The sequence below is a fragment of the Aquibacillus halophilus genome (assembly GCF_009649745.1).
Taxonomy (GTDB): Bacteria; Bacillota; Bacilli; order Bacillales; family Amphibacillaceae; genus Aquibacillus; species Aquibacillus halophilus.
Map to the genome: position 1 here is coordinate 57672 of NZ_WJNG01000002.1, position 115343 is coordinate 173014.

Below are 115343 nucleotides of genomic sequence, written 5' to 3' on the forward strand. Positions count from 1 at the left end.
TGGTACTGAACGGACAGACATAGAGGATATCGAGTTTATTATACAAAAACTGGTTGAGATTGCTGTGAAGGCAATTTCTCCATCTATTAATGATCCACATACGGCAATTAATAGTATTAATCGGATTGGTTCGATGCTAAGTGAGCTCGGAAAAGTATATAAAGAAGTTCGTTACATGACCGATCAAAAAAACAATCTCCGGATCATAAAATATCCAAAAAGATTCGAAGATTATTTGTACAAAAGTTTTTATCAGATTAAACATTATGCCAATGGGGATGTTTCCATATACTACAATTTAGTTGAAATTCTCTATAAAATTGCTGTTGCAAGCGATGATCGGATAATTAAACGAAAAATATGGGAGTTTCATTATTACATTGTCGAATCAATCGAATGGGACTCCCTACAGAATTTGGATAGACATCATTTAGAATCAATCTATAAAAAGCTTAAAGGATCTTGTGGAAAATAGCCTAATAAAAAAGGAAGGGTATGAGTATCCCTTCCTTACAAATAGCTACAGTATGACTTCATTAGAGTCAATCTCTTTCAAAAGAATTTTCGAATTTATTTCTTGGGATTGAAAAACCTCATCCTCATCGGGATTGCTAGCTGGTTCTTTGTTATCTAATATTAGGATTTGCAGACCAAGGATAACAAGGATAAAGAAAACGAATACAATGATAACCATCCACATTTTCTTGTGACCATCCATGATAACACCCCACCTTTTACTTATAAAATTATTCTGAGATTACAACTTTATGAACAAATTTTATTGAAAAGGTGGAGAAGGATGCTAGAATCGGGCTATTACTCTTAATCTTATTAACGTAAAACTCAGATTTATTTAAATAATTGTCATTTAAATAAATATCAATGACCAAAGTAAAGTAAACAACCATTCACTCCACTTTTGCAGGGGGACTGGTTGTTTTTCCCTATTAAATAACGTGTTTACCAGTTTTTAATTCGTGGTAAATTAATAATAAGAAAGAGAAAGTAGATTTAAAGGAGTGACTATTTAATGGCTAAGATTGCTACTCTAATAACGGATTATTTTGAGGATGTTGAATATACAGAACCTGCTCAATCCTTTAGGGAAGTAGGTCATGATGTTATTACAATCGAAAAGGAACAAGGTAAAGAGGTTACTGGAAAACAAGGGGAAGCGATAGTGAAGATTGATGAAAATATTGACGATGTAACACCAGATAAGTTCGATGCATTATTTATTCCAGGTGGATTTTCACCTGATCAACTTCGTGCAGATGATCGATTCGTTAACTTTGCAAAAGAGTTTATGGACACGGAAAAACCAGTTTTCGCTATTTGTCATGGGCCACAATTGTTGATAACAGCAAAAGTATTAGAAGGTAGGACTGTAACAGGTTTTAAATCGATTCAAACGGATTTAGCTTATGCAGGGGCTACAGTGAAGGATCAAGAGGTTGTCGTGTGCCAAAATCAATTGGTCACTAGTCGACAGCCAGATGATATTCCACTATTTATTCAAGAATCACTCAAATTGATTGGCTAACCTGACTTTGTATCTAGCAAGTAAGTTGTATCGACGATAAACATTTTGATGGGGAAGTTAAATTATTGTGTCAGGTACCGATATTGACAATTCGGTGCCTGATATTTTTGTTGGACACATTTTTGTCAAAGATATTATAAAAAAAATATAATCATTAAAGAGTGTATTGACTCCTTTTTGCTTATCCTATAAAGTACATAAGTACGTTTTTAAATAGGAGGAAATAATGGGCATTCAGAATCAGCAAACACAGATAAAAATTACTACAGCAGATCCATCCGCGTTAGGCTTGTTTGGCTTAGCAATGGTAACTTTGGTAGCATCCTCACAAAAATTAGGTTTAACAGAAGGACTTTCTTATGTTTTGCCATGGGCTTTTTTCTTAGGGGGAATAGCGCAATTATTTGCTGCGGTACTTGATGCTAAGCATAATAATATTTTCGGGACAACTGCATTTGGTGCATTCGGTCTATTTTGGTTTGGTGTTGGAACAACGTGGTTAATTCAACTAGGCTTTTTTGGCGAAACACTTGCTGCAAACGGGGATCCTAGACAACTTGGTTTTGCATTTATTGGTTATTTGATATTCTGCATTTTTATGACAATTGGGGCCATGGAAACACATAAAGTCTTGTTCTACATTTTTGTCTTTATTGATTTACTTTTTATCGGCTTAGCGCTAAGTTCTTTTGGTGTTATGTATGAAGCAACACACATGTTGGCTGCAATTGCGGAAATGTGTATTGCCTTACTTTCTTTTTACGGATCAGGCGCAATTGTGTTAAACACACACTTTGAAAAAGTAGTACTACCACTTGGAAAACCGTTTGGGGTTTTTAAAAAATAAACTATTAGCAAGAAATGCAACTGCCCTTTTTATAAGGGCAGTTTTTTTGATTTTTTTGAACACAGTATTAGATCTTCTAAATATTTTTATAGCACATATTAATCTGTGACTGAGTTTATAAGTTCCTGATGTTTATAAAAGTAGTTAATTTAATCTGTCCTCCGTTATAATAGAGTTCTAGACTTAAAACCTTAGTGGAAGGATGTTAGAATTTGGAACAAAATTATAAAAAACATGCAATGATTGATCCGCATTTTCACTATGTATTGGCACCATTGGTTATCATTATAGTGATCCTTGCTATTATTCAATTTGTTTCTGCAACTCAAAACGGAGATTTTTCATTAACAAATGTAATTCTAGTAATTGGATCTGTTATGTTTTTTCTCATTGTTGCAAAAATGAGGCTTTATGTGTTAAGGCTACAGGATCGTATCATTCGATCTGAAGAGAGTTTTCGTTACTTTGTTTTAACAGGAAAACGACTAGACATTAACCTGTCTATTAAACAATTAATTGCACTTCGATTTGCAAGTGATGAAGAGTTTCCGACTTTAGTTTTGAAAACAGTAGAAGAAAATCTAATGCCGGAACAAATCAAGCAATCGGTGAAGGAATGGCGTGCAGATTACTACCGCGTGTAATTATAATTATAATGAAGGAATTAGCCTCCTACGTTAGGTTTTCTTAAGGATGAAAGGGTGTGATCAGATGGCAGAAAATATGATTGAGGTCGAGGGTTTAGTTAAAAGGTATGGCAAAGAAACCGCTGTGAACAATGTGAAATTCTCAGTAAGTACAGGAGAAGTTTTCGGATTACTTGGACCAAACGGAGCAGGAAAAACGACAACGATTGAAATGCTTGTTGGTCTAAGAAAGCCTGATGAAGGTACGGCAAGACTTGCTGGCTTTGATATACGTAAGGAAATAGGCGAAGTAAAAGAAGTGATCGGTGTCCAACTCCAATCAACCTCCTTGTTTGAATTGTTGACAGTTCAAGAGATTATGAAGATGTATGCTAGCTTCTATCCGAGTAATGTTTCCATTCCAGAGTTAATAGATGAAGTATTATTAACCGAAAAGAAAAAGGATCGTGTCAAAAATTTATCTGGTGGTCAAAAACAACGATTGGCAATTGCCTTGGCACTTATTCATGACCCGAAAATCGTTTTTCTTGATGAGCCCACTACAGGCCTAGACCCTCAAGCGCGGAGAACACTTTGGGGTATCATCGAAAATTTGAAAGCGAGAGGTAAGACGATTGTTCTTTCCACGCATTATATGGATGAGGCTCATGTACTATGCGATCGTATTGGTATTATGGATCAGGGGGAATTAATTGCCCTCGATACACCTGCTGCATTAGTGAAAAATCTTCAATCAGATAGCGCAATAGAGTTTTCACTCTTACATAATGAAGATGTCTCCTTTTTAGACTCTTTACAGGCTGTTAAGCAAGTTAGCAATCAAAATGATCGGTATGTACTATATACGGATTCCATTCAACTGAGTTTAACCGATTTGATTCAACAGGCTTCAAGTAAAAACATTAACCTCCAGGATCTCCAGATGCGAACAGCGACATTAGAGGATGTATTTATTCATATGACTGGAAGGAGTTTACGAGAATGAAAGCTTACTGGCAACTAACATTAGCTCAGCTTCTAATTTTTTCCCGCAATCGTCAAGTGCTTTTCTTCACTTTACTTTTCCCACTTATTCTGATGGTCGCACTTGGGTCATTTGTCGGAAGCGGCGGAGGGGTCTCAATATCGGTTTCTATCGTTAATCAAGATGATACAAATGCGTCTAAGGAATTTATTGCCCTCTTACAAGAAACAGAAGCGATGGATGTAACTATATCAGATGATTTAACTATTGCCCTCGATCGTTTAGAAAAGGGAGACTTGCAAATCGTCGTAGATATTCCCGAAGGTTATGGAAACGCGGTGTCTAACAGAACAGAAGACGATCCGGCTTACTCCTTGCCTGTGTACTATAATGAAACAAACTTGTCTGCCTCAGAGTTAGGGCTAACGGTTATCAATGCTACAGTTGATGAATGGAGTAAGGAATTAACGAACTATTCGCCAATCGTCGAAATTGAATCACAGGGCGTTCGCGCTTTAAATATTCAGTACATTGATTTTCTAGTCCCAGGTATCGTAGCAATGATGATTATGAGTAACAACATGAATGGCGTAGCCGGTCAAATATCAGCTTGGCGTGAGCGTGGTATTTTAAGAAGAATGCAGGGTACTAGATTGAAAGCATCCACGTTTATAGCAGCTCAAATCACTGCAAGACTTGCCCTTAATGGATTACAGGCTTTACTGGTATTGCTTATTGCGAACTTTATTTTTGGAGTTAGTGTTAATGGATCGTGGTTACTGCTAATCGGTTTAGTTATATTAGGAACTTTGGCGTTTATGGCGCTTGGTTTTATCATTGCTGGTGTTGCCAAAAATCCTGAAAGTGCTGGTCCAATTGCTGGATTTGTTACATTCCCTATGCTGTTCCTGGGTGGTGTCTTTTTCCCAATTAGCAATATGCCTGAATTTCTCCAACCTTTTGTACAAATTTTACCGATTGCTCATTTAAGCACGGCGCTCCGTGAAACCATGAATGTGGGAACACCGATAACCGGGCAATGGCTAGAAATACTAATCCTTTCCGGCTGGGCTATTGGCGCCTTCTTTGTAGCAAGTCGTACTTTTAGATGGGAATGAAGAGGGACAAGGAGCCTGTCCCTGTGTCCCAGTCAAATACGATGGTGAGTGAGGAAGATATTCATGAAAATATTAGTGATAGGTGCATCGGGTAATGTCGGTCGATATGTGGTCGATAAATTGCTGGAAAAGGGAGAAAAAGTGGTAGCTGCTGGAACCAATCTAGAAAATTTAGCAAATCTTTTTAAAGATAGGGTTGATCTCGTTTATCTAGACCTAATAGCTCAAGATTCATTTGATCAAGCACTTGAGGGTGTAGACAGAGTTTTTTTAATGAGGCCACCTCACCTCGGAAAACCAGGCAATTTATACCCATTTATTGATGCGATGAAAGCTCATGGCATTCAATTGGTTTCGTTTTTGTCGTTAATGGGCGTAGAAACGAATACGATTCCTCCACATCATAAAATCGAAAAGTATATTGAAGCAACCGGAATACCTTATGCACATATTAGACCAGGATTTTTTATGCAGAATTTATCAGGAATTCATTCTACTGAGATTAGAGAAAAGAATCAGATTTTTGTCCCAGCTGGAAAAAGTAAAACGAGCTTTATTGATGCTGCTGATATTGGGCTAAGTGTCGCTACCGTTCTACATCAGCCTGATAAGTTTAAAAATACTGCTCATACAATTACCGGGGCTGAAGCTCTAGACTATTATCAGGTAGCAGAAATTTTAAGTAGGGTGACTGGCAAAGGGATTACCTACGCAAAACCAGGATATCTAAAATATAGAAGATATTATATTAATAAACGTGGGTTAGATAAGAAATATGTGAATGTGACAGTAGCTCTTTATTTTATGACGAGAATGGGCACGGCCAAACATGTGTCTAATGAATTTTTTGAGTTAACAGGAAAAACACCACGCTCTTTTGAAGAATTTTCGAGAGCTAATTTGACCTGCTTTATTTAGAGAACAACTTTTAAAAATTGTAAGAGGAAAAGCTAAATGAGATTTATGGTGGGGAATAGAAGTATTTAGAAAGGCATCAGTCAATATTTAGTAGACGAATTTTTTCCTGATGCTAACTAGGTATATGAATATAGAAGTAAATATTGCAGTAGATGCCAGGTGTTCTTCAATGGGAACCTGGCATCTTTTTTTAGTATAACTCTTAGTTATCGATCAATTCTTCTCTTTGAGAATGGAATAAGCTCCACTGAACATTGCGAATAGTAACCCAGTTATAGGAAAGACAATCCAATTAATATGCCATTGATTAAAAACTAACCCACTGACTAAAAAGATGATAACAGCAAGAGGCCATACAATTGATCCGATCGCGCCAATTACTTTGTTTTTTTGTTTATTACTATGAGTGTACTCATCAATTTTTAAAAGCTTTTTATAGCTTTCCTTTTTCATGCCAAAATAAATAAAAATGTTAACGGCGACAGAAACGATCATTAATAGTACAACTACACCATAGGATGATGCGCTTTCACTCATCGGGGCTGTTATAAATAGAAAAATTGGTGAGACAATACATAGAACTACACCGATAATTATAGCTTTGGTATAGGTTGGATCATACGAATTACTTTTGTTTTTAATAGATTGTCTCAAATGGCTTGGAAGTTCAAAATCATTCTCGATATACTTGAATCTATCTGTGGTCATTCCGCTATAGATAAATAAACCAACAGCTACCGCAACAAGTAATAGCAATGGAATAAGACCAACAATACCAGCATAGTTGTCAGATACGCCTGTTATCAAACCATCTCCAATTAATTGAGTAATTAAGATTAGTAGCGCTGCACCAAGGATACAGAAAGTTACCCCCAAACCAATCAATTTACTAGCCTTTTTGTTTACCTCCAAATAATCATTTACTTCATTCTCAGTAAGCATAGGAAGTTCTTCTGATTGATCATCAAGTTCTATGTCAAATTCTTTAATTAGTTCATCTATATTTCCGAATTCAGAGATAACAATACCTATCGCTTCATTTTCTGATTTCCCGTTTCTTTTCAGTTCATTATATTTATCTTCCATACTAGACAATAAATCTTCTTTAAGGTCTAGAATTTTCTTGTTTTTTGGTAAAGTCGCAAACATATTATCTAGATAATTAATAATTGTGTCCACTTAATATTCCTCCTTAACAAATCGGTTAATAACTTCTTTTGTTAATTCCCACTCTTTACATTTCTCTTTGTAATAGTCTATTCCTGCTTGGGTTATCCTGTAGTAAGTGCGTCTTTTTCCGAAGGTTTCATCCTTATAAAATGATTCAATGTAATTATTTTTCATTAAACGATTGAAGGCAGAATAGAGAGTGGTTTCTTTGATTACATATTTCTCATCGGAAAGATTTTTAATTTTTTTTGATATTTCATATCCGTAGGAATCATTGTCTAGTAGTAAATATAGAATAATTGTGTCGTTATACCCTCGAATAACATCACTGCTGATCAAATGTATGCTCCTTTCCTTGTTTAGTTTGATATGCGCATTTTTAAAATTGATTAGTTCGTTTTAATACACCAGTCGTACTTCATCTGTCGTAGTAATTTTAATGTAACATAATTACTACGACAGGTAAAGTAGTTTTCGGTTATCCTTGCAAAAATAGGTAAATGATACAACTTAATTTTTGATTTGAGATAAGAAGAAAAACGTCGAGGGGAGTGGGATCCTATTTTGTCGCTATTGTAGTGCCAAGCCCATCGTGAATATGTCTAGGACTCGGCACCAATTTTGGAATCATGGAGAACTAGTAGGATTTTTTATGCATAGCTAAATGAAAATACCAAGCCATACACCATTAATCATTGCCAAAATTAGGATGATTTTTTCATAGGCTGATACATGATTTGGGTCACTGACTTGCATTTTTATGACTAGAAAAATAGCAGCTCCCACTAGGATAATCAGTCCTACCATTGCGATTGTCCGATCAAATCCTAACCAGAACGCACAGATTCCGGTAAGAAAAAAATACAATAATGCAGGAAGCCGACTGAAGAAGGGGCCAAACTTTTCGCTAGCCCACACAACACTTGTTATTTTGCTAGGAGTTGCCTCTTTATCAGCATCACGATCTGGGATATGGTGTACCATTACCCATGCGATACAAAATAAAGCATTAATGATGGCATTTTGCAGTGCCCATTGTGGAATCGAATCTAAGGTTAGCCAAGCACCTGCTAGTCCAAGAGCCAACACAGATGGAAATGTTGCTAGCCACTCACCGACAAAAGGTCGATAGCTTAACCTTAGTGGAGGGAGAGAATACGAGATTGAACCCCATAATCCGATGATAAGTAAAATTGCAATCTTATTAAAATCGAAAATAACCAATCCGATTACAGTCATTCCTAGTAAAAAAATAAGTATTTTCCCGAAACGCCAGAGGGATGAAGCGGAAATAAACCCCATCTGAATCACTCTACTTCCACCAGATAATATAGCCGGACTATGATGATCTGTTCCTGATTTATCATCAAAGTAATCGTTTAATACATGTGTGAGGACACCATGAATTAAAAAGGCAGCAAAAAGTAACAAGAGGAATGTGGGAATTAAAGCTTCAGTAGGGATTGAATAATATAAGTAAATAGGAAGAACAGTAGAAACAATCGTAGTAACACTGGAAGAAATAACCGCAATTGACCGAAGTAACAGCCAACCTCCTTTTATTGAAAATGATAGATTCGTCATAGTATTTAACTCCTCGTCAAGTATTTATTATCTAGTACTAGTTCTCAGAACTATACCCATTTTAACTGAAATATAAAGCTAACAGGCTATTTTTTTAAAGTTAGCTGTGTTTAAAATCACACCATTGATAATGGTTATCAACTATAATTAAATTAGAACAAAAGTACAACTAAAGGAGATGCTAAAATTGAAAAAGCATAATATCAAAGACTTTCTAGAATTTAGTGAAGAAAGGTTTACCAAGCGTGTTGTATTCAAAGAGGATAAAACGACAGTATTTATTCTTAATTTCAAAGCTGGACAATCTCTTCCGGCCCATAAACACCCTAAATCAAATGTACAAATCTTAGTTTTGCAAGGCGAAGGAACGTTCACAGTTGATGGGGAAGAAGTGGTAGCAATGCAAGAAGATACGCTATTTCTTACTGGGGACGAGGAGCTAGCTTTTTCCAATACTGGACCTGAGAATGTAAGTCTCTATGTTATGCTTAATAGAATACCTGACGACAGGTATGCGGAGAACCTGTAAAACATGTTATATAAGAAATGAAAAATCACTCGTCATCTTGATTACGGGTGATTTTATTTTTTTGCTTAGTTTTGAGAGGTTTAACCTAAATATCAATAGATAATTTTCGAATAACTTGAAATCAAAAGGGAAAGCATACACATAATAAAATTAAAGGTGTGTGTATATGATTAAAAAGTTAATTCTGATTGTATTATTGTGTGTCGTTAGCACTGCAACCTTAAGTGGAGAAACAAAGGCGATTTCAGAAGAAAGTACCGTTCGTGAAGATTTGAAGGACCTTGAAAGGGAGCAAGACCAAATTGACAAGTTACTGAAAGCCATCAATGATATGTATGAGGAAGAAGGTAGTGACAAGCCTGAATTTTCTTATGATGAACGGAACAAACGTATAATCATACATTTCAGCAACGATGAAGTGAATGACCAATATCAAAAAGAGTTAACAGAGGAAATTTCTTCACTTGCAAAGGACATCGGTCTTGAACATTTAGATATTAAATGGCAGAAAGAAAAGAAAGATTTACCGGAACCTTCAAAGAAAGAAAAAGAACGGATAGAGATTTCTAGTAAGATTATGAATCAAATTACCGACTCTTTAAGAGAAGAGGGGTATGATGTTGATTCCTTGTCTCTCAAGCAGCATGTAGTTTATATACGTATGGATGAATCAGTAGAAAATTTTAAAAAGAATAAAGATAAAATCAAAGCAGTTGCAGAGGATTCAATTGCTTCGATCACAAAGGAAATCTTTGAAGTTAACGTTACAAGAAAATCAGCTGAAGAAAAACTAGAACAACAATGGAGTCCAATTTTTCACGTTGTAAGTAATTTAGCGGAAAGAAAGTTTGCAGAATATCGTGGCTTTGCCTATTCGTTTCATCCTGCGCCTTTGCAAATTATCATCAAGACAAATATTGAAAAACCAAGTTGGTTTGAAAAGTGGGTTTCCAAAACCGATGAAAGAGTCGTGGAAATAGAAAATTATGTTGAGGAAATAATTGCTGTGAAAAAGGAACAGCTACAGGTGACTGATATTCCATATGAAATTATCATAAGAGGTAAAGACGAACAGAAGCTTAACTAAACAAGGGTTGATAGATAAAACTCGTCCTAAAGGATGAGTTTTATTTATGGTAGCAGAGGAATTATACTTGGTTCAATTCATAGAGGTTTTTTTAACAAGGTGATATAATTTAAATGTTTGTGACAGTCATGATAAGCATGTCTTTCCAAATGATTAGTTTTGTAAGCCTATACATAAGTAAGAGTATTTAAATTTTTATACAGAATGGAGATTTTACAGATGCATTATCTAAATCCAGTTATTCCTGGTTTTTATCCAGATCCAAGTATTGTAAGGGTAGGAGAAGATGATTTTTACTTAGTAACCAGTTCTTTTGAGTATTTCCCAGGTGTACCAATTTTTCATAGTAAGGATTTAGTTAATTGGGAGCAAATAGGAAGTGTTTTAACAAAAAAAAGTCAATTAAACCTTGAAAATGTAAAGAGCTCTGGAGGGGTTTATGCTCCAACATTAAGGTACCATAATGGAACTTTTTATATGATAACAACAATTGTATCAGGCATTGGGAATTTTTATGTAACAGCAGAAGACCCAAGAGGCCCTTGGTCAGATCCAATTAAAATTCCATATGGAAATATTGACCCTTCATTAATGTTCGATGATGATGGAAAAGTATATGTCACCATTCAGAATAGTGAGGGATATGATTCTCATATTATTCAATATGAAATTGATAGTAAGACAGGTGAAGCCTTAACTGAGCCAGTTGTTATTTTTGAAGGCGATGGAGGTCAATGGACTGAAGCACCGCACTTATACAAAATAAATGGCACGTATTTTCTCTTATGTGCTTCTGGTGGAACAGGAGAGGATCATAGAGCAATTATTGCTAGAAGTAGCGATCCAAATGGTCCCTTTGAATTATTTAAATCACCGATTCTAACTCATAATAAAATGCCAAATCATCCTGTCCAAAACATCGGACATGCTGATTTCGTTGAAGATAAAAATGGTAACTGGTGGGCTGTTTTTTTGGGAACTCGTCCAGTAAATCAAAAGTACACCATTCTAGGGCGAGAGGTGTTTTTAGCACCTGTAACGTGGACAGAAGACGGTTGGCCGTTAATCGATAATAATGAGGGTAATGTTGATCGAATGATGGAAACCGATAATCTTTTAGGAGATTCAAATGTAAAAGAATTTCATGTAAGTAAAGATGATTTTAATGAGGACGTTTTGGCACCGTCGTGGTTGTTTCTTAGAGCAAAAGATGATGACAACTATTCCTTAACTGAGCGTAAAGGCTGGCTTCGATTGTTGGGAGTTGCCGACAACTTAGATGATAAAACAGGTGTACCAACTTTTATTTCCAACCCACAACAGGATGCTCAAATGCAGGTTAGTACTCTACTTGATTTCGATCCTAAAAATGATGGAGAAGAAGCTGGATTAACGGCTAGATTATATGAGGAAAATCACTATGATCTTAGTGTCAAGCAAATAAACAATGAAAGATTTGTTATTGCTTCAACTACGATTAAAGGTAAAACTGAAGAAATTGCTCGTCATTCCCTACAAAACAGCAAGATTCAGTTAAGTATTTCTTCTGATAATGAAAATTATTATTTTAAATTTGCTGAAAAAGAGAATCAATGGGAAGTACTGGGAAACGCTGAGCAAAAACATTTATCTAAAGAGGAAAATGGTGGTTATGGTGCTGTTTTCACTGGTGTCTGTCTAGGGTTATATGCCACGGGAAATGGCAAAGACAGCAGTACTCCAGCATACTTTGACTGGATTAATTATGAAGGGAAAATATAAGCTAGTCTATATGAAGAAACAAAAGCTTGAGTCTTGTACTCAAGCTTTTGTGTTGTAAAATCTAGGTGTGGAGAAAAGGTCTATTATACCTTGTCAATCTCTGATATAGTTAAGCCAACAATATCAGAGATTGGCAAGGTGATTAATAGATGGATATTTTTTTTGGTCTAAACAAGGATGACGGAAAAACAGTATTTGCTCCGAATGGTAATTGGAAAAAAGTAATATATATCATGAGCTTCTTAGCAATACTGTTGGTGGGTTGTGGTACATCAGAGACATTGAGTCAATCAGAAATAGATAACCAAACAAATGAACGATCTTTAGCATTGAGGGAAGTAGCATTAGTTGCTAAAAACTCTATTAATTTCAATCAAAGATTACTAGAAAATGAAGAAGCTGAAAAATCTGAGGTCAACAAATCTGAAATCGAAATCGATTCTAATGAAAATATGGAAACTTCAACTACAGATCAGAATAATAATTTAAGTAAGCAGAAGGAAGCAGAAGTTACTGAGTTGAAGCAGGGATCAAAAGCTGAACCACAAACAGAACAAAAACAAGACAAGCAAGAACAACCTAAAGAAAAGCAACTAGAACCTGAGGAACAGCCGAAGCCAGAGCAACAACCTAAAGAAGAAGAGCCGGAAGAACCTACTGAGGAAGTACAGGAAGAGCCTAAGCAAGAGCCCGCATATCAAGTGAGCCAATTCGAATTAAAAGTGGTTGAATTAACAAATCAAGAAAGAGCTAAACAAGGGCTAAGTAAATTACTAATGGATACTAACTTAGGTAAAGTAGCTTGGAAAAAATCACTTGATATGATGGAAAATAATTATTTTTCACATACTAGCCCGACCTATGGATCTCCATTTGATATGATGAAAAGTTTTGGTATTACTTATAGCAATGCCGGTGAAAACATTGCTTATGGTCAAACAACGCCTGAATCTGTTGTAAACGGATGGATGAATAGCGAGGGACACCGTAAGAACATATTAAACAGCTCATTTACTCACATTGGTGTAGGCTATGTAAATGAGGGGAACTATTGGACACAACTGTTTATTGGGAAATAAGTCAGACAATGCGATGCGTTGGCCGTTAGAATGAGTTGATTTGGTTAGTGATATAAAATAGTGAAAATGCCTGTGCAATATACATGCGCAGGCATTTTCATATTAATGTAGCCCTGTTAATGGATCCAAATCGAAGTGGTCCAAGGCTTGATTTACTAAATTTATATCATAAATCTTCTTTTCTAAACAATATTGAATAACTAGATCGTTGGTGTCACTGTCCGACAAAGAATAACCGGCAGAACCCAATAGTTCATCAGTATCTTCTTTTGTAAGCTCCAGAGCTAAGGCTAGTGCAATTGTGGTATTTTTTCTCGGCTGATAGTTTGGATTGGTCCGGATTTTAGAAAAATGCCGACGATCAATACCAGCTCTTTTGTAAATAATTGAGTCTTTGACACCAGTTGAATCAATAAAATTAAACAACACCTGGTTAAGTGTAGGTTTACGTTTGGTTTTTATAAAATTATCTATTTCACTATGCTGCACCTCTTGAAATAGATCAAAACTACTTTCATTTAATTTAAGTGAGAATGACTCTATCTCTAAACGTTCTTCCACATATTTCTGTAACTCAATTAAAATTTCAGGATTAAGCATACGGATTCCTCCCAATTTGTCCCTTTACAGGCGACCAAATGATCCACGTAATCAACTATGATTATATCATGTAATAAAGGAGAGGATGAGAAGCATGAATAAGAACTTAACAGAAATAATTTTTTTGCTTGATCGGAGTGGATCGATGTCAGGGCTTGAAAAGGATACAATTGGTGGTTTTAACTCTTTTGTTGAGAGACAGAGTCAACACCAAGGCGAGACAACTGTGACAGCAGTACTTTTTGATGACCAATATGAAATTTTATGGGATGGATTGGATGCAAAAGAAGCTAGGCTTACAGATCAGGATTATTATGTGAGAGGAACTACAGCATTGCTAGATGCGGTTGGCAAGACAATTTCAGAAGTTGGTAACAGACTATCAAAAGCAAATGAGGAGCAGAGGCCCGGAAAACTTATCTTTGTCATTACTACAGATGGAATGGAAAATGCAAGTAGTGAATTTACTTATAAAAAAATTAAAAAACTGATCAAGCACCAGCAAGAAAAATATAATTGGGAATTTCTTTTCCTAGGGGCAAATATCGATGCAGCAGAAGAAGCTAATAGTATCGGAATTAGTATTGATAATGCCTTTAACTTTGAAGCTTCAAATACCGGTGTAGTGAATATGTACGACAAAGTAAATGAAATGGTAGCAGAAAAAAGGCAGAAGTGAGGGACAGGGGGACAGGCTCCTTGTCCCTTTACCTGGTTCAACGCAAGTATAAGAAACAGAATATTTTTTGAAAAATAGCAGGAGATTTTTTCTCTTTGTTGAAATGTAAATTAAGTAATAAATAACATCCATTATTATGATTCCCCCGTTTCCCTAATTTCCCCCGATTGTTAAAGACTTCGATTTTTCCTTTTGTTAAAAATCCCCGAGGTGATCCTTATATGCCAAGAAAAGCGAGAAGAAAAAGTTCCAATGGAATCTACCACATTATGTTACGTGGAATAAACAGACAAATAATTTTTGAAGATGACGAAGATAGGCTAAGGTTATTAGAAACAATAAATAGAACTAAAGACATCAGCGGAATTAAGATATATTCTTATTGTTTAATGGATAATCACATTCATTTATTAGTGAGAGAGACAGAGGAAACAGTATCGAAAGCTATTAAGAGGATTAGTGCGAGCTATGTATATTGGTATAACAATAAATATGACCGTTGTGGACATTTGTTTCAGGATAGATTTAAAAGCGAAAATGTAGAGACAATTACTTATTTTTTAACGGTTCTACGATACATCCACCAAAATCCAATCAAGGCTGGATTAACGAACAATGTATTAGAATGTAAATGGACAAGTATAAATGAGTATTTAGGTCATACCAGCTTAGTTGATGTGGATTTTTCCCTCCAGTTTTTTTCTTCAAATAGAAGTAAATCCCTCCAATTGTTCACCGAATACATGAAACAATCAAATGATGATGATTGCCTGGACTATCACTTAAGAGTAAGAATGACTGATAGCGAAGTGAAAAATCATATGATTGATCTAGGGGTTTTAAACAGTAGTATTTTGCAACAGATGGAAAAGAAAAAGAAAAATGCGATTATATTGGAGTTGAAACAAATAGAGGGTGTGTCAGTTAGACAGCTATCGAGAATAACAGGTATATCTAAAAGTGTTATTGACCGTGTTCGTTGACAATAAGCGGGACAGGGAGCCTGTCCCGCTGTCCCACTTACAGTATGGTAAATGTTATTGTTGCAATGCTTACGGATTCCATGATTGTAAAATCAACAACAAGTCCCCCGGTAGAACTATTTGCCGAAAATCTAGTTTTTTCATCATTTTCTATCGCAATGGAGTAGCCATTATTAGTTGCATATTCCTTAAGTTGTTCATAGAAGCTCTCAGGATCAACATCAAACTGAAAAGCGACAGTGTAAGCTTTTGCTCCTGAAACTTCAGACTCAGTTACATCTAAACTGGCTCCTTCTGGAAAAGGAAAATCTGATGGAATATCAGCAGGTAGTGCTGAATCATCCTCTGATTCACTTTCAACCTCAGTTTGCTCGTCGTCTTCATTTTCATCAGCTTGTTCGCTTTCATCTGCAGCAATCTCCGCACTATCGTCAGAACCTGCATCTGAATTAGTTTTTTCATCCTCATTTCCGCATGCCATTAAAAGAATGATAATTGAAAAATATAATAAAATACTTAATACCGAATTTTTCATGATTCATTACTCCCCTTTCTTGGTCCTTTTATAAACTTTACCATCAATTGTTTTATTTAAGAACTATACCTAGGTATAGTCTTTGAATGTTGCTATTACTATAGCAATCGAGGGACAAGGAGCCTGTCCCCCTGTCCCTTCCAGTATTTGACTGGTAAAAAATGTTGGTATAAAATTCAAGGGAAGTCTATTAATCTATTATTTTGTCGATATATGTTTCTAATTTGGTTTGTGATAAATTAAAGTTTAAGAGCATAACAAAGGGAAGGGGAGGGGAGAGATTATGGAAAAACAAAGAAAGTCTTTTTCAAGAAAAACGATATGGATTATTGTAGTTGCTGCTATCATAGTGGTTGGTGCAGGTGTTTCGGCGGCAGTACTTCTAAATTTAAACCCTAAACAGCAGTATTTTAGTGCAGAGTTAGAGTCTTGGAACTCAATGAAGGAGGCTGCAGAAAACCGTTACGGTGATGAGTTGGATTGGACGGAGGAAATAAAAGAATCACCAAATGAATCTACTCTTGAACTCTCAGCAGAATATAATGATCCATCTGGGTTTGATTCAATGGGTATCCAGGAGATAGTTAATAGTTCTACAATTACCCTTAAGAACAGTCTGGATCCTACTAATAAAGAAATGGCTCTCGATTTAAGTGCTAATTTTTCTGGAATAACAATCGAGGATATTAGGTTCTACTTAACATCTGAAAAAATGATGGCATCTTTACCATTTCTTGATAAATTTTTGCAGGTAAAAGAAAGTGAACTTGGTGGTATGTTACACGAATTAGATCCTGCAAACTTTACGGGTGAAGAGGAGATTGATTTTGACTCATTTTTTAATCAAAGCATGTTGAGTGAAGAAGACATGGAGCATTTGCAAGATACTTATTTAAAAATGATTTATGACGAATTACCAGAGGATGCTTTTACCTCTGAAGATGAGGCAGTTGATGTAAATGGTGAAACACTTGATTCCACAAAAATTACCCTTGATCTTTCAGAAGAACAGTTGAAAAACATTATAGAAAAAGTACTCACAACAGCAGAAACAGATGAGAAATTAAAAGAGATCATTCAACAACAATCCTCTTTTTCTTATCCTTCAGATGACGTTTCGCAAATGTTAGAGGATTTTGATGCCGGGATTGCAGAGGCTAAAAAAGCATTAAATGAAGCGAAAATCCCCAACGGTTTAACCTCTACTTTATGGGTAAATGATGATTTAGTAGTTAAACGAGATTTTACTATTGAGCTTGGACCATCTGAATCCGAATTAGCAGAGTTTACATTAGCCGGTACGCAGCTATTACAGGAAGAAAATCAGAATTTTGATTATACGCTAGGTGTTAATGATGGGACAATGGATAACATGGTAAATCTAACAGGTGATCTATCTTGGCAGGATAACATGGCAGATGATCAAATTAAGATTTCTACAAGTGATATGGAACTCGTTTTTACGGGAACCGAGGAATTAAATGATGGTACACGAGATTTTGATCGTACATTCTCTTTCGTCGATCAGACTTCAGCATCAACTTTTGAATTAAACTGGGATGGAGTATCTACCTATGAACAGGATCAAATGAACGCTGAACACAACTTATCATTTGTTAGTGAAGGAATGAACGAGAGTATTTTTCAGTTAAGTATTAATACTGATGCTAAAATAGTTAAAAGCTTAGATATTGATACGGATTCGATGGAAGTTGTTGATTTAGGCACGATGAGTGCGGAAGAAATTGATGCATATATACAGGAAGAGTTCACCCCACAATTACAGCAATGGATGATGCAGTTTATGGGTGCAGGTTTTTAATGAACGGAAGTGTTTACTATGTTTAGCATTAGGAGAATGATTTTTTTTATAAGACAATACCAAAAACAGCTACAAAAGAAGTGGAAGTCTCTTCCTCTTCTTTTGCTGTTTCCTATCCTAATTATAAGCTTATGTTTCTTTGTGTTAGTATCTTTGTTTATCCCAGATGAAGAGCAGCCGATACATGTTGGGTTAGTCGATTTAGATCAATCGGACGAAACTACGATGCTTGTTGGTGTCATTGATGATGCATCACTACTAGGTTCATATATACATATAAATAATTACTCTGAACAAGAGGCAATTCGTGCTTTAGAGGATGGAATAGCGAGTGCCTATATCACTTTTCCAGAGAATTTCACCTCTGACCTCTATACTGGTAAATCAGTCGAAGTTCCTATTGTTGGTAATCCTGATAAACCAGTAGAGAGTTATATCATTAAGGAATTAATCGACAGTATGACGAGGTACATCGCTTCGGCACAGGCCAACATCCTAACAATCGATCATTATGCAAGCCAGCTACCGATAGCGGATGATGAACGTCAAGAGATGCTCTTGCAACAGTTTAATGAGTTTATGCTGTTTACTTTGTCCAAAGATAAAGTGATTAAAGAAGAAGAAATCATGAATAAGACAACATCGGCTCCTGTTCAATATTACTCACTTTCTGGGTGGTTTATATTGAGTACGATTTGGATTCTCTGCATTTACATTTTGTTAGGGAAGACAGAAGGAACTTCGATGTGGAACAGGATGAGGTTATATGGAGTAACGATTCTACAAAGAATTATATCTCGAATACTTATTTCTATGTTTTATGGGTTCATTCTTGCAATGCTTGGCTTTTTATTATTTGTAACAATTATGGATATTGAGTTTTACCTGATCGATTATGGACGTATTAGCTTGTTGATTAGTTTATTCTTTCTAATATTTTTACTTGGTTTATCTTTGATGGATATAGTAATAAATTCAAACAAATTTTCTTTACTAATACAGATTACTTACACCGGTATCGTGTTATTTATGAGTGGAGCGGTCATCCCTTCCCTATATTTCCCGGAAAGTGTAAAAGTCGTTCTCCCTTATCTTTTTTCTACCGAAACATTTCACTGGTTAATTGAAGTAGCTATGGAGGGTCGACTATATGTTGATTACTCTTCGTTATTTATATCATTCGCTATTAGTTTAGTAGTATTGATTGTCATTTCCATGTGGAAGGAGCGTGGACAATCATGAAAGCAATTCTAGTTACACGTCTATTACATTGGCGTAAACAAATGGTTAGTCTGCTTTTTTGGTTACTGCTTCCGATCATTGCAACCTGTATGTTTGTTACTACAGCGAATCAATGGCAACAGGATACACAAATACCGATTGGACTTGTGGTGGAAGATAATACTGCAATGGCAGATAAGTTATCGCAATCGATAAACGACAATCCACTTATTCATGTTGAAAAAATGAATATGGACCGAGCGTTAATTGAGCTAGAGCAACACGAATTGGACAGCGTCTTTGTAATTGAGGATGGCTATCAAGAAAACATACAAAACAATAGTCGCAACCAGATCGTAACCGCTTATGTGTCAGATATGTCATTGGCTTTCACTCCTGTAAAAGAAGCAATTGCTTCTTATGTACAACGGGATGCAGGAAGTTCGAGAGCCGCACATATTGTGGACCAGATGGTACAAAGGTATGACGTTGAAAAAAACTGGACATGGGACGAGGTTGTTGCCACTAGTAATCAAATTCGTGAGGAAGAAGCATTACTACATACCAGTTTTTCTTTTTATAATCAGGTGGAACCTACCCAAGAAAACAAGGGAGTTTCTATATGGAATATTTGGGGGATTTGGGCAACTTTTGCTATGTTAACAACATTTTTTCTTTTCGATTGGGTAGTTAAAGAGCAACAACCTAGTATTAAAATCAGGTTATCCCTCTTGCGTATGCCTTTTAAATCATATCTGCTTAGAAATTGGATAATTTATCTGTTCTTATTGGGTATTTTTGATTTAATCAATTTTTCCATTTTAGCAATGTATTTTAATCAATCATTCAATTTTAGTCAAATATTGGCAATCGTGAGTTTTCGACTGACGATTAATATGGTAGCTTTCTTGTTTTCGTTACGTTTCCGAACAACCTTTTTTTATTATATCTCAGCATTACCTGTTTCAATTTTTATGGCTATCATAGGGGGAGCTCTAATTCCCGTAGATGGATTAATACAAAGGTGGGCTTGGGTATCGCACTTAAGTCCATTCCAACCATTTCTGAAGGGGCAGGTAGTTAGTAGTTGGTTGATCGTCCTACTTGTAATTTTCTCAATTTGGTACTGGAGAAAGGAGAGAGCCTATGCTTAAAGTCGATTCGTTAACTAAAAACTACGGTTCAAAGCAAGTAGTGGTAGATGTTTCTTTTGAAATTAGTCAAGGAGAAGTGGTTGGTTTAGTAGGTGAGAATGGAGCCGGAAAATCGACACTACTGAATATTCTTGCCACACTTATCCCTCTAGAAGAAGGTAGCATAAATTATAATGATCTCAACTATGGGGCTGATCACCGAAAACTTAGAGAAAAAATTGGTTTTGTTCCTCAGGATATTGCTGTTTGGGAGGATTTCTCTGTGAAGGAAAATATGGTTTTCTTTGAACAATTATCTTGGGTTAAAAAATCGCGTAAAGAGCTCAGACAGCTTTGCTTAGATATGAAACTAGATCAATGGAAGGAGAAAACAAAGTCACTTTCTGGTGGAATGAAACGCAAATTGAATATTGCTATAAGTCTAATCCACGATCCGGATATCCTACTTTTGGATGAGCCAACCTCTGGAATAGATTTAAAGTCCAGAAAGGAAATAGGTAGCTACCTCTATGATTTAGCAAAGCATAATGGCAAAACTATTATTTATACATCCCATGATATGGAAGAAATTATATCTCTATGCGACCGTGTCTATTGCATAGGAAAAGATCCCTTTTACAAAGAATTACTAGAAAAGAACGGCAAAAGCGTTCAAGTGCTGTAGGGACAAGGGGACAGGCTCCTTGTCCCTGTTTTTTGAATAAAAGTTGTTGCAACGATACTCTAATTGGAGTATCGCTTTTTTTTATACTAACTATATAATTAATAGAAACATAGTAAATCCTGTTAAATTGAAATCAAATTTTCATTGTACACATAATGAGATAAGAGTGGGACAAGGAGCCTGTCCCTCTGTCCCGCGAGGAAATTTAAAATTGTTGTTACCTTTTTGGTTTGTATCCGTTTTATATGTGAAGGGGGGAGAAAATGAAAGAAAATATTGATAGCATTTATAACATGTATTTTCAGGATATATACCGATTTCTAATCTCCCTCTGTCACGATCATCATACTGCAGAGGATTTGGTTCAGGAAACGTTTTTTCGGGCCCATCTTAATATTGAAAATTACAACGGGGAAACCGTAAAATCATGGCTATTCTCTGTGGCTTATCGAGTTTTTATTGACTATTATCGCAAACATAAACGAGTGGTGGTTAAAGAGCAAAGTTTTTTCTCAAATATTTTTGATAAAAAGAAAGTGCTCTTGGATTCTTTGATTACAAAAGAAGAAATTAACGAGATTGTCAGCTTGTTAGAAACCTTGCCGGAAAAGCATAGGTATGCCGTATTGCTGCATGATTTTCATGGATTGTCGCAAGCGGAAGCGGCAGAAGTAATGAATGTCCAGCAAAGTCATTTTAAAGTTTTGCTATTTAGAGGTCGACAGGCGATTAGACGTAGAAAGGTGGAAGAAAATGAGCGATGAATTTAAAAGTAAACTAGCAGCCTATGAAAAGGGAGAATTATCAGATTCCGAACTAGAAGCTTTTGAAAAAGAATTAGATAAACTCGAAGAATATCAAGAGTACCTTGAGGACACAAAAACAACTGAACGTACATTTAAATCAAGCAATAACGATAAAAGGCAAAAAAAAATATTGAAACGGGGTAAATGGAAGGCAAGAATACAAACGGCACTAACTGCGCTTGCAATATTCATATTGTTTACGATTGTTTCATCTGTATTTACATCAATCTACTACTCGTGGGGTACTCCTGACCGGGTCGATGTCTATCGTAATATCATTGATCAAACCCTAACGATTACTAATCCCTATGGAGTTAGGGGGGGCACGAGTACGAATGGGACTCCTTATTTTGGTCTGGAGGCAACAAGAGATTTAAGTAAAACCGTTGGGCATGATACCATCGATGTTGGTGAGATGAAAGTGAAATTTCTTTTTTCTATGATGGGCATTCCTGAACAACAAAACTACGGCACCGTGTCACAAGAAACGCCAACATTTACTTATCCTGACATGGGCTCTAGAGGGATGTCTGACTGGGATCAACTGGAGCAGCTTCCTGAGGGAACTGTAGTTTCTGCCTATCTATCTTTTTCAGAGTTGATAGAAACGGAGGATGTTTTTCCACTATTTGAAGAGAAAAACTTAGACTTACTATGGCTTGCGGTCGACACTGGAGAAGAAGAAATTGTCGAGCCTGAAGGAATGATTTTTGAGCCAGTTGGTTTTCCAAGTCATCCAATTTGGCATGATGATGACATGGTTCTACAGTCTAGAGAAGTAGAAAAAACAGGATTTCTTGGAAAAGTAATTTCTGAAGGTTCCTCTTCACCTGATTATCAAGTTGGTGATCAAGGGGTTTTACATCAACAATTTTTAAAGACATTAGCATTCCTAGAAAAGCATGAAAAAAAAGCCAACAATCTTATTTTTGGTGAGCTAAATCTTGCTCAACGTATCGAATACCTTGAAACAAATGGATTCAACCACTATGGGGTAGTGATCACTGGTCCAACAAAAGAAGTATTGAAACTAAAAGAAGAACAATGGGTTGGGGAAATAGAGGTTGATGAAGTAGCGTTTTGGAATTGGCAATACTGAGTGATAGAAACAGGCACCGAATAGGAATAAGTCCCCTATGCGGTGCTTTATTTTTAGATGCTAAGAGTCTGTACTCTACTGTATTGATAGCCCTCCATGATGTTTTCGATGATCTCTTGTACAGGCAATATCTCCTTGATTTCATGGACCCTTGCTCCTGAAAAGACTAAGCCGTTCTCTACGTCTCCATTCATTGATTTAAACAATGAATCTAAGGTGCAAAACTGAAAAGAACAATTTTTTAAACATCGGTAACATTTATTGATTTTTAGCTTATTTCCACCACTGATTTGATCTGTGAAATGGTTTCTGATTGCTCTTCCTTCTAAGCCAACAGTCGTTTTGACTAAAATAGTATCCTCTTTTTTGGCATCTACGTATTTTTGTTTGAATGCCAATGGAGCATCACACTCATCACTTGCAACAAATCGTGTCCCCATTTGAACTCCTGAGGCTCCCATACTAATTGCTTTGGCAAAATCTTCACCAGTTAGAATTCCACCTGCTGCTATGACCGGTATATTCACAGCTTTGACAACTTCAGGGAGTACATCGAATAGTGGACGTTCCGTTCCAAGGTGTCCCCCTGCTTCATTTCCTTCAACAACAATAGCGGCTGCACCTAATCGTTCAGATAGCTTTGCTACTCTTACGGATGAAACTATCGAAATAACAGGTATTCCATATTCCCTTCCCCATGCATACATATCCCTAGATATTCCTGCACCTGAAATTATAAAATCCACCTTTTCTTCCATTGCCACTTTCATTTTCTCGGCAAAATCATTCATTGCAAATAATACGTTAACGCCAATATAACCGACGCCATTTGTTAGTTCTCTAGCTTTTTTAATATGGCTTCTAAGTTCCTCAATTGAGATTCCAGTTCCAGAGATTGTTCCTATGCCACCAGCATTTGCGACAGCTGAAGCAAGTTTGCTTAGTGAAATACCTACTCCCATTCCTCCTTGTAAGATTGGAAATTTTGGTCTTAAATGTCCGATTTGTAGTGAGTGATCCATAAAAAGTACCCCATTCAAATTTATTGTTTAAAGCGGGATGTCCCATGGTTTACACGGGGAGTTAAACTAGTCTAATCATATAAGAGACAAACAAGCTTAATAAGTTATAAATGTCAGACTCACGATATCACATTTGTCATAATATTGGAGGGAGTTATTAGATGAACACATGATATAAATTTTTGTAGCCGATATCATCCTAGTATTCAAATCTATGCTTGATATAGAGAATAGGCTAGTATAAAATTCTAACGAGGACAAAAAAAGTTAGTAATAGAAATGGGTAGCTTACTATCAGTAGACAAGGTAGCTAAGTAATATTCCAACTAGATATATAACATAAAGGGGATTAAATTATATGGAAAATCAAAAATTAAAAAAATTGAAAACGTTTAAACGAGTCGCATGGTATTTAATGTTACTTTTTATTGTTTCGCTTTTAGTATTAAAGAATTTTGAATTAAACGAACTTGCAAACATTCCTTACGTTTTAACAGCAATAGCAGGTATTTCTGTTATTGTAAGTAACTTATTAATAACAAAGGAACTAAGGAAATAATATAGCAGGTAACAGGGCGAACTACATTTGTGGTTTGCTTTTGTATTATTTTCCGGGAAATAATTTCTTATGGAACAAATGATGATAACATGAAAATGTTTTTGCGAGAGATAATCATATTGTTGAAAAACAACAAGGGAATTTTAGTATTAATGGAGAATACAGTATTGTACATGTTTTTAATAAAGTGGGGGTGTAGCTACAAATGAAAAAGACGGTATATATTACAGGCGCAGACAGAGGATTAGGGCTAGCACTGTCAAAGGTTTTTCTTGAATCTAATTTTAAAGTGTTTGCTGGGCGTTATATGACAGATTGGGCAGAGCTTGATCAATTAAAGGAGGAGTATGATCAGGATCTAGATATTATTACACTAGACGTTACCAACCAGCAATCTGTTGATGAAGCCGCGAATTATATCAAGGAGCAAGCTGGTGAGTTAGATATTCTGATTAATAATGCTGCAATTTTTAAGGATCGTTCTGAGGATATATTTGGAGAGTTTAATTACGAGGATATGATTAAGCTTTATGAAACGAATGTATTTGGTCCATTGCGTGTCTCTCAATCAGTTATTCCATTATTAATAAAGGGCAAGACTAAAATGCTTGCTAATATCTCATCAGAAGCAGCAAGTCTGACTGATTCTTGGAGAGTAAAGGAGTATGGATACTCCATGTCAAAATCTGCGTTAAATATGCAACTAACTATATTGCAGAATCAATTAAAAGAATACGGGATAAAGGTTTTAGCCTTCCATCCGGGTTATGTGAAAACATATATTATGGGAGACTTTAATCATGATGCAACAATTGAAGCAGGTGAATCTGCTACAGGAATCGTAAAAGAAATTCTTAAATTACCGGCGATAGAAGAACATATGTACATTGATTATCAAGGAAATAAAATAAATTGGTAAAGAAAAATAAACGCCTAACATAGGCGTTTATTTTTTTCTAAGCATAATTTTGCTGTTCTTCAATGGTTCCATCCTGTCTATGAATGACAAGTAGGGTATTGTTTGTACTTGCAAGCTCCTGACCTCTAGCCAATGCTTCTTTTTTTGTATTAAAAACATTACTTGCTTTGTCGGAGTTCTCAGCCTTTACCGCCCATCCCCTTGGGTGAGGGACAACATGTTGAGTAGAGCTTTGATCTTCATCTATCCATTTTTTTGCTTGAGCGATTGCTATAGCAATGGCCCTCCCTTCTTCATAGCCTTCCTCATTAATTAAGGCATTAGCTATATCTATTGCTTTTTCTCTAGTAGCCTCTTTTAAGTTTTTCATAGACTCAGGATAATCATTTAAAGTCCAAACCATTTAAACCCCTCCTAGCTTAGAGTGTTGTACAAATTTTTACCCCTGTTAAATCTATCTTAAACTGAGGACTTTGAAGGACATCTGTTGATTAGCAGACTAATTGATAAAAGTATTAAGTAGATTCCCTTCTAGTCGAGCGGTAAAAGGGATAGACGCCCGTAAGTAATCTAGCCCTTTATTATGGTTTTTGCTTGTCATCGACATACTCCCAGTTTTCCACTGTTTCCTCTTGTGTTATGTCTTTAACGACTTCTTTTACATAGTCACTTATATTCCCATTGCTTGAAGTATCAGTTACAACCTCGACAGCTTCTCTGTCATCATTTTCAAATGTAAATTCCTTAAGATCACCTGCACCATTTTCAACGTTTTCCTGTATTACAATCGTATTTTTAACAGTATCGTGCTCTACTACTTTATAGGAAAGCTTATCTTCTGCACCTTCATCATCAACGCGTATGTAATTGCCATCACTAATATAGTAATGAATACCCGATGCCTCATCAACCCAATGTCCGTATAATGATGTTTTAACATTAGACAAGTCTCTACCACATCCAGTAACAATCACAACAATGATTGCTAGTAAAAAAAATTGTTTCTTCATTTTCAAACCCCTCACTTTAATTTATCTTCCACATAAAATAGTGTCTATTTCATAAGAGAACTTTTTTTAAACTAGAACACTTTCATACTTTTATATTTAATTGTGCGATTTGCGTGTTTCTACAAGGATAGGCGAAATTCCAGAATATTATACTTCATCAAACTATTGGGAGATTAGTAACTTTATTTAATGTCATCTTTTTTTAATCCAAACTTTATCCCTTTCTAGATGAATTTACATACAAAATTTGTTCTCAAAAAGTAATTGTTCTGAAAATATCTGGAACTGGCAGTAGCTGTTGTTTGCTTTTAACTTTTTTAGCCATTACTATTTAAGAAAAAGGGAGGAAATACATATGCAAAATTTTGTTTTTCATAATAGTACGAAGATTATTTTTGGTAAAGATCAGGAGCAAGTTGTTGGGCAAGAGTCTGTTGCTTATGGAAAAAAACTTCTTTTACATTATGGGGGAGGAAGTATTAAAAGTAGCGGCCTATATGATAGAGTAGTTTCTTCGCTAAAGGAGCAAGGTGTTGAAATTTTCGAGTTAGGTGGGGTAAAGCCGAATCCAAGAGTTAGCCTTGTTAGAGATGGAGTGGCTCTTTGTAAGGAAAATGACATCGACTTTATTTTAGCGGTTGGTGGTGGCAGTGTAATTGACTCTGCAAAAGCGATTGCAGCGGGTTGTAAATATGATGGCGATGTATGGGACTTTTATACTGGAAAAGCTGCAGTGACAGATAGTTTGCCGCTTGGTGTTGTCTTGACAATCCCTGCTGCTGGTAGTGAAAGTAGTGCTGGAACCGTAATTACCAATGAGGAAGGATCCTACAAAAGAGCAACGGGTCATATTTCACTTAGACCGAGGTTCGCCATTTTAAATCCTGTACTTTCTTATACATTACCTTCCTATCAAACTGCTTGTGGTGTAACAGATATGATCTCGCATATATTGGAAAGATATTTTACCAATGAAAAAAATGTGGAGCTGACAGATCGATTAAGTGAAGCGACGTTAAGAACGATTATTAATAACGCACATACAGTTTTAGAGGATCCAACGAATTATGACGCACGAGCAGAGATAATGTGGGCAGGTACGATTGCTCATAATGATTTGTTAGATACGGGTAGAATTGGTGACTGGGGAAGTCATGATGTAGAGCATGAAATAAGCGGAATTTATGATATTGCACATGGTGCTGGATTAGCAATTGTATTCCCTGCCTGGATGAAGTACGTTTATAAGCACGATATTAATCGTTTTGTTCAATTTGCTAACCGTGTTTGGGATGTGGAAATTGATTTGAATAATTTAGAAAAAACTGCCTTAGAGGGCATAAAGAGAACTGAACAATTCTTTAGTTCGATTGGAATGCCAATCAGATTAGAGGAAGTCAATATAAACGAAGAACATTTTGACGAAATGGCCAAAAAAGGGACAGAAAGAGGCCCACTAGGTAACTTTGTTAAACTACAAGAAAAAGACGTACGCCAAATTTTCAATCTAGCTAAGTAGGGACAGGGGGACAGGCTCCTTGTCCCTTTTCCATGGGTGAAAATATGCAACCCCTTTTAGTTGCTTAAACGTTGTCAGTGTCATACGATAGATTTATTTGATTGAATGGATTTGGGAGATGACATGATTGAAGCGTATATTCGAAAATAAATGGTCAGTAGTTGGAATAGCTATATTCTGTTCGATTTTATGGGGAAGCGCATTCCCTGTACTTAAAGTAAGCTATGAAGAAATGCAAATGAATCCTGATGACGTAATAGCAAAAATTGTTTTTGCCGGAATGAGGTTTTTACTTGCGGGTTTATTAGTTTTGGCATTTTTGTTAATTATAAGTCCGAAAAAGATACTAGTTACCCGCAGGCAGTTTATCGTTTTAATTATTTTAGGTATCGTACAGACCACGCTTTTATACTTTTTCTTCTATAATGGATTGGCAAAAGTATCAGGTATGCAAGGGGCTATTTTGTCCTCAAGTGGAACATTTTTCACAGTAATTCTCGCGCATTACTTTTATAAGAATGACCGCCTAAATTGGAAAAAGACTGTTGGTTTAATCGCAGGGTTTACCGGAATTGCAGTTGCCAACTGGGGAGAAGGACTCCAACTAAGTTTTCAGTGGGATGGAGAAGGCTTTATGATTGCAACTGGTATCATTAACGCGATTGCAACAATTATGGCAAAAGAACTTGCAACAGGAATTCACCCCTTTGCTGTTACTGGTTGGCAATTGAGCATAGGTGCAACGATTTTACTTCTGATTGGTGTCCCGCAAATAAATGAGGGTGCAATTGTGTTCACCCCATTTGGTTATGGGTTATTAATATATTCAGCACTACTTTCAGCGGCTGCATTCGGACTCTGGTACTCATTACTAAAATATAATCATGCAGGAGAAATAAGCATGTATAAATTCATTGTTCCTGTTGCAGGTACAATTCTATCCTCCATATTTATTCCTGGAGAAAATTTAAATATATTTATCTTGATCGCCATTACCATGGTTGCGCTAGGGATTTTTGTAGTTAATTATACAGGAAGGAAAGTGGCTCCTGCGGAAAATAAGCAAGTAAGGATAGAACAATCGTAAGAATATGGATTAAGAGGGGGAGGGACACGGAGCCTGTCCCCATGTCCCGGATAAGGAGTGTTTGTTATTCATCAAGATAAAAGTGATACAATGTTGCATAATCCAACTGGTAAACAACGAATTGGGTTGGCATTTTTACTCGCTATGCTTTCCATGTTAGGGCCCTTCAATATTGATATGTATTTGCCAAGCTTCCCAGATATAGCTGATGATTTTGGTGCTCGTGCTTCGCTTGTACAGCTTAGCTTGACCGCATGCTTGATTGGGCTTGCAATTGGACAAATGGTTATTGGTCCGATAAGTGATGCTAAGGGTAGAAAAAAACCTATATTGCTATTCATTAGCCTATTTGCTATAGCATCTCTTCTCTGTGCGCTTGCACCGAATATTACAATATTGATAATTGCTCGTTTTTTACAAGGCTTTACTGCTTCGGCAGGAATAGTCCTATCACGGGCTGTTGTACGAGACGTGTTTAGTGGAAGAGATCTCACTAAATTTTTTGCTCTTTTAATGGTAATTAATGCAACCGGTCCAATTATTGCACCAGTTGCAGGAGGAGCTATTTTACTTTTACCATTTGCAACCTGGCATACTGTTTTCTATTTTTTATTTTTATTAGGACTTATCATTGTTTTTACTGTTGCTTTCAAATTAAAGGAAACATTGCCAGAGGAAAGACGAATTCCAAGTTCGATTGGGAATTCCATACGAACAATGGGAAGCCTATTTTTGGATCGTTCTTTTATTGGCTATGCCATCGTAGTCGGATTTGTTCAAGGTGGAACTTTTGCGTATGTTGCGGGAACACCATTCGTGTATCAGGAGATCTATAACGTATCCCCACAAGTTTTCAGTATCCTATTTGGTATTAACGGTCTCGCTATTATTACTGGAAGCTTTCTTGTCGGACGTTTAAGTGATTTTATTCCGGAAAGGACCTTGCTTCGAACTGGAGTTATCATATCATTATGCGCGAATTCTATCTTATTAATTGTGACAATTATTCAGGGACCACTTGCAATGATTGTGATACCGATATTTATTCACTTATTCACGATAGGAATCATCCTTACAAGTACTTTTACACTAGCGATGAAACATCAAAGGAATCGAGCTGGAAGTGCTAGTGCTGTGTTAGGCATGCTTCCATTGCTAGTTGGTTCGATAATTGCTCCTCTGGTTGGAATCAACGAGTCTTCTGCAGTCCCTATGGGTGCGGCGCTATTCAGCACCTCATTCATTGGTGCGATAGCGTTTCTGACACTAACAAAAGAAAAAATAAAACCAGAAAGGTTAACTGTAGAAAAGGGATAAGGGACGGGGGAGCTCCTGTTAAGTCATAATTTATTATTAGGGAATCGTAAAAAAAATTTAAAAGGCTATCTAATTGTCGATTTATCGATAACTAGATAGCTTTTTTGTTTAGAAAAACGCACAGCATCATGTTGAGAAAGTTGAACAGAGCTCACGCAATATTCTTAAACTCTTTAGGAGGGACAGGGAGCCTGTCCCTATGTCCCTCTGGAGTGTATAAAACCAGTTGAGAATACAGAGACTATTGAAATAAAAATAGGAGGTGAGTAGAAGTGATGAAAAAAGTATCAGCTTTGGTTATAACATTGGGATTGAGTGTCGTCGTGTTGGCTGCCTGTAATAACAATCAACAAGAATCGTTAATGGATGCACAAGATGAAAACCAATTTTCTAGACAGATAAATGTTGGACCAAATCAAAACCAAACGAACGTAAATGATGATGAGAAAAGGTACAGTGGTCTTGCTTTTAATTCAACAACAGAGGACCAATCAAGTCCGAATACCAACCAAAATCAGAATCGAAATACTATTGAGAATCAAAATGCTAGTCATAACCAAATTGGTAATAGAACTCCGCCAAATCAGAACCAAAATACCAATCAAAATCAGATTAGTCAAAATCTGAATGCGGCTAATAACAATGCCTCCGGATCATTGGGAGATTTTCAAACTCAAGTGGTTGAATTAACGAATAAAAGACGACAAGAAAATGGCCTTTCTCCACTTGATGCCGATCAGGAGCTAACAAAGGTTGCGCAGGCCAAGTCAGAGGATATGGCCACCAACAACTATTTTTCTCATACATCCCCAACTTACGGCTCTCCGTTTGATATGATGAATCAATTTGGGATTGAATACACGACAGCTGCCGAAAATATCGCTGCAGGTCAAACAACTCCTGAAGAAGTAGTTAAGGGATGGATGAATAGTGAGGGGCATAAAAAAAATATTATGAATGAAAAAATCACCCATATAGGTGTAGGATTTTCAGAAAATGGAAACCATTGGACGCAGATGTTTATTAAAAAATAAGGGGTCAAGGGTCAGGCTTCTTGTCCCTTGACCCTTTTTTCGCTCATTTTTGATTCAATGGTATTATTTTGTTAGATAATTTTCTGTATAAAATGGTTGTGATTCATCACTAAAAGCAACCCCGACGGCGAGCGATTCAAATCCAGTATGCAATTTGTTTTCTCGATGACCGAGCGAGTTCATTAAACCTTCGTGGGCAAAAATGCTACTTGTTTGACCTGCAGCGAGGTTTTCTCCAGCCATTCGATAGGTGATATTATCTTGCGTCATCCGATCGAAAGGAGATTGACCTTTAGGATTTAGATGCCCGAAGTAGTTGTTGTCAGCCATGTCTTTACTATGGTTGCGTGCAGTAAGCCTAACCGACTCATCCCAGGATAAGACAGAAAGATTATGATTTACACGGGCGGCATTAGTAAGATCGAATAACTGGTATTCAAATCCTTCTTTTAATAGTTCACTTGGTTTTGTAAAGAAATTTTCTCTTTGTTTTTCCAAATCATCACTAATTAATTGAATCGCTGTGACCGTGCTGTTTTCATGGATATCATAGAATATTGTTACATAACTATTGTTGATATCAAACATATCATATTCTTTATTGTCCTGAATTTGGTAATTGACAAGTCCCTTTTGCAAGTATTTAAGGGGCTCATCCAATGTTGTTAGAACCGAATCTCTTGTACTGCTAAAAGAGATTCCATTTGTGGATGTTAGCAGGTCTTGATTTGTGTATAACCCAATTACTTTATCATTTTCGTTATAAGCAACCATAAAAAAATTATGATAGTTTTCGTGGTAAGCATCCCAATTCACTCCATATTCATTCATGGAGGAACGTTTTGGAGGGCCAACTTGCTGTTCTACTTGGGCTCGATCATCATTAAGCTCGACGTTATGAACAGAAAAAGGTTGTTCAGAAGGACCGTCTAGTTCAGGTTTATCAGGGACAGCTTGATTAAGTTTTTCGCCTTCCTCTGTACTTCCCTTGATCTTACCTACCAAAAGCTTAATCTCTTTATTTAAATAATCTATTGTCTTAACTACTTCTGGATTTTCTTTTATCCCATTGATATCAGAGTGGATATCCTCGTAAACGCCAGATATACCAGAATGATTGAATGTGTCCCCGTAAAAATGCCAAAGCGCACCAGCAACAAGTAGTAATAAAATAATATTTCGAACTTTAGGCACAAGCACACCCCTGTCTCATTCCGTTTTTAATTAATAGATAATAATTGTAGCAAGTTTTGCCGGCATAAACAACTTGGGACAGAGGGACAGGCACCTTGTCCCTAACAAACAAGCATACAATTTTAGTTACCGTTAATAGTTTGATACTGTTGATAAGTAGAACAATTAGTTTTTCTTAAATTATTTACAGGTTAGTTCAACTATAGATATTATATGAATCCAATAAAGTAAAGGGGGATTTTTCATGACACGAGTGAACAAGCAAATTATTTTAGCGGAAAGGCCTAAAGGATTGCCAGATAGTGAAACATTCAAATTTGTGGATAGTAATGTAAAGGAACCAGAGGAAAATCAAGTGCTTGTCCGTACCCTTTATGTTTCCGTGGACCCGTATATGAGGGGGAGAATGATTGATGCCAAATCATATATTGAGCCCTTTCAATTAAATGGAGTAATTGAAGGTGGATCCATCGGAGAAGTTATTGAATCAAAATCGGACAAATTCCAACAGGGTGATATTATCATTGGAAATTTCGGCTGGCAAGAATATTACTGTGCAAATGAAAAAGAAATCAGAAAAATTGATCCATCACTAGCACCTATCACAACACATTTGGGAATATTAGGAATGACGGGCTTAACTGCATATTTTGGTTTGCTAGATATAGGCCAACCAAAGGAAGGCGACACGGTCGTGATCTCCGGAGCAGCGGGTGCTGTAGGATCTGTAGTTGGTCAAATTGCAAGGATAAAAGGTGCACGAGTAGTAGGAATAGCTGGTTCTGAGGATAAAATTGAGTTTTTAAAACAAGAATTAAATTTTGATGAGGCCATAAACTATCGAACTACTAATAATATAAAAATAGAACTAGCTAATGCATGTCCTAATGGTGTTGATGTTTATTTTGATAATGTTGGTGGCGAAATCTCTGATGCGGTTTTCACTCAACTAAATCGTCATGCACGGATTACGGTTTGCGGATCGATTTCATCCTACAATTTGAAGGAAATAGATATCGGGCCTCGAGTTCAAACAACACTGATTAAGAAAAGTGCATTAATGAAAGGCTTCACTGTAGGTGATTATTCAACACGCTTCACTGAAGGGGCAACTCAGCTTGGTAAATGGCTACAAGAAGGCAAGTTGACCTATCGAGAAACTATAGAAGAGGGTTTTGAAAATATCCCAAATGCTTTCCTGGATTTATTTAAAGGAAATAACATCGGCAAACAGCTTGTCAAAGTAGCTAACCGTCAGTAGGGACAGAGGGACAGGCACCTTGTCCCTACCTTGTTTATTGGTATATGGAGTGAAATAATAGGGATCAAAAACGTTTATCCATAATATTGGATAAACGTTTTATTACGTTAAATTAGTTATGGATACACAAGAACCGTCCCTGCGCCTCCTATGCCTTCCTGTGGAAATATAAGAACCGTCCCCATTGACAACTAATCTACTTAAATGGTAATCTATTTTAGTCGTTTAGTGCATTAGTGATTTACCATAGTAAAGGATTTAGGGGTGATAGTTGTGAATGCAGTATTAATTGCAGTTCTAGTTATGTTAGTTCTTAGTTTGACACGTGTACATGTTGTATTAGCGCTAACTATTGGCGCGCTGACAGGAGGACTCTTAGGGGGTCTAACTTTTCAAGAGACAATTTCTGTTTTTAGTGATGGACTTGGTGGCAGTGCAACGGTTGCGCTGAGCTATGCGCTTCTTGGAGCGTTCGCTGTAGCTATTGCCCGAACAGGATTACCGGAAGTAATGGTTACATTGGTTATTAAAATTGTTGGGCGAAATACGGATTCAAGAAAGAAAGCTTTATCTAAAGCACTTATTTTCTTTTTACTTACACTTATTTCTTGTTTCTCACAAAATGTCGTTCCGATTCATATTGCTTTTATTCCAATTTTGATTCCACCTATTTTAAAGATTCTAAATGAACTAGGTGTAGATCGTCGAGCAATTGCAACAGTTTTAACATTTGGCTTAACGGCACCTTACATTTTCTTACCATACGGATTCGGAGCAATTTTTCAGGGAATCATTGCTGACAACATGGAAAGTAATGGTCTAACAGTCGATCTTGAAGCCATTCCAAAAGCAATGGCACTTCCGACAATCGGTCTTGTTATTGGACTGTTGATCGCCGTTCTTGTCACATACCGTAAAAATCGTACCTATAAGGATCGCGATATTGTTGGGGCACCAGCTGAGAAACAAGTTTACACCAACCTTTCCATAATTTCAGCAATTGCTTCTATTGTTGCGACGTTAGTTGTTCAAACGTGGACTGAATCGATGATTATTGCAGCATTAGCAGGATTAGTCGTTCTTATTGCAAGTGGTTCTATTAAATGGAAGGAAGCGGATAGCGTGGTCACCGAAGGAATGAAGATGATGGCATTCATCTCCTTCATAATGTTAACCGCATCTGGTTTTGCAGCGGTAATAAGTGAAACAGGACATGTGGACTTGCTTGTGACGCAAACTGAGAATATTGTTGGCGAAAGTAAAGCAGGAGCTGCATTATTAATGTTAGGTATTGGTTTATTCATTACGATGGGGATTGGCTCGTCGTTTGCGACAATCCCAATTATTGCAACGTTGTTTGTTCCATTGGGCATCGCTACTGGGTTTTCTCCTTTAGCTATTACAGCTTTAATCGGAACTGCAGGTGCATTAGGGGACGCAGGAGCGCCTGCATCTGATAGTACATTGGGACCAACAGCAGGTTTAAACGCAGATGGGCAACATAATCACATTTGGGATACTTGTGTGCCAACCTTTATCCACTTTAACATTCCATTGTTTATTTTCGGGTGGATTGCCGCAATGGTTTTATAAAATAGAGAACAACTTTTTACAGGAGTGATTTGAAGGGTCGAACAAGCCTTTTGAGTCACTCTTTTTTATGGGACAGAGGGACAGGCTCTTTGTCCCTGATGTAGATTTAGTGCATTCAAATAAATGGAGTAGATTATTTATTGGCTAGGTCCAATACTTGGGAACAACAAAGATATATATTAAATTGAGAACAGGTAAATTTCATATTTCAATTTAATATGAGTAATTGCATTATCATCTTTTTCATCATACTATTTAAATAGATAACTTTATGGGACAAGGAGCCTGTCCCCTTGTCCCTCGGAGGTGATTTTGTTGGGTTTTACTGTGAAAGAGGTATTGTCTGAAGGGAAAAAAGGTGATCCTCTATTAAATGAGGATTTATATGTATCGAGTGATCGTTTTGTTGCAGTGATTGATGGTGCTACTAGTGTGTCAGGAAAAATGATAGCGGGTCAGACACCTGGTAGATTTGCAGCTGAAATAATTAAACAAACAATCGAAGGGCTAGCAGCGGAAGCTAGTCTGGAAATGATGGTTTCGCAAATAAATGTAAATCTGCAGTATGCTTATTTGAAATACGATTTATTAAATGAAATAGAAGAAAAAAAGTGGATGGCACCATCTGCTTGTTTAGTCATTTATAGTGACTATTATCATGAAGTATGGCAGATAGGAGACTGCCAGTTAATGATTGATGGACAAGTCTATAGCAATGATAAGGAACTGGATAATATTACTGCGAATGCTAGATCTTTATTCTTAGAGGCAGAAATAAAAAAAGGAAAAACGATTGACGAACTTATCGAACATGATACAGGCTGGGAATTTATCAGGACGTTGATTCAGCAACAATATTTCTTGCAAAATGATAGTGACAACCAATATGGATACGATGTCATTAATGGTTTTAATGTGGATTTTACACGCGTGAAAACAATAAAAATCCCAGTCGATGCAAAGGAGATAATCCTCGCTTCAGATGGCTATCCGTTCTTAAAAGATACCCTGGAAGAGTCAGAGTATGTCCTATCTAAATTAATAAAAGAAGATCCTTTATGTTTTAGAATATATAAATCTGCCAAAGGACTCATAAAAGGAAATAAGTCTTTTGATGACAGGACTTATGTGAAACTAGAAATGAGTGGGACATAGGGACAGGTTCGTTGTCCCAGAAGTTCTTAGAAGTCCTTAAATATCTTAATAGTAAAATAATGAAGATGACTTTCTCTCGTGCGAAGTATGTTAGTAAAACACAAAAATAAATAAAAAAGACGCAAAAGAACCGTCCCTTGCTTCCACTAAATAGTATAATAGGGTTATGTTTTGGTTAATACCGCAAACTTTACGTGGGGGTAGTGTGAAATATGGGTGAGAAGTTATTAAAAAATGCTGATGCATGCTACCGGCTGGCAGAGCAGAGGGCTGAAAAATATTTTCAAGAACTTAATGAACAGGTCTCACAACAGACCTATGTCGATACGGTAACAAAGGATATACAATCATGGAAACATAACCATATACACCAGTATTCAATTGTATCTTTTTTTAGAAAACGGCAACCAAGTACAAAGGAGTATCACAAGTATATCAAATGGTTGAATTACACAGGTAAACTAGATAATTATTTGAATCGAAGTATTTCGTATATTTTTATGCGAGATCTTGGTAAAGGCATCGACAAAGTGGAAACACAGATAAGTATTCGGAGTGTAGTTGATAGCTTAAAAGGTCATTTGATTGACTCAACCGGAAAAGAAACCGAGTTTAGCATGACAGGGCTATACAGATTGGCCCAGAAAGAAAACATTGAAGCCACTTTGATCTGGGTGGTAGATAAACTTAATATTGTAACGTCAAATTTTCCTGCTGGGATGGATGTTGAGCAAGCAAAGCGGAAAATCATCAAAATCATTGCCGGAGTTGCCATGCATGAGGTAATAGAGATGGACGATCAGATACCTGACGAGGAACGAACACGGAAACTCGATGTAGCTATTAGATTAGGCTATTCCTATGGGCTTACATATCCCCTAATTGATGACCTCCTTGATGCAAAAATCTTATCCGCTAAAGAGGAAGAACTATATACTGATTTAATCCGTACCACATTGATGACAGGTTCTGTACCTAAGTTAGGTGACTGGCCTGGAAGTAACACAAGTTTGATTCGTTTTATTCATTCGGAACTGCGAGATTCTTTTGAGTATATAAAGGCTCAGCAATGTCCTAACACAAAACAAAATTTCTTCGAGCAATCCTATGTGTTTTTCAATTCCCAGGAAGTGGATCGCAAAAAGGATTTATCTAATGCAAATTACACAAATGAAGAGCTTTATATCCCAATTATATTAAAATCGTATTCCTCACGAGTGATTGTCCGTTCTTTAATTAGTGCCCCTGTTGATGAGGGGTTTGACGACCGTACATTCTACTACGGTATTTACAACCAACTGGCTGATGATTTTACAGATTTGTTTGATGACATGGAACAAGGTGCTGTGACACCCTATACCTACTATATGAAATATCATAAAAGAAGGCCAGATCTTATCAATCCTTTTGAATTATATTGGACGGTTATTTCCAACTTGATTCATAATGTGTATCATTCAGATGATCAAACTTGTGAGGTCATTCTTGATCGGGCAATTAATGGCTTGAAGCGATCTAGGGATCGACTTGGAACAAAGAAGTACAAAGAAATAATGAATATATTTTCAATCGATAGTAATAAATTCAGTAGTCTTATTCAAAATATGGTTCAAAAGGCGAATGATGTGGATTTCTTTGACAAATTATTAAGAGATCATATCATTTCCACGTTGAAAAATGAAAGGAAGGAACAAGAAGCCTTTTTAGAAAAAATTAAAACAGTGCGGAATGAAATTAATAGCATGTTACCTATTGCTAAAACCAATCATCCTTCTCTAATAAAAGAGCCTTTAATTGATGCTGCAAATTACAGTTTAAAGGGTGATGGAAAAAGGTTGAGACCAATAATGACGTGGGTAATGGGTGTTGATGAGTTTGGATTAAACGAATCGGAAATTATTCCACTTCTGAGGTCACTGGAATATATGCATACGGCTTCCTTAATCTATGATGATCTACCATCCATGGATAACGCGTCGATTCGAAGAGGGCGGCAGACTCTACATCAACAGTATAACGCAGCTATAGCAGAATTGACTGGTCTTTTTTTGACTCAAAAGGCTGTTTGGGAACAAGCATCTCTTGATCACTTTGATTCGAAAACGGTGCTTAACTTGATTCAATATTCTGCTCAAAAGACCGCGGATATGTGTCAAGGGCAAGCAATGGATTTAGATTCCAAAGGGAAGCAATTGACATTAGAACAATTAAATAGAATGAGCTTTTATAAAACGGGAATAGCATTCGAAGCTTCCCTAATCATGCCTGCAATTCTCGCGCACGCACAGGAAACTGAAATACAAGCTTTGAAAAAATTCGCATATCATGCAGGTATTATGTTTCAGATTAAGGACGATTTGCTAGACGTTGAAGGGGTCTTGACTAAGCTAGGAAAACCGATTGGAAAAGACGTGGAAAATAATAACACGACTTTTGTGTCCATTCTAGGTTCTGTTGGTGCCAAAAAGGCGATGTGGGAACATTATTGCCTTGCGATGGAAACAATGCAAACAGTACCACACAATACCCCCTTTTTAAAACACCTATTGAATTATATATTGAACAGAGATCATTAGGGACAGAGGGACAGGCTCCTTGTCCCTATTTCTTTTTAAGAGAATAATAGACAAAGAGACAGTTCACAGACACCCCGTTTTTTTATAATAAATTAAGGAGTGTTAACTGCAACTTCTTTTGCCTGAACAAATGCTGCAACAGATCGATCAATGTCTTTATAATCGGTACGATAAGAGCTAACACTGATTCGAATGACGGATTTCCCTTTCCATGTAGCTCCTCCACACCAGCATTCTCCAGAATTTTGAACTAGTTCCAGTGTCTTCTTTGTTAAATTTTCATCCTCCATAGATACGAGTACTTGGTTAAAACAAACTTTATTATTTATTATAAAACCATTCTGTTCAAGAGACCTTGAGAAATATAAGGCTTTTTGATGCAAGTCTTCAACTAGCTCAGAAACCCCCTGCTTGCCAAGAGATTTAAGAGTAGCCCATAGGTCAACAGCCCTTGCACGTTGTGAGGCATCTGGTGTGTATTTCATTCCATCTCGTTGTTGACTGTATTCTAAGTAAGAGGCCGACATGCTAAGTGCTTGCCCTAGTGCTTTTCGATGCCTACATAAAACAATGCCGTTATCGTATGGTGCGTTTAACGTCTTATGTGCATCTACAGACCATGAGTCTGCTAATTCTATCCCTTTAGTTAGATGTTTCAGTGGTTCTGAAGCAGCGGCCCATAATCCAAAGGCTCCATCAATATGAACCCAAGTACCAGCCTTTCTTGCCATTTCACAAATGGATGTAAAATCATCGAAGGCACCAGAACTAACATTTCCTGCTTGTAAAATGAGAAGAGTTCGTTCATCGAGCTTAGGAATTGAGTGGATAAGTATTCTTCCCTCTTCATCCGCTGGTACCTTAATTAACCGTTCTGTCCCTAGCCCTAAAAGGGAGAGGGCTTTAAAGACTGTGGAGTGTGCTTGTTCACTAAGAACCACACGAATTTCAGGTGCCCCAAAAAGCCCTCTTGATGCCACGTCATAATTTAGCCTTTGTAATAGCGTGTTTCTTCCAGCAGCTAGACCGCATAAAGTAGCTAAGGAACTTCCACTAACAAAGCCGGCAGCAGAATTGTCGGGTAATCCCAATAGGTCTACAAGCCACTGTTCACAAATCTCTTCCAAAACCGATGCAACAGGTGACATGACATACATGGCAGCATTTTGGTCCCAAGTATCAGTCAGCCATTTTGTTGCCAAAGCAGCTGGAACAATACCACCATTTACAAAACCAAAATAGCGTCCTCCGGTCTGAGCTACTGTTGCTGGTGCTCCATCACGATGAAGTTTCTTAATAATTTCGAGAGCTTCAGCCCCATAATCGGGGAGGGATTCATGAAAGGCTTCTAATTGATCAATGGCATCCTGTGATGGAAAAACAGGGGAATTCATCGTATTGCTCATATAATCTAATGCATAATCTTTTGCCTGTTCAAACAGTTCATTATTTAATGCTTCCTGTCTAAGACGGTCACTCACCACACTTTTATTCTTCAATTGATTACCTCCATCATTGTTTGGTTTTTTATCATTTTATATTTGATATTGTATGCAGTCAATGATAATATTGTATGCAAAACAATGTTTTTTTAAGAGGTGTATTAGAAGATGGATGGTTGGAAGCCAAATCTTGAAAAAGAAAAGAAACCAATATACAAGGCATTAGTTGAAAAATTAGAAGAAGATATAAACTCGGGTCTATTGAAACCTGGGCAAATATTACCGCCTCAACGTGAATTAGCTGATTACCTCGGTATTAACCTAAGTACTATTACTAGAGCCTTTCGCGTGTGTGAGTTGAAGGGATTAATATCGGGAGTGGTTGGTCGTGGTACTTTTGTAGCTATGGATAGTAAGCTCTCGTTAACTTTATATAACAAAAATCAAAATGATATTATTGAAATGGGGCAGGTTCACCCACTATACAGTATGGATCAAGGCATTACTACAATGGTTAATCCTGCTCTTCAGGAAATGGATATGGAATCTTTAATCCGCTACACAGAACCAGAAGGTCATAGACGACATAGAGCAGTAGGTGCAGACTGGTTAAAAACATTTAATCTTGATGCTAATGAAGATGAAATCATTGTGACACCTGGCTCACAAAATGCGATGGCAAATTGCTTTTTAACACTTTTCAACGCTGGTGATCGCATTGCAGTAGACACATTAACGTATCCAGGAATAAAAACACTTGCAGCATTTCATGGTATTCGACTAGTGCCAATTTCGATGACGCAGGAAGGGATGGACCCACACTCTCTATTGGAAGCTTGCAAACAGGATAAGATAACTGGAATCTATTTAATGCCAGAAGTTCAAAATCCAACGAGTTATTCGATGTCCGAAGATGTCCGAGAAAAGATTGCAGGCATTATAACAAGGTACAATTTAATTCTAATTGAAGATGATGCCTATAATTACTTAGGAAACAAGGACTCTGTACCTTTATCTGCATATGTACCTTCCAATAGCATATATATTGGTGGTACATCGAAGTTGCTTGGGCCTGGATTTAGGATTTCCTTTGTGAAGGTAGCCAAGCCTTATCTGAATTCAATGAGAAAAGGCTTGCTTAACACCTCTTGGATGGCTTCACCAATCACAGCAGAACTCGCATCTCATTTAATAATTACTGGAAAATCTGAAACAATTAAAGAGCTAAAACGAACGGAAGCAAGGAAAAGAAACAAAATGGCCATCCAGATTTTATCATCGTATGATGTTAGTAGTAGGGAGTGTGGGTTTTATCAATGGATTACCCTGCCTACAGGATGGACTGGTAGACAATTTGAAATGGTTGCTAAAGAAGCGGGGGTCCAAGTGTTTTGTGCTGAAAAATTTGCTGTGGGAGCCAATGAAGTTCCCCCAGCAATAAGAATATCCTTATCTGGACCAGAGACGCGAGAAGAACTAGAAAAAGGGTTGCTGCTTATTAAAGAAGTACTACAAAAAGGTTTTGATTACGAGGAACCATTTGGTATTTTGTAAAGAGGGAATTGAAAACTAATGAATTTTTGTCAGGGTGGAGACGATGATTCATTGGAAGGGATTTACGCCCTTTTTCGATAATCCCTTTATTTGTTCCTGTTTCGTCATACAAGAGACGAGCAACTAAGAATAGATAATGTGAATGAATATCACGTCCCTACTCTGATTTTTCAATAATCCAGTGCCGGTGAAAGTAATTTTAAGCTGTCATAATAAATAGGCCTTCATCACCTTTTTCTAAAATCATATAGTTCAGCCCTTGCTAATTAAGATAATAACCCCGCTTGGCTGCTCCAATCACAGGGACAGGCTTCTTGTCCCAAGGAATAGAACGGTCAAAGAAGTAGACAATAAAAGGGTCTAACCTGTACCATGGAATGAAGATAAACTAAGGATTATATAAATAAAGATATCAATATTTAAGGTGTAAGTATAGAAAATAAGAAAGGAAAGGAGATATAATGACACAAAAAAATGAAAAAGAAGTAGGATGGAATTTAGATAATAGTTATGCTCGTCTTCCAGAATCATTTTTTACTAGCACCAAACCAACCCCTGTAACCTCACCGGAATTAATAATCTTTAATGATTCCCTAGCTAAATCCCTGGGCTTAAATGTGGAGACATTGAAAAGCAACGAGGGTGTGGCGGTCTTTGCTGGTAATCAAATTCCTAAAGGTTCTTTGCCACTTGCACAAGCATATGGTGGGCACCAATTTGGTCATTTTAACATGTTAGGAGACGGCAGGGCGGTACTACTTGGGGAGCAAATCACTCCAGAAAATAGAATGGACATTCAACTCAAAGGTTCAGGTAGAACCCCCTATTCTCGCGGTGGTGATGGTAGAGCGACACTTGGTCCGATGCTGCGGGAATACATCATCAGTGAAGCGATGCATGCGCTCGATATTCCTACCACTCGTAGCCTGGCCGTTGTAAAAACTGGTGAGGCAGTGATTCGCGAAACTGATTTGCCCGGTGCAGTTCTGACACGCGTGGCTTCCAGTCATCTACGTGTCGGTACATTTCAATATGCTGCTCACTGGGGTGAAAAAGAGGATCTAAGCGCTCTTGCTGACTATACATTAGATCGACATTTTCCGGACATTGAAGCTGGAGAAAACCGTTATCTTTCCCTACTTCAGCAAGTTATTAAACGTCAGGCCTCTCTAATTGCGAAATGGCAGTTGGTCGGCTTTATCCATGGAGTGATGAACACGGATAACATGGCGATTAGCGGTGAAACAATTGATTATGGGCCTTGCGCCTTTATGAATGAATATGATCCAGCAACAGTTTTCAGTTCTATTGATAGGGAAGGCCGGTATGCTTATGGCAATCAGCCACCTATTGCAGGCTGGAATCTTTCACGGTTTGCTGAAACTCTTTTACCATTACTGCACGAAGATCAGGATCAGGCTGTTAAAATAGCTCAGGATGAGATATCAAAATTTAAGGATTTCTATTACTCCAATTGGTTTGACGGAATGAGGGCAAAACTAGGATTATTTGGTGAAGAGAAGGAAGATGAATCTCTTATTGAAGAACTCTTAAATGTCATGCAAAAGTATCATGCGGACTTTACCAATACTTTCCGTGCACTGACCTTTGGTAAAATGGAGGATTCAGTTCTTGTAGGGAAAACAGAATTTGCTAAGTGGAACGAAGCGTGGCAGGCAAGGCTCAATAGACAACAAGAATCAAAAGAATCTTCTCATGAACTTATGCGAAGTAATAATCCTGGGGTAATTCCTAGAAACCATCGAGTAGAAGAGGCGCTTAAAGCGGCGGTGGATCAGGAAGACTACAGTGTGATGGAACGACTTCTTAATGTTTTATCAAACCCATACGATCACACAGCCGAACAAGAGGAATATTGCGCACCACCACCAGATACAAATCGTCCATACCAAACTTTTTGCGGGACTTAGGGTCAGGTCCCTTTTCCCTATTTTCATGATAAGAAAATTCTAAGATGGAATCATTATGATGGTCACTTAGTTGCTTAATATGGGACAAGGAGCCTGTCCCCCTGTCCCACCACTCACCCCTAAATTTCTTCGATCAAAAAAGAGTAGGTTATACGTTTTTTGGAAAAGATAGGCATAGATAAAACATAGGGAGGAAAATCTTTTATGCCTATTCAAAACAATCACGAAATCCAACAACTAGTTGAAGTTTCCGAGAAACTCGAGCATGCAGCTCGTCATGCGCAAAACAATGCTGACCCTCAAGAATTGCAACATCTTCAAACACAATTACGAGAAGTGCAGAATAAAATTCAAGATGCGCGTGGAAAAGCGATTAATGGTAGTGGCACTTCAACAGAGCCATTATTTGAAGCTCAACTGCGTGTGGAACAATCTCAGGAACAAATGGAAAGAGTGCTTAATAACCTTAATATCCAGCAAGATAACGTTCAACCGTAAGCAATAAACAATAGTCTATTCCGTATTTTATTACTGGAATAGACTATTTTAATTGATCTGCTTGAGCAATTCTTCAACAGATGATAAACATTACAGTAAATGAACGGATGTTGCTAAATTCTATTTTGGGACAAGGTGCCTGTCCCCCTGTCCCTGCTCCAAATTTTCTTGCGTTTTTTGTCTTTGGCAATCATTTGTTTGTAAACTGTTTTGTCCGGTAGTTTCTTAAATAAATCGTATGCTGGTTTTCCCACTTTATCGTTTGTGTTAACTTCCAATAGCCACAAGTTCCCTTTCTGATCAATCCCAAAATCCGCTCCAATATCGATGAAGTAATAGTAGTAATCAAGAAGGTTAGCAATGGAAAAAGCTGACTTTGCAAGGTTTTCTTTTACTAAGTTCACTTGATAAGAATCAAGCACTTTATTTAAAACAAAATCTGTTTCGACCACACCTCCGCCTTTTGTAAACAAATTGGAAACAATCGCCTTTTCACCACCAATTCGAATTAAATCCCCAGCATATAACCAAAACCCATTTTCATCACGTTGCAAATGAACTCGAATATCAAAAGCTCTAGAATCAAATGGAAGAAGTGGTGCACGCTGTTGAATAATTGCATGCATCCTAGAATAATGATGAACTAAAACCTGTATCAGCGCCTCTTTATTTGGATGGAATTCATCAGCCCCGTTTGGCTGTTGTATAATATAGCCCTTGTCAAAGGGTGTAATGAGCGAGATGTGTTTTCCAGCCCATGTATCTACTGGTTTAATGTAAAAAGAAATTTGTCTAGTTGTGAATAAATCTATAGATTGTCTTGATAGAAAATTTGTATAAGGAATATGAAAGGGTAGTTTATATGGAGTCAACAGCTTATACATTTCCCATTTATTAAAAAATAGGCGTTCTTTGTCAAAGTGCACGTTCGTATTTATTGGGAAATTATTGCGATAATTAAGATTGTCCATAGAATTCGCCCCCTTTCAAAATGCTATAGTATAAGCATATGGTCTAACTAGGCATTCGGTTACTAAACGCATGAGGTCTTTACTTATTTAATCTTGTAAATGTTTGGTTCCTGCTTTGCCAAAAAAAATCTAAGGAGTAATATTTATGACAAATGTACGGGGAATTCTAGAGCTAGATTGTGCCCTTTTGGAGACGTTCAGTAAGCGAATAATAACACCTTGGGGATCATTTTTTTACAATGAAAGTCAACCAACAAGTTATGATGCAAATCATGCACTTATTAGTGAACCAATTAGTAATCCAACTCAAGTTATTATAGAAGTCATGAACTTTTATCAATCCAAAAACATAATCCCACGATTTTACATCTACAATTTACAAAAACAACAGGAGCTTATATACGAGTTGAAGGCAAAAGGTTTTGGCTATGAAGTATTGAACGGACCCATCCAATTATGGAGCAATCAAAACAATAAAACGGTTAATGATAGTAGAACAACAATAGAGGTAGTGAATAAGGAAAACTACCAAGAAGCATTTGAAATTGAGTGTAGCATTAAAGAATTTGGAGGAAAGGAAGCACTTGATAAGGTTTATGAGGAACAGTTTAATCACCCTGCTTTCACACACTATCTTCTTCGCTTCCATGGAGTTGCCTGTTCCACTGCTTGCGTTTTTATCAAAGGAAGTCAAGCGAGACTAGAAAGTATCGCTACACTTGAAGCATATAGAGGTAGGGGCTTGGTCGGTGAACTCATTCACTTTATCCAGGAGGAAGTAAGGAATAAAGAAATAGAGAAGCTTTGGGTTTTACCAATTAATGAAACAATTGAAAAAGTATATCAAAAATACGGATTTAAAACGGTTGAGAGAATTAAAATGGGTCACGCATTCTTAGGTGGAAAAAGTATTAAAGAAATCCAAGGGGAATAGAATCCTAGTTCATTGTCCTTTTACTTTAATTAGAGGGACAATGAACCTGTCCTTATGTCCCACTTGTCATCAATTGTTCGTGTAATTTAAGTATGATTTTAAATTACAGGGCAATAATGCTGATGACTTTGACTTTAGGGAGAATGAGAAAATGAATGATTATTTATCGATTGTTACGGAGTTATTAATAGGGTTTGTTTTTCTGTTTATTGTTATAAAATTTTTAGGTAAAACTCAATTTTCACAAGTTACCCCTTTTGAATTTATTTCTGCAATAATTTTAGGAGAACTAGTAGGTAACGCGATTTATGATGAAGAAGTGAAAATTGGCCACATTATGCTTGCTATATTCACGTGGGGAGCCATTATATTCGTTGTAGAAATGTTAACTCAGAAGTTTAAAAGAACAAGAAAACTCCTAGAAGGTGAACCAAATATAGTTATACACCAAGGACAGATAAAATACGATGCATTAAAGAAAGCCAAAATAGATATAAATACGCTACAAAGTCTAATAAGACAACAAGGCTACTTTTCTATCCAAGAAGTAGAATACGGAATTATTGAGTCGAATGGAAAGGCTAGTGTTCTACCTAAATCAGAATATGACACTCCGAAAAACAGTGATTTAAAAGTCCCTTATAAGCCTGTAAATTTACCGATCACCCTGATTTTAGATGGGGAAGTGGTTTTCGATAATTTGAAGGAAGTTGGATTTGATGAAAAGTGGTTGAAAGATCAATTAGCGATGCAAAGCATTACGAATTACAAAGAGGTTCTCTACGCAGAATGGCTTGTATCCAAACCTCTATATGTGGTTAAGTATGAAAAAAGGTCGAGTTAATGATTCAACAGAAAAAAAATGGTGTTTCAAAAAAAGGATACGAAGCAGGACCTAGTTAGTCCCCCAAGTGCATCCTTCCTTCTGCTTAGCATCATTTTCCTTCCCTCACGTCTGTTTAAATGAAAAAACATCTTCCCAATTAACTATTGATGTTCGATAAATGAATGAAATAAAAGGTCCAGGTATTTTTTTTGAACAAATGTTAATACAAATTGTAAAATACACATCACCAGGGTTCATGACTATAGGAGTAAACAGACCAGGAGTGAATTAACATCCCAATTTAAAAGGTAATACTACAATTCAATTTTTAACTGAAAAGGGTGAATCATTATCGTTTCATCCATCCCATTTTTAAAATATTTTGCGATAAGCTCGAAAATAAAGAAAATCTAATGTATCATTTAAACAGTAACTAATAAGAGAAAAACGGAGGATATACATATGAACACAAAACGATGGATTGCCCTAGTTGTTGCGGGAGGCCTATTATTTGTATCAATGGGTTTTCAGTTTTTAACAAGCCTGGTAACTGCTGACTTTGAATCCATGTTTAGTTTTCAAGAAGTTGGTGGTACGTTCGATGAAAAGGTGATTGAGGAAGGAACAGGCACGAACAAAATTGCGGTCATCCATTTGAATGGAATCATTCAAGACACTACTCCTAGTACTCTGATTAATACGAATTCATATAACCATAAACGGTTTTTGGATATGCTGGATGAAGCTGCAGAAGATCGTAATGTGAGCGGGATTATTTTACGCGTAAATACACCTGGCGGAGGCGTAGTGGAAAGTGCAGAAATACATGATAAAATTCTTGAAATCAAAGAAGAATATGAGAAGCCTGTCTATGTGTCGATGGGTAATACTGCGGCTTCAGGCGGGTATTATATAGCTGCACCTGCCGATAAAATTATTGCTCATAAGGCTACACTTACAGGTTCTATTGGTGTAATCATGGAAAGCTTTAATTTTGCTGAATTTGCGGATGAACATGGCATTGATTTTAATACGATTAAAAGCGGTGAATATAAAGATATCATGTCGATGTCCCGTGAGATGACAGACGATGAACGAGAAATATTACAGACGATGATTGATGATATGTATGGGGACTTTGTCCAGGTAATTGTTGAGGGCAGGAACATGTCTGAGGAACGTGTACGCGAATTAGGCGACGGACGAGTGTACACTGGGGGGCAAGCAAAAGAGGTAGATCTTGTCGATGAACTTGGTTCGTTAGATGATTCCATTGCAATGATGAAAGAAGACCATGAATTAGGTAATGCACAGGTCATTGAATACGAACAAGGCTTGGATATAAATCAGTATCTTGGTGGAACGATATCAAGTATGTTTGGCGCTGAATCGGATTTAATCAGTATTAAAGATCTGTTGCGTGAAAATAATGCACCACGTGCAATGTATTTATATTCTAAATAAGGGGGTGTCGTTATGAGTGAAGAACATGTTGACTATGCTCAAGCACCTTTTACGAATAGAAGATACGCAGGATTTTGGATGCGTTTCTGGGCGTATTTGGTTGATTTAATTATTGTATTTAGTATAAACGGCATCCTACTTATTCCGTTTAAATTTATCAATGATGGAGCAAGTTTAGACATTGGGTTCTGGACTGTCACCGGAATTCTAGGTTCAATTGTCTTGTATCTATATTTTTTGTTCATGACAAAACGATTTAATCAGACATTAGGAAAAATGATTTTTGGCTTAAAAGTAATACGAGAGGATGCAGAGCCATTAAAATGGAGTGATCTTCTGTTTAGGGAAGTAGTAGGTAGATTTATTCATCGCGTGCTATTTTTTACGATATTTTTGTATATTGTTGTTGCGTTTACAGCCGAAAAACAAGGGATTCATGATATGTTCGGGAACACTCGTGTTGTATTTGATGAATAAAGAGGAAATGAAGGGAGTAATATTGCTCCCTTCATTTTTTTGTTATTAATTATGATGGGTTTGCTCGGAAAATAGTCTTTCGTATTTAGAAATACGTCCGTCCGTAATTACTGGGAAATTTACTTAAAACGGTAGTGGGACAAGGAGCCTGTCCCTTTGTCCCAAAAAAGAAAGGGTGGAGCAACCCTTTCTCTTAGTCCGTTCGATAAAAGGAGTAAATGTTGTATGCATATGGCGGTTATGGCATACACATAAATGTGTTAATTGAATTATGCTAACTTAATTAACTGTAACCACCACCAGTAGGGTAGTTGTTACCAACAATGATCAAAAGAACGAAAAGAACTACTAACAAAATAAAACTATTGTTTCCACCGAAATATCCTCCACTCAATTTATTCACCTCCGATCTACAATATAGTATGGCTTTAAAACTTATTAGGAAGGGCTTTGCTACTATTTTTGCTGAAATCCATAGATGCCATGGTAGATATATCATGGTTAAAGTTAATAAACTAGATTTATTGTTTATTAATCAGGCTTCCATCTAGAATGTTAACCTCGTCCACAGTGAGTTCAGAATTCTGTAGCTCATTTTATGAAAAAACACCAATTAGTTAGTTAAGAACCTCCCAACAATTTACAAGTAAAATGAAAATAACAAATTAAATATAAATCGTTTGAACTTTTGACAACCTAACAACTGTATCCCTAACTCAAACTATCAGAACTTCTGAAGCTATAGATTAAACTTTTGTTTCTACAAAGATTTGCAACAAAGAGTAAATAAGAAAGTCCGTTTTATGAATTTTTTCTATAAATCTAGTGAGGATGGTCATAGTCAAATCTACTAATTGTACAGGTAGTAATTATTTCACCCAAACTTAAATAATAAAGATTCATAAGCTAATAATTAAAGGAGGAATTCTATGAATCAAGATATGTTTAAGAATGTTGAAAAGAAGACCGGGGTAGATATGCAAAGCATTTCTAAAGTTGCCAATTCATTTAATGGCAAAAACGTTCAAGATGAAAATACAGCAAGACAGTTGGTTAGACAAGTTGGTAAGCTTGCTGGTAAAAAAGTTCCCAAGGAAACTGAAGATATGATAGTTAAAATGCTGTCTAATGGTAAAGGGATTAATGAATCTTCAATTAAAAAAATGATCAAGTAATCATAGCTAAGACAAACATTTTAAATGAAATGTTAAATGTCCATCAATTAGTATGTTAATTGATGGACATTTTTTGTATATTGTTGCTAAACTTATTTAATATTTGTATTAGATTATTCGTTAAACTGATTGAAAGCTGATTTTCTAAATATATTTTTGTTATATTATAAGGGGTGAATTAAGTGGAGATAATTCAACAATGGAAGCAAGATGATAGTGATTTTATCAGGAAGAAATTAATTGAGCATAACATGGAACAACTTCCTGATGAACTTAAAACTTCATATGAAGATATAAGTTTTGTCTTGAGGAGTGATTCAGGAACAATAATTGGTGGAATTACAGGGAATATGTTTTGGCATCACATGCACATTGACTTTTTATGGGTGGATAAAAGTGTTAGGGGAAAAGGTTATGGAAGTAAACTACTGAAAAAGATGGAGTGTTTTGCAATCGATAAAGGGGTTAGACTTATACACTTAGACACGTTTAGCTTTCAAGCTCCTGAATTTTATAAAAGTAAAGGATACGAAGTTTTTGGGACAATTGAAAATCACCCAAAGGGATTTAATCAATTATTTTTACAGAAGAGATTTGAAAAGTGATTTTTCAATCAGTTAGAGTGAAGTTAATTTAATAAAGTGAGTTGTAATAAATCAAAACCATCTTATAACAGACATGAAACTTGTCAGCAGTTAAATCGTAAATGCAAAGAATGACTCTATTTAAGTGTTGCAACTCCATAAAGCACTTCCGGGAATGAAGAAAGGATAAGTTTGCAACTAATTATGGCATTTTTATCCTCTGTTTAGTTATGCTATACTGATTTTAATAGTAATGAAAGGGATGATGGGTGGACAATGAAGAATTAATCTTATTTTTAAAATTTGAAATTGCATATTTCAAATCAAACGAAATAGGATTAGTCTGCCCATTTTTCTATAATCTCTAGAGCTATTGTAATAATAGCTTATTTGAGCATCTAAGAATAGGACTAATCCTTCCAAAATGACTGGGAGGATTTTTTAATTCTCCCTTTTAAAGAGAGGGATCGTTTTTATGAAAGAGCTGTTAAAATTTCGAAATTTAAGTTATGAATTGCTCAATAGTACTGTTTTGGATGATTTAAATGCTAATGTACTACAAGGAGAAATCATCGGTGTTATAGGTAAGAATGGTGCGGGGAAATCTACTTTATTGCATTTAATTAACAATGATTTAGATCCAACTAAAGGAAGAATACAATGGGTCCAGCAGGGTTTTACAGTTGAGTTTGTTGAACAAGAAATGGAGTTCTATTATTCCAATGAGGTAAGCCCTTTAGAAGATGCTCTACTAAATAAGTGGTCCGTACCAAACCATGAATTTTCAAATTTAAGTGGAGGAGAAAAACTGAAAGCACGTCTGGCAAGTGGATTTGCAAAGCATGCACATCTTTTATTATTAGATGAACCGACCAATCATCTTGATAAGCAAAGTACAGAACTTTTAATTCAACAAATTAAAAGTTATAAAGGTACGATTATTTTTGTTTCTCACGATCGATATTTTTTGGATGCTGTTTCAACAAGAATTTGGGCCATTGAAAATAAAAAGCTTATCGAACATAAAGGTAATTATTCCAGTTACATGGAGGCACGGGAACAAAAAAGACTTAGCCAGCAACGAGAATATGAAAAGCAACAAAAAATGGTTGAGCGGATTGAAGGTCAAATGAATGAGCTCACTTCTTGGTCGAGTATAGCTCATGCTCAATCCACGAAAAAGGAAGGTAAAAAAGAATATTATCGAGTAAAAGCGAAACGTATGGATGCACAAGTAAAATCAAAGCAGAAGCGGTTGGAAAAAGAACTTGAAAAAGTAAAAGCAGACCCGATTGTGCCAGAATATAAGGTTTGCTTTTCAATGAAGGCAAATAACAAGGTAGGTAAACGGTTTTTAGAAGTTAAGAATTTAACAAAGACTTTTGCTGACAGAACCCTTTTTAGAGACGCAAATTTTACTATTCAGCATGGTGAAAAAGTTTCTGTAATCGGCCTAAATGGTAGTGGAAAAACAACATTATTGAAAGTAATAATTGGAAATGAAACTGTTGAAGGTGAAGTATGGGTTTCACCATCTGCGCAAATTGGTTATTTAGCACAAGAGGTGTTTGACTTACCACTGGAACAAACGCCCGAACAGCTATTCTACGAAGCTACCTTTGACGCAAGAGGGAAAGTTCAAAACTTAATGAAGCATTTAGGATTTACTGCTTCTCAATGGAGAGAACCTATCGGGAACATGAGTATGGGTGAACGGATAAAGTGTAAATTGATGACTTATATACTAGAAGAAAAAGATGTGCTTATTTTAGATGAGCCAACAAATCATTTAGACTTACCTTCACGTGAACAGCTTGAAAAAACATTAGCGGAGTACAGTGGTACACTACTTGTTGTTTCTCACGATCGATATTTTATTGAAAAAACAACAAACAGCAATTTAGTTATATCAGACGGTAAGATACAAAAGCAATCGAACGGACCATCTCATAATATAGATAATAAAGATGGATTATGTTTAAAGCTTGAAACAGAAAGACAAGAAGTGTTAGGAAAACTTAGCTTTCTAACCCCAAACGATAAGGCTTACACTGAACATGATATGAAATTTAAAGAACTTACGAAACAAATTAAACTTATATGCGGTGATTACTAGCCTTGGTCATAAAAGCAGTTCATGGTAATGTTGCACCATCCCAAAGATAGAGCTGAAAAACTACATTTTTGGGGTGCTGGGCATAACCTTTTGCACTGCTTTTTGATGATTAAGATGTTTATAAATACGTTAATTCGGAAATGTACATTATATACTCAATAAGTACTAAACAAATTATATGAATAGCTAATTAATTAGGAGGCTATAAATGGTTTCTACTAACGTTATAAATGAATCCAAAAAAATATTGAATGAACGAAAGCAAGAAATGTTAGAACACTTAGATGTAAACAAAGATGAATTAAATAAACAGGCGACAGGTGATTTATCTAATTATGATAATCATCCTGGTGACCAAGGAACAGAGCTATATGATCAAGAGAAAGAAATGGCTTTGAATAATCATGCTAGACAAAAAATTGAAGAAACTAATCAAGCATTACATGCAATAGAAAATGGAACATATGGAACATGTGAGATATGTGGAAAAGAAATTCAGGAAGAAAGACTAATAGCAGTACCAACCACTTTCAGATGTGTTGAACATGCAGAAAGTGATTTACGTGAAAGTAGACCTGTCGAAGAAAAAATTATTGAGCCCGATATTATTGGAAGAGATGTAAAAGCTGAAGCGAAGGAATCAGCTGCATTTGACGGGAAGGACACTTGGCAGGCTGTCGAAGAGTATGGTTCGTCAGAGACTCCATCTGATTTTTATAAAAAGAAAGATAGTTATGATGACATGTACATTGATTCGGATGAGCTTGAAGGTAGTTCAGAGGAAATTGAAGAAGTAGCTAAAACAGACATGAATGGGAAAAATACGTTAAATAGACGGAACAAGTTAGATGGTGAAAATGAATAGACAAAAGTCTAATTAATGGAGCTGTCTTATCTAAATAAAGAACGGTACATGGATTTTGTGAAAACTATATGTTACGAAAGGGCGCTTTCTTAGAGAAGGCGTCCATTTTTGTTGTGTTATCCTACATTTTTTAATCTAAATCAGTAGAACAATCTGAAAATATGCGTCTAGTAATCAGAGTTGTATATAGTAATGACGTAACTTTTGAAAAGGAAGTTTATTAACATAAATCAACGAGGAAAATCTAGATTTGATTTGTTAGTTTACTATTTAAAAAAGGATGTAGAATGATGGTAAGAAGGAATATATCGTATCGATTGTTCTTGTGAGAATAAAGCTGTACAAAAAAGTAAATAGGAAAAGAAAAATCCAAACAGAACAGATAGTACTGAATAAACTAAAAGAATGCACCCAAACACGAACGTTAACTTATTTATTTAAATAAATATTCTGTTTTCCATTGATTAACTAATTCACATTTGCTATATTGTTTATATAATCATCTTATAACAAATTTTTTTGTGCACTCCTTAATAAGGTCTTAACCTAGATTCCGCTAAAGAACTAGACTACGAGTTAGAGTTAATGGTTGCTATTTTTTGGTAGTTATCTAATGGGGTTTTGGCCTAATTCTAATGCTTTTTTTCATCTACTTTAACGAGGTAAGTATATTTTCTTGGTCTTCTCTCGTTAATTTAAAAAGTACTAGAAAAAAACCTAGTTGCATAGATTGGTTAAGTGTTGCGAAAAAAACACCAAGCAGTGATCAATTTAGACATCAAGTAAGATTAATTTAATTTAACTAAAAAATTTAAGAGACAAGACTATGTGTGACTGGCGAACGCGGATAAACCGCGAGGGAGCACATAGTGTCATAGCCGTTCGCCTGGGCAGAGGTAAGGGAATAATTTCCCTTACCTCTTTCTGTTTATAGGGGGGATAGTCGATACTATTCGTATGGTAAGCAAGATAGTAAAGACAAAATTTCATGGAAATGGCGGATGGCAAGGTCTTCCTTGCTTAAATCTTAATAATTAAGAGGAGGAAATGATATGACTATGATGGTCTTAGAAAAAGTAAAAACAATTAAAACGTTAAATAATATAGCAGAAACTGGGTTAGACGTCCTTAGAGAAAACTATTTACTCGATGATGAGAATGAGAATCCAGATGCAATTATTGTCCGTAGTTTTAATATGCATGCAATAGAGCCAGGCAACAATTTGAAAGCAATAGCACGGGCTGGAGCTGGGGTCAATAATATTCCTGTCGAGCAATATACTGAGCAAGGAATTGTCGTTTTTAATACTCCAGGAGCCAATGCGAACGCGGTTAAAGAACTTGTATTAACATCATTAATGGCTTCTTCTCGTAATCTGTTTGCCGGTGTTGCCTGGACAAGAGAATTAGAAGGCCAAGATCAACAAATTTCAAAGCTTGTTGAAACAGGCAAGAAACAGTTTGTTGGAAAAGAAATTAGAGGGAAAACTCTAGGTGTCATCGGATTAGGGGCGATTGGTGCGCTCGTAGCAAATGATGCACTCGGTTTAGGTATGGATGTGATAGGATTTGACCCGTTCATCTCTGTTGATACGGCTTGGAACTTGTCGCGCAATGTGCAGCGTGCCGGTACGATTGAGCAATTGTTTGCTAACGCTGATTACATTACTGTCCATGTTCCCTTAACTGATGACACAGTAGGAATGTTTAACGAAAAAACATTTGGTATCATGAAGCCGGATGTCCATATATTGAATTTTTCACGTGGTGGACTTGTCGATGAAAAGGCAATGAAAATCGCGCTTGAAAGTGGGCAAGTGGGTAAGTACATTACGGACTTTCCAAATGAGAATGTTTTGAAAATGAAAAATGCAGTTTCATTTCCACATCTTGGTGCTTCCACTATTGAATCAGAGGAAAACTGTGCAAAGATGGCAGCTCGTCAAGTGAAAGAATTTTTGGAGACAGGTAATATTCAAAACTCAGTGAATTTTCCTAACACGAACCTGCCTTACATTGGAAGGCGACGTGTGACCGCTTTTCACCAAAATATCCCGAACATGGTTGGGCAGATCACTTCTGTTATTTCAAGCTTTAATTTAAACATCGCTGATATGGTTAACAGAAGCCGCGGAGAATATGCCTATACGATGGTTGATATTGAAAATGATGTAAACGACGAGACTATCCCTATGTTAGAAGAAAAGATCAACCAAATACAAGGAATTGTTACCAATCGTATGATTTAGCAATAAGGAGAGATTCTTAGTTTGATTTGAATTTCAGTTTTTTGTTGCCTCGAGGTGAATGGTGGGGACGACTTTAGACTTTCTTGCATTGTAATGCCAGTATACTTTTCAAAGCAGAAAGCGTCCCCTTTACACCTCATTCAAAAAGATGATGAAGTAAGCGATCCCTATCCTCAAAAAATTGTTTCATTATAGAATAATGATAGGTATCCTCAAGACTTACTTCAGTCATTCCGTCTTCAGTTAGTTGAAGAATTTTCGAATTTGGGTAAGCCATAATAATTGGAGAATGGGTAGATATAATAAATTGAGACCCCTGATTGATAAGCTCATTGATTCTTGATAACATCGACAGTTGCCTTAATGGTGACAAGGCTGCTTCAGGCTCATCCAAGATGTACAGACCATTACCTTGAAAGCGCTCGGTAAATGCTGCGAAAAATGATTCCCCGTGAGATTGTTCGTGTAGTGATTTTCCTCCAAACGAATCAATGATTTTACCACCGGACAATGGCTCTTTATCTAATTCCTCGATATTTGTAGCAACATTATAGAAGGTTTCTGCCCTAAAAAAGAAGCTATCCTTTGCCCTATTCACTCCTTTCACTAACCGGAGGTAATGGTCTAAATTTGAGTGTGAATTATAACTGGAAAAGTTGAAGTTTAATGTACCACCTTCAGGATTAAATCCCAATGCAATTGCAATCCCCTCTAACAAAGTAGACTTGCCCATTCCATTTTCACCGATAATGTAAGTGATATTTGGGTGAAATAGTAACTCTGTGAAATTCTGAATGATTGGTAGAGAAAGTGGGAATGCATCATATGAAGAAATAAGCTCTTCTTTAAGGTTGGCCTCTCTAATGTATTGCGTATCTGGATTTAACTTCATGCTATTATCACCTCTTTAGTTGGGGCGGTTATCTGCTTTTTAAATGGAGCTCCTAGATTGTATTGACTTTTGATAGAGAACTGTCACATAATCCAGTCTAAACCTCTATTCCTGCAATCCCGATGCCCCCTGGCCCAGCATGAGTAGAAATCATAGCTCCAGCTTGGATCCATTTTACGTTGTTGAAACCATTTTCTTTTGCAGTTTCATCCATTCGTAACTTAATACTCTCGTCAAGGCCGATGGAATAAATAAAGTAAAGTTGTTCTCTATCAATATCGTATTGATTCAAATAATCTTGCATTAATTTTTCGGTAACTCCGCTCATCTTCCCACGGTATTTCTTAGTTGAAACCAGTTTACCATCAATTAATTCTATCAGTGGCTTGATTTTTAACAAAGCCCCTCCAAGATATGCCACATTGCTGACTCGTCCACCTGCTCTCAAAAATTCTAAGCTACCAGGTACGAAAGCCAGTCGTGATTTAGGAACTATTGATTCAATTTTATCAACTAATCTCTCAGGTTCAATTGCAGGCTCGTCCTCTAACAAGGTAGCAGCATACATCACGATAGCAGCTAATCCACCTGTCACATTCAAAGCATCAATTAGGAAAAGATCATCAAATTCTTCGGCTGTAATCAACGCATTCTGGAAGGAAGAAGATGCCTTTGATGTATAACCAATATGTACAATGATGCAGTTAGGGAATTCAGTTCTTATCCTTGTAAAGAAATCATGGTATTCATGTGGATTCGTAGACGTAGTAAAGGGTATTTTTTTAGTACGGTCATAATAGTCGTAAATATCCTCTACTAGTAACGAACCATCTAAATAATCTTGGCCATCCATGACGACGTGCATTGGAACTACTTGTACATTATATTTGGTCGCCAAGTCTTCTGGTAAATCAGCTCCACTTTCTGTTGATAAGATAATTTTTCTCATCATACATCCCCTTTCACATAAAAAAAGACCTCTATGTTCTAATCCTACTATACATTAAAAAGGAAAGAGAGGGGTAGAATGGAATTAGTTTTTGAAAGACATTATTCTTAGAAAAATTGGTTTGGATTGTCAAGGGGATATTAACTATTAGTAAAAAGAAAAGTAATCCTTTACAACAAGAGTTAAAGGCTGGCGGTGGAGTTAGTTGGAGGCAAAAGAACCGTCCCTGTGTTTTTGTGCCTCTTTGACAGGGAATAAGTAGGCTAGTTAGTTATAAGTTTGAAAGGGTTGTGAAGGAGATGAAGAGTCAAGCGGCGGTTCAATTTAGACCAAATGAAGAAACTGTGTTAACCGAGGTGGATTTGGAGGAGCCTAGGCCAGACGAGGTTCTTGTAAAAGTGATAGCTTGTGGTATTTGTCACACTGATATTTCCATACGTGACAATAGTAGTTATTACCCAACAGTGCTAGGTCATGAAGGTAGCGGCATTATCGAAAAAGTAGGTACAAATGTAAAAAATGTAAAAATTGGTGATCATGTGGTCCTAGCCTACACGTATTGTGGTGAATGTGAAGCATGTAAGGAAGGGAAAACGTATGAATGTGATCATTTTTCTCAATTCTTTCACGGCTTTCGTACAGACAATACCTCACCACTGGCTACTACTAATGGTACTTCTATTTCGGCTTTAATGCGTCAGGGTGCATTTGCTAGCTATGCGGTATGTCATAAACATAGCATCACTAAAATTGATGAGGAATTGGATCTGAGGATGGTGGGGACACTTGGCTGTGGATTGATGACTGGAGCAGGTACAGTGCTAAATTATCTTAAACCCGACAAAGGAAAAGCATTCGTTGTCTTTGGTGTTGGTAGCGTAGGACTTGCGTCAGTGATGGCTGCCAAAATTTCTGGGTGCGATCCAATTATTGCTGTTGATAGACTAGAATTTAAACTGGATATGGCGAGGCAAGTAGGTGCTACCCATTGTATCAATGGAGATGCAAGTTCTGATTTGGAAGAAACTATTCTGGATAGTTGTGATGGTGTTGACTATGGCTTTGATACAACAGGAAGTCAGAAGCTTCTGACCGTATTGCAAGCAGTGTTGAACAATGGAGCAACAGCATGTGGCGTAGGTGGTGGCTTAATTGTACTTACTCAAAAAGAACGAAATGAAGGAAAGTCATGGGGCCATGTTGATGCAGGAGGTGCGATTCCACAGGTGTTTATTCCGCAGTTAATTGACTACTATCGAGAAGGGAAATTCCCATTTGATATGCTAATACGTTTTTTTTCATTCAAAGAGATTAACGAAGCGATGGACGCTAGTCAAAAAGGCATGGTGATTAAGCCGGTACTGATGATGGATTGAAGTTAGTATAGCTGTTTATTTTTGCGAGGATCTTAAGAAGTTCGGCTGATCAATTTATGAAAAATCCTTGCGACCAGTTTATAATAAACTCACTTATGACAAGCATATTCGGGTACCTTTTAATTGATTTGTTAGGGTATTCGTGAAATAATCCTTTCAAACAATAAATTTGAGTCGAAAGCATACAAGTTATAAGCATAAGAACTTGTCCCTATGCTCACTTATGCTTCGTTAGGAGGTTTTTCAAAGATGGATATGAATAATAATGATATATTAATTCGATTACGGTATGCTCTAGACATAAAAGATACAGATATGGTAGAGATCTTTAAGCTTGGTGGTGTTGAAGTAACAAGGGAAGAAGTGCAAAAGCTACTGATAAAATCAAAGGATAGTTACGATGATATTGATTTAGATGAAACTGAGGAAAATATAGAATGTGATAATTCAACATTGGAGTCATTTTTAAATGGATTGATTATAGTTAAAAGAGGAAAGCAAGAACCGAAGCCAGGCCAACCGGAGAGACCAGCCATGTCTATCAAAAATAATCGAAGTGTTAACAATGTATTGCTTAAGAAGCTGAAAATAGCACTAATGTTAACTAGTGAGGATATGCTTGATATATTAGAAGAAGCAGGTGTCACGGTAACTAAGGGAGAACTAAGTGCAATACTTAGAAAAGAGGGACATAAGAATTATATGGAGTGTGGCGATCGATACGCTCGTAATTTCTTAAAAGGATTAGCAATAAGGTATAGGGAATAAGCAATGTATGATGTAATAGCTACAACCTGTAGACAAGGGTCAGCAGGTTGTAGCTGGTATGTTTAAATTGGTGATGTAATTACATTGTGAGGTTTTAGTTAGCAATCAAACTGGGACATGGAGCCTGTCCCCCTGTCCCGAAAAGGAGGAGGAAGAGTAATGAAGTCTGTTTTGAAAAAACGTATGAAGGCGTATTTGATTGATATAGCTATCTCTACTGCGGTTACTGTTGGAGTTGAATATTTGTTGCGAAAAAAAATAAAAAGTGAAGCTTTCCATGCTTTAGTCACTCCGACAACTATAATGTGGTCGCTTGAATTCCTACAGTTGCGCAAGAGTGGTCAAACTATTGGCTACAAAAAAATGGGGTTGGTTCTTACTGGTGAAGAGGGTACTGAACTAACGTCTAGTCAAATAATAAATCGAATGGTTTACCGGGATACGGTGAGCACGTTTGATTACTTGAAAAATGCCAAAGCCTTTGAAGACCAAGAAGGAGAAGTATTACCACACGATCGCTATGCACGAACAGTAGTGAGGGACAGAGGGACAGGCTCCTTGTCCCAGTTATAGGATAAACAAAAGAGTCAGTTCTCCTGGTGATAAATGTTAACCAAGGGTAACTGACTCTTTTGTTTATATCGTCCTGAGATCGACTTCCTATTTAGATAGATCTCCCTCTTTTTCTCTTACTTTCACTAAATAATAAGCAGTAATTGAGGAGGTAATTGGAATAACTAAAGCGATACCGATGCCTGCACAAAGAATCGTGATTATTTCAGTACTAAATACCTTTGAATTTATGATTTCTCCAAAAGAGTAATTTAAATCCTTGAACCAGATAAGTAGCGCCAAATATCCCCCAAAGAAGGCGAAAAATAACGTATTAGTATTTGTGCCTAAGATATCCCTTCCAATACTTAATCCTGATTCATATAATTCCTTTCTACTAATGGACGGATTATGATGAAGTATTTCACGCATAGGAGATGCAATGGAAATGGCAATATCTGTAATGGCGCCGATAGTGCTTATAATAATCACGGAAGCAGCAATTTTAACGAAATCTACTCCTATATAGAAAGAAAATATATAAAGCTCTCCGATTTCTTCTTCACCAAATCCCTGAATCATAGCTAATTCTGTTATCATCACAATAAAAAAGATTAAAATGACAATCGTGATTACCGTAGAAGCAAATGCTGCTTTTGTTGTACTATTCACTTCATTAATAAAAAAAAGTGTAATACAACTAATGATTGCACTTGAAATAATGGTTAAAATGATTGGGTCGGCCGTTGGATCTAACATAATCATGATTGTAATAAATAGCACACTAAAATTTAAGAATAAAGCAATAAACGACCTTGCCCCTTTACTCCCACCAACTAAGACCATCAATAAAAATAAAATAGCTGTTAGCCACACTAATACATTCATGATTTCGCCCGCTTTCGATTAATGAAAAATAGAGCTGTATATAAACCGATTGGAATTGTTATTACAATACCAATCCCACCTGCTAGAGCCCGGGCCACTTCCAGTGATAGGTTCATGGAGAGAGTAAACGGTAATGGATAAGCATTTTTTAAATACAAGATAAGTGTTGGGATGGAGCCACCTATATAGACAAAAAACAAAATATTTGTCATGGTTCCCATAATATCTTTTCCAATTTCCATGCCCGAGGTTTTTAGTGCCTTTACTGGTATGTTGTTATTCTTTTCATATAATCCAAAGATTGAAGAAGACATCGTAATCGCAACATCCATCACAGCTCCTAGCGAACCGATTAGTACCCCTGCCATAAACACCACTTGTGGTGGACGAGTTAGAAAACCCATTTCCTCATATTGCAGGCCACTTTCTGAGGTTAAGTCCATAACTAGATAAGCAATCGACAGGGAAATAAAAGTTCCTAGTAAGGTCGCGACAATTGCTGCGTAGGTTTTTTCATTAAAACCATTCACAAGTAATAATGAAATGGCTGTGAATAAAATAACGGTAATCCCGGATATAAATAATAGACTGGCGTTTGCAGTTTGGATATAAACATCCAATGCGTAGGATAACAAACTAGCATTAACCGCTAAACTTATAATCGAGAACAGTCCTTGTTTTTTTCCAATGATAAGTAGCGTAAAGATAAAGATCCACGAGATCATCAAGACGTATTTATCACGCTTTACATCATTTATCGTTCCGGTCAAAATCTCATTTTCTTCTATACTTCTATCAATGGAAACGAAAAGTTCATTTCCAACATGGTACTCTTGATCATAGGCTTTTGAAGTGGAATATTCATTAGTAAACTGAATCAGTTCTCCTTTTTCATCTCCATTTTTAATTTCTGCGGTTATTTGCTGCGTATAAAGATAATCTTCATTATCATTGTCATCGATAATTTCGGTTGTATCTAATAAATTCGTTTCAATCACTTTAGCAATCGGCCGTTCATAGAAGGCATAGTTATGATGAACAAAAAGCATAGATACGGTAAACAAAACTGCTAATAAGCTGCACATAATTATTTGTTTATAAGTTATTCTTTTAAAATAGTCTACAATAACCTTCAATAAAACCCCTCCAACTACCGGGACAGGGGGACAGGTTTCTTGTCCCAGTTATCTCGATACAATCCAATAATTAATAGTTTATCATATGGTGTCCCTGTTAACAGGATTAATGGAGTCTGTCTCATTCTCATGTTCTAGTTTTTTAAAATTTCTATTGATTTTACATTATAATGTAAGATTTCAATTGTATTGATCATCCTTAGCTTAATTTATCCTATCGATTTTTTCTAATAGACTTTATCGTTATTTTTGTTGCAAATACAACAAAGAAAGGATAAATTTAATATATGTTATTGTTTTTATTGTATTTACAACAAAAATATGTGCTGAGGAGTTAATTATGAAGGAAATTCTTAGGGAAATTGGAATGATTGCAAGGGCGCTTGATTCTATAAGCAACATAGAATTTAAAGAATATGACCTTACAAAAGGGCAATATTTATACATTGTCCGAATATGTGAAAATCCAGGAATCATACAAGAAAAGTTAGCTGAGATGATAAAGGTCGACCGAACTACAGCTGCCCGAGCTATAAAAAAACTTGAAGGGAAGGGTTTTATTGAAAAGAAAGGCGATAAACATAACAAGAAAATTAAAAAACTCTTCCCAACAATGAAAGGTGAAAATGTTTATCCATTTATAAAGGGAGAAAATGATTATTCAAATATCGTTGCCTTAGAGGGACTTTCAGAAGAAGAGGTAGAGATCATTTTCAATCTTCTTCAACGAGTAAGAAGAAATATAGAAACTGACTGGGAATTTGTAAAAAAGGGAAACAAGAGAAATTATTGATTATATAAAGGAGGAAGATTTTTAAATGACTATAAATATAAAAAAGTGTACCAAAAAAGATTTACACAAACTTCAAGAAATCAGTTATGAAACTTTCATTGAGACCTTTAAGGATCAGAATTCGCCCGAAAATATGAGTTCTTATTTGGAAAGGGCATTTAACATAAAACAATTAGAGAAAGAAATAGCGACTATTTCTTCTCAATTCTTTTTCATTTATTTTAATGATGAACTTGCTGGATATTTAAAGGTCAACACTAATGACGCTCAGTCGGAAAAAATGGGTGATGAATCACTTGAAATCGAGAGGATTTACATAAAGAAAAACTTTCAAAGACATGGACTCGGTAAATACCTCCTAAATAAAGCTATTAATATTGCAATGAAAGGTGACAAAAAGAATATTTGGTTAGGCGTATGGGAAAAAAACGAAAATGCTATTTCTTTTTATAAGAAAATGGATTTCGTTCATACAGAAGCACACTCTTTTTATATGGGTGATGAAAAACAAATTGACTTTATAATGGTCAAAGCGCTTGATAACACTTTTGAAGGGGATGTGAATGATTGATTATATTCTATTTGTCTTATTCACTGTAATTGACTAGTGCGTATTAATTGGTTCTAGTAGGATAGAAAAGAAGTGGATTGGTAGCATTGGTGGCCTGCTTTTGGCGGCATTAATTATTGTTAGTTAAATGATAAAACTACAATCCGGTTTGTTTGAAGAACGTACGGTAGCTTCGGTACCTGTTGGGGAATGGGTGGCACCTAGTTTGATTGTTTTAGGAATCTAGTTACTTGGAATGATTAATTATTGCTAGATAAAAGCCGCTCTGGAAAAGCAATCCTGGTTAAAATCGAGTTTAACTAGTTTTGATATCCTATTTAGTATTGTTTATATTTGGGTTGGTCATTTCGTTTTATTTATCGTTGCTTTCACTTACTTTTCGTTTGCCCCGTAGATTAAATAAAGTTGAGAAACGATAGGGACAAGGGACCTGTCCCTATGTCCCGCCGAGGTCCCTTCGGTGGACATCGGCCTTCTGTGGGTTTAGGATAATTATAAGGGGATTGACAGATGGAAATTGTCCCAAATTAATTATTTTGAAAGGGTGGAGAAAATGAAGGTACTAGTAGTTGGAGCAAATGGTCAAATTGGAAAACATGTTGTTTCATTCATTAAAGATAGTAACAACCTTGAAGCAAAAGCAATGATCCGAAAACAGGGGCAAGCCTCACTTCTAGAAGATTTAGGTGCCGAAACGGTATTGGTTGACCTGGAAGAAGATGATATTGATACAATTGCAAAAGCTGCTCAAGGAGTGGATGCGATTGTGTTTACGGCTGGATCTGGACCTCACACAGGACCTGATAAAACGATGTTAATTGATTTAGATGGTGCTGTGAAAACAATCGAGGCAGCCAAAGTGGCTGGGGTGAAGCGGTTTGTTATGGTTAGTTCGTTTGACACAACACGTGAAGCTATTCAGGCTGCGCCTGAATCCTTTGCACCATATGTGGTAGCAAAGCATTACGCAGACGTGTGGTTAAGATCAACCGATTTAGATTATACAATAGTCCATCCTGGAGGACTCACAAATGATAAAGGAACAGGTCAAGTACAGGCTGCTTCCGAAGTGGAAAGAGGAAAAGTTCCACGCGAGGATATCGCGAGCGTTATTGTTGGTTGTTTAGAAAATGAGTCAACGATTGGCAAGGAATTTCAGGTTGTAACTGGAACAACGCCGATTCAAGAGGCAATAAAATCAATTTAAAGGCTATTAATTAAGGTAAGGCCCTGTTTATGGAAATTTGTCCATGTACGGGGTCTACTTTTTTTTCGCGAAAATCAGGTCACAGAAGTGTTTAGGCGAATAATCTGAATTTTAGGGCGAGTTCTTAAAAAATTCAAGTGAAAAGTGAATTATTTGGGGTGAAAACTTTCAGATTCAGGGTAGAATAATAGAAATTTTGATCTGAATTCGTAATGTGACAGAGTGATAGATAGATATTCTTAAAAATATCTTCTCATACTTGTGGATTTATAGCGTTTACACACGCATTACCGTCAATTGTTACGAATATACCACTTAAAAAGGTTGAATCATCAGATAATAGAAATAATCTTGCGGTTCGGCCCTCATATTTTTTAGCTAAAGTTAATAATTTTTGTTGGATTTTTACGTTTCAAAGTAGAATCTGTAATGAATGTTAGGTGAAGGGATTGTACGAAAAAAGTATTGAGAAATCTTCGAACTAAAATAGTTTTAGTTTTAATCCTCATCCCTATCGTTCCTTTGAACTAATGTTATCTTATCAAGATGACCAATATTGATGATTTTGATATTTTTAAAAGACAATAATCCGATACCGAAGCCGATGAGAACACCTAAACCAATATATAAACTTTTTTCTTTTGTTTCCATTACTTCCTCTCCTTTCCTTTTTACGATTATATAACAATTTCAAGCATAGAGAAATGTAAATTTCTTGGGAAATAAAGAATTGCCGGCCAGTGAATAAGATTCATGCTTCGATTGACGAAAGTATTAAGGTGTATAAAGCCAGGTCAAGTTAAGGTAAACAATATGGAGGATAGTGTTAATAGAAAATTGTCTTAACATTTATTTAAACTGACTTGGTCATGATTTTGTCATGGTTAATGCAACATTAGCTTTCCAAAGCCAAATGATCGCGCTATGATGGTAAATAGAATACTTTCCCAATACACATCCATCCTAGTAAGAAATGAGGAAAGCCAACTTGAAAAAGTTTAAGAAGTTTTACTTGGAAATTACTAGTGTATGTAATCTTGCTTGTAGCTTTTGTCCTCCTACAATAAGAACGAGACAATTCGTTTCTGTTGAGGAGTTTTCGAAGCGGTTAGACCAAATTAAGCCCCACACAGATTATATTAATTTACATGTCAAAGGTGAACCACTGCTTCATCCTAAGATTGATCAATTGTTAGATGTAAGTCATGAGAAAGGGTTCAAGGTTAATATTACGACCAATGGAACATTAATTAATAAAAGGAAGCATCAATTATTCAATAAGCCTGCTCTAAGGCAGATGAATTTTTCTCTTCACAGTTTTGATGGCCATGAAGGTTCAGTAGATAAGGAAGGATACGTGAGCAGTGTACTTTCTTTTATTAAAGAAGCTACAATTCAATCGGATTTGATTGTTTCTCTGAGATTATGGAATCTCTCACAAGATAATCTATCGAACGCCGAAAGGCAACGTAACCGCCAAATACTAGAAATAATCGAAACGGAATTTGAGTTGCCATATAAAATTGAAGAGAAAATCACACCTGGGAGTGGTATAAAAATTACAGACCGTATCTATATCAATCAAGACTACGAATTTCAATGGCCTTCATTAGAGGAGGAAGAGGATGACGGTAAAGGTTTCTGTTATGGTCTGCGAAATCAAGCCGGCATACTAACAAACGGAACGGTAGTCCCTTGTTGTTTAGACGGAGAAGGTGTAATAAACCTTGGTAACATCAATAACTCTTCATTTTCAGATATTATAGAAGGGGACAGAGCAACAAAACTAGTAGATGGTTTTTCACAAAGAGTGGCCGTTGAAGAATTATGTAGAAAATGCGGATATCGGAAAAGATTTGGATAATGCTTTCAAAGAAAAAAGTTGATTCCAGAAGTGAAAACATAAAGCATCAGTTCTCGTATCACTATCATTCATTTTTAGGAAATTTATCCTGCATATTTTGAAAGTCTGACCCACATGGATAGCTGTCCAATTCGGGTGGGCTTTTTTTTATGGACGAATAACTTGATTAACAACAATTTCCCTCTAATGGAACAAAGAGGAATCGCTTATTAAAAACACCACCATATGGGGATTAACAAGCTATTTTAAAAAGGAGATAGTTCCTAAAATCACTCGTCACAGAAAGGACACAAAACGGACATCTGTTATTCACAACTTTTTAAACGTTTTAGTTTAGAATGTATAAGGGTAACTACTCTAGTGATAAAAATGTTAAAATAAATAAAGTATGTGTAATGTTTCACTTATTAATATTATTAATGTATGCGGGGAGGAATATAAATGGAGTTTGATACAGTCACCGTCAGTAGATTAATTACAGCAATGACCCTAACCTTTCATATCATCTTTGCGACATTGGGTGTTGGTGTGCCATTATTTATTTCATTAGCTGAGTTTATTGGGATTAAAAAGAAGGATAAACATTATGAATTACTTGCCAAACGTTGGGCAAGAGGATTTATCATAACAGTAGCAATCGGTGTAGTTACCGGTACAGCTATTGCACTACAACTATCTTTAGTTTGGCCTAATTTTATGCAACTTGCAGGTAATGTCATTGCGTTGCCATTATTTATGGAAGTTTTTGCTTTTTTCTTTGAAGCTATTTTTCTAGGCATTTATTTATATACGTGGGATCGTTTTAAAGGGAAATATACGCATTGGTTAATTTCCCTACCAGTGGTAATCGGAGCGGCTATGTCTGCTGTATTTATTACTACTGTAAATTCGTTTATGAATTCACCGGCTGGATTCACCATGGAAAACGGGAAATTTGCTGCTGTTAATCCGATAGAAGCGATGTTAAATCCATCGGCACCTACTAGAATTGCACATGTATTAGGCGGATCATATTTAACTGTTGCAGCTATTTTAGCAGCTATTGCTGCGATTGCATTATTACGTAAAAAAGGTGCTGAAGATTATCACAAAAAGGCGCTAAAATTGACGGTGGCATCGATGCTTATTTTCTCTGTGTTAACTGCAGTAGCAGGAGATTTTTCCGCGAAATACCTAGCGAAGCATCAGACCGAAAAATTAGCTGCAGCTGAATGGCTTTTTGAAACAGAAGAAAATGCTGATTTACTCTTATTTGGATGGCTAAATGAAGAAAATGAGGTCGTTGGTGCTATTCGAATACCTGGTGCTCTGAGTTTCTTAGCGCATGGGGACTTTATGAGTGAGGTAACCGGTTTGGAAGCTACACCTGAGGACGAGCGACCACCATTATGGATTCACTATATGTTTGATTTAATGGTAACCATTGGTATGTTCTTGATTGGTATTTCGTTTCTTTATGCTATTTTAAGTAGATTTAAGCGCTGGAACGCTCATAGTAAATTTATGCTTTGGATGCTCGCTTTAAGTGGTCCACTAGCGATGTTAGCTGTGGAATTCGGCTGGATATTTGCTGAACTCGGAAGACAGCCTTGGATATTAAGAGGGTATATGACCGTAGACGAAGCGGCAACGTCTTCTCCATATATCATACACATGTTCTTTATGTTTTTGGCTCTATATCTTGTCCTTGGGACACTATTTGTCATTACACTAAGGAAATTGTTTAAAGATAATCCAGTTGAACTAGAACTTGAGAAACACTACCTTGAACTTAATAAGGGGGATGAAAAATGAGTTATGAAATAATAGGGATTACAGTACTATGGTTGTTTTTATATGGTTATGTCATTGTTGCCTCAATTGATTTTGGTGCAGGTTTTTTCGCCTATTATGCTAAAGTGACAAAACGTGATCACATTATTAATCAAATAATTTCAAGATATCTTTCTCCTGTTTGGGAAGTTACCAATGTGTTTCTTGTGTTTTTCTTTGTTGGTATCGTTGGTTTCTTTCCATCAACCGCCTATTATTATGGATCGGCCCTACTCGTTCCAGCAAGTTTTGCCATTGTGTTGATAGCGATTCGGGGATCGTTTTACGCATTTGAAAATTATGGCTCTAAACAGAGTAATGTCTACATGTTTTTATATGGTGCAACAGGTTTATTGATTCCTGCATCATTGTCCGTTGCGATGACTATCTCAGAGGGCGGTTTTATCACCGAGGAAAATGGTGTTGTCTCACTTAAATATTGGGAATTATTCACAAGTCCTTTGGCTTGGAGTATTGTCGCCTTGGCTATCGCTGCTATTTTATTTATTAGTGCTAGCTTCTTAACTTACTATGCTTCTCGCGCAAATGATGAAGCAGCACTTAATTTAGTACGGAAATGGGCGCTTTTTTGGGCGACGCCAACGATTATTATGGCACTTACGACTATGATTGCGTTAAGTCAGCGCAACCAACGCCATTTTGATAATATGTTAGAGTTATGGTGGATGTTTGGCTTATCAATGGGCTTCTTTTTAATTGCCATGGGTCTTTTATACATTGGTAGAAACTATGGTATGGCATTTATCGCAATCATGTTGCAATTTTTCTTCGCATTTTTTGGCTACGGAATGGCACAATATCCATACTTGCTTGATCCGTATATTCACATTGAAACAGGAGTTACGAATGAATCAATGGCAATTGCTTTGATCGTTGCCTTCATTGGAGGATTACTATTGTTAGTTCCTTCACTCATTTTACTGATGAAGCTATTCTTGTTTAATGCGGATTATGCAAAAGGGAAAAAGTAATTGTGCACCCAAAATTTAAATTAGAGGACGGATCCGTTCATGCAAAATTTAATGCAAACAATGTGGATGCATAAAAAAAGAATTTACTTTTTAATAGGGTTAGCTTTGGTACTAGGAGTAGCGATTATTGTACAGGCATTTCTTATGACAGGCATTGTCGATGGTGTTTTTTTGAAAAACCAGTCATTTTCTGCTATTATACCGGCCTTGATTGCATTGTTGATTGTGTTACTGATTAGGGCTGGATCTGATTATATGAGTAAACGAATTGGCGTTTCCATCGCAAGTGATGTGAAACGTCATGTTCGTCAAGAGCTATTAACTAAATATGCCAAGCAGCCGGTACAGCTTGCTGAAAAAGGGCAAACAGGTAAAAAGGTAAGCATGCTCCTAGATGGCGTCGATGAAATGGACAGTTTCTATAGCCAGTTTATCCCACAAGTGATGCAAAGTACCTTCGTACCGTCGCTTGCGATGATAGTCATCTTTACACAGCATGTGAATTCGGGCATTATCTTGTTAATCACGGCACCATTTATTCCGGTCTTTATGATTGTAATTGGTATCCAAACACAAAAAAAGTCAGAAGAAAAGCTAGAAAAATTAGCTTCTTTTTCTGGCACTTTTTTAGACACCTTGCAAGGGCTTGTTACGTTAAAATTATTTGGTCGAACAAAAAAGCAGAAAGATGAAATTGAAAAAAGTAGTTTAGGCTTTCGGGACACAACAATGGATATTTTGAAGGTTGCTTTTACCCAATCATTTATGCTTGAACTAATTTCTATGCTAAGCATCGGCATTGTTGCATTAGAACTAGCGATCCAGCTGATTATCTATGAAAGCATTTCTTTTTATACAGCTTTTGTGATTTTAATTCTAGTACCAGAATTTTACACGGCTTTAAAGGAACTCGGCACTACGTTTCATAATGGAAGAAGTAGTATGGGTGCCGCTAAAAAAGTTTTGGAAGAATTTAATGAAGATGATGATACGATTCGGTGGGGGAAAAGTGAGTTAGTTAAGCAAGAGATGCCACCTACAATTCACTTGGATCATTTAAGTTATCACTATCCAGATAGTGGATTTGAACTCCAGGATATTGATACGATCTTTTTACCAAAACAAAAGATCGCCATTGTTGGTGCAAGTGGGGCTGGTAAATCAACCCTGCTCCATTTATTGGCAGGTATGATCACTCCTGAACATGGCGCGATTAAAGTTGATCAGCAGGATTTAGTTACTTTAAAGGAAACCTCATGGCTGGGTCAACTCTCGTATATTTCACAACACCCTTATATTTTTTCTGGTACGATTGGCGAAAATATCGCAATGGGAACAACGGAGGCTGTTGATGAAAAAGCGATTCGCCAGGCTGCAAAATTAGCTGGTATTGCCCCGCTAATCGAATCGTTAGAGAAACAATACGACACAAAGGTCGGAGAAGCTGGTCGAGGGTTGTCAAGTGGAGAGAAACAGCGTCTATCCATTGCACGTGCTTTCCTTAAAAAGCCATCTATTGTTTTACTCGATGAACCAACGCGAGGACTTGATTTAGCCACAGAGAGGATACTACAACAATCGATTGAGCAGCTAAACGAGATGGCGACAGTTATTACTGTGGCACATCGCCTGCATACAATTAAAAGTGCAGATCAAATTCTTTTTTTGGAAAATGGTCAACTACTAGCAGTAGGGACACATCAAACATTGTTGGATAGTTTACCTGCTTACCGGAAAATGGTCACAATTCAACAAGGGGGAGAACAGGCATGAGCGCTCTATTAAAGGTAATCAAGTTGATGCTCTTGGAGAAAAAGGATATCTCAATCGCGATTTTTCTAGGCTTTATTGCTGGGATTAGTAGTGTTGGTCTGTTTGCAGCCAGTGGGTACCTTATTTCAAAAGCGGCCCTAACTCCTCCTTTTTATGCATTAATTATCTTGACATCAACGGTGAAATTGCTCGGTTTTGTAAAAGCGGGGGCTAAATACGGTGAGCGGCTTTATTCACATCGCGCGACATTTACAATTTTAAGTAATCTACGTGTTGCTTTTTTTGAAAAATTAGAACCGCTCGTTCCACATATCTTTCATAAATATCGAAGTGGTGATCTGCTAGGACGAGTCGTCGGTGATGTGGAAAGTTTACAAAATTTCTTTTTGCGTGTTTTTTATCCACCAATTGTCTTATTACTCGTTTTTATTAGTACGATTTTCTTTACCAGTTTTTATTCACTGACTATCGCTGTGATTTTGTTAGTAGGATTTTTGCTGACTTCGATTGTTATTCCTGCTTTGTTCTCATTAAGACAAATGAAGATCAATGGCAGAGTGAGACAGGAGCGTGGAGATCTTTCCACAGAAATTACGGAATTGATGTACGGATTTCGTGATTTAAAACTTTTTCAACAATTACAAACGAAAGAGGACCAACTGTTATTCCAGTCCGAATCCTACATTAATGAACAAAAACGAGAAAACATTAACAAGGTTTATAGTCAATCATTCAATGGTTTTATTACCTTTATTGTTAGTTGGTTTGTTTTAGCTGCAGGCGCTTATTTGGTTGCAAATGGAACATTAGAAGGGATCTTTTTGGCAATGCTTGTGATGATCTCGTTAACTGTGTTTGAACCGGCAGCACCGATGGCGGTCTTTCCTATTTATATGCAGGAAAGCAGGGATGCATCAACACGGTTGTATGATGTAGTTGATGATCCGGACATTCAAGTAAACCAAACAGAAATCACAGTCGAAAAATTATTAGACACGGCACCTGAGATTTTATTTGATGATATTAGATTCACTTACAGGGGAGACTGGCGGACAACGATTCCCAATCTCTCGTTTAAAATACCAGCTGGATCAAAAACGGCTATCGTTGGGGCTAGTGGATCTGGTAAGTCAACCGTGCTTCAGCTTATTTTAAAGATGCAGCAAGTCCAGGCTGGGAACATTTTCTTGAATAAACACGATGTTTCTACTGTGTCTGGTCCTGCAATCTGGAAACAAGCAAAAGTTGTGTTACAGGAGAATCATTTCTTTTATGGAACAATCCGAGAAAATTTATTACTGGCAGATCCTGAATTAGACGATGAAATTATGAAAGTTGTACTAGGAAAGGTTAAACTTGGTCAATTTTCACTTGATGATCATGTATCAGAAAATGGAGAAAACTTTTCTGGTGGGGAAAAGCAACGCCTAGCAATCGCAAGAGCTTTATTGAAAAAAGGACACCTATGGGTACTAGATGAACCGACATCCTCGTTAGATGCTCAAACAGAACAAACCATTTATGATCATGTTCTGGCACAAGCAGAAAAAGACACATTAATTTTGGTTAGCCACCGATTAAAAGGATTAGAAAAAATGGACCAAATAATTGTCATGGACCACGGACAGATAATCGAGTCAGGCCCCTACCAAAAATTAATACAACAAAAAGGATACCTTTACCAAATGAAAACATTAGAAGAAAGCTTGCTGTAAACACAGAGGGACGGTTCGTCTGCCTCTGTTTTAGTTGGAGGGTGGGACAGGGAGCCTGTCCCTCTGTCCCATATGAAGATATAGAAAAAACAGGTATTCATGCCATTCGTGGTCATGAATACCTGTTTTTTTGAAATTCTATTATGAATCTAAGTGGGACAAGGAGCCTGTCCCCGTGTCCCACTAACGAAATAGATCAAAGAGGCGGTCCCAGAATCCTTTTTCTTCGACGGGTTGTTCTTCGGTTGTTGCTTGTTCTTCTTTCTCAATGCTTTCGGTTTTGATGACAAATTGGACCGTATTGATTTTCTCATTGTTATTGGAGGAAACAAACGATACGGGTTCGAAGTCATTGTTTTCAAAATCGGCAATCATACGATCAATTTCTTCTTCCATCTGCTCCGGTAAATCACTAGTTGAATCCTTTAATTTAGCTGTACCATTGTAGAGTTCACCAACACCATCTTCTAATTCACTCGTCCCACCCGACAATTCTGCTGTTCCAGCGTGTAAATCATGATAGGAATTGGCTAACTGTCCTACACCACCTGTATAGTCTATTAAACCAGAGTGGAATTGTTTATAGTTGGCAGATAATGTCGCTAAACCCTCCTGTAACTGTGTAAAAGATTCGGATACATTCATGTTTTCTAGGGATGACGAAAGCTCAGTTGCCATCGAAGTAAGATTTGTTCCAACTTTCCTAATAGACCCACTAACTTCTGTGAGTGTTGGATCGACTGCGTCAAATCCTTCCTTTACAGAAGAGTAGGTTCCTTTTGCAGTACGCGCAGCAGAATAGGTCTCAATCAACTGGTCAACCACTTTTTTATTAGCTGTGTCTTCTGTTTCGATTATATTATAAAGGGCTTTGATTTGTTCTTCACTAATTTCATGATCAGGGATGGCTGTTATTGCTTTATCTAGCGCACTATAAGCAGTAGCATAGTTCTCTTTTAATAGATCTAAGCCATCTGCTGTTTGATTCAGTCCTTTTGCTAGTTGGGTAAGTCCTTCTTGTAACTCTGTTAACTGACTAAAATCCATCTGTTCGGCATTTTTGCTTAGAGAATTACTCATCGTTACTAGTGCTTCATCTATTGATTTAGATGCATGAACAAGCTCAGAAGAGGATCCACTTAGTTCTGATATTCCATTTTTGTATTGCGCTGACCCGTTACGTAGGCCTAATACACCATCGTTCAATTCTGAAACTCCTTGTTCTAAATCGCCGACACCGTTGTTGATTTCGGCAATGGCGTCAGTTAAGGATTCGATATCACCAGTCATCTCATCCATATCTGGCGAATCGATGGACATGGACGATGGAACGGCTGAAATATCAATGCCCTTTAACTCGAAATCGACTACATTAGCTGCAACGCTAAATTTCCCCTCTTTTTCAGGCATAACAGTAAAGGTAATCTGTTTATTTTTGCCTGCGTTTGCGATCGTCCCATCAGGAGCTTCGATATTGCTATAGATAGCAGGGTCAAGAGTAAGAGAAATTTGTAATAGATAGTTTTTATGAAAAACGGAATTTACCTGCTCATTGGCAGAGGTCTCAATTTGAATCTCTACATGTCCCTCACTTCCCAGTAGTTCGTCTGGGTTAATTTTTTCACCATCTAGGGTATAAGAAAGGCTAATATCCCATGGTAGGGGTTGCTCATTCATATTTCCCTGGTAATAAAATTTTCCTTTTGGTGCAGAGAATTGGACAACATTATTGTTTTGCTCCATTTCAGATAAATCTGTTAAGTTTTTAAGACTTGTGTACGTACCATAATCAAAGACAGTTCCTTCTTCTTTAATATCAAAATTGTTAACTACATAGATTTCCTGTTGTTCACCAGTAGCGCTCAGTGTTGCATACACTACTTCATCCTTATAAGAAATCTCAGCTTCGTCATTTGATGCTGCAGTTACAAGAAATGAAGGTAATACAAGAACGATAGCCGTAAAAACAAGAAGTGTTCGTTTTATTCTTATCATCATCATTTCCCCTTAAAAAAGTTTGCTTTCCATGTTGTTTTATCAATAAACCGATCGAATACAAGTAGCATAGCAGGTAGGAAAAGAACAACCATGATAAAGGCTAGCAATGCTCCTCTTCCAAGCAACAATCCAATTGATCCTACAATCGGATTGGTCGAAGTAATCCATAAAATAAAACCAACACTTGATAAAATGGAAGCTGAGATCCCAATCGAGAAAATTTTCTCATCGATAGTTTTCTTAATTGCTTCAAATGAAGTCATTTCTTTGCGGTTCTCTTTGTACGCTTCCATGAGTAGTATCGCATAATCAACAGTTGCGGCAAGCTGTACGGTACTAACAATTAGATATCCCACATAAACCAATGATGAATCAGTGAAGTAGGGAACAGCCAAATTAATCCAAACCGCTGATTGAATTGTAAGTAGTAGTACTAATGGAATAGAAATCGACTTAAATGTCACAAGTAGAACAATCGCAATCGCGATTATTGTCAGCAAGTTGACTAGCGTATTATCTTTTTGGACTACATTCTTCATATCATATAAGGTCACGCTTTCCCCGAGGGAATAAGCGCCATCACCATAATAAGATTCAACTGTCTCTTGAACAGATTCAACTAGTGAAAAGGCCTCATCGCCCTCTGTTCCTGCATCAGTATGGAGAATAATCCGACTGTAGTTATCTGAATAGAATTGCTCTGTTATCGATTCCTCTAAATATTCTGGCGGAATTACTGAGCTGACTGTATTAACATAAGAAAGAACACTTGTCATGGGCTCAAAAGACTCTAACTCCTGAACAAGGTCTGCTTCTTTTGCGACATCCCCTTTTGGAACGAGTAACACCATCGAGGTGTATTTTCCAAACGCCTCTTCAATTTGGATTTTGTCACTACCAGCTCGGGTTTGCTCTGGTTGATCTCCAGTACCATAAGTGAAAGTCGTGTTGCTTTGTGCTAAAAATGCTGGAACGATTAGTAGGAATACGAGTATCAAAACCGGTATTCTTACTTTAAGAGCACTACTGCCTATTTTATTGAAACTTGGAAGTAATGGTTTGTGCTGTGTTTTATCAATCCATTTATAAAACAAAACCGTTAGCGCTGGTAAGAATACCATCACACTAATAAAGCTTAATGCAATCCCTTTTACTAAGTTTAGTCCTAAGTCAGAACCAATCTCGAAGTTCATGAATGTTAGTGCCATAAAACCAAAAAAGGTTGTCGCTGCACTAGCTGCAATCGCTGGGAACGATTTTTTGATAGCGAGCTGCATCGCTTCCGCTGGATCGGCTATTTTTTTTCTGTAATCCGAAAAACTATGAAGAAGAAAAATAGCATAATCGAGGGATACCGCAAGCTGCAGGATTGGCGCAACTGATTGGGTGACGAACGATACCTCTCCCATAAAAATGTTTGTTCCTAAATTAATTACAACAGAAACCCCGATTGCTGTGAGGAAAAACAACGGTTCTAGCCAAGAAGTTGTCGAAACAACTAAAATTAAAATGATAATTGGTACTAATAATGCGGCGGCGTACAACGATTCTGATCCAGCCATTTCTTGTGAGATGGCAGTATCGAGCGCTTCTCCAGCCATCGCATTCTCTTCGCCAATTAATTCATAGATGGCATTGGTTACTGGTACTTCATCTCCATCTCGAATGCTGAAGGAAAAAATAGCTTTGTTATCCTTGTAATAGGATTCTACTGTATCCTGATCAGCCATTTCTAGTGGTGTTTTTATATCAATCGCGTCATCTAACCACGTTACGTCTTCCACACCGTCGATCGCAGCAAGCTGTTCTTTAACTTGGAGTGCTTCCTGGACCGTAACATCGTTAATCATGACTCTTGTATTAGGAACAGAACCTTCAAACTCTTGCTCCATCACGTCCATTGCCTCTGTAGAAGGAGCATCCTCCGGCAGATAATCAACCATATTGTAGTTTACAGACACAGAAAACTGTGCGATTGCGGAAATGACCGCAATGATAAAAAAGGAAATAACCACTGATTTATTATGTTTAATTATTCGTGCTGCAATGTCAATAACTATTCATCCTCTCTTGCTTTAAACCTAATTCCACTTTATCATTATATAGACACAGTGTTGGGTTTACAACAAACAGTTCTTTTAGATGCGTACATACGCCAACAGAAGGCTAGAATGTGTTGGATTACTCGAAAAAAGATAAGGGAGGGTCCGTTTTTGACTTCTAAATTGGACAGGCGTAAGAAGTACACACGGATGGTTTTGAAGGATAGTTTAATCAAGCTATTAAGTGAAAAACAGATTTCTACTATTACAGTAAAAGAAATATGTGAGCTGGCAGATATTAATCGTTCTACTTTTTATAGTCATTACTCAGACCACTTTGATTTGCTTAATCAAATAGAAGAAGAAATTATCGAGGATATGAATCAGTATCTCAGTCAGTATAATTTTAAAAAGGAAGAAGAATCATTACAGATGACGGAAAAATTGTTGGAATACATCGTTTCCAAACGGGATATCTGTCAAACACTTCTTAACGAGAATGTAGATACTACTTTTCAAAAGAGAGTCATGGATGTATCGCAACGATTCTTAATGCAAAGCTGGGTAACTAATAACAATCTTGATGAGGATATGTCTGAATATCTAAGTACATTCATCATTAGTGGCAGTATTCACGTAATAAAAAGCTGGTTGAGTCATGGACTAGATAAATCACCAAAACAAATGGCCGAAATCATTAACAACCTAACAAACAAAGGCCTCTCCTCGATAAAATAGGGACAAAGGGACAGGCTCCGTTTTAGGTAAACCATACTAGCACAAATAAACCGACATGCTCAATAATGTTAATATACTCCAAGATAATATCTAACTATATATAATACACAAAAGCCTATACCAATTCATCAATGGAATAGGCTTTTGTGTTTAGATTGGATGTCATGTAATTTTACAAAAACCTAAGAAAAGCCTAATATTGGGTGGGCTACATAAGGTTCTTCTAGATGTTTAACTTCATCGTCACTAAGCTTAAGTGAAAGAGCAGATACCTCATCTTCTAAATGGTGTATCTTTGTTGCACCAACAATAGGAGATGTAACGGGTTCTTTTTGTAAAACCCAAGCAAGTGCAACCTGTGCACGTGGAACTTTGCGTTCATCAGCAATTTTTTTCACGCGTTCCACAACTTTGCGATCTGATTCCTCCATTTGTGAATAAAGAAACTTACCAAACTCATCTGCTTCCTTTCGCGTGCTAGATTCATTCCAATCTCGCGTTAACCGTCCCCTTGCCATTGGACTCCACGGCATGACACCAATCTTCTCCTCTTTGCAAAGCGGGAGCATTTCTCTTTCTTCCTCACGATATAACAAATTTAAATAGTTTTGCATCGTGACAAAGCGAGTCCATCCATGACTTTCAGCAATATAGTTGGCTTTTAGAAATTGCCATGCATACATTGACGAAGCCCCGATATAGCGTACTTTTCCGGCTTTTACAAGATCGTGAAGTGCCTCCATTGTTTCCTCAATGGGAGTATTATAATCCCACCGGTGGATTTGATAGAGATCAACATAATCCGTTCCAAGTCTTTTTAAGCTATTATCGATCTCAGTCATTATCGCTTTTCGTGAGAGTCCACGACCATTTGGACCTTCATGCATCTGGCCATGTACCTTAGTCGCAATAACGACCTCATCCCGATTTGCAAAATCTTTCAACGCACGTCCAACAATTTCTTCACTAGAACCATCTGAATAAACATTGGCGGTATCGAAGAAATTAATACCAAGATCGAGTGCTTTCTTAATAAACGGCCTGCTTTCTTCCTCACTTAAGGACCAAGGATGACTTCCGCGGTTAGGCTCCCCGTAACTCATACATCCAAGACAAAGCCGTGAAACATCTAGACCAGTAGAACCTAGTTTTACATATTCCATTGTTTTTCCTCCTCTTTTATTGAATGAACGGTTGCTACCCTCATTTTATCAGAGTTAGGTATTAGTCCACTATTAAAACGGATTAGACAAAGTTGTGGCGATTTTTTGAATGTACTATTTAGCATGTCTTCACAAATGAAATTAATAAAATTCATATTTCTGCCATAATAAAATAAATAAATTTCTATTGAAGTTAGAAGAGTTAAAATTAAAATATTACCAGGAGAAAACAACAAAAACCGCAATTTTTTTCGTGATAAAAACTGCTTATAGCGTATTTAATTCTTCTGTTGAAGTTATCTAAAATTCGGTCATAATTAGTTTTAGCTGCTACAACTTCTATGGTTGTTGATCTACATTAACTATTCGCAGTAGTAATCCTCTGTTGTTCACCCACTTTTATCCCATCGTATTAAAATCAATCCAACTCAAAAATGAGATGAATTTCATGGCTTCATTAATGTACGCTCAACAATGCATCCACTGTGGAAGGTCGGCATTCGTAGATAACTATTATAAAACTGGTGCAAAGTATATAAAATGCTACCGATGTGGATACTCTTATTCAAAAAAAGTTACTAAAACAGATAGTTTTGAAGTGAAAGAGTTTTTAGGTTATGGAGTCTATAATTTAGTAAAGAAAACTGGTCATGGTGAGTTTACCTTCATTCAATCACCAATCACTGACCAATTAAAAGAAGAATTTTATTTGGAATTATTGAAAGATGATGTTGACAAAGAAAATTGCTATCTGGTTTCTTATGAATCAGGTAGCTTTTACGTGCTATTTGGTACACCAACTGAAAATTTTTATTTAACCTTCGATCAGTATAAAGAAAAGATGGAAGAGAAATATGGAGTGGACAATGGAAATGAGTGGTTCATTGCTATCGAACATTAAGAGAGGTGTTCTATGGAAAATGTTTTTCTATATTTGTCCGAAATAAAAAAGTGATATAATTATAGAAAATAATTTGAATTGGAGGTAACGTTGTGGAAGAGACCTTAAGTCAAATTTTAAGCGAAATTAAAGGGATGAGTACAGATATTAACGAATTGCGCATAGATATGAACAGCATGCGCACTGATGTAAATACCTTACGAACAGACATGACAGGGATACGTAGCGATGTAAGTGGATTGCACGTAGGTATGAGTGACATGCGAACAGACATTAACGAATTGAAACAGGGACAAGCTAGATTAGAAATAGGACAAGCTAGAATTCAAAAGAATATAATAGAAAATATAGGGACTTATACTGATAGAATTATCGAACATGTTGATGACAAAACTGAGGTGCTAAACAAAAGTGTTTTTAATGTTGAAGCGGAAATAGAAAGATTAGGTAGATAGTGTAGATTGAACCATAATCATCATGGACAAAATGTGCATTATAGATTTGAACCACGATAAACCATCCAGAAGGACCAGATGCCTAGGGTACAGCTACGTTTTTCAAATCTAGAATTCCCTATACTATATCGGCTAAAAGTATCTGAAAAAAAACTACATTATAAAATAACGAGGCAAGTGGGGACACCGCTTGTCTTTTGCTATTTCCCCATTATTTCATAAACGTTGGCTAAGCAAATGACTTGTCATGTATTCTAAGTGAAATGTATAATAACTTACGTAAAGTAACTTAGTTATTTAAAGTATCTAAATACAACTTGGAGGATTTGAACATATGACAAAACTAAACATCGGTATAATTTTAGGAAGCACTCGTCAAGGGCGCGTGAGCACACAAGTAGGAGAATGGGTAAAGGAAATTGCTAATGAACATGGTAATGCAAAGTATGAGATTGTAGATATTGCTGAATATAAATTACCATTTTTAGGCGAAGGTACTGGCCAAGAACCAGGGATTGTAGGTTGGAATGAAAAACTTGCGAGCTTTGATGGATTTGTTTTCATCGTTCAAGAATATAATCACAGTTTAACAGGAGCATTGAAAAATGCACTTGATTCTGCTCGTGAACCCTGGAACAACAAAGCGGCAGGTATTGTCAGCTATGGCTCGACCGGTGGGGCGCGTGCTGCTGAACATTTACGAGGAATCCTTGGCGAACTAATGATTGCTGACGTTCGTGTACATCCAACTCTATCTCTATTCACTGATTTTGAAAACTATAGTACATTTAAGCCAGCTGAAATGCACATGGATAATGTTAAGGCAATGCTTGACCAAGTGGTTGCATGGAGCGGTGCACTAAAAACGTTGAGATAAGCACAGACAATGGACTAAAAAGATCGTCAAATTGACGGTCTTTTCATTTTTACTTTTATTAAATACAGTTTTAAAAATTTGAGCTTACGGTGATAAATACGGTTAGGGAAAAAACCAAAACGACTTAGAATGACAAGAAAGAGGGAATTAGCTTGAAACAGGTCTATAGTGATGTCATCCAATTTCGAGGAAATCATTACGATTTTGGCTATATGCAGGGTGAACTGTTAAAGGATTCTCCTATTTTGTCAAATCGTGAAAAACAATGGGCAGGGAGGCGGAAACGTCATTTTAATATAAATGAACAAGAAGCAATAGATATGCTTTCTTCATTTATACCAGGGATGAGGGATGAGCTAGAAGGATTAGCTGATGCACTGCAAATGAATATGCACGATGTATTGAGAGACTTTGGTGGCTATTACATTGATTACGCCAGAAGTGGGTGCTCGATCCTAACTGGAACACAGTTTTTGATTCGTAACTATGATAGCCATCCTAGTGGTTACGAAGGTCGTTATATGATATATCAGCCGACTGACATTGGTTATGCTACGATCGGTCCTTCGATGCAAATTACCGGACGGATTGACGGAATGAACGAAAAAGGATTGGCCATGGGCTACAACTTTGTGAACCGAGTAGGTTCTGGAGATGGATTCATTTGTAATATGATTGGACGAATTATCCTGGAAACTTGTTCCAATGTCGAAGAAGCTATTTCCTTGTTAAAAGAAATCCCCCACCGTACTACCTTCACATATGTGTTGTTAGATTCAAAAGGAGAGACATTTGTTGTCGAAGCTTCACCAAGGTCTGTTGTTGCAAGAAAATCAAATATTAGTACGAACCATTTTGAGATGCTAACAGAAGAAAATAGGTATCGAATGGATGATTCTATCCGGAGACAACAGGTGATGGCAGGACAACCGAATGAAACTGATGTTTATTCTGCCTTCCAAATGTTAAACAACAAAGGTAACGAGGTATTCTCAGACAAATATGGTGCTTGGTCAGGGACATTACACACTGCCGCATACATTCCCAAAGAAAGAAAAGCATGGTTTGCTATTGGTGGTGACCGTAAGCCGATAATCTTTGATTTTAACGAATTCTTAAATGGAGAAAAAGTAAGAATTAAGCAAGTAAAAGGTTACCTTGATTATGATAAATCATTTATTAATATGTAGGGACATGGGGACAGGCTCCTTGTCCCTGTTAGAGGTCTAGTGAACCCAGTTGAAAAATTAGTTAAGGGAATATTAATTCTTGAGTGTGCAAACCATTTATAAAGGACAAATGGCTAGAAATTTGAAAAAAATCTGCTATTTTGATTAATTAAGGAATCTAAATAAAGTTGTGTCAATAAAGAGGGTAAGAATCCCGAACAACTTTACATCGGTATTCTAACCCTTTTCTTACTGTTATATCTTTGGTAGGTTTAAAGCTTGCTGAGTTGTTTTTAAATCTACTGTAAGTTGCTCAGATGGGTTTTCTGGATGGTAATATCCTTTGGAAATCATATAATTTGATACTTTCTCGTGTACTTCAATTGCGGTATTTAATTGATTCTTAAGTCCTTGCCTAACCTCTGGAGTTGATGTCTCAGTAAGAGCAACTGCATAATTTTTAATTCCTGATTTTGCGGAAATTAGTAAATCGGTTGCAATTAGCTGATCTGTTATCCCACCTAGACCAGTCATATTTTGGATCATTTCATTCATTTTTTTCCCTCCTATGATAGAAAGCCACTTAATGATTTAATATTTTCCCGATCGATCTGTGAAGTATAATTTAACAATTGTTTAAGCTCTTCATCTTGGACTAGCGCACTCATTGCGGTAGACTTTGTTAAACAAAGGTTTTTAAAGGTTAATAGTTCATGAATTTCTAATTTTTCGTGGACACCCATTTTCTTTACCATTGCCTTTCCTCCTAATCACTTTAATTTATTAAATCGGTTTTAGAGTTTCCTCTATTATTTTTTTTATTTATGAAAGGATGTCTTGGAGTTTATTCAAAAAGTAATCTTATTCATGAAGGTGCATGTTATAGATTAAATTGTGAGCATGGGATTAAAGAAAAATTAGCAGAAGCTATGAAAAGCCGGTTCACACTTTATTTTACATATTAATGCAAAAGTACTCATAATCAAGTAGGCATAGTTAACTATCTTTTTGCCTCTGAAACAGACCCTATACTATCTATTTATCCTAGGCTAAGAGTTCCACTTTTGGACAGGCTAAGTTTTAATGTAGTTAATATTTTGCAAACAAGGGGGAGATTTTATGGCAGAGAAAACAATTTACGTAAGAGAAGCGGTTGATGGGAAACCGATACAAGAAATTGAAAATATCTTGAATCAAATGAATGGAATTGAAAGAGTGTTAATAGATACGGATGATGGGGAAGTGAAGATTGAGTTTGATGAAGAAAAGGTTTCGACTGATCAAATAATATCTGCTTTAAAGCAACACGAATTTCACCTGTAAAACCTATATTAAAATTTAATTAACTTAGAAATGTTAAATCTAACATTTAAGAAGAACCAAGGTGGATCCATATCAGAAATTCCTCCAGTTTTTTTCTTGATTTCTATTTTAAAAGCAGACTTCCGAGATGGACAATTGTCCAAACTGGGAGTCTGCTTTTATTCGCAAAATTATATAAAACAATCTACTTCATCTTACAAGTGATTGCAAATACCTTAATTTAAAAACCTTAGCCTCCTGAATAGGATTTAACTAATCTTTAAGTGGGACAAGGAGCCTGTCCCCGTGTCCCTACATGCTTTCTTGTTCCAATTTTTGCTGTTTATGCAATGTATGCTTTGTTCCCCATTCATGCATGGCTGCTAAAATTGGTTCTAAGCTTTTTCCGTATTCAGTAATGGAGTATTCCACTTTTGGCGGAACCTGAGGGTAAACAACTCGTTCGATAATATCCTCATCTTCTAGCTCTCGAAGCTGCTTTGTTAGCATTTTTTGTGTAATTTCAGGTACCTTCCTTTTTAATTCACTAAAACGCTGTGTACCGTTTTTTAATAGAAGTAATAGGATAATTGGTTTCCATTTTCCTACCAATATACCTAAAGCATCTTCTACTCGACATAATTCTGGTTCTATTGTCATTACCATTTCCTCCTATTAGTATCATTTAGGATACTATACTACTTTTAAGTGCGTACTTCCATTATTGTTTCCTATAAGCCATAATAGCATTTGGTAGGAAAAATAGTGTAAGCAAATAAATTACTCGGGAACAATAACATTAGACAATTGTTAACTAGGGTTAGAAAGGTGTGAATAATTTAATGGAAAAATACGGTATTAATCCACGTGATGGAATAGAATTTGGCATTTACACACTTGGTGATCATTTGCCAAATCCTATAACAGGAGAGAGAATTTCAGCAGAAGAGCGGATTCATGAAATCATTGACTATGCAAAATTAGCCGATCAGGCAGGTATTGACTTTTTTAGTGTAGGTGAAAGCCACCAAGAATATTTTGCGACGCAAGCACACGCTGTAGTACTTTCAGCAATTGCCCAAGCAACAGAAAATATTAAAATTGCAAGTTCATCTACGATAATTAGCACTTCCGATCCGGTACGTGTTTATGAAAATTTTGCGACAATAGATTTGATTTCAAAAGGTCGAGCAGAAATTGTTGCTGGTCGCGCATCTAGAATAGGTCTGTTTGATTTGTTAGGCTATGATGTTCGCGATTATGAAGCGTTGTTTGAGGAGAAGTTTGATTTGTTACGCAAAATTAATGAAGAGGAAGTTGTTAATTGGAGTGGAGAATTCCGAGCACCATTAAAAAACGCGAAGGTTCTTCCGCGTCCAAGAAATGGTTCGATACCAATTTGGCGTGCAGTAGGTGGCACACGTGCTAGCGCAATAAAGGCTGGTTTCGCTGGTGCTCCAATGTTTATGGCCCACTTAGGTGGTCCAGCATCAATGTTTAAGGGTACAATTGAAGCCTATCGTGAAGCTGCACGGAGCAAGGGCTTTGACCCGGCTGAGCTTCCAGTTGCAACAGCAGGATTTTTCTATGCAGCTGAAACATCACAGCAAGCGCTAAAAGATATGTATCCTCATATTAATGAGGGGATGAAGAGAACAAATGGGCAGGGATTTCCAAAACAACATTTTGCTCAAGGTATAGATCCTCATAATGTGATGAATATTGGTAGTCCACAGGAAATAATTGAAAAAATTCTATATCAGCATGAACTTTTCGGTCATCAACGATATATTGCGCAAATAGACTTTGGTGGCGTGCCTTTTGATCGGTTACAGAAAAATATTGAATTGATTGGTACTGAAATTTTACCGGCAATTAAAAAATATACTGCAAAAAAATAAGGAGGCCGAGGACATGAAAATTGTCGGGTTATCTGGTTCGAAGGTTGGATCGAAAACACGTACGGCTATGAATTACACAGTTAAATCTCTAGCTGAAAAATACCCAGATACGGAAGTGACGGTTATTGACTTGGCTGAATACGATGTTCAGTTTAGTGATGGGCGAAATTATATGGAATATGAAGGCGACACCGGATTTGTAACACAAACAATCATGGAGGCCGATGCGATCATTATCGGAACCCCTATTTTTCAGGCATCGATTCCGGCAACCCTAAAAAACATTTTTGACCTACTTCCGGTTGATGCCTTTCGTGATAAAGTCGTTAGTATGCTTGTAACAGCAGGTTCGGCAAAGCATTACTTAATCGCAGAGCAACAACTAAAACCCATTTTAGCTTATATGAAAGCCCAAATGGTTCAGACCTATGTTTTTATCGAGGAAGAGGATTTTTATAGAAAAGAAATTATAAATGACGATGTATTTTTCCGTATTGAACGTTTGGTTGAAGATACGGTTGTTTTAACTGAAACATTTACAAAGATTCGTGAGGAAAAAGAAGCGCAGTACGACTTTTAAATGAAAGTGCAGGTACTACAGGTGGACAAGTCCATTTTAGTGCAGGCGCTTTTTATTATTAAAAATTAAACCATATCTAGCTTATTTTAGGTTCCTTAATAAATTTTTCCGCCTTATCCACCCTCGGATAATTGCATTACATTCCACTGATGACCTTGTAGGCACTTGATGCTTTGTTCTTTGGATGTATACGACCTCTGTGTCGCTTACCAAACGACGATAGAGGTGCTGATAAGACTGAATATAATAATCCCAGGCGCCGTAAATTAACAGTAAAGGTACGTTTATCTCTTGAATTCTGTCTGCACAGCTGTAATTCAAACCAATAGTATATTGATTTGTTAGCATTTGGTGATTTGTTCGTTTTATCTCTTTATACATTACTTTCGCCAATTCTTTATCACGAAAATGATTTTTGGCTAGGGCTAATGATAAAAGTGTCATTAGCTTGTTTTTAGCAGCCCAAATACCTATTCGATATTCCTTTTCCAGTAAAAAACTACTTACCTCATAATAAGCCCCAATCATGATGAGACCTGCTGTGTGTTCTGGATAGCTTAATACAAATTCTTGTGCAATACACGCTCCATTGGAGTACCCGCAGATGACAGCTTTGTCTATGTTATTTGCATCAAGTATCCGTTTCGTATCATCAGCAAGTTGTATCATCGTCATTTGTTCTGAACTTCGATCACTACGACAGTCACCTCGAATATCAAAAGTAATGACCTTGAATTCATCTAGCAAAGCTGTTTGATAATCCAAAAAGGAACTTGGGATTGTATTTTTCCAAGTTCCTTTTTCTGTGAATTTAGTATGGATTATTTATTGATTTCTAGGAAGGACCATAATTATATTGGTTGGTTAACCAGAATGAGAGTACCCCCACACTGGAACCCGTTAATCTTGCTTCTTTTTATAAAACAAATTTACGTTTTTTACCCAAAAGAACCGTCCCTATGAATCACTCTGTTGTGAAAGGTGAGGCTGGTAATCCTTCTTTGTTATATAGGTTTGCTCCTGCTGGGTTATCTAACCATGCGTATCTTACATGTTGAGGATTTTCGACTTGTTCGTTTGTAACAATAACTTTATTATCTTTAATAATTGCATTTGCTGGAACAAATGTCCCGTCTACATCAGAAATCTCAAATTGTTTTAATTGACCATTCTGTGCAATCAGGCCACTGCCTACATGGTAAAAATCTAAATGAATCGAGCTTCCGACTTGCTTCATACGATTATAGATTGGTCCACTAGCTACAATGTCCTCACCATACACTAGTTTTTTGGCGGATAATGCCAGACGTTGGCCAAGCGTTTTTTTGTTCTGAGGGTGTAAATCATTATGTTCTCCAATATCAATTGCTACTGCCATTCCAGTATTGGTAATAGCTAAACCCTTCCTTTGTTCTTCTCGAAGCTCAGCCCACTTAGTTCCTTTGGGGTTATTCGGATCTGCATCCCAATTAGCTAGCTGCGTAAAAATAAATGGAAGATCAACAACATTAAAATTGCTGCGCCAATCGCTTACGAGCCCCTCAAAAAGTCTCCTATATCCTTTTGGTTGTTGTGAATTCGATTCTCCTTGATACCATAGGACTCCTTTAATCGCATAGTTTCTTATTGGTGCAATCATGCCATTGTAAAGACCTATGGGCATGGTATTGAAAAAAGTTTGTGGCTTTTGTTCTTCCGTTACTGCACCAACACGGTATTTCCAAGAACCTTGTAAATCGAGCTCATGCCCATTTGAAATTAATTTGTACGGCATGTCCGTTACGAATGCCCCAGTGTTTTGTGTACTAATGACACGAACTGCAATAACATTTTTGCCTGGTTTTAATAGCCCTTCTTGAATAGTGTATCGTCTAGGCGGGTACCTATATCCTGTATTACCAATCTGTGTTCCATTGATGTAAGTATCATCCGCATCAATAATTGTGCCTAACTTAATTTTAGCTTTGCCAACAGTCATGGAATCGGGAACATCAATCTCTTTTCGGAACCAAACAGCACCTCGAATACTTTCTAATTCAGAGCCTTCCCATGAATTCGGGACTTGGAACGTTTGCCATTCAGTTGCATCATAGGAGACTTCTTGCCATCCTTGAGCTAATCCTTTATCTTGTTCATTAAGATTTTTATACCACTGATCATTGTGTTGCTCGTCATTACGTTTTGTATTAGCTACATAAATATCATTTCTATTTTTTTCAATTGTAGCTTCATATCCACCGACTTGGTGCAATGTTTCCTCACTCATCCAGGCCTCTATCGGCGTTCCGCCAACTGCAGTTAGAATTAAGCCAATAGGTACTTGATATTTTTCATATAAATCCGCAGCGAAAAAGTATCCAGCCGCACTAAAATCCATCACGTTCGTCGTAGTTGCTGGAATCCACTTACCACCCGATATATCGTCTTGTGGAGCATGGAAATTAGGGTGTTGCGGAACAGAAAACTGACGAATAGATGGATGATTAATCGTTTTCACTTCATCCTCTAATAAATCAAGCGTTCTTTTCACAGGTATCTCCATGTTGGATTGTCCACCAAGCACCCAGACATCCCCAATTAGAATATCGTTAATGACTGTTTTCTCATCAGCTATTATTTCCATTTGATGTGGGCCACCAGGTTTTAAATCCTCGAGAAAAATAGTCCAGTTACCGTCGCTGTCGGATTCTGTTTGATAGGACTTGCCCAGAAAGGATATCTCTACGATTTGGGAATTAATTGTTTTACCCCATATAGCAATCCTTTTATTTCTCTGTAATACCATACCGTCACTTATTAAACTAGAAAAAGTCATGTTTTACCACCTCTCGACAGACAAACCTTACTTCTGTCTCCATTAAAATTATTCCCTTTCTATCATATAAGGAAATGGGAAATGGGACAAGGGGACAGGCTCTTTGTCCCAGAAGAAGACCTGCCGTGAGAATTATACTAAGGTCCATTTTAATTTTCTACATCATTAGTAAACAACAATACTACTGAGACAACTATTGATAAAACAGGTAGTCCTACCGATGATTGCTTGCATTTGCTAACACTCAGAGTGGGACAAGAGACCTGTCCCTCTGTCCCTAGTTTGTGATAAGATTATTAGTAGAAACGGGGGATTCGATGTATAAAAGCAACCTTGTGGCTATTTTCAGTATCTTAACTATTTTACTTCTAAGTGGGTGTGGACAAGAACCCATTGAAACAAACAACAAAGAGATAGATACAGTAGAACAAGGTGAGGACGAAAACTCAACTCAAGCTGAAGAAGAGAAATCGACTGAGGTTGAAGATAAATCAAGTGATTCTTCTACGCAAACAGATGAAGAGGAAATGCAGGATAGTAACAACAATGAAAAAGTTAACAGTCTATCAGAACTTAAAGTTCATTACATTGATGTGGGTCAAGCAGACTCGACATTACTTCAATTTTCACATGACAATGAGAACTACACAATTCTGATTGATGCCGGAAACTGGAACCAAAACAATGTGGTCAATTACCTTAACTCTCAAAGTGTTTCACAAATAGATATCGCTATTGGTACTCACCCAGACGCAGATCATATAGGACAATTAGATAAAGTTCTAAACAGTTTTGAAGTTGGTGAAATTTGGTTGTCTGGTAATACAAGTAGTTCCAAAACCTTTCAAAGACTTTTAAAAGCAATCGATTCAAATGGGGTCGATTATTATGAACCGAGAGCAGGTGACGAGTTTGAGGTTGGCCCTCTGGAAATTGCTGTATTATACCCAAGTAGCATATCTGAAAATGATAACAAAGAATCTATCTCGTTAAAATTAACCTATAATGAGATTCAATTCATCTTTACAGGTGATGCAGATAAAAGTGCTGAAACAACGATGTTAAATAGTGGCTTTAATTTACAAGCAGATATTTTACAACTAGGGCATCACGGGTCATCGACTTCTACACAATCATCGTTCCTAGATGAAGTGGATCCATCTATTGCTATTTATAGTGCAGGTTCAGATAATAGCTATGGTCATCCACATGATGAGGTTGTTAATCTTGTTCAAAATTCTAATATTGACCTTTACGGCACTGATGTTCATGGGACAATTATTGTTTCAACAGATGGAAAAGACTATAAGGTGTTAACCAATAAAGATGGTACTGTTTCACCAAGTAGCACTAAAGATACAACGTCTGGTGATTCATCTGAACAGCAGCAGGATACAAATAGCAATTCACCAGAAACTACGGACAGTTGTATCGATGTGAATTCGGCAACAGTGGAGAAACTGCAAGAAATTATCCAAATTGGTCCTGCTCGTGCTAAAGAATTGATTGACTTAAGACCATATAGTTCTGTAGATGATTTATCGCGAATAAATGGGATTGGCCTAGCAAGAATTGAGGATATTAAATCGCAAGGACTTGCTTGCATAGGAGGTTAAACTCGTGAAAGGCTATTTGGACAGAATCGAAGAGGGAAAATTTGCAGTTATTTTAGTCGATGAGATCAATAAAGAATTCATCCTACCTAAAGCAGAGTTACCAGTGGGAAGTAGTGAACAATCTTATTTTGATCTCACAATCGAAAACGATAAAATCACCTCACTCAAACTAAATGAGCAAACAACTAGTACAGAGCAAGAAAAAGTAGATAACCTGATTTCAAAGATTCGCTCAAAAAACAAAGATAGCAAATTTAAAAAGAAGTAGGGACAAGGGGACAGGCTCCTTGTCCCAGAAGAGGACCAGCCACGTGGAATATGCTCGTGGCTGGTCCTTGTTTTGTACTTTAAAATTACTACATACTTATCATCTAACAACGTTACTAGCACGAGGACTATTAAGATAACAGATAGTCTAAATTATGAGTGACTATATCCGGTAATTCTCGAAGTGGGACAGGGAGCCTGTCCCTCTGTCCCACTAACCGAGGTGGAATGGAAGTAGGTTACCAAAAATCCAAAGTAGTGGAGATAAAATAAGTAACAGAAATAGTCCAGTGAACATATATTTAATATATTGATTTCTATTTATACCTTCTCTCAATTCCCAAAGACCTAACGTAATTAAATAAAGACCAATCAGAATTGAAATGATTGGAAGTAGGATAAGAAAACTTCCCATTTTTTACACACCCCTAATAAATTTTAATAGCCATCATAAAAACTGATAGCCTTTTCAAGCTAACCTGCTTGCACTAGCGCCAATACCGAACGTCCCTCCTGTAACCATCTTGCACCGATAGTGGTTTTATTCACGAACTAACTGTTCTATGTAATCATATTCGAGTAAATTATCTATTGAAGTGTAGAAAAATCCCTTGTACCTAATTGTATCATTCGAATTGATTGTTAACTTTTTAATAGATTTTCCTTTATCATCAAAAATGGTTGTTCTAAAGCTATAGCCCATATACAAAAATGAGGGTTTACCCTTTTGAAATGTTACTTCATTCAGATTCCTGACAATATGGTTAATATCGGTTTTATTAGTAATTTCCGTGTCATAGCCTGTATTTCCATCGAAAATAGTAATCTTTGAAACATTTGATGGATCAATGCTTACAACTTTATGAGGAATAAATGTAGTGCCAAACGCTATAAGGAATAAAAAAGGAATAATTATAATAGCAAGTTTGTACTTTTTATCTTTTCTTTTCAAAAACCATAAAACCAATAAAGTGATTGAGAGAAGTATTAGTGAGACGACCATTATAGAAACAATATTCATAATTCACCTCCTAGGGACAAGCGTTTTCAAGGTATTCAGGATGGTTAGTGAAAAATAATTTTATGATCGGTGTAGTTGTGTGAGATTAATTTCCACTTAAAAAACTTCCAATAGTAGTGTTGCATTTTTCATCAAGAATATCAGCCTCTTTTATGCTCATCTTTTCATTATACTATATTAGCAGTGCTCAGAAAGCGTAAATAAAGATGGGTTTATCCAAAAGATTGAACTTCTTTTCTTTCGATTGTCCTCTTCATATCCTAATAAAATCATGCATATATACGTGAAGGATGTCATTAACTAGTAGGAGTAAAAGCGATGAATATACAAATGAAAGGCTAATCCCTATCTTTCAAAGATAAGGGGTATAATTTTTCTGCCTTACAGTCCAATAAGACTAGGATAACATTCCAAAGACAAAGGCGGGAGAGAAAAGGATGTGAAAGGATGTACTTGAACGCGACGAAGGGGACAACAGAAGATCTGAAACATTTACCTACAACTGTTCGTCCGCAAATTAATCCTGATGATGTCTTGGTTCCGGAGGGATACAAAGTTGAAGTAATAATTGCTGGTCTTTCATTCCCAACCGGGATGGCGGTTGCAGATGACGGCACAGTATTCGTAAATGAGGGGGGGAGTACGTGGCCAACTCGCCCTGCATCAATTCCTCGAACACTACGGTTAAATCCTAACGGAAAGCTTGACGTTTTTGCTGTTGAAACACTAGGTGGGCCTCGCGGAATGGCATATCATAATGGATATTTGTATGTGAGTGTGAAGGGTGGCTATCATACACGAATCCTTCGGCACCATGTTAGGACTGGTAAAAAGGAAATCCTATTCGACCAAATTCCTGATGGAGGATGGCATGAACCGGGTGGTCCGGTTATTGGTCCAGACGGTTACCTCTATTTTGCCCAAGGATCTGTTGCTCAACAAGGAGTTGTTCTACCGCAAGGGTTTACGGTTGATATGGCGAAACACCCACTTGCCCACGATGTTCCTGGGGAAGATGTCACCTTAACAGGAAACAATGTATGGAGTCGAAACCCTTTAATGCCTTTCCCTTATTTAACGGAAACTGGTCCATTCAAGCCACTCGGAGTTCCTGCGAAAAAAGGAGAGGTGATTAAGGGTCAATTCTGGTGTAACACTGGACTTTGGCGCTCTAAATTAGATGGCACAGAACCAGAGCTCCTGGCCTGGGGACTTCGGAATCCTTATGGACTGGCAATTAATGAGGAAGGGAAATTGTATGCTTCCGATAATGATATGGAAGAACAAAGTGAACGTGCAGTTGCCAATGATCCGGATCGTATTTGGCATATAAAGAATGCACAGAAACCACCAGGGTCAGTAGGAAGACCGGATTGGTATGGCTATCCTGACATATGTGCAGATGGAATCCCCGTTTGGGATAAAAGCAAATATCCACTAAAGGGAAAAGCGGCAGAACCAATGCTCCAAAATCCACCGCCTTGGGCTGGTCCGCCAGTGTATTTGGAAAATCCCCATTCTTGCATGACGATGATGGATTTTTGTAAGTCAGATGTATTCGGTCATCGCGGAAAACTATTTGCATGTGAATGGGGAACTTTAGCACCACTCAACTCACCAAGGCCAAAAGCATTAGACAATGGATTTAAGGTAATGAAGGTGGATGTCAATACAGGAGAAGGCGAGCCCTTTTTCATGAATAAACGACCTGGTCCCGCTTCCTACTATGGTTCTGGTGGAATCGAACGTCCTGTTGACTGTAAGTTTTCTGCAGATGGAAAGAGCTTGTATGTGCTTGATTTTGGTTATGTGACGGTTACTGGAGGCTTTATGTTATCTTATGCCCACACAGGTGTATTATGGAAAATAACAAAGGAGTAAGAAAATTTTGACCGATGGAAGGTGGTAAAATGAATAATTATGATTCATGGGGACTTTATCGTAGCCAAGTGAATTTTCCAAGTTATAAAACTGAGAAAGCACAGCTTAGTAAAGATGGACCAATCCTTATTGACCTTGATCCAAAAACCTGGGAGCAACACCTGGATCGAATTGGTCAATGGTTGGGGAATACCTTAATGGCGCAGATTTCGTATCATCAGTTAGCACAGGACACGGTTAGTAAAATTCAAGAACCTCATATTCGTCAAGCAATAACAGACATTACTTTTCATGCTGCGAATCATATCAGAGCTGTGGAAGAACTATTTTCTTTGATTGATCGCCATCCGTACTTTTTCTCTCAATACGGAGGCCATGCTTCCGCAATGTTGAAGGAAACAATTAGTGGATTAAAAGGAATGCTTGGTGGAGCGCAGGGAGATTGGCAAATGCTTCATCAGTTATTACTTACAAACATGAATACATTAGGTGCCTTTGCTGTAACAGAGCAATTTGGTTTGCTGTTAGGTCTTTCGGAAATAACCCAGATTACGCTACCAATTATCCACCAAAAGCAAACAGACCAACTAGTGATCAATGAGTATATGTTAGAGATGGCATCCATTTCGATTGTTTACCAACAAAATATATAATTCTACTATTATACCTTCTATAGAATGATAACCTCTATCCTATCTTGGAAAAATTATCGAACCAACCTATCTGGCCTTATCGCTTGAAATTCAAAAAGCACACGCTGAACTGTCCTTCTCAATCTTCCACAATTCTGAAGCAAGTTTTGATTTTACTGAAGTCAGGTGATCGATATGAAGAAATTTTTTATGAAAAGTGATGTCCTTATGTTAAAACAGATGAAAAGGAACGATGAAAGTAACGCCGAGCGTGTGGTATATGGAGCTTTGCTTGGAACGATTGGTGCAATACTGCAGTCTTCAGGAATGTTTGGTGGTATTGGCCTTTTGATTAGTGCACTATCATCGTTTCCAATTGTTTTAGCTACCTTAAGGTCTCTCCGCACAGGCTTTTTGACATACCTTGTAACGTTTGCACTTTTATCTATGATTCAACCAGCAGAGGCTTATGTCTATTTAATAACTACAGGATTGTTAGGACTTAGTATGGGCTTTGGCTTTAGAGTGCTTAAAAAAGAGTGGCTTGTTGTATTATTTTCTGCAACCGCATTGATGCTTGGTATTTTATTTTTATTACTAGTGATCGAATTCCCAGTTCTAGGCCCTTCAATAGGTGGAGAGTTGGACCTGCGTTTGGTTTTATATATTTTTCTCTTTACAATGATCTATAGTTTCATTTGGATGAAATCAATACTTATTATTATGAAGAAATACGCTGCAATCGTGGATAAGTAAAGGGACAAGGGGACAGGCTCCTTGTCCCACTTTTTTATTTATCACATCAGTACGATTCGATTAGTTAGTAAACCCAAGGGTTCCAAACAGTGCATTCTAGCTCAGTATCTTTCTTATGAATTCTGGATTCCGAAAGAAGTGTTATCACACACTTTATCTAGACCTAAAATTGACTCGATTACATTCCCTTAATTATAAAAAAACAAAGATGATAATTTAATCTGTACGATTGTAACTTAGGACAAGCCTTTATCGACTAATATATAAATATTCACTTTTAAAGTTATCAACTAAACCACTACATAAATACAGTAAAAATGATGAGTACAGACTAGATCAAAACTATATGCAAAATATCTATAGAATGGATGTGAAATCCTGTGAAAAGACTACTATACATATGTCTCTTAGTCATGGTAACGGCTTTGACAGCCTGCAATGAGAATACGAATGATGGTGGAACAATCCATCCGGTTGGTGTAGAGGAAGAAAAACAACCAGATGTGAAAGAGGAGTCCAAACCCAACGTACCGGGTGTTAAAAATGTTGATGTCCTAAATACCCATGGCCAAATTCAAGGGTGGGAAAAGATGGCGGAATTTTACCAAAATATGCGGATTGGTACCGTCTCTGAGCTACGGATTGTTCATTACACTACTGAGGGAGATCCTATACTAACAGATTTAACGTATAACGGTGAATCACTAGAGGTTAAGTATGATACCACGCAAGACAATTTTGGGAGTGGTGAGGTAATAACCAATACTTGTGGGGATCTGATTGAAGAAACTAATCCCACAAACGTTTCCTATATCGCGGTTGACTGTGAGGGTCTTTCTCGTGAGATTCTACAAATTAGTTACAACATGAGTCAGCAAGATCGCTTTGAAGTGGAATTGAAGTATGGCAAAGAACTAGAAAACGAAATTAATACACTAACAAATACATTAAAACAAGAGACAGATACACAAGCGGAGAGTGATTTTGACCTGCCTGATACTGTAAAGCAAGAGGTGTACAAAAAATTAGTATTTGCAAACTACTTAGCCGAAAAAGACATAAAAACCACTTGTTCGACCAAGGACAATAGAAACTATTATCTAAAGGTGTACATAAACGGTGGTGATCGTGAGTATCGCTGGGCTTCCTGCGATGAGAGTCAAGATGCTCAGAACTTAACAGAGATTGCAGAATACATGATTGATCAGTCGACGAATATACAAGATGAAGAGCTAGATATCACGGTTCAAGGTTACGTACTGGAAAAAAAGGATGACATGATATTAATCGGTCAGGAGCTTAACAGGTTAGATTATGAATGGATTAAAGATGAGCTTCAACATATGGAGCTAGAGGGGATTGGTTTTGACTTCACCTATCTAGAAGGTATTTCTACTGATGAGTTCAGTCTTGGTAATAAAATCCGTGCAACAATTGAAGGGAGTATCAAGGGCTCCAATCCGGGGAAAGCCATGGTGAAAGAAATTGAGAAATTAGAGTAAGTTTTATTACTAGGATGAGACCTCGGGACAAGATAAACTGTCAGACTAATAAAAAGAATTCAAAGAAAGAGCCTATTCCTTATAGCATCAGGAATAGGTTCTTTAACTTTTCTACAGGTAGTTGTTTGGTTTGTTCTTTGGGCTCCGGGACAAGGTGCCTGTCCCTCTGTCCCTTAGCTAAGTCCGTTTCCACCGGTATTATTTTGAGCAGCTTGTTGATTTTGCTGTCTAACTTCCTCAGCATTTGTTCCTGCAAATCCTGGTTGGGTAACAGATTGTGTTACTCCGTTAACCTGGTTAGGACTTGTCCCAGCTGATGATTGAAAGTTTTGTTGTGGGCTTTGTTGCTGAAACTGTTGGATTAATTGTTGGATCTCCTGCAACTGTTGTGCAGCATTTTGTTCTATGTTAGCCATTTGTTGCTGTTGCTGTGCTCCTACTTGTTGTCCTTGTTGAAGCTGTTGTGCGTTTTGTTGTTCTTGTTGCTCCAGTTGTTTTGCAATTTGTGTAATTTGATTTAGAACTTGCTGAGCCTGCTGTGGCATTAATAAAACTCCTCTATAAAAAGATTATTATTCGGATTGAGATTGTTGTTGGGTCATTATTGCACTTTGAACTTGACTTACTGAAGTTTGAGCCTGCGCAATTTCAGCTGCGGCTTGTTTAATTGCTTCTTGAGCCATTACCTGGTCAGATGAAGATTTTTCAATTGCTTGTGTTAATAGTTCTTTAGTTAAAGAAACACTACCTTTTGCTTGATTTAACTGATTTACATCAATTTGTTGTTGAGCCATACCAAACATCTCCTTTTAGAGTCTTTATTACTCTTTTATAATAACCATGAATTCAAATATTATGGCTGGTTATATTTGACTTATAATAAAGCACTACATTATTAGCCAATTGGTTTTGTGGTAAAATTTTCGAAAAATAATTGCGAATGCTTTATGTAAATAATAATATTTCTATAGTGGAAAGCTACAGATCGACTTGTGAAAAATCCGCGTAATTTTCGAAAAGGATTAGGTCAGGGAGGCAGTGCAAAATAGTGGAGCAATCAATTAAGCCTATAATAGGAATTACTAGTTCTATTGTCACTCATAATAATATTCCAAGTTATAATTTACATGAGAAGCATATCCGTGCAGTTGTTCGTGCAGGTGGGGTTCCGATAATCATTCCAACTGGTACACAAGAGCTGACAGAAGTATGGGTTAATGCTTGTAAAGGAATTATCTTAAGTAGCGGTGAAGATGTAGATCCGAGTTCTTATGGTTCAAACCCGTCTCCAAAGATACAAAAAACAAATAAAAACCGTGACTTAACAGAAATCGGTCTGGTTCAAAATGCTCAAAAACAAAATAAACCAGTTATGGGTCTTTGTAGAGGAGCAACGATGCTAAATGTTGCTTTAGGAGGAACAGTAATTCAAGACATTGTCACTAATAACCCTAATGCTATTAACCACAATCAGAAAGCTGATAGATCAGAACCGACTCATGATGTTCAAATTGATGCTACTAGTAGGTTATATCAAATTTTCCGCACCTCGAACATCCGCGTTAATAGTATGCATCATCAGGCCATTGGCCGAATTTCATCGGATCTAAGAAAAGTAGCAGTTGCCCCGGATGGTTCCATTGAGGCAGTGGAAAGTATTGATAAAACATCACCACTGTTGATCGGAGTTCAATGGCACCCTGAGGAGATGGCAAGTGTTGATCCAATTATGCAGCGACTATTTGATGTGTTTATTAAGGAATGTGAAAAATAGTTGGATTAGGTTAATTTATGAAACATAAAACTTGAACGTAACATACATTTTACTACAAGAGGCTTTTCTAACTGTAGAAATGTCTTTATGATAAAGGAAAAAGGCTAAGGTGTGATTCAATGTCCAGATTCGAAAATCTCAATTATGTTTGGTATGCAAGCTATGGATCAAATTTAGATAGAGATCGATTTTTATGTTATATAAGAGGTGGAAAACCAAAAGGTTCTGAAAAAGTAGAAGTAGGATGTAGAGATAAGTCACTTCCAATTGAAGAAGGAACTTATGTTATGCGATATCCACTCTATTTTGCAAAAGCATCCGCACGTTGGCAAAAACAAGGAGTAGCATTTATAGGGCTGGAAAAAGATGAAAAAATCCATACATACAGTAGAAAATACTTGATAACCGTAGAGCAATTTATGGATGTAGTGAAACAAGAAAATAACGGAGAAATAGTTGATATTGGCCTACAAGAAGTAGTTGAAAGCGGATTTAAAACAATTATAGATTCATGGTACGGTACGATTTTTATTTAGGTGAAGCAGATGGATATCCAATCTTCACTTTTACTGCTGATTGGGATTTAGATGTGCCGTTTAATAAACCATCGAACGAATATCTAAGTATGATCATCAATGGGTTAAAAGCAATAATAGGGCTTGAAGACATAGAGATTTTTAATTATTTGCGTACCAAGCCGGGAATAGCTAATAACTATACTAATACCGAACTTGAAGAACTGGTTAATTTTTCTTCATGACGCGGATGTAAAAATCGATTATCGATTAAAAACTCGTTTCCAGATGTCTGGGAGTGAGTTTTTTAATTTGAGTTCAAAAAAATGTATCTAGGTGTAATTAGGGAAGTCCATATAATTTATATGTGCAAGAGCCCACCTTTTTTACCAAACTCGTAAGTTTTCATATCACTAGGATCGTTGACCATGATAAACTATAACTAACAAAAAATGAATCATCATTCATTTAAAGGGGTGAAAAATTATTGGAGGGTAAAGTGGTTATTGTTACAGGCGGTTCTAGTGGGATGGGAAAATACATGGCTGATCGGTTTGCTCAAGCCGGGGAAAAGGTGGTAATTACGGGTAGAAATCAGGAAAAACTCGATCTTGCAGAAAAAGAAATCACTCAAAAGAAGCCAAAAGGTGAAATTTTTAAGGTTCAGATGGATGTACGAGAAATTGATCATGTTCAACACATGGTAGCTAAAACCCTAGAAAAATTTGGACGGATCGATAACTTGGTGAACAATGCGGCTGGTAATTTTATTTGTCCAGCTGAGAAACTAAGTGCGAACGGGTGGAATTCTGTCATTAATATTGTGTTGAACGGGACGTTTTATTGCAGTAGTGAAGTAGGAAAGTATTGGATTGAAAAAGGGATCAAAGGTAGCATCATTAATATGGTAGCAACTTATGCCTGGGGTGCTGGCGCTGGTGTGATTCACTCTGCTGCAGCAAAAGCGGGAGTGTTATCAATGACGAGAACCCTTGCGGTCGAATGGGGGGAAAAATACGGAATTCGTGTTAATGCGATTGCTCCAGGACCAATTGACCGAACAGGCGGTGCTGAAAAATTGTGGGAGTCCAAAGAAGCTGCAGAAAGAACTTTGGCTAGCGTGCCATTGGGTCGGTTAGGGAATCCTGAAGAAATTGCCGAACTTGCTTATTTTTTATTCTCCGAACATGCTGGCTACATAAATGGAGCATGTATGACGATAGATGGCGGTCAATGGTTAAACCAAAATCCATTTTAATGGGACAGAGGGACAGGCTCTTTGTCCCACTCTGTCTCAAAAAAAGGGAACGGAAGAAACGTCCCTATCCGAGGTGAATGAAAATGCTAAAATACAAAGATATAATCAGTGAAATGACACTAGAAGAAAAGGCGTCGATGATGTCTGGTGGAAACTTTTGGAATACGACGGCTATTGATAGACTTGGTATCCCTTCGATCATGCTGACTGATGGTCCACATGGTTTAAGAAAGCAGGGAGGAAAGGCGGATCATATAGGTCTCAACAAAAGTATACCGGCAACTTGCTTTCCGCCTGCAGCAACGCTTGCCAACAGTTGGGATCTGGAATTGTTAGATGATGTTGGTAGATACATAGGAAAAGAGGCTGCTAGTGAGCAAGTCAGTGTTTTGCTCGGACCAGGACTTAATATTAAAAGGAATCCTCTTTGTGGCAGGAACTTTGAATATTTTTCAGAGGATCCATACCTAAGTGGAAAGCTTGCTGCTTATATGATCAAGGGGATTCAGTCCACTGGGATCTCCGCATGCCCTAAGCATTATGCAGTAAACAGTCAGGAACATATGCGGATGACGATTGATGAAGTCGTAGATGAACGGGCTCTACGTGAACTTTATTTGGAAGGTTTCCGATATGCAGTAGAAGAGGGGAAACCTAAAACTTTGATGACCTCCTATAATAAAGTGAACAGTCAATATGCCAACGAAAACACCCATTTAATGCAAGAAATATTGTATGATGAGTGGAACTACGAGGGGGTTGTTGTCACCGATTGGGGTGGAAATAATGATCGTGTCAAAGGTCTTTTGGCAGGTAATCAACTCGAGATGCCTTCAACGGGTGGAATAACGGACAAGGAAATTGTGGATGCTGTGAGGTCCGGTGAACTGAGTGAATCCGTTCTAGATGAGAGTGTAGACCGGTTGCTTAACTTGATATTTGAAACACGAAAAACATTGAATGAAACTACTGAAGAAGTCGATATGGAAAAACATCATAGTAAGGCTATAGATGCAGCTAGACGGTCGATGGTATTGCTTAAAAATGAAGGCGGAATTCTTCCACTGCAATCGGAGCAGAGTGTTGCTATTATCGGTGACTTTGCAAAAAATCCACGCTATCAGGGTGCTGGAAGTTCCCTTATAAATCCAACAAAAGTGGATAATGCATGGGATCAACTAAGTCAATCCGGTTTAACTGTCATAGGCTATGAACAAGGATTTAAGCGCTTTGGTGGGCGGATCAATACCTTAAAAAACAATGCGCTAAAACTTGCCAAACAGGCAGATGTCATACTAGTATTTCTTGGTCTTGATGAGGGTAGTGAAGCGGAAGGCTCTGATAGGGAGAATATGAGACTACGAGAAAATCAGCTTGAGCTGGTTAGTGAACTAACAAAGGTTCATGAATATATCGTCGTTGTTTTATCTGGAGGGTCGGCCATTGAAATGCCTTTTGCAAAGAATGTAAAGGCTATCCTACATGGCTACTTAGGAGGACAGGGTGGGGGATCAGCCTTGCGTGATATCATCCTCGGTAACTATAATCCTAGTGGAAAACTGGCGGAAACGTACCCACTGAAATATGAGGATGTTTCTTCTGCTCCCTACTATCCAGGGTTAGAGGCTACTTCTGAGCATCGAGAAAGTATTTATATCGGATATCGTTACTTTGATACTAAGAAAATACCAGTACTGTTTCCATTTGGACATGGATTGTCTTATACCGAATTTCATTATGATGCGCTAAAAATTACCGATCAGTTCGTTTCCTTTACTATCAAAAATATAGGCAGTAAGGCTGGAGAAGAAATTGCACAGCTTTATATCAAGGCGCTTGCTTCGACTGTATTTCGGCCGAATAAGGAATTGAAAGGGTTCATAAAGGTATACTTAGAAGCGAATGAATCAAAAGAGGTTACAATAGACCTTGGAGAGCATGCTTTTTCCTATTACAACACATTAATTAATGGATGGTCAGTGGAAAGCGGAAGTTATGAGTTGCAAGTTGGTAGCTCTATTGATGACATCCGGTTGTCCGATACCATGGAGATAAAAGGTGACGATGCCGAGCATTCATACGATCAAGCACTGCATGAAAAATATTATGCAGCGGATGTGCATAATATTAATGATCAGGAATTTCATCAACTTTTGGGATACACACCACCGAATCCTTCTTGGGATAGAAAGAAAAAGCTTGGCTACAACGATACGATAGCCCAAGGGCGGTACAAGAAAGGTCTAGGGAAAGTGCTATATCTCATCGTAATATTGGCTAATAAGTTTCTATTTTTAATCGGCAAACCATTACAAGCAAATAATGTAATGTTTATCAAAAACATGCCGTTTCGCCAAATCCCTAGATTTTCTCAAGGAAAAATTAGTAAAAGAATGATGGATAGAGTACTAAAACTTATTAATCTATGGTAAGGGACAGAGGGACAGGCTCCTTGTCCCAGTTATAGGATATTTTTCTAATGTGTTTTGGGGGTGAAATGTAACTCATAGTAACTATATAATAATATAGTTAGACAAAGCCTATTTACTATAGCGGTGTATTTTTTGAATTCCGCTCATTTTCTCTGAACAGATGATTAATTTAAATAAGCTAGGTTTAATTTTGGTTATTTTCTAGATGATTCATGTGATTTTAACGCAAGATGAAAAACATGAAAAGTAGACTAGAGGAGGAATTCGATTATGGGCATTCTAAAATCTGCATCTAAAGAGGAACTAATAAAAGCAAATCAAAGAAGTTTGATGGATTTTTTCCATATGACTAGTAAGAAGAGTGATGTGATTCACTTTCTAAAAGGAGAAGGAATCGAAGGATTATATAGTAGTATTCCTATTCGTATAGTAAATAGGATAATTTTAACTGACCCAAATTCGAAATACTTAGACAGTGAAGTAGAGAATATTAGTAAATTTTATGAAAAAAAAAGCAGTCCTTTGTATTGGGAGGTTTGGCCCGAAAATTCTCCCGATAAATTGGAAGAGACATTATTAAAACAAAACTTTCATTATGCTGGCGAATATCCGGCAATGGGAATGAAACTTGATCAATTAGTTGAAGAAGATTTAAAAGGTCTAGAAATTAAACGAGTTGAAAATAAAAAACAAGCTTTTATCTTAGCCGATTTATTTAAAGAAATCTATCAACTGCCAGATACAGCTAGAGAGGATTTTCTAAATACAGTTTTATTATTTGATCAAGATTTAATTAACTATTTAGGGTATGAAGACGGTGAACCAGTATGTATGTCATCTGTCTATTATTATGCAGGTGTTGCGGGTATCTATAATGTTGGAACTAAAAAGGATTATTGTAGAAAAGGGTATGGAAGAAAGGTTACAGCAAAACCTTTAATGGATGCTAGCGAAAAAGGATATAAATATGCCATTTTACAATCTTCTGAACAAGGTGAAAAAGTTTATCAACGAATGGGCTTTGAAGAATTGTGTAGAGTTAAATCATTTAAGAAGTAGGGACAAGGAACCTGTCCCCTTGTCCCTGTTTACTGTCTAAGGTGAAACGCTTTTCCGGTATTCCACGTAAGGAATATATATAAGTGTAGAGGAGGGTATTTTTTGATAAAGCTACTAATGACTACTACTGTCTTTCTCTTTCTTTTTGGTTGCTCAAATGAAGAAACTGTAGTTGAAAATTTAAGTGAGGCTAAACCATTGGAAGAAAAAATTGCTGATGTAATGGAGGAGCAAGACTATCTACTAGACAATATTGTTGATTATGAAATTAATGACGATTTTATTTATGTATTTTCCTACACTACTCAATCCGGGTTGAGTGCAGCCATACTTAAATTTAATTCAAATTCAATCGACTGGGTAATGGGTGAAAAATCTATTCAAACCATTTCTATAGGGGATCCCGAAGAAAGTACACCTATCTTAACTGTCGTACAAACGGATGAACCTAACGTTAAAGGTGTAAGGGTAAATAATGAACACGCAAAGTTAATTCAGTTAACACAAGATCTGACTGAAGACTATTCAACAGAAGTTAAGTATTGGATTCATTTTTCAAAGATGACAGAGGACTTTGAAAATCTAGAAAATATACCGTCGGAGAATATTGAATTTATCCGACAAAACGGCTGAAATTGATTGAAAGGTTATTTGTCTTTTTTATCGGGCTTATATAGTTAGGTTTTTATCGATAATTTCTGAATTCATTCTTGATTGGGTAACAGTGGTCTATGAATACTAAAGAACAAATTAACTTGGGCAAGATTTTTGCGAAAGAATGAAGAAACAAAAGTACCAAAAGGGTGATTAGATATGTATGGTTTACTTAATCTGGGGAGCCTCGTATTTGGACTAATTGCTTGGATCCTCCCTGTTATAAATCTCATCCGACATGAAAAACATGACCATAAGAAATGGGTAACTCTTTCCTTTATGAGCATTAGCGCTTGTGCTATATCGCTATGTTTCCAGATTTTTTATAACTATCATCTCGTAAAGATTGAGGACTGGTCTGCTCTTATGGACACAACGGGTGCAGTGGTGTTCGCGTCAACAATACTTCTCATCGTTACCATTATATTAAATCTAACTACCTTAATTGTATATCGCGGCATAGGGACAGGGGGACAGGCTCCTTGTCCCTGAATATTTTGTCCATAGAATATAGCTGGATAAAATTGTTATCGTAAATCAATGTAGATATACGTAATATTATAATATAGGTCTTACTCCTATATTCTCAGATTTTTGAAACACCGAAGTGAGGAAAATGTAGTATGAAAATGGACGTGAAAGAAGTCATTAGCAAAAATATCCTTACAGAAGCAACAGGCTATTTAGATGTTGGATTCACACATTCATTAAATCCTTATAGTGGTTGTGCTTTTGCTTGTAAGTACTGTTATGTGAGAGAAATGCCCATCCAGAAATTCAAAGAAATTCCTTGGGGTCAATGGGTCAATTTGAAGATTAATGCGGCAGAAAAATATCAAAAAGAATTTACGAAACTACGTAAGAATAACAAAACGATTAACATTTTTATGTCCTCCGCAACAGATCCTTATCAACCAATCGAACGGACATCCAATATTACGCGTGGGCTATTAGAAAAAATGTTGGAGTTTCCACCAGATTTTCTGCAAATACAAACGAGAAGTCCATTGATTACAAGGGATATTGATTTATTAGTCAAATTAAAAGAGAAATGCAAAGTCTTCGTATCTATGACAATCGAAACGGACAAAGAGGATATCAAGCGGATATTTGCTCCTCATGGACCAGGGATAAAGTTGCGAATGAAAGCATTAAAAGAAGTACATGATGCAGGAATAACCACCCAAGCTTCGATATCCCCTGTGTTGCCATTTACTCCTGATTTTCCTAAAGCATTAATTGGAATAGTCGATCACATTTGGATTGATACGTTAAGTATTGGTGATGGTTTGATGGGAAAACGTTCGGAAAAGTTAGGTATGCCTAATTTATTTGAAGAACATGAGCTATCAAAATGGTATCGAAAAGATATTCATGTGATGGTGGAAAAGTACTTCAACAAGTTTTTCGACGATGATAATATTCGAGTTTCCAAGAATGAGGCTTTCCCAACCTAAGGGACAGGCTCCTTGTCCCATTATGACAAACTTTAGGGGCATTCCTCAGAACAGGACAATTGTCTTGTACTGAATGATGCCCATTAGTTAGCTAGTTCTTCGGTAGAGAAAGACCAACCCCGATTCCCCCCACTTAAAACGATGTTAGGTTTGGTTGCTTTTTCAATATCCACTTTGACAAGTAATCTTTCAGACTCACCATTGTAGATCGCCATAGAAATGTTCCATTGCTAATTACCTCGTACCATTAGCGCTGTTGTAATTGGATCTATTCTCCCCTCTATAGCTATACAATGATGACCTTAAACGTGAATTTCCAACCTGGAGTAATACTAACTACGACATTCCATCTTGTAGGCTTTAGGTCACATTGATTAAACGGAAAATAAGATGGTTGATTATTGCTGTGCATAATAATTTTTCCTTTCCTTAAGCTGTTTTTATTTATATCAAAATAATGATCATAGTACGATTGTAGAAATGGGGTGTTAAGAAAATTCCGGTCTATCAAGTTGGTAGTTGGGTGATGATATTTTAATTTAATTTAGTGTTAGTTCGTCTAATGTTCATGGGCATACATTTGTTCATATAGACGAACTAATATTTTTTTTGATTTTATTTATATAATCCTATAACAATTCATCTTTGTTCCACTCTTCCTCATTGAGAAAAAACGCTAGTTCATAACAAACATTTTAATGTTTGTTATGAACATATTGTTATTTATGTCTGAATAGAATAACTATGAGACTATTGCGGCAATCAATTTAGGAGAGAGACTTTATGGTAAATCAAAGAAAGTTAAATAATAGACAAGAACAAATCTATAACTATTTATTGCTAGAAGAACAATTAAAAGTTAGTGATCTTACAGAAAAATTCAGTGTAGTCGAAATGACAATAAGACGTGATTTAGAAAAAATGGAGAAAATGGGTATTGTAAAGCGGACATTTGGAGGTGCAATTCTCGCTGCTGATCTAGATGTTGGTTTTACTAAACGTGAAAGTCTAAATGCACACTTAAAAAGACAAATTGGACAGAAGGCTGTGCAATTTGTACATGACGGTGAAGCTATTTTTGTAGATTCAGGCACCACTACTCCACATTTGGTAAAGCACTTGCCTAAAAATTGGGAACTGGTAGTTGCTACTAATGCTTTAAACGTCGTTGCTCAAATACAAGGATCCAAGAAGGAAAAAATACTATTAGGTGGAGTTTTACATGAGTCAACATTGTCTCTAGTAGGCCCTATTGCCATGTCTTCATTAGAAAATTTATCATTTGACAAAGCTTTTCTATCTACATCAGGATTAACACTAGAGAACGGATTTAGCAACGCAAATGTCTTTGAAGTTCAAATAAAACGAAAAGTTATGGAACAATCTAGAGAAGTTAATTTTCTTGTTGATCATAGCAAATTTGGAATCCAGTTCGTACATAAAATAACAATGTTAGAAGGAGTAGATCGTATCATTACAGATAAAAAACCACCAGATGAATACTGTAGATCAATAAAAAAAATAGGGATAGACCTCGTTATTTGCAATGATAATTCATTTAGTACATCTTAATGAAAACGCATACATCAAAATCTAGGAAAAAGATGATTTTAAATATAATGATTAGGATTAGAAGTTGAATAACGATTAAAGAGATAGCTTGGTAAAACATTTATTAATAAGATATTGTACAAAAAATATCAAATCACTATGTGATTTAATATAAAAAATGTTAAAAGGAGAGGTCATTGTATGAAAAAATTACTTATTTTATTGTTTGGAACAATACTCACTTTTGGGTTAGTTGCATGTGGTAATGAAGAAGCTGGGGGTGGTAGTGACTCTGATAATCTTGTTTTCGGTTACACTTCTATGACTCAGAATAACCCGTTCTTCCAAATACTAGAAGAATCTATTAGAACAGAGGTAGAGGCTAATGGGGATGAATTAATAACAACCAATCCAGCTATGGATGTTGAACTTCAAATTAACCAAATTGAAGACATGATCGCACAGGGTATAGACGCTATCTTCTTAAATCCAGTTGATTGGGAAGGAATTAGACCTGCATTGGTTATGCTTGAAGAAGCTGGAGTGCCAATAATTAACTACGATACAGAGGTTAAAGACTTTGATTATGTAACTGCTTATGTTGGTTCAGACAATACGAACGCTGGTAGAGTTGCAGGTCAAGATTTAGTAGAAAGGTTTCCTGATGGTGGACCAATAGCAGTTCTTGATAGTCCAACCATGAATTCCGTTAATGATAGAATTGAAGGATTTATGGAAGCTATTGAAGGCAAAAATTTTGAAATTGTTGCTCAACAAGATGCAAAGGGTGATTTAGAGACTGCATTAAACCTGACAGAAGATATTCTTCAAGCACATCCAGATATCATTGCAATAATGGGTGGGAATGACCCAACAGCACTTGGTGCACTAGCTGCTGCAAAAGCTAATAATGTTACTGACTTAGCGATTTATGGGGTTGATGGTTCTCCTTCAGCAAAAGCTGCAATAGCAGAAGGCGGACAGTTTGTGGGATCGGGTGCACAATCTCCTATTTCCATTGGCGTTCAATCAGTTGAGGTCGCATATAAAATATTGAATGACGAAGAATTTGAAAAAAGAACTCCTGTTGAAACGTTCTTAATTAATCAAGAAAATGTTGATGAATACGGTACAGATGGTTGGCAGTAAGAGAGTAAGATAAGTTTGATAGCGAGCTTTACTTGTATTCAAGTAAAGCTCGCTACAATTAAAAGAGGTGAAAATGATGAGTGAAACACTGTTGGAAATGAATAAGATAACTAAGCGATTCCCAGGAGTTTATGCCCTTCAAAGTGTTGATTTTGAGTTACGTGCTGGAGAAGTTCATGCACTTCTAGGAGAAAATGGAGCAGGAAAATCGACATTAATGAAAGTACTCGGTGGAATTCACACTCCAGATGAAGGAAAGATTCATATTAATGGGAACGAAGTCAGCATCCTTGATGTTAAAGATGCACAACAGCATGGGATTAGTATTATCCACCAAGAAATTGTATTAGTACCTTATTTATCGATAGCAGAAAATATTTATTTAGGTCGAGAGATACTAAACAAAGCGGGTTTAATTGATTTAGATAAAATGGTTGAAAATTCCCAGGAGTTTTTGCGTGATTTTAAATTAGAAATTGACGCTAGAACTCATATTAAAAAACTAACTGTTGCGCAACAACAAATGATTGAAATAATAAAAGCAGTTTCATTTGAATCCAAGATCATTGTAATGGATGAGCCCACCTCGTCGTTAACAGATAGAGAGGTTGATTTCTTATTTAAGACAATAGAAAATCTTAAAAAGAAAGGTGTAGGAATTGTTTACATTTCTCATAGAATGAATGAACTTTTTGAAATTTCTGACATGATAACCGTAATGAGAGATGGTTCTTACATAGGAACGGTAAAAACAAAAGAAGCAACTAACGATCAGTTAATATCGATGATGGTTGGAAGGGAATTGACTAATTATTATGATCGATCCTACTCATCATCAACAGACGATGCTGTGATGGAAGTTATCAATCTAAGCAAAAAAGGTATCTTACATGATATAAACTTTAAGTTAAGGAAAGGTGAAATTCTAGGTTTTTCTGGATTAGTAGGTGCTGGTAGATCAGAACTAATGAAGTGTTTATTTGGAATTGATACATTTGAGCGCGGAGAAGTATCTGTAAATGGAGTAAAAATAGTTATCAAAAATCCAAGCCATGCCATAAAGAACAATATTGCTTATGTTCCCGAAAACAGAAAAGAAGAAGGATTGTTTTTATCTAAACCTGTTAATTACAATATAACAATTAAAATTTTGCATCAGTTTATTAAATTCTTTAGGGTAGACAATTACTATGAAGATAATGAAGTGAGAAATTATATAGAAGAATTATCAATTAGAACTCCTAGTCCATATCAAGTAGTGAGGAATTTAAGTGGTGGGAACCAACAAAAAGTACTGATTTCAAGATGGTTAGCTACAAAACCTAAAATTCTCATTTTGGACGAACCGACAAGAGGTGTGGACGTAGGGGCTAAAGCAGAAATCTACTCAATCATGAATAGATTATCAAAAGAAGGCGTATCAATTATCATGATCTCTTCCGAGTTGCCGGAGATAATGAATATGAGTGATAGAGTGGCAGTAATGTATAAAGGTAAAATTCAAAAGATATTAGATAGAGAGAGTTATAGCCAAGAAAAAATAATGTATTACGCCACAGGGGGGATTTAGAATGACAGAACCAACTTTTAACTATGAAAACAAAAAAGATAATATCCTTATTAAAACTGGTAATGCAATTAGTACTTATGTCAAAGATAATATGGGTATTTTAATAGGTTTAATCGTTCTGTGCATAGTGATTTCGATAATTAACCCTGATTTTCTATCATCAAATAACTTACTAAACGTTCTTAGACAAACCTCAACAAACATGTATCTTGCAATAGCAATGACAATGGTAATTATTTTAGGAGGAATAGATTTATCGGTAGGGTCGATTATAGCAGTTACAGGTGTCGTAACTACTATGCTAATAGCTCTTGCTGGGTTACCTGTTTTTGTAGCAGTTCTAGCTGGTCTATTGGTTGGAATGCTATTTGGCGCATTTAATGGATACGTTGTAGCTACTACAATCATTCCTCCATTTATTGTGACGTTAGCAACAATGAATATAGCTAGAGGTGTTGCCTATGTAATATCTGATGGAAAACCGGTTAGGGTAATGTCAGATTCTTTTAATTACATCGGTTCTGGTTATATTGGAGGAGTTTTTCCAACACCAGTATTATACATGATAATAATTATTGTTTTGGCTTATCTAATCATGAATAAAACAAAGCTAGGTCGTTATATGTATGCTGTTGGAGGAAATAGCGAAGCAGCTAAATTCTCAGGAATTGATATTAAAAAAATAAAGCTTTTTGCTTATACGTTTAGCGGATTAATGGCAGGTATTGCTGGTATTGTTCTTTCATCAAGAATGTTTTCAGGGCAACCGACATCTGGTGACATGGCGGAGTTAGATGCCATTGCTGCTGTAGTATTAGGAGGAACAAGTATGACAGGTGGCTCGGGGAGAATCGGTGGTACGGTAATAGGTGCTTTAATAATCGGTGTACTAAGCAATGGGCTAAATTTAATGGGAGTAAGTTCATTTTGGCAATATGTTGTAAAGGGTGTAGTTATCCTAGTAGCTGTGTATGCAGATGTAATTAAGAAAAAAAGAGATGGAGTAAGTATGGGTGTTTAATCAAGTTTCATAAATACTTACCTAATTTTAAAAAACATGTCAGTTCAATAAGAAATAGAAAGTAGGTGAGACATTGAGAAAAGGAATAGCTATAGCCGGTACCATATCATTAGATGAAATTAAAGCAGTTGATTGTTATCCTGATAAATCTGAGCTTACCACAATAAATAGCGTGAGAAGGTCCATAGGAGGTGCCGTTTCAAATTGTTCAGTTGCTCTAGCAAAAATTGATAGAAACCTAGTAGTTGAAGCAATTACTTATCTTGGTAACGACGAAAAAGGGAAATACTTATATGAATGTTTGAATACCTATCCTAATATAGATTTGAAGCAATTGAAAATCATTGGAGAAACTCCTTTTACAGATGTCATTCAAGATAAACATGATAAGACTAGAACCTTTTTAACTTTTAGAGGTAATTCTTCCTTGTTTAATGAGAATTCAATAGATTTAATCAAACTTAAATCAAAAATCTTGCATATAGCATATATTCTTTTACTAGACTCATTGGACGAAGAGGACTTAGAGTATGGAACAAAAATGGCAAAATTATTAAAAAAAGCTCAAGAACTGGGAATTAAGACATCGATAGATATTGTTAGTGAGAGTGGAATTAGATATGAAAAAACTGTTCCTCCTAGTTTGAAGTACACAAATTATTGTGTGATCAATGAATATGAAGCGGGAAAAAGTGTTGGTATAAATCTAAGAGATAGATCAGGGAAGTTACTGACAGGTGACATTAAAAAAGTTTTATATAAATTAAAGGAATTAGGAGTAAAAGATTGGGTTGTGGTTCATGTACCTGAAGGAAGTTTTGGATATGATGGCAAGAATGTGTACAGTATTCCCTCCTTATTTATTGAAATAGAAAGTATTAAGGGAACTGTAGGTGCTGGGGATGCATACGTCGCTGGTATATTATATGGAGCTCATAAAGGTTTTAATCTTAATGAATCTATGAAATTAGCTACTGCTTCTGCAGCATCTTCATTGTTTGAAGAAGATAGTACTTCTGGAATTAAAAATTATGAGGAATTAGTTTTACTTTATGATAACTATCCGAAAAGAGAAGACATAAAAATTTAGGGAGGATGTTTTATGCTAGTAACACTAAAGGAAAATTTATTGAAAGCGGAAGAAGGGAATTATGCAGTAGGAGCATTTAATGTACCGACATTAGAATCAGCTAGAGCTGCAATGGAAGCAGCTGAAGAACTTCAAGCACCCATAATTTTAGCTCATGCAGAAGCTCACAATAATATAATGCCAATCGAATTGATTGGTCCAATATTAATAGATATGGCAAGGAAGGCAACTGTTCCAGTTACAGTTCACCTAGATCATGGTTCATCAATAACAATCATAAAGAAGGCGATAGCAATTGGTTTTACCTCCGTAATGATTGATGCCTCACATATGTCCCTTCAAGAAAATGTTAAAAGAGTTAAAGAGGTAGTTAAATATGCGCATCAACATAATGTATCAGTCGAAGCTGAGCTAGGAGTAATGACTTCTTCTGGTATAGGAGGAGAAGAGACATATGCAGGTAACCAGGATCAATCAGTAGATTTGTACACAGACCCCATCATTGCGAAAGAATTTGTAGAAAAAACAAAAATTGATGCATTAGCAGCGTCTTTCGGGACTGTTCATGGAATTTATAGTAGTGTGCCACAACTTGATTTTGAAAGGCTAAAAGATATACACGAAAATATAAAGATTCCTGTAGTGATGCATGGAGGCTCGGGATTAAGTAAAAAGGACTATATTAGGACAATAAATTCTGGAGTTAGAAAAATAAACTACTACAGTTATTCAGCTAAAGCAGGAGCGGAAGCAGTAAAGAAATATATCAATCTTAATACTAATCTTTTTTATCATGACTTAACTATCGTTGCTAAAAATGCAATTAAGGATGACTATAAACGAGCTATTAGTATTTTTACAAACAAGGAATTAGTAAAATAGTTTAAGTGAGGTGAAAAAAGTGACTACACAAGATTATGAGAGAATAAAAAAACAGTCTCTAAATATGCTTCAAAGCATGAACATTGTACTTACTGACAAGGAGAAAGAAGATTTTGAAGTTGCTGATTTTGGACTTAACAACCTTGATAAAACGGGATTACAATTGATTACGTATATTAACACAGATAACGTTTGTGCAAAGGATTTAGTGTTACTTCCAAACCAGACCTGTCCAGAACATAAACACCCAAGACGAGCCTTCGATGATGGAAAGGAAGAAACTTTTAGATGCAGATATGGAAAAGTATTTCTCTATGTTGAAGGATTGGAATCAACTAACAGAGCTGCTCAACCACCTCATGGAGATGAAGAATATTATACCGTGTTTAATGAAGTAATTTTAAACCCAGGAGAGCAGTACACAATATTTCCAAACACCCTTCACTGGTTTCAAGCTAGTAGTAGTGGAGCTGTAGTATCTGAATTTTCAACACGAAGTACAGATGAAGAGGATATATTTACAGATCCTAGAATCAATAGAATTCCGAAAGCTAATTAAGAATCATTACTAAGCTTTTAGTCAGGACAGAGAACCTGTCCCTCTGTCCCAGGGAATGTCCCCGATTTTTTGAAAAAGAAGCAAAAGAACCGTCCCCTTGTTCGAAAGAAGGAAACTCAACTATTTTTGTTGAACTTAGGTAGTAAAGTGTATCTAAGGTGGCTATGATTTTAACAATGCTATTTCCTTAGACCGGAAGGGGTAAAGCGAATGATTATAGATTGTCATTTTCATGTGGATGAATCCATGTTGACCTTGGAAAAAATGATAGAAGAAATGGACAAAAATAATGTGAGCAAAACTGTGCTGATTCCTCCTATGAATGAAACTATGTTTGACACGGATAGTAATGTTCAGCATTATGTGCATAGCTTATTTCGTTTCCTTATTCTAAATGTACCTCAAATTGGTTTTAAAATTTATGTTAGTTTAGTAGAAGATGGCTACTTTAAAGTTAATGGTAAGCACAAAGTTATTACAAAACCAGACAATGATATTGTTGCAGATGCAATTAATAAATTCCCTGAAAGATTTTTAGGATGGGCAGCAGTAAATCCACTAATTTCTGAATCAGTAGAAGAGTTAGAGTCTTACCTTGAAAGACCTGGTTTTATCGGCGTGAAAGCTCATCCGTTCATGCATGGATATACTATTAAAAAGCTTAATCCAATTGCTAGTTTGTGCCAAGAAAAAGGCATTCCAATTATTATTCATCTATCTTCAGAACCATACTCCTACAAATACTTACCGGATAAATATCCTAATCTTAAAGTGATTTACGCACACGCAGGACTTCCTTTTTGGAAAAAACTTTGGAAATATGCCAAAGACCAGCCAAATGTATTTGTTGATTCATCCAGTGATTATCTTTCTGCATCAATGGTTGAAAAAGTAGTAGATGCACTAGGTTATCGCAAAGTATTGTATGGTTGTGATGGACCTTATGGAATGAAAAGGTTTAATGAGTATGATTATTCTCATAAGAAGAGTTGGGTTGATTCACTTGAAATTCCTGAGCACCAAAAGGAATACATTTTCGGAAAAAACTTTCTCAGTTTGATTGAGAAGGGACAGAGGGACAGGCCACTTGTCCCATTATGACAAACTTTATGGGCATCCTCACAACAGGACAACTGTCTTATACTGAGGAATGCCCATTAGTTTTGAAAAAAGAAGCGAAAGAACCGTCCCCCGAAATATCCAATTGGACAAATATAGTCGGCTAGTTTATATTTGTCATAACATTCTAAATTCTAGTATTCTAGACTTTTCCAAACGTGAAATAAGCTACAACTGGTAGAAATCTACATTAGAACTATAATGGGG

Annotated in this window: 113 protein-coding genes and 1 riboswitch (1 of these 114 only partly in view); of the genes, 82 read left to right on the plus strand and 31 right to left on the minus strand. The window is 36.7% G+C overall.

The window, feature by feature from the left end:
* Positions 1 to 475, plus strand: the end of a protein-coding gene (locus GH741_RS01555) for a DUF2254 domain-containing protein (protein ID WP_153735027.1). 818 nt of this gene lie to the left of the window's left edge; 475 of the gene's 1293 nt are visible here — the last part of the coding sequence; the start codon falls outside the window, past its left edge; the stop codon is at positions 473 to 475.
* A 45-nt stretch (positions 476 to 520) separates the two neighbouring features.
* On the opposite strand, the gene GH741_RS01560 is transcribed toward GH741_RS01555, so the two are convergent.
* Positions 521 to 718: a hypothetical protein gene (locus tag GH741_RS01560; protein WP_153735028.1), complete on the minus strand. Its 198-nt coding sequence runs from the start codon at positions 716 to 718 to the stop codon at positions 521 to 523.
* A 312-nt stretch (positions 719 to 1030) separates the two neighbouring features.
* Between GH741_RS01560 and GH741_RS01565 the strand changes: the two genes are divergently transcribed.
* The 6 genes from GH741_RS01565 (at position 1031) to GH741_RS01590 (ending at position 6037) form a co-directional block, all read left to right on the plus strand.
* Positions 1031 to 1543, plus strand: a complete 513-nt coding sequence (locus tag GH741_RS01565) for a type 1 glutamine amidotransferase domain-containing protein (protein ID WP_153735029.1) — start codon at positions 1031 to 1033, stop codon at positions 1541 to 1543.
* A gap of 226 nt (positions 1544 to 1769) precedes the next feature.
* Positions 1770 to 2390 carry an acetate uptake transporter gene (locus tag GH741_RS01570; RefSeq protein ID WP_153735030.1) on the plus strand — a complete coding sequence of 207 codons (621 nt, stop codon included), beginning with the start codon at positions 1770 to 1772 and terminating at the stop codon, positions 2388 to 2390.
* A gap of 212 nt (positions 2391 to 2602) precedes the next feature.
* Complete coding sequence (locus GH741_RS01575) at positions 2603 to 3034, plus strand: DUF6526 family protein (RefSeq protein WP_153735031.1); 432 nt, start codon at positions 2603 to 2605, stop codon at positions 3032 to 3034.
* A gap of 67 nt (positions 3035 to 3101) precedes the next feature.
* Positions 3102 to 4022: an ABC transporter ATP-binding protein gene (locus GH741_RS01580; RefSeq protein WP_205677301.1), complete on the plus strand. Its 921-nt coding sequence runs from the start codon at positions 3102 to 3104 to the stop codon at positions 4020 to 4022.
* Positions 4019 to 5119, plus strand: a complete 1101-nt coding sequence (locus GH741_RS01585) for an ABC transporter permease (protein ID WP_153735033.1) — start codon at positions 4019 to 4021, stop codon at positions 5117 to 5119. Before GH741_RS01580 ends, GH741_RS01585 begins: the two co-directional genes overlap by 4 nt.
* A 63-nt stretch (positions 5120 to 5182) precedes the next feature.
* Positions 5183 to 6037 (plus strand): NmrA family NAD(P)-binding protein, encoded by an 855-nt coding sequence (locus GH741_RS01590; RefSeq protein ID WP_153735034.1) that lies wholly within the window; start codon positions 5183 to 5185, stop codon positions 6035 to 6037.
* A gap of 213 nt (positions 6038 to 6250) precedes the next feature.
* Here the strand turns inward: GH741_RS01590 and GH741_RS01595 are convergent, their stop codons facing one another.
* From GH741_RS01595 to GH741_RS01605, 3 genes are all read right to left on the minus strand, one after another.
* Entirely contained in the window at positions 6251 to 7216 is a 966-nt protein-coding gene (locus GH741_RS01595; RefSeq protein ID WP_338079193.1) for a permease prefix domain 1-containing protein, read from the minus strand.
* On the minus strand, positions 7217 to 7546 hold the full coding sequence (locus tag GH741_RS01600) for a PadR family transcriptional regulator (protein WP_153735035.1): 330 nt from the start codon (positions 7544 to 7546) through the stop codon (positions 7217 to 7219). It lies immediately after the preceding gene.
* 321 nt (positions 7547 to 7867) lie between these two features.
* Entirely contained in the window at positions 7868 to 8791 is a 924-nt protein-coding gene (locus GH741_RS01605) for a prenyltransferase (protein ID WP_153735036.1), read from the minus strand.
* Positions 8792 to 8969: 178 nt separating this feature from the next.
* On the opposite strand from GH741_RS01605, the gene GH741_RS01610 reads away from it, so the two are divergent.
* From GH741_RS01610 to GH741_RS01625, 4 genes are all read left to right on the plus strand, one after another.
* Positions 8970 to 9320, plus strand: a complete 351-nt coding sequence (locus GH741_RS01610) for a cupin domain-containing protein (protein ID WP_240795375.1) — start codon at positions 8970 to 8972, stop codon at positions 9318 to 9320.
* 166 nt (positions 9321 to 9486) lie between these two features.
* Positions 9487 to 10407, plus strand: a complete 921-nt coding sequence (locus GH741_RS01615) for a hypothetical protein (protein ID WP_153735038.1) — start codon at positions 9487 to 9489, stop codon at positions 10405 to 10407.
* 219 nt (positions 10408 to 10626) lie between these two features.
* The gene (locus GH741_RS01620) at positions 10627 to 12168 is read left to right on the plus strand and encodes a glycoside hydrolase family 43 protein (RefSeq protein ID WP_153735039.1); all 1542 of its coding nucleotides are present in this window, start codon (positions 10627 to 10629) and stop codon (positions 12166 to 12168) included.
* Positions 12169 to 12317: 149 nt separating this feature from the next.
* Positions 12318 to 13247 (plus strand): CAP domain-containing protein, encoded by a 930-nt coding sequence (locus GH741_RS01625; RefSeq protein WP_240795376.1) that lies wholly within the window; start codon positions 12318 to 12320, stop codon positions 13245 to 13247.
* A 102-nt stretch (positions 13248 to 13349) separates the two neighbouring features.
* Here the strand turns inward: GH741_RS01625 and GH741_RS01630 are convergent, their stop codons facing one another.
* Positions 13350 to 13847 (minus strand): hypothetical protein, encoded by a 498-nt coding sequence (locus GH741_RS01630; protein ID WP_153735040.1) that lies wholly within the window; start codon positions 13845 to 13847, stop codon positions 13350 to 13352.
* 94 nt (positions 13848 to 13941) lie between these two features.
* Between GH741_RS01630 and GH741_RS01635 the strand changes: the two genes are divergently transcribed.
* Together GH741_RS01635 and GH741_RS01640 are read left to right on the plus strand one after the other, a co-directional pair.
* Positions 13942 to 14526, plus strand: a complete 585-nt coding sequence (locus GH741_RS01635; protein ID WP_153735041.1) for a vWA domain-containing protein — start codon at positions 13942 to 13944, stop codon at positions 14524 to 14526.
* A 221-nt stretch (positions 14527 to 14747) separates the two neighbouring features.
* Complete coding sequence (locus GH741_RS01640; RefSeq protein ID WP_153735042.1) at positions 14748 to 15509, plus strand: transposase; 762 nt, start codon at positions 14748 to 14750, stop codon at positions 15507 to 15509.
* Between the two features lie 37 nt (positions 15510 to 15546).
* Here GH741_RS01640 and GH741_RS01645 read toward each other — a convergent pair whose 3' ends face one another.
* Positions 15547 to 16044, minus strand: a complete 498-nt coding sequence (locus tag GH741_RS01645) for a hypothetical protein (RefSeq protein ID WP_153735043.1) — start codon at positions 16042 to 16044, stop codon at positions 15547 to 15549.
* A gap of 283 nt (positions 16045 to 16327) precedes the next feature.
* On the opposite strand from GH741_RS01645, the gene GH741_RS01650 reads away from it, so the two are divergent.
* From GH741_RS01650 to GH741_RS01675, 6 genes are all read left to right on the plus strand, one after another.
* The gene (locus tag GH741_RS01650; RefSeq protein ID WP_153735044.1) at positions 16328 to 17866 is read left to right on the plus strand and encodes a DUF6583 family protein; all 1539 of its coding nucleotides are present in this window, start codon (positions 16328 to 16330) and stop codon (positions 17864 to 17866) included.
* A gap of 36 nt (positions 17867 to 17902) precedes the next feature.
* A complete protein-coding gene (locus tag GH741_RS01655; protein ID WP_170287528.1) occupies positions 17903 to 19108 on the plus strand; it encodes an ABC transporter permease in 1206 nt (401 codons plus the stop codon).
* Complete coding sequence (locus GH741_RS01660) at positions 19105 to 20241, plus strand: ABC transporter permease (RefSeq protein ID WP_153735046.1); 1137 nt, start codon at positions 19105 to 19107, stop codon at positions 20239 to 20241. Before GH741_RS01655 ends, GH741_RS01660 begins: the two co-directional genes overlap by 4 nt.
* Complete coding sequence (locus GH741_RS01665) at positions 20234 to 20905, plus strand: ABC transporter ATP-binding protein (RefSeq protein WP_153735047.1); 672 nt, start codon at positions 20234 to 20236, stop codon at positions 20903 to 20905. Before GH741_RS01660 ends, GH741_RS01665 begins: the two co-directional genes overlap by 8 nt.
* A gap of 263 nt (positions 20906 to 21168) precedes the next feature.
* Complete coding sequence (locus GH741_RS01670; protein ID WP_153735048.1) at positions 21169 to 21669, plus strand: RNA polymerase sigma factor; 501 nt, start codon at positions 21169 to 21171, stop codon at positions 21667 to 21669.
* Positions 21659 to 22810: an anti-sigma factor gene (locus tag GH741_RS01675; RefSeq protein ID WP_153735049.1), complete on the plus strand. Its 1152-nt coding sequence runs from the start codon at positions 21659 to 21661 to the stop codon at positions 22808 to 22810. The genes GH741_RS01670 and GH741_RS01675 overlap by 11 nt, the downstream gene beginning before the upstream one ends.
* Before the next feature lie 53 nt (positions 22811 to 22863).
* On the opposite strand, the gene GH741_RS01680 is transcribed toward GH741_RS01675, so the two are convergent.
* Positions 22864 to 23832, minus strand: a complete 969-nt coding sequence (locus GH741_RS01680; protein WP_153735050.1) for an NAD(P)H-dependent flavin oxidoreductase — start codon at positions 23830 to 23832, stop codon at positions 22864 to 22866.
* A 358-nt stretch (positions 23833 to 24190) separates the two neighbouring features.
* Here GH741_RS01680 and GH741_RS01685 point away from each other — a divergent pair, with 358 nt between their 5' ends.
* Both GH741_RS01685 and GH741_RS01690 read left to right on the plus strand, forming a co-directional pair.
* Positions 24191 to 24391 (plus strand): hypothetical protein, encoded by a 201-nt coding sequence (locus tag GH741_RS01685; protein ID WP_153735051.1) that lies wholly within the window; start codon positions 24191 to 24193, stop codon positions 24389 to 24391.
* A gap of 205 nt (positions 24392 to 24596) precedes the next feature.
* Positions 24597 to 25310 (plus strand): SDR family NAD(P)-dependent oxidoreductase, encoded by a 714-nt coding sequence (locus GH741_RS01690; protein ID WP_153735052.1) that lies wholly within the window; start codon positions 24597 to 24599, stop codon positions 25308 to 25310.
* A 37-nt stretch (positions 25311 to 25347) separates the two neighbouring features.
* Here GH741_RS01690 and GH741_RS01695 read toward each other — a convergent pair whose 3' ends face one another.
* Positions 25348 to 25713 carry a DUF2188 domain-containing protein gene (locus GH741_RS01695; protein ID WP_153735053.1) on the minus strand — a complete coding sequence of 122 codons (366 nt, stop codon included), beginning with the start codon at positions 25711 to 25713 and terminating at the stop codon, positions 25348 to 25350.
* A gap of 178 nt (positions 25714 to 25891) precedes the next feature.
* The gene (locus GH741_RS01700) at positions 25892 to 26320 is read right to left on the minus strand and encodes a hypothetical protein (protein WP_153735054.1); all 429 of its coding nucleotides are present in this window, start codon (positions 26318 to 26320) and stop codon (positions 25892 to 25894) included.
* 355 nt (positions 26321 to 26675) lie between these two features.
* Here GH741_RS01700 and GH741_RS01705 point away from each other — a divergent pair, with 355 nt between their 5' ends.
* From GH741_RS01705 to GH741_RS01720, 4 genes are all read left to right on the plus strand, one after another.
* Complete coding sequence (locus tag GH741_RS01705) at positions 26676 to 27839, plus strand: iron-containing alcohol dehydrogenase (RefSeq protein ID WP_153735055.1); 1164 nt, start codon at positions 26676 to 26678, stop codon at positions 27837 to 27839.
* A 127-nt stretch (positions 27840 to 27966) separates the two neighbouring features.
* Positions 27967 to 28926 carry a DMT family transporter gene (locus tag GH741_RS01710; RefSeq protein WP_153735056.1) on the plus strand — a complete coding sequence of 320 codons (960 nt, stop codon included), beginning with the start codon at positions 27967 to 27969 and terminating at the stop codon, positions 28924 to 28926.
* A 90-nt stretch (positions 28927 to 29016) separates the two neighbouring features.
* Complete coding sequence (locus GH741_RS01715) at positions 29017 to 30243, plus strand: Bcr/CflA family efflux MFS transporter (protein WP_153735532.1); 1227 nt, start codon at positions 29017 to 29019, stop codon at positions 30241 to 30243.
* A gap of 275 nt (positions 30244 to 30518) precedes the next feature.
* Positions 30519 to 31277, plus strand: coding sequence for a CAP domain-containing protein (locus GH741_RS01720; protein ID WP_153735533.1), 759 nt, complete (start codon positions 30519 to 30521; stop codon positions 31275 to 31277).
* Positions 31278 to 31340: 63 nt separating this feature from the next.
* On the opposite strand, the gene GH741_RS01725 is transcribed toward GH741_RS01720, so the two are convergent.
* Positions 31341 to 32471: a CAP domain-containing protein gene (locus tag GH741_RS01725; protein WP_338079194.1), complete on the minus strand. Its 1131-nt coding sequence runs from the start codon at positions 32469 to 32471 to the stop codon at positions 31341 to 31343.
* Positions 32472 to 32715: 244 nt separating this feature from the next.
* Here GH741_RS01725 and GH741_RS01730 point away from each other — a divergent pair, with 244 nt between their 5' ends.
* The 4 genes from GH741_RS01730 (at position 32716) to GH741_RS01745 (ending at position 39056) form a co-directional block, all read left to right on the plus strand.
* Positions 32716 to 33732 carry an NADP-dependent oxidoreductase gene (locus GH741_RS01730; protein WP_153735057.1) on the plus strand — a complete coding sequence of 339 codons (1017 nt, stop codon included), beginning with the start codon at positions 32716 to 32718 and terminating at the stop codon, positions 33730 to 33732.
* A gap of 273 nt (positions 33733 to 34005) precedes the next feature.
* On the plus strand, positions 34006 to 35325 hold the full coding sequence (locus tag GH741_RS01735) for a Na+/H+ antiporter family protein (RefSeq protein ID WP_338079195.1): 1320 nt from the start codon (positions 34006 to 34008) through the stop codon (positions 35323 to 35325).
* A gap of 315 nt (positions 35326 to 35640) precedes the next feature.
* Positions 35641 to 36480 (plus strand): hypothetical protein, encoded by an 840-nt coding sequence (locus GH741_RS01740; protein ID WP_153735058.1) that lies wholly within the window; start codon positions 35641 to 35643, stop codon positions 36478 to 36480.
* A gap of 212 nt (positions 36481 to 36692) precedes the next feature.
* On the plus strand, positions 36693 to 39056 hold the full coding sequence (locus GH741_RS01745) for a polyprenyl synthetase family protein (RefSeq protein WP_153735059.1): 2364 nt from the start codon (positions 36693 to 36695) through the stop codon (positions 39054 to 39056).
* A 92-nt stretch (positions 39057 to 39148) separates the two neighbouring features.
* On the opposite strand, the gene GH741_RS01750 is transcribed toward GH741_RS01745, so the two are convergent.
* Positions 39149 to 40555, minus strand: coding sequence for a pyridoxal phosphate-dependent decarboxylase family protein (locus GH741_RS01750; RefSeq protein WP_240795377.1), 1407 nt, complete (start codon positions 40553 to 40555; stop codon positions 39149 to 39151).
* Positions 40556 to 40666: 111 nt separating this feature from the next.
* Here GH741_RS01750 and GH741_RS01755 point away from each other — a divergent pair, with 111 nt between their 5' ends.
* From GH741_RS01755 to GH741_RS01765, 3 genes are all read left to right on the plus strand, one after another.
* The gene (locus GH741_RS01755; protein ID WP_153735060.1) at positions 40667 to 42052 is read left to right on the plus strand and encodes an aminotransferase-like domain-containing protein; all 1386 of its coding nucleotides are present in this window, start codon (positions 40667 to 40669) and stop codon (positions 42050 to 42052) included.
* Positions 42053 to 42513: 461 nt separating this feature from the next.
* Positions 42514 to 43983, plus strand: coding sequence for a protein adenylyltransferase SelO (locus GH741_RS01760; RefSeq protein ID WP_153735061.1), 1470 nt, complete (start codon positions 42514 to 42516; stop codon positions 43981 to 43983).
* A gap of 204 nt (positions 43984 to 44187) precedes the next feature.
* Positions 44188 to 44481 (plus strand): hypothetical protein, encoded by a 294-nt coding sequence (locus tag GH741_RS01765; RefSeq protein WP_153735062.1) that lies wholly within the window; start codon positions 44188 to 44190, stop codon positions 44479 to 44481.
* A 113-nt stretch (positions 44482 to 44594) separates the two neighbouring features.
* On the opposite strand, the gene GH741_RS01770 is transcribed toward GH741_RS01765, so the two are convergent.
* Positions 44595 to 45452: a YheC/YheD family protein gene (locus tag GH741_RS01770; RefSeq protein WP_153735063.1), complete on the minus strand. Its 858-nt coding sequence runs from the start codon at positions 45450 to 45452 to the stop codon at positions 44595 to 44597.
* 145 nt (positions 45453 to 45597) lie between these two features.
* Between GH741_RS01770 and GH741_RS01775 the strand changes: the two genes are divergently transcribed.
* The 4 genes from GH741_RS01775 (at position 45598) to GH741_RS01790 (ending at position 49153) form a co-directional block, all read left to right on the plus strand.
* Positions 45598 to 46386, plus strand: coding sequence for a GNAT family N-acetyltransferase (locus tag GH741_RS01775; protein ID WP_153735064.1), 789 nt, complete (start codon positions 45598 to 45600; stop codon positions 46384 to 46386).
* Between the two features lie 151 nt (positions 46387 to 46537).
* Entirely contained in the window at positions 46538 to 47230 is a 693-nt protein-coding gene (locus tag GH741_RS01780; protein WP_153735065.1) for a DUF421 domain-containing protein, read from the plus strand.
* 444 nt (positions 47231 to 47674) lie between these two features.
* On the plus strand, positions 47675 to 48676 hold the full coding sequence (sppA, locus tag GH741_RS01785; RefSeq protein ID WP_153735066.1) for a signal peptide peptidase SppA: 1002 nt from the start codon (positions 47675 to 47677) through the stop codon (positions 48674 to 48676).
* A 12-nt stretch (positions 48677 to 48688) separates the two neighbouring features.
* The gene (locus tag GH741_RS01790; protein WP_153735067.1) at positions 48689 to 49153 is read left to right on the plus strand and encodes an RDD family protein; all 465 of its coding nucleotides are present in this window, start codon (positions 48689 to 48691) and stop codon (positions 49151 to 49153) included.
* Between the two features lie 283 nt (positions 49154 to 49436).
* Here GH741_RS01790 and GH741_RS21815 read toward each other — a convergent pair whose 3' ends face one another.
* Positions 49437 to 49547, minus strand: coding sequence for a YjcZ family sporulation protein (locus GH741_RS21815; RefSeq protein ID WP_153735068.1), 111 nt, complete (start codon positions 49545 to 49547; stop codon positions 49437 to 49439).
* Positions 49548 to 50082: 535 nt separating this feature from the next.
* Between GH741_RS21815 and GH741_RS01800 the strand changes: the two genes are divergently transcribed.
* The 5 genes from GH741_RS01800 (at position 50083) to GH741_RS01820 (ending at position 56142) form a co-directional block, all read left to right on the plus strand.
* Complete coding sequence (locus tag GH741_RS01800; RefSeq protein ID WP_153735069.1) at positions 50083 to 50328, plus strand: stage VI sporulation protein F; 246 nt, start codon at positions 50083 to 50085, stop codon at positions 50326 to 50328.
* Between the two features lie 182 nt (positions 50329 to 50510).
* Entirely contained in the window at positions 50511 to 50933 is a 423-nt protein-coding gene (locus GH741_RS01805) for a GNAT family N-acetyltransferase (protein ID WP_338079196.1), read from the plus strand.
* 454 nt (positions 50934 to 51387) lie between these two features.
* The gene (gene abc-f / locus GH741_RS01810) at positions 51388 to 53028 is read left to right on the plus strand and encodes a ribosomal protection-like ABC-F family protein (protein ID WP_153735070.1); all 1641 of its coding nucleotides are present in this window, start codon (positions 51388 to 51390) and stop codon (positions 53026 to 53028) included.
* A 208-nt stretch (positions 53029 to 53236) separates the two neighbouring features.
* Positions 53237 to 53893, plus strand: coding sequence for a TraR/DksA C4-type zinc finger protein (locus GH741_RS01815; protein ID WP_153735071.1), 657 nt, complete (start codon positions 53237 to 53239; stop codon positions 53891 to 53893).
* Positions 53894 to 54713: 820 nt separating this feature from the next.
* A riboswitch (ZMP/ZTP riboswitch) is annotated at positions 54714 to 54792 on the plus strand.
* A 153-nt stretch (positions 54793 to 54945) separates the two neighbouring features.
* Positions 54946 to 56142, plus strand: a complete 1197-nt coding sequence (locus tag GH741_RS01820) for a phosphoglycerate dehydrogenase (RefSeq protein WP_153735072.1) — start codon at positions 54946 to 54948, stop codon at positions 56140 to 56142.
* 136 nt (positions 56143 to 56278) lie between these two features.
* Here GH741_RS01820 and GH741_RS01825 read toward each other — a convergent pair whose 3' ends face one another.
* On the minus strand, positions 56279 to 57034 hold the full coding sequence (locus GH741_RS01825; protein ID WP_153735073.1) for an AAA family ATPase: 756 nt from the start codon (positions 57032 to 57034) through the stop codon (positions 56279 to 56281).
* A 97-nt stretch (positions 57035 to 57131) separates the two neighbouring features.
* Positions 57132 to 57983, minus strand: a complete 852-nt coding sequence (locus GH741_RS01830) for a DegV family protein (protein ID WP_153735074.1) — start codon at positions 57981 to 57983, stop codon at positions 57132 to 57134.
* A gap of 299 nt (positions 57984 to 58282) precedes the next feature.
* Between GH741_RS01830 and GH741_RS01835 the strand changes: the two genes are divergently transcribed.
* The 3 genes from GH741_RS01835 (at position 58283) to GH741_RS01845 (ending at position 60700) form a co-directional block, all read left to right on the plus strand.
* A complete protein-coding gene (locus tag GH741_RS01835) occupies positions 58283 to 59359 on the plus strand; it encodes an NAD(P)-dependent alcohol dehydrogenase (protein WP_205677302.1) in 1077 nt (358 codons plus the stop codon).
* Positions 59360 to 59608: 249 nt separating this feature from the next.
* Entirely contained in the window at positions 59609 to 60127 is a 519-nt protein-coding gene (locus GH741_RS01840; protein WP_153735076.1) for a YehS family protein, read from the plus strand.
* Positions 60128 to 60286: 159 nt separating this feature from the next.
* Positions 60287 to 60700: an RDD family protein gene (locus GH741_RS01845; protein ID WP_153735077.1), complete on the plus strand. Its 414-nt coding sequence runs from the start codon at positions 60287 to 60289 to the stop codon at positions 60698 to 60700.
* Between the two features lie 87 nt (positions 60701 to 60787).
* On the opposite strand, the gene GH741_RS01850 is transcribed toward GH741_RS01845, so the two are convergent.
* Together GH741_RS01850 and GH741_RS01855 are read right to left on the minus strand one after the other, a co-directional pair.
* Positions 60788 to 61567 (minus strand): YibE/F family protein, encoded by a 780-nt coding sequence (locus GH741_RS01850; protein WP_153735078.1) that lies wholly within the window; start codon positions 61565 to 61567, stop codon positions 60788 to 60790.
* Positions 61564 to 62694: a YibE/F family protein gene (locus GH741_RS01855; protein ID WP_420809381.1), complete on the minus strand. Its 1131-nt coding sequence runs from the start codon at positions 62692 to 62694 to the stop codon at positions 61564 to 61566. The genes GH741_RS01850 and GH741_RS01855 overlap by 4 nt, the downstream gene beginning before the upstream one ends.
* Positions 62695 to 63043: 349 nt before the next feature.
* On the opposite strand from GH741_RS01855, the gene GH741_RS01860 reads away from it, so the two are divergent.
* From GH741_RS01860 to GH741_RS01870, 3 genes are all read left to right on the plus strand, one after another.
* Positions 63044 to 63496, plus strand: coding sequence for a MarR family winged helix-turn-helix transcriptional regulator (locus GH741_RS01860; RefSeq protein ID WP_153735079.1), 453 nt, complete (start codon positions 63044 to 63046; stop codon positions 63494 to 63496).
* Between the two features lie 25 nt (positions 63497 to 63521).
* On the plus strand, positions 63522 to 64067 hold the full coding sequence (paiA, locus tag GH741_RS01865) for a spermidine/spermine N(1)-acetyltransferase (RefSeq protein WP_153735080.1): 546 nt from the start codon (positions 63522 to 63524) through the stop codon (positions 64065 to 64067).
* 553 nt (positions 64068 to 64620) lie between these two features.
* The gene (locus GH741_RS01870; RefSeq protein WP_153735081.1) at positions 64621 to 65274 is read left to right on the plus strand and encodes an SDR family oxidoreductase; all 654 of its coding nucleotides are present in this window, start codon (positions 64621 to 64623) and stop codon (positions 65272 to 65274) included.
* A 498-nt stretch (positions 65275 to 65772) separates the two neighbouring features.
* Here GH741_RS01870 and GH741_RS01875 read toward each other — a convergent pair whose 3' ends face one another.
* A complete protein-coding gene (locus tag GH741_RS01875; RefSeq protein ID WP_153735082.1) occupies positions 65773 to 65925 on the minus strand; it encodes a hypothetical protein in 153 nt (50 codons plus the stop codon).
* A 337-nt stretch (positions 65926 to 66262) separates the two neighbouring features.
* On the opposite strand from GH741_RS01875, the gene GH741_RS01880 reads away from it, so the two are divergent.
* The 5 genes from GH741_RS01880 to cydC all read left to right on the plus strand — a co-directional run bounded on the left by GH741_RS01880 (position 66263) and on the right by cydC (position 73430).
* Positions 66263 to 67138, plus strand: coding sequence for a radical SAM/SPASM domain-containing protein (locus GH741_RS01880; RefSeq protein WP_153735083.1), 876 nt, complete (start codon positions 66263 to 66265; stop codon positions 67136 to 67138).
* A gap of 441 nt (positions 67139 to 67579) precedes the next feature.
* Positions 67580 to 68932: a cytochrome ubiquinol oxidase subunit I gene (locus GH741_RS01885; RefSeq protein WP_153735084.1), complete on the plus strand. Its 1353-nt coding sequence runs from the start codon at positions 67580 to 67582 to the stop codon at positions 68930 to 68932.
* On the plus strand, positions 68929 to 69942 hold the full coding sequence (locus GH741_RS01890; protein ID WP_153735085.1) for a cytochrome d ubiquinol oxidase subunit II: 1014 nt from the start codon (positions 68929 to 68931) through the stop codon (positions 69940 to 69942). The genes GH741_RS01885 and GH741_RS01890 overlap by 4 nt, the downstream gene beginning before the upstream one ends.
* A 39-nt stretch (positions 69943 to 69981) precedes the next feature.
* Complete coding sequence (gene cydD, locus GH741_RS01895; protein WP_153735086.1) at positions 69982 to 71715, plus strand: thiol reductant ABC exporter subunit CydD; 1734 nt, start codon at positions 69982 to 69984, stop codon at positions 71713 to 71715.
* A complete protein-coding gene (cydC, locus tag GH741_RS01900) occupies positions 71712 to 73430 on the plus strand; it encodes a thiol reductant ABC exporter subunit CydC (protein ID WP_153735087.1) in 1719 nt (572 codons plus the stop codon). Before cydD ends, cydC begins: the two co-directional genes overlap by 4 nt.
* Before the next feature lie 183 nt (positions 73431 to 73613).
* Here the strand turns inward: cydC and GH741_RS01905 are convergent, their stop codons facing one another.
* Both GH741_RS01905 and GH741_RS01910 read right to left on the minus strand, forming a co-directional pair.
* Positions 73614 to 75425 (minus strand): YhgE/Pip domain-containing protein, encoded by a 1812-nt coding sequence (locus GH741_RS01905; RefSeq protein ID WP_153735088.1) that lies wholly within the window; start codon positions 75423 to 75425, stop codon positions 73614 to 73616.
* Positions 75426 to 75427: 2 nt separating this feature from the next.
* Positions 75428 to 77371 (minus strand): efflux RND transporter permease subunit, encoded by a 1944-nt coding sequence (locus GH741_RS01910; RefSeq protein WP_153735538.1) that lies wholly within the window; start codon positions 77369 to 77371, stop codon positions 75428 to 75430.
* A gap of 270 nt (positions 77372 to 77641) precedes the next feature.
* Between GH741_RS01910 and GH741_RS01915 the strand changes: the two genes are divergently transcribed.
* Positions 77642 to 78208 (plus strand): TetR/AcrR family transcriptional regulator, encoded by a 567-nt coding sequence (locus tag GH741_RS01915; protein ID WP_153735089.1) that lies wholly within the window; start codon positions 77642 to 77644, stop codon positions 78206 to 78208.
* Between the two features lie 182 nt (positions 78209 to 78390).
* On the opposite strand, the gene GH741_RS01920 is transcribed toward GH741_RS01915, so the two are convergent.
* On the minus strand, positions 78391 to 79371 hold the full coding sequence (locus GH741_RS01920) for an aldo/keto reductase (RefSeq protein WP_153735090.1): 981 nt from the start codon (positions 79369 to 79371) through the stop codon (positions 78391 to 78393).
* Between the two features lie 448 nt (positions 79372 to 79819).
* Between GH741_RS01920 and GH741_RS01925 the strand changes: the two genes are divergently transcribed.
* The 4 genes from GH741_RS01925 to GH741_RS01940 all read left to right on the plus strand — a co-directional run bounded on the left by GH741_RS01925 (position 79820) and on the right by GH741_RS01940 (position 82794).
* Complete coding sequence (locus GH741_RS01925; protein WP_153735091.1) at positions 79820 to 80272, plus strand: hypothetical protein; 453 nt, start codon at positions 79820 to 79822, stop codon at positions 80270 to 80272.
* Between the two features lie 92 nt (positions 80273 to 80364).
* On the plus strand, positions 80365 to 80727 hold the full coding sequence (locus GH741_RS01930; RefSeq protein WP_338079198.1) for a hypothetical protein: 363 nt from the start codon (positions 80365 to 80367) through the stop codon (positions 80725 to 80727).
* Positions 80728 to 81061: 334 nt separating this feature from the next.
* Positions 81062 to 81604, plus strand: coding sequence for an NADPH-dependent FMN reductase (locus tag GH741_RS01935; RefSeq protein ID WP_153735092.1), 543 nt, complete (start codon positions 81062 to 81064; stop codon positions 81602 to 81604).
* Positions 81605 to 81756: 152 nt separating this feature from the next.
* Complete coding sequence (locus GH741_RS01940) at positions 81757 to 82794, plus strand: C45 family autoproteolytic acyltransferase/hydrolase (RefSeq protein ID WP_153735093.1); 1038 nt, start codon at positions 81757 to 81759, stop codon at positions 82792 to 82794.
* A 234-nt stretch (positions 82795 to 83028) separates the two neighbouring features.
* Here GH741_RS01940 and GH741_RS01945 read toward each other — a convergent pair whose 3' ends face one another.
* Positions 83029 to 83328: a spore coat protein gene (locus GH741_RS01945; RefSeq protein WP_153735094.1), complete on the minus strand. Its 300-nt coding sequence runs from the start codon at positions 83326 to 83328 to the stop codon at positions 83029 to 83031.
* Positions 83329 to 83339: 11 nt separating this feature from the next.
* Positions 83340 to 83528 (minus strand): hypothetical protein, encoded by a 189-nt coding sequence (locus tag GH741_RS01950; protein WP_153735095.1) that lies wholly within the window; start codon positions 83526 to 83528, stop codon positions 83340 to 83342.
* Between the two features lie 364 nt (positions 83529 to 83892).
* Between GH741_RS01950 and GH741_RS01955 the strand changes: the two genes are divergently transcribed.
* Positions 83893 to 84096: a heavy-metal-associated domain-containing protein gene (locus GH741_RS01955; protein WP_153735096.1), complete on the plus strand. Its 204-nt coding sequence runs from the start codon at positions 83893 to 83895 to the stop codon at positions 84094 to 84096.
* Between the two features lie 291 nt (positions 84097 to 84387).
* Here GH741_RS01955 and GH741_RS01960 read toward each other — a convergent pair whose 3' ends face one another.
* Positions 84388 to 84735: a winged helix-turn-helix transcriptional regulator gene (locus GH741_RS01960; RefSeq protein WP_153735097.1), complete on the minus strand. Its 348-nt coding sequence runs from the start codon at positions 84733 to 84735 to the stop codon at positions 84388 to 84390.
* A 182-nt stretch (positions 84736 to 84917) separates the two neighbouring features.
* Between GH741_RS01960 and GH741_RS01965 the strand changes: the two genes are divergently transcribed.
* A complete protein-coding gene (locus GH741_RS01965) occupies positions 84918 to 85976 on the plus strand; it encodes an LLM class flavin-dependent oxidoreductase (protein WP_153735098.1) in 1059 nt (352 codons plus the stop codon).
* A gap of 13 nt (positions 85977 to 85989) precedes the next feature.
* Positions 85990 to 86556, plus strand: a complete 567-nt coding sequence (locus GH741_RS01970) for an NADPH-dependent FMN reductase (protein ID WP_153735099.1) — start codon at positions 85990 to 85992, stop codon at positions 86554 to 86556.
* Between the two features lie 81 nt (positions 86557 to 86637).
* Here the strand turns inward: GH741_RS01970 and GH741_RS01975 are convergent, their stop codons facing one another.
* Together GH741_RS01975 and GH741_RS01980 are read right to left on the minus strand one after the other, a co-directional pair.
* A complete protein-coding gene (locus GH741_RS01975) occupies positions 86638 to 87321 on the minus strand; it encodes an alpha/beta fold hydrolase (protein WP_153735100.1) in 684 nt (227 codons plus the stop codon).
* Positions 87322 to 87520: 199 nt separating this feature from the next.
* Positions 87521 to 89371, minus strand: coding sequence for a sialate O-acetylesterase (locus GH741_RS01980; RefSeq protein WP_153735101.1), 1851 nt, complete (start codon positions 89369 to 89371; stop codon positions 87521 to 87523).
* A gap of 317 nt (positions 89372 to 89688) precedes the next feature.
* Between GH741_RS01980 and GH741_RS01985 the strand changes: the two genes are divergently transcribed.
* Complete coding sequence (locus tag GH741_RS01985; protein ID WP_153735102.1) at positions 89689 to 90987, plus strand: MBL fold metallo-hydrolase; 1299 nt, start codon at positions 89689 to 89691, stop codon at positions 90985 to 90987.
* Positions 90988 to 90991: 4 nt separating this feature from the next.
* Positions 90992 to 91255, plus strand: a complete 264-nt coding sequence (locus GH741_RS01990; RefSeq protein ID WP_153735103.1) for a DUF3006 family protein — start codon at positions 90992 to 90994, stop codon at positions 91253 to 91255.
* A gap of 213 nt (positions 91256 to 91468) precedes the next feature.
* Here the strand turns inward: GH741_RS01990 and GH741_RS01995 are convergent, their stop codons facing one another.
* Together GH741_RS01995 and GH741_RS02000 are read right to left on the minus strand one after the other, a co-directional pair.
* The gene (locus GH741_RS01995; RefSeq protein WP_153735104.1) at positions 91469 to 91669 is read right to left on the minus strand and encodes a hypothetical protein; all 201 of its coding nucleotides are present in this window, start codon (positions 91667 to 91669) and stop codon (positions 91469 to 91471) included.
* A gap of 126 nt (positions 91670 to 91795) precedes the next feature.
* Complete coding sequence (locus GH741_RS02000) at positions 91796 to 92275, minus strand: hypothetical protein (RefSeq protein WP_240795379.1); 480 nt, start codon at positions 92273 to 92275, stop codon at positions 91796 to 91798.
* Between the two features lie 447 nt (positions 92276 to 92722).
* On the opposite strand from GH741_RS02000, the gene GH741_RS02005 reads away from it, so the two are divergent.
* The 4 genes from GH741_RS02005 to GH741_RS02020 all read left to right on the plus strand — a co-directional run bounded on the left by GH741_RS02005 (position 92723) and on the right by GH741_RS02020 (position 97046).
* A complete protein-coding gene (locus GH741_RS02005) occupies positions 92723 to 94156 on the plus strand; it encodes a PQQ-dependent sugar dehydrogenase (protein WP_153735105.1) in 1434 nt (477 codons plus the stop codon).
* A 29-nt stretch (positions 94157 to 94185) separates the two neighbouring features.
* Entirely contained in the window at positions 94186 to 94809 is a 624-nt protein-coding gene (locus GH741_RS02010) for a hypothetical protein (protein WP_153735106.1), read from the plus strand.
* A 174-nt stretch (positions 94810 to 94983) separates the two neighbouring features.
* Positions 94984 to 95544, plus strand: coding sequence for a hypothetical protein (locus GH741_RS02015; protein ID WP_153735107.1), 561 nt, complete (start codon positions 94984 to 94986; stop codon positions 95542 to 95544).
* A 413-nt stretch (positions 95545 to 95957) separates the two neighbouring features.
* Positions 95958 to 97046, plus strand: a complete 1089-nt coding sequence (locus GH741_RS02020) for a DUF4362 domain-containing protein (RefSeq protein ID WP_153735108.1) — start codon at positions 95958 to 95960, stop codon at positions 97044 to 97046.
* Between the two features lie 173 nt (positions 97047 to 97219).
* Here the strand turns inward: GH741_RS02020 and GH741_RS21820 are convergent, their stop codons facing one another.
* Entirely contained in the window at positions 97220 to 97591 is a 372-nt protein-coding gene (locus GH741_RS21820) for a hypothetical protein (RefSeq protein ID WP_240795380.1), read from the minus strand.
* A 27-nt stretch (positions 97592 to 97618) separates the two neighbouring features.
* On the minus strand, positions 97619 to 97840 hold the full coding sequence (locus GH741_RS02030; protein ID WP_153735109.1) for a hypothetical protein: 222 nt from the start codon (positions 97838 to 97840) through the stop codon (positions 97619 to 97621).
* Between the two features lie 254 nt (positions 97841 to 98094).
* Here GH741_RS02030 and GH741_RS02035 point away from each other — a divergent pair, with 254 nt between their 5' ends.
* The 8 genes from GH741_RS02035 (at position 98095) to GH741_RS02065 (ending at position 106195) form a co-directional block, all read left to right on the plus strand.
* Positions 98095 to 98820 (plus strand): gamma-glutamyl-gamma-aminobutyrate hydrolase family protein, encoded by a 726-nt coding sequence (locus tag GH741_RS02035; protein WP_338079199.1) that lies wholly within the window; start codon positions 98095 to 98097, stop codon positions 98818 to 98820.
* Between the two features lie 119 nt (positions 98821 to 98939).
* The gene (locus GH741_RS02040) at positions 98940 to 99356 is read left to right on the plus strand and encodes a hypothetical protein (RefSeq protein ID WP_240795381.1); all 417 of its coding nucleotides are present in this window, start codon (positions 98940 to 98942) and stop codon (positions 99354 to 99356) included.
* The gene (locus GH741_RS21825) at positions 99332 to 99580 is read left to right on the plus strand and encodes a hypothetical protein (protein ID WP_240795382.1); all 249 of its coding nucleotides are present in this window, start codon (positions 99332 to 99334) and stop codon (positions 99578 to 99580) included. Before GH741_RS02040 ends, GH741_RS21825 begins: the two co-directional genes overlap by 25 nt.
* 242 nt (positions 99581 to 99822) lie before the next feature.
* The gene (gene fadH, locus GH741_RS02045; RefSeq protein ID WP_153735110.1) at positions 99823 to 100593 is read left to right on the plus strand and encodes a 2,4-dienoyl-CoA reductase; all 771 of its coding nucleotides are present in this window, start codon (positions 99823 to 99825) and stop codon (positions 100591 to 100593) included.
* Between the two features lie 83 nt (positions 100594 to 100676).
* The gene (locus GH741_RS02050) at positions 100677 to 103025 is read left to right on the plus strand and encodes a beta-glucosidase (protein ID WP_153735111.1); all 2349 of its coding nucleotides are present in this window, start codon (positions 100677 to 100679) and stop codon (positions 103023 to 103025) included.
* Between the two features lie 270 nt (positions 103026 to 103295).
* Positions 103296 to 104084 (plus strand): GNAT family N-acetyltransferase, encoded by a 789-nt coding sequence (locus GH741_RS02055; protein ID WP_153735112.1) that lies wholly within the window; start codon positions 103296 to 103298, stop codon positions 104082 to 104084.
* A 102-nt stretch (positions 104085 to 104186) separates the two neighbouring features.
* Positions 104187 to 104717: a hypothetical protein gene (locus tag GH741_RS02060; RefSeq protein ID WP_153735113.1), complete on the plus strand. Its 531-nt coding sequence runs from the start codon at positions 104187 to 104189 to the stop codon at positions 104715 to 104717.
* 644 nt (positions 104718 to 105361) lie between these two features.
* Positions 105362 to 106195, plus strand: a complete 834-nt coding sequence (locus GH741_RS02065; protein ID WP_153735114.1) for an SPL family radical SAM protein — start codon at positions 105362 to 105364, stop codon at positions 106193 to 106195.
* A gap of 83 nt (positions 106196 to 106278) precedes the next feature.
* On the opposite strand, the gene GH741_RS22060 is transcribed toward GH741_RS02065, so the two are convergent.
* Positions 106279 to 106410 (minus strand): hypothetical protein, encoded by a 132-nt coding sequence (locus tag GH741_RS22060; protein WP_276608205.1) that lies wholly within the window; start codon positions 106408 to 106410, stop codon positions 106279 to 106281.
* A 568-nt stretch (positions 106411 to 106978) separates the two neighbouring features.
* Between GH741_RS22060 and GH741_RS02070 the strand changes: the two genes are divergently transcribed.
* From GH741_RS02070 to GH741_RS02105, 8 genes are all read left to right on the plus strand, one after another.
* Positions 106979 to 107767, plus strand: a complete 789-nt coding sequence (locus GH741_RS02070; RefSeq protein ID WP_153735115.1) for a DeoR/GlpR family DNA-binding transcription regulator — start codon at positions 106979 to 106981, stop codon at positions 107765 to 107767.
* Between the two features lie 180 nt (positions 107768 to 107947).
* Positions 107948 to 108895, plus strand: coding sequence for a sugar ABC transporter substrate-binding protein (locus tag GH741_RS02075; protein ID WP_153735116.1), 948 nt, complete (start codon positions 107948 to 107950; stop codon positions 108893 to 108895).
* Positions 108896 to 108971: 76 nt separating this feature from the next.
* Entirely contained in the window at positions 108972 to 110465 is a 1494-nt protein-coding gene (locus GH741_RS02080) for a sugar ABC transporter ATP-binding protein (RefSeq protein ID WP_153735117.1), read from the plus strand.
* Between the two features lies 1 nt (position 110466).
* Entirely contained in the window at positions 110467 to 111486 is a 1020-nt protein-coding gene (locus tag GH741_RS02085; protein ID WP_153735118.1) for an ABC transporter permease, read from the plus strand.
* A 73-nt stretch (positions 111487 to 111559) separates the two neighbouring features.
* The gene (locus GH741_RS02090; RefSeq protein WP_153735119.1) at positions 111560 to 112576 is read left to right on the plus strand and encodes a carbohydrate kinase family protein; all 1017 of its coding nucleotides are present in this window, start codon (positions 111560 to 111562) and stop codon (positions 112574 to 112576) included.
* A 12-nt stretch (positions 112577 to 112588) separates the two neighbouring features.
* The gene (locus GH741_RS02095; protein WP_153735120.1) at positions 112589 to 113458 is read left to right on the plus strand and encodes a class II fructose-bisphosphate aldolase; all 870 of its coding nucleotides are present in this window, start codon (positions 112589 to 112591) and stop codon (positions 113456 to 113458) included.
* Positions 113459 to 113522: 64 nt separating this feature from the next.
* Positions 113523 to 114017, plus strand: coding sequence for a D-lyxose/D-mannose family sugar isomerase (locus tag GH741_RS02100; RefSeq protein WP_153735541.1), 495 nt, complete (start codon positions 113523 to 113525; stop codon positions 114015 to 114017).
* Between the two features lie 210 nt (positions 114018 to 114227).
* Positions 114228 to 115118: an amidohydrolase family protein gene (locus GH741_RS02105; protein ID WP_153735121.1), complete on the plus strand. Its 891-nt coding sequence runs from the start codon at positions 114228 to 114230 to the stop codon at positions 115116 to 115118.
* Positions 115119 to 115343: the final 225 nt, after the last annotated feature.

What these genes read in the sequence shown, in the direction of transcription:
- GH741_RS01560 (WP_153735028.1), bottom strand. Translation starts at nt 718, where the DNA reads ATGGATGGTCACAAGAAAATGTGGATGGTTATCATTGTATTCGTTTTC.
- GH741_RS01565 (WP_153735029.1), top strand. Translation starts at nt 1,031, where the DNA reads ATGGCTAAGATTGCTACTCTAATAACGGATTATTTTGAGGATGTTGAA.
- GH741_RS01570 (WP_153735030.1), top strand. Translation starts at nt 1,770, where the DNA reads ATGGGCATTCAGAATCAGCAAACACAGATAAAAATTACTACAGCAGAT.
- GH741_RS01580 (WP_205677301.1), top strand. Translation starts at nt 3,102, where the DNA reads ATGGCAGAAAATATGATTGAGGTCGAGGGTTTAGTTAAAAGGTATGGC.
- GH741_RS01585 (WP_153735033.1), top strand. Translation starts at nt 4,019, where the DNA reads ATGAAAGCTTACTGGCAACTAACATTAGCTCAGCTTCTAATTTTTTCC.
- GH741_RS01590 (WP_153735034.1), top strand. Translation starts at nt 5,183, where the DNA reads ATGAAAATATTAGTGATAGGTGCATCGGGTAATGTCGGTCGATATGTG.
- GH741_RS01605 (WP_153735036.1), bottom strand. Translation starts at nt 8,791, where the DNA reads ATGACGAATCTATCATTTTCAATAAAAGGAGGTTGGCTGTTACTTCGG.
- GH741_RS01610 (WP_240795375.1), top strand. Translation starts at nt 8,970, where the DNA reads ATGCTAAAATTGAAAAAGCATAATATCAAAGACTTTCTAGAATTTAGT.
- GH741_RS01615 (WP_153735038.1), top strand. Translation starts at nt 9,487, where the DNA reads ATGATTAAAAAGTTAATTCTGATTGTATTATTGTGTGTCGTTAGCACT.
- GH741_RS01620 (WP_153735039.1), top strand. Translation starts at nt 10,627, where the DNA reads ATGCATTATCTAAATCCAGTTATTCCTGGTTTTTATCCAGATCCAAGT.
- GH741_RS01625 (WP_240795376.1), top strand. Translation starts at nt 12,318, where the DNA reads ATGGATATTTTTTTTGGTCTAAACAAGGATGACGGAAAAACAGTATTT.
- GH741_RS01630 (WP_153735040.1), bottom strand. Translation starts at nt 13,847, where the DNA reads ATGCTTAATCCTGAAATTTTAATTGAGTTACAGAAATATGTGGAAGAA.
- GH741_RS01635 (WP_153735041.1), top strand. Translation starts at nt 13,942, where the DNA reads ATGAATAAGAACTTAACAGAAATAATTTTTTTGCTTGATCGGAGTGGA.
- GH741_RS01640 (WP_153735042.1), top strand. Translation starts at nt 14,748, where the DNA reads ATGCCAAGAAAAGCGAGAAGAAAAAGTTCCAATGGAATCTACCACATT.
- GH741_RS01645 (WP_153735043.1), bottom strand. Translation starts at nt 16,044, where the DNA reads ATGAAAAATTCGGTATTAAGTATTTTATTATATTTTTCAATTATCATT.
- GH741_RS01650 (WP_153735044.1), top strand. Translation starts at nt 16,328, where the DNA reads ATGGAAAAACAAAGAAAGTCTTTTTCAAGAAAAACGATATGGATTATT.
- GH741_RS01655 (WP_170287528.1), top strand. Translation starts at nt 17,903, where the DNA reads ATGATTTTTTTTATAAGACAATACCAAAAACAGCTACAAAAGAAGTGG.
- GH741_RS01660 (WP_153735046.1), top strand. Translation starts at nt 19,105, where the DNA reads ATGAAAGCAATTCTAGTTACACGTCTATTACATTGGCGTAAACAAATG.
- GH741_RS01665 (WP_153735047.1), top strand. Translation starts at nt 20,234, where the DNA reads ATGCTTAAAGTCGATTCGTTAACTAAAAACTACGGTTCAAAGCAAGTA.
- GH741_RS01670 (WP_153735048.1), top strand. Translation starts at nt 21,169, where the DNA reads ATGAAAGAAAATATTGATAGCATTTATAACATGTATTTTCAGGATATA.
- GH741_RS01675 (WP_153735049.1), top strand. Translation starts at nt 21,659, where the DNA reads ATGAGCGATGAATTTAAAAGTAAACTAGCAGCCTATGAAAAGGGAGAA.
- GH741_RS01680 (WP_153735050.1), bottom strand. Translation starts at nt 23,832, where the DNA reads ATGGATCACTCACTACAAATCGGACATTTAAGACCAAAATTTCCAATC.
- GH741_RS01685 (WP_153735051.1), top strand. Translation starts at nt 24,191, where the DNA reads ATGGAAAATCAAAAATTAAAAAAATTGAAAACGTTTAAACGAGTCGCA.
- GH741_RS01690 (WP_153735052.1), top strand. Translation starts at nt 24,597, where the DNA reads ATGAAAAAGACGGTATATATTACAGGCGCAGACAGAGGATTAGGGCTA.
- GH741_RS01695 (WP_153735053.1), bottom strand. Translation starts at nt 25,713, where the DNA reads ATGGTTTGGACTTTAAATGATTATCCTGAGTCTATGAAAAACTTAAAA.
- GH741_RS01700 (WP_153735054.1), bottom strand. Translation starts at nt 26,320, where the DNA reads ATGAAGAAACAATTTTTTTTACTAGCAATCATTGTTGTGATTGTTACT.
- GH741_RS01705 (WP_153735055.1), top strand. Translation starts at nt 26,676, where the DNA reads ATGCAAAATTTTGTTTTTCATAATAGTACGAAGATTATTTTTGGTAAA.
- GH741_RS01715 (WP_153735532.1), top strand. Translation starts at nt 29,017, where the DNA reads ATGTTGCATAATCCAACTGGTAAACAACGAATTGGGTTGGCATTTTTA.
- GH741_RS01720 (WP_153735533.1), top strand. Translation starts at nt 30,519, where the DNA reads ATGAAAAAAGTATCAGCTTTGGTTATAACATTGGGATTGAGTGTCGTC.
- GH741_RS01730 (WP_153735057.1), top strand. Translation starts at nt 32,716, where the DNA reads ATGACACGAGTGAACAAGCAAATTATTTTAGCGGAAAGGCCTAAAGGA.
- GH741_RS01745 (WP_153735059.1), top strand. Translation starts at nt 36,693, where the DNA reads ATGGGTGAGAAGTTATTAAAAAATGCTGATGCATGCTACCGGCTGGCA.
- GH741_RS01755 (WP_153735060.1), top strand. Translation starts at nt 40,667, where the DNA reads ATGGATGGTTGGAAGCCAAATCTTGAAAAAGAAAAGAAACCAATATAC.
- GH741_RS01760 (WP_153735061.1), top strand. Translation starts at nt 42,514, where the DNA reads ATGACACAAAAAAATGAAAAAGAAGTAGGATGGAATTTAGATAATAGT.
- GH741_RS01765 (WP_153735062.1), top strand. Translation starts at nt 44,188, where the DNA reads ATGCCTATTCAAAACAATCACGAAATCCAACAACTAGTTGAAGTTTCC.
- GH741_RS01770 (WP_153735063.1), bottom strand. Translation starts at nt 45,452, where the DNA reads ATGGACAATCTTAATTATCGCAATAATTTCCCAATAAATACGAACGTG.
- GH741_RS01775 (WP_153735064.1), top strand. Translation starts at nt 45,598, where the DNA reads ATGACAAATGTACGGGGAATTCTAGAGCTAGATTGTGCCCTTTTGGAG.
- GH741_RS01780 (WP_153735065.1), top strand. Translation starts at nt 46,538, where the DNA reads ATGAATGATTATTTATCGATTGTTACGGAGTTATTAATAGGGTTTGTT.
- sppA (WP_153735066.1), top strand. Translation starts at nt 47,675, where the DNA reads ATGAACACAAAACGATGGATTGCCCTAGTTGTTGCGGGAGGCCTATTA.
- GH741_RS01790 (WP_153735067.1), top strand. Translation starts at nt 48,689, where the DNA reads ATGAGTGAAGAACATGTTGACTATGCTCAAGCACCTTTTACGAATAGA.
- GH741_RS01800 (WP_153735069.1), top strand. Translation starts at nt 50,083, where the DNA reads ATGAATCAAGATATGTTTAAGAATGTTGAAAAGAAGACCGGGGTAGAT.
- abc-f (WP_153735070.1), top strand. Translation starts at nt 51,388, where the DNA reads ATGAAAGAGCTGTTAAAATTTCGAAATTTAAGTTATGAATTGCTCAAT.
- GH741_RS01815 (WP_153735071.1), top strand. Translation starts at nt 53,237, where the DNA reads ATGGTTTCTACTAACGTTATAAATGAATCCAAAAAAATATTGAATGAA.
- GH741_RS01820 (WP_153735072.1), top strand. Translation starts at nt 54,946, where the DNA reads ATGACTATGATGGTCTTAGAAAAAGTAAAAACAATTAAAACGTTAAAT.
- GH741_RS01825 (WP_153735073.1), bottom strand. Translation starts at nt 57,034, where the DNA reads ATGAAGTTAAATCCAGATACGCAATACATTAGAGAGGCCAACCTTAAA.
- GH741_RS01830 (WP_153735074.1), bottom strand. Translation starts at nt 57,983, where the DNA reads ATGAGAAAAATTATCTTATCAACAGAAAGTGGAGCTGATTTACCAGAA.
- GH741_RS01835 (WP_205677302.1), top strand. Translation starts at nt 58,283, where the DNA reads ATGAAGAGTCAAGCGGCGGTTCAATTTAGACCAAATGAAGAAACTGTG.
- GH741_RS01840 (WP_153735076.1), top strand. Translation starts at nt 59,609, where the DNA reads ATGGATATGAATAATAATGATATATTAATTCGATTACGGTATGCTCTA.
- GH741_RS01845 (WP_153735077.1), top strand. Translation starts at nt 60,287, where the DNA reads ATGAAGTCTGTTTTGAAAAAACGTATGAAGGCGTATTTGATTGATATA.
- GH741_RS01850 (WP_153735078.1), bottom strand. Translation starts at nt 61,567, where the DNA reads ATGAATGTATTAGTGTGGCTAACAGCTATTTTATTTTTATTGATGGTC.
- GH741_RS01860 (WP_153735079.1), top strand. Translation starts at nt 63,044, where the DNA reads ATGAAGGAAATTCTTAGGGAAATTGGAATGATTGCAAGGGCGCTTGAT.
- paiA (WP_153735080.1), top strand. Translation starts at nt 63,522, where the DNA reads ATGACTATAAATATAAAAAAGTGTACCAAAAAAGATTTACACAAACTT.
- GH741_RS01870 (WP_153735081.1), top strand. Translation starts at nt 64,621, where the DNA reads ATGAAGGTACTAGTAGTTGGAGCAAATGGTCAAATTGGAAAACATGTT.
- GH741_RS01875 (WP_153735082.1), bottom strand. Translation starts at nt 65,925, where the DNA reads ATGGAAACAAAAGAAAAAAGTTTATATATTGGTTTAGGTGTTCTCATC.
- GH741_RS01885 (WP_153735084.1), top strand. Translation starts at nt 67,580, where the DNA reads ATGGAGTTTGATACAGTCACCGTCAGTAGATTAATTACAGCAATGACC.
- GH741_RS01890 (WP_153735085.1), top strand. Translation starts at nt 68,929, where the DNA reads ATGAGTTATGAAATAATAGGGATTACAGTACTATGGTTGTTTTTATAT.
- cydD (WP_153735086.1), top strand. Translation starts at nt 69,982, where the DNA reads ATGCAAAATTTAATGCAAACAATGTGGATGCATAAAAAAAGAATTTAC.
- cydC (WP_153735087.1), top strand. Translation starts at nt 71,712, where the DNA reads ATGAGCGCTCTATTAAAGGTAATCAAGTTGATGCTCTTGGAGAAAAAG.
- GH741_RS01905 (WP_153735088.1), bottom strand. Translation starts at nt 75,425, where the DNA reads ATGATAAGAATAAAACGAACACTTCTTGTTTTTACGGCTATCGTTCTT.
- GH741_RS01910 (WP_153735538.1), bottom strand. Translation starts at nt 77,371, where the DNA reads ATGGTTGATTATCTGCCGGAGGATGCTCCTTCTACAGAGGCAATGGAC.
- GH741_RS01920 (WP_153735090.1), bottom strand. Translation starts at nt 79,371, where the DNA reads ATGGAATATGTAAAACTAGGTTCTACTGGTCTAGATGTTTCACGGCTT.
- GH741_RS01925 (WP_153735091.1), top strand. Translation starts at nt 79,820, where the DNA reads ATGGCTTCATTAATGTACGCTCAACAATGCATCCACTGTGGAAGGTCG.
- GH741_RS01935 (WP_153735092.1), top strand. Translation starts at nt 81,062, where the DNA reads ATGACAAAACTAAACATCGGTATAATTTTAGGAAGCACTCGTCAAGGG.
- GH741_RS01945 (WP_153735094.1), bottom strand. Translation starts at nt 83,328, where the DNA reads ATGAATGAAATGATCCAAAATATGACTGGTCTAGGTGGGATAACAGAT.
- GH741_RS01950 (WP_153735095.1), bottom strand. Translation starts at nt 83,528, where the DNA reads ATGGTAAAGAAAATGGGTGTCCACGAAAAATTAGAAATTCATGAACTA.
- GH741_RS01955 (WP_153735096.1), top strand. Translation starts at nt 83,893, where the DNA reads ATGGCAGAGAAAACAATTTACGTAAGAGAAGCGGTTGATGGGAAACCG.
- GH741_RS01960 (WP_153735097.1), bottom strand. Translation starts at nt 84,735, where the DNA reads ATGACAATAGAACCAGAATTATGTCGAGTAGAAGATGCTTTAGGTATA.
- GH741_RS01965 (WP_153735098.1), top strand. Translation starts at nt 84,918, where the DNA reads ATGGAAAAATACGGTATTAATCCACGTGATGGAATAGAATTTGGCATT.
- GH741_RS01970 (WP_153735099.1), top strand. Translation starts at nt 85,990, where the DNA reads ATGAAAATTGTCGGGTTATCTGGTTCGAAGGTTGGATCGAAAACACGT.
- GH741_RS01980 (WP_153735101.1), bottom strand. Translation starts at nt 89,371, where the DNA reads ATGACTTTTTCTAGTTTAATAAGTGACGGTATGGTATTACAGAGAAAT.
- GH741_RS01985 (WP_153735102.1), top strand. Translation starts at nt 89,689, where the DNA reads ATGTATAAAAGCAACCTTGTGGCTATTTTCAGTATCTTAACTATTTTA.
- GH741_RS01995 (WP_153735104.1), bottom strand. Translation starts at nt 91,669, where the DNA reads ATGGGAAGTTTTCTTATCCTACTTCCAATCATTTCAATTCTGATTGGT.
- GH741_RS02000 (WP_240795379.1), bottom strand. Translation starts at nt 92,275, where the DNA reads ATGAATATTGTTTCTATAATGGTCGTCTCACTAATACTTCTCTCAATC.
- GH741_RS02005 (WP_153735105.1), top strand. Translation starts at nt 92,723, where the DNA reads ATGTACTTGAACGCGACGAAGGGGACAACAGAAGATCTGAAACATTTA.
- GH741_RS02010 (WP_153735106.1), top strand. Translation starts at nt 94,186, where the DNA reads ATGAATAATTATGATTCATGGGGACTTTATCGTAGCCAAGTGAATTTT.
- GH741_RS02015 (WP_153735107.1), top strand. Translation starts at nt 94,984, where the DNA reads ATGAAGAAATTTTTTATGAAAAGTGATGTCCTTATGTTAAAACAGATG.
- GH741_RS02020 (WP_153735108.1), top strand. Translation starts at nt 95,958, where the DNA reads ATGGTAACGGCTTTGACAGCCTGCAATGAGAATACGAATGATGGTGGA.
- GH741_RS21820 (WP_240795380.1), bottom strand. Translation starts at nt 97,591, where the DNA reads ATGCCACAGCAGGCTCAGCAAGTTCTAAATCAAATTACACAAATTGCA.
- GH741_RS02030 (WP_153735109.1), bottom strand. Translation starts at nt 97,840, where the DNA reads ATGGCTCAACAACAAATTGATGTAAATCAGTTAAATCAAGCAAAAGGT.
- GH741_RS02040 (WP_240795381.1), top strand. Translation starts at nt 98,940, where the DNA reads ATGTCCAGATTCGAAAATCTCAATTATGTTTGGTATGCAAGCTATGGA.
- GH741_RS21825 (WP_240795382.1), top strand. Translation starts at nt 99,332, where the DNA reads ATGGTACGGTACGATTTTTATTTAGGTGAAGCAGATGGATATCCAATC.
- GH741_RS02050 (WP_153735111.1), top strand. Translation starts at nt 100,677, where the DNA reads ATGCTAAAATACAAAGATATAATCAGTGAAATGACACTAGAAGAAAAG.
- GH741_RS02055 (WP_153735112.1), top strand. Translation starts at nt 103,296, where the DNA reads ATGGGCATTCTAAAATCTGCATCTAAAGAGGAACTAATAAAAGCAAAT.
- GH741_RS02065 (WP_153735114.1), top strand. Translation starts at nt 105,362, where the DNA reads ATGAAAATGGACGTGAAAGAAGTCATTAGCAAAAATATCCTTACAGAA.
- GH741_RS22060 (WP_276608205.1), bottom strand. Translation starts at nt 106,410, where the DNA reads ATGGCGATCTACAATGGTGAGTCTGAAAGATTACTTGTCAAAGTGGAT.
- GH741_RS02070 (WP_153735115.1), top strand. Translation starts at nt 106,979, where the DNA reads ATGGTAAATCAAAGAAAGTTAAATAATAGACAAGAACAAATCTATAAC.
- GH741_RS02075 (WP_153735116.1), top strand. Translation starts at nt 107,948, where the DNA reads ATGAAAAAATTACTTATTTTATTGTTTGGAACAATACTCACTTTTGGG.
- GH741_RS02080 (WP_153735117.1), top strand. Translation starts at nt 108,972, where the DNA reads ATGAGTGAAACACTGTTGGAAATGAATAAGATAACTAAGCGATTCCCA.
- GH741_RS02085 (WP_153735118.1), top strand. Translation starts at nt 110,467, where the DNA reads ATGACAGAACCAACTTTTAACTATGAAAACAAAAAAGATAATATCCTT.
- GH741_RS02095 (WP_153735120.1), top strand. Translation starts at nt 112,589, where the DNA reads ATGCTAGTAACACTAAAGGAAAATTTATTGAAAGCGGAAGAAGGGAAT.
- GH741_RS02100 (WP_153735541.1), top strand. Translation starts at nt 113,523, where the DNA reads ATGCTTCAAAGCATGAACATTGTACTTACTGACAAGGAGAAAGAAGAT.
- GH741_RS02105 (WP_153735121.1), top strand. Translation starts at nt 114,228, where the DNA reads ATGATTATAGATTGTCATTTTCATGTGGATGAATCCATGTTGACCTTG.